The 112,283-nt window shown below is 59.6% G+C and carries 118 protein-coding genes, 1 tRNA gene and 3 pseudogenes (2 of these 122 only partly in view); 91 read left to right on the forward strand and 31 right to left on the reverse strand.

Going from position 1 to position 112,283, the window contains the following annotated elements:
• The 7 genes from NVV94_RS05140 to NVV94_RS05170 all read right to left on the reverse strand — a co-directional run.
• Positions 1-243 carry the start of an ABC transporter permease gene (locus tag NVV94_RS05140; RefSeq protein WP_258446157.1) on the reverse strand. 582 nt of this gene lie to the left of the window's left edge, so the window shows 243 of its 825 coding nt (coding positions 1-243); the start codon lies at positions 241-243; its stop codon lies beyond the left edge, outside the window.
• Entirely contained in the window at positions 240-1,049 is an 810-nt protein-coding gene (locus tag NVV94_RS05145; protein WP_258446158.1) for a phosphonate ABC transporter ATP-binding protein, read from the reverse strand. The genes NVV94_RS05140 and NVV94_RS05145 overlap by 4 nt, the downstream gene beginning before the upstream one ends.
• Positions 1,046-1,897: a putative selenate ABC transporter substrate-binding protein gene (locus tag NVV94_RS05150; protein WP_258446159.1), complete on the reverse strand. Its 852-nt coding sequence runs from the start codon at positions 1,895-1,897 to the stop codon at positions 1,046-1,048. The genes NVV94_RS05145 and NVV94_RS05150 overlap by 4 nt, the downstream gene beginning before the upstream one ends.
• Positions 1,898-1,983: 86 nt before the next feature.
• Positions 1,984-3,087, reverse strand: a complete 1,104-nt coding sequence (mnmH, locus tag NVV94_RS05155; protein ID WP_258446160.1) for a tRNA 2-selenouridine(34) synthase MnmH — start codon at positions 3,085-3,087, stop codon at positions 1,984-1,986.
• On the reverse strand, positions 3,087-4,121 hold the full coding sequence (gene selD / locus NVV94_RS05160) for a selenide, water dikinase SelD (RefSeq protein ID WP_258446161.1): 1,035 nt from the start codon (positions 4,119-4,121) through the stop codon (positions 3,087-3,089). The genes mnmH and selD overlap by 1 nt, the downstream gene beginning before the upstream one ends.
• A 92-nt stretch (positions 4,122-4,213) precedes the next feature.
• On the reverse strand, positions 4,214-4,495 hold the full coding sequence (locus NVV94_RS05165) for an addiction module antidote protein (protein WP_258446162.1): 282 nt from the start codon (positions 4,493-4,495) through the stop codon (positions 4,214-4,216).
• A 72-nt stretch (positions 4,496-4,567) separates the two neighbouring features.
• Positions 4,568-4,696, reverse strand: a complete 129-nt coding sequence (locus NVV94_RS05170; protein ID WP_258446163.1) for a hypothetical protein — start codon at positions 4,694-4,696, stop codon at positions 4,568-4,570.
• A gap of 119 nt (positions 4,697-4,815) precedes the next feature.
• Here NVV94_RS05170 and NVV94_RS05175 point away from each other — a divergent pair.
• From NVV94_RS05175 to NVV94_RS05185, 3 pseudogenes are all read left to right on the forward strand, one after another.
• Positions 4,816-5,046, forward strand: a pseudogene (locus NVV94_RS05175) (LysR family transcriptional regulator); the annotation flags it as partial.
• Positions 5,039-5,149: pseudogene (locus tag NVV94_RS05180) on the forward strand (hydroxymethylglutaryl-CoA lyase); the annotation flags it as partial. The pseudogenes NVV94_RS05175 and NVV94_RS05180, both read left to right, overlap by 8 nt.
• Positions 5,138-5,406: pseudogene (locus NVV94_RS05185) on the forward strand (MFS transporter); the annotation flags it as partial. The pseudogenes NVV94_RS05180 and NVV94_RS05185, both read left to right, overlap by 12 nt.
• A 116-nt stretch (positions 5,407-5,522) precedes the next feature.
• Here NVV94_RS05185 and NVV94_RS05190 read toward each other — a convergent pair.
• The 7 genes from NVV94_RS05190 to NVV94_RS05220 form a co-directional block, all read right to left on the reverse strand.
• A complete protein-coding gene (locus tag NVV94_RS05190; protein WP_258446164.1) occupies positions 5,523-6,386 on the reverse strand; it encodes a universal stress protein in 864 nt (287 codons plus the stop codon).
• Positions 6,387-6,845: 459 nt separating this feature from the next.
• A complete protein-coding gene (locus NVV94_RS05195) occupies positions 6,846-7,067 on the reverse strand; it encodes a formate dehydrogenase subunit delta (protein ID WP_258446165.1) in 222 nt (73 codons plus the stop codon).
• Entirely contained in the window at positions 7,064-9,982 is a 2,919-nt protein-coding gene (gene fdhF, locus NVV94_RS05200) for a formate dehydrogenase subunit alpha (protein ID WP_258446166.1), read from the reverse strand. The genes NVV94_RS05195 and fdhF overlap by 4 nt, the downstream gene beginning before the upstream one ends.
• Positions 9,979-11,541, reverse strand: coding sequence for an NADH-quinone oxidoreductase subunit NuoF (locus NVV94_RS05205; protein WP_258446167.1), 1,563 nt, complete (start codon positions 11,539-11,541; stop codon positions 9,979-9,981). The genes fdhF and NVV94_RS05205 overlap by 4 nt, the downstream gene beginning before the upstream one ends.
• Complete coding sequence (locus tag NVV94_RS05210) at positions 11,538-12,014, reverse strand: formate dehydrogenase subunit gamma (RefSeq protein WP_258446168.1); 477 nt, start codon at positions 12,012-12,014, stop codon at positions 11,538-11,540. The genes NVV94_RS05205 and NVV94_RS05210 overlap by 4 nt, the downstream gene beginning before the upstream one ends.
• Positions 12,015-12,988: 974 nt before the next feature.
• On the reverse strand, positions 12,989-13,375 hold the full coding sequence (locus NVV94_RS05215; RefSeq protein WP_258446169.1) for a hypothetical protein: 387 nt from the start codon (positions 13,373-13,375) through the stop codon (positions 12,989-12,991).
• A complete protein-coding gene (locus NVV94_RS05220; protein ID WP_258446170.1) occupies positions 13,372-14,796 on the reverse strand; it encodes a PAAR domain-containing protein in 1,425 nt (474 codons plus the stop codon). The genes NVV94_RS05215 and NVV94_RS05220 overlap by 4 nt, the downstream gene beginning before the upstream one ends.
• A 306-nt stretch (positions 14,797-15,102) precedes the next feature.
• Between NVV94_RS05220 and NVV94_RS05225 the strand changes: the two genes are divergently transcribed.
• Positions 15,103-15,471, forward strand: a complete 369-nt coding sequence (locus tag NVV94_RS05225) for a PH domain-containing protein (RefSeq protein ID WP_258446171.1) — start codon at positions 15,103-15,105, stop codon at positions 15,469-15,471.
• Positions 15,472-15,494: 23 nt separating this feature from the next.
• On the opposite strand, the gene NVV94_RS05230 is transcribed toward NVV94_RS05225, so the two are convergent.
• The gene (locus NVV94_RS05230; protein WP_258446172.1) at positions 15,495-15,773 is read right to left on the reverse strand and encodes a DUF3077 domain-containing protein; all 279 of its coding nucleotides are present in this window, start codon (positions 15,771-15,773) and stop codon (positions 15,495-15,497) included.
• Positions 15,774-16,357: 584 nt separating this feature from the next.
• On the opposite strand from NVV94_RS05230, the gene NVV94_RS05235 reads away from it, so the two are divergent.
• The 6 genes from NVV94_RS05235 (at position 16,358) to NVV94_RS05260 (ending at position 22,023) form a co-directional block, all read left to right on the forward strand.
• Positions 16,358-17,623: an integrase family protein gene (locus tag NVV94_RS05235; RefSeq protein WP_258446173.1), complete on the forward strand. Its 1,266-nt coding sequence runs from the start codon at positions 16,358-16,360 to the stop codon at positions 17,621-17,623.
• Entirely contained in the window at positions 17,620-18,180 is a 561-nt protein-coding gene (locus NVV94_RS05240; RefSeq protein ID WP_258446174.1) for a hypothetical protein, read from the forward strand. The genes NVV94_RS05235 and NVV94_RS05240 overlap by 4 nt, the downstream gene beginning before the upstream one ends.
• 133 nt (positions 18,181-18,313) lie before the next feature.
• Positions 18,314-18,508, forward strand: a complete 195-nt coding sequence (locus NVV94_RS05245; protein WP_258446175.1) for an AlpA family transcriptional regulator — start codon at positions 18,314-18,316, stop codon at positions 18,506-18,508.
• Between the two features lie 3 nt (positions 18,509-18,511).
• Positions 18,512-18,730, forward strand: a complete 219-nt coding sequence (locus NVV94_RS05250) for a hypothetical protein (RefSeq protein WP_258446176.1) — start codon at positions 18,512-18,514, stop codon at positions 18,728-18,730.
• Between the two features lie 112 nt (positions 18,731-18,842).
• Positions 18,843-21,521, forward strand: a complete 2,679-nt coding sequence (locus tag NVV94_RS05255) for a phage/plasmid primase, P4 family (protein WP_258446177.1) — start codon at positions 18,843-18,845, stop codon at positions 21,519-21,521.
• A gap of 172 nt (positions 21,522-21,693) precedes the next feature.
• Positions 21,694-22,023, forward strand: coding sequence for a hypothetical protein (locus NVV94_RS05260; protein ID WP_258446178.1), 330 nt, complete (start codon positions 21,694-21,696; stop codon positions 22,021-22,023).
• A gap of 186 nt (positions 22,024-22,209) precedes the next feature.
• Here NVV94_RS05260 and NVV94_RS05265 read toward each other — a convergent pair whose 3' ends face one another.
• Positions 22,210-22,416, reverse strand: coding sequence for a hypothetical protein (locus tag NVV94_RS05265; RefSeq protein WP_258446179.1), 207 nt, complete (start codon positions 22,414-22,416; stop codon positions 22,210-22,212).
• 871 nt (positions 22,417-23,287) lie between these two features.
• Between NVV94_RS05265 and NVV94_RS05270 the strand changes: the two genes are divergently transcribed.
• The 10 genes from NVV94_RS05270 (at position 23,288) to NVV94_RS05315 (ending at position 28,305) form a co-directional block, all read left to right on the forward strand.
• Entirely contained in the window at positions 23,288-23,605 is a 318-nt protein-coding gene (locus NVV94_RS05270; RefSeq protein ID WP_258446180.1) for a hypothetical protein, read from the forward strand.
• Positions 23,606-23,703: 98 nt separating this feature from the next.
• Positions 23,704-24,111 (forward strand): hypothetical protein, encoded by a 408-nt coding sequence (locus tag NVV94_RS05275; RefSeq protein ID WP_258446181.1) that lies wholly within the window; start codon positions 23,704-23,706, stop codon positions 24,109-24,111.
• Positions 24,112-24,211: 100 nt separating this feature from the next.
• Positions 24,212-24,694, forward strand: a complete 483-nt coding sequence (locus NVV94_RS05280) for a hypothetical protein (RefSeq protein WP_258446182.1) — start codon at positions 24,212-24,214, stop codon at positions 24,692-24,694.
• Positions 24,695-24,700: 6 nt separating this feature from the next.
• Positions 24,701-25,168: a hypothetical protein gene (locus NVV94_RS05285; protein ID WP_258446183.1), complete on the forward strand. Its 468-nt coding sequence runs from the start codon at positions 24,701-24,703 to the stop codon at positions 25,166-25,168.
• Positions 25,169-25,171: 3 nt separating this feature from the next.
• Positions 25,172-25,459 carry a hypothetical protein gene (locus tag NVV94_RS05290; RefSeq protein WP_258446184.1) on the forward strand — a complete coding sequence of 96 codons (288 nt, stop codon included), beginning with the start codon at positions 25,172-25,174 and terminating at the stop codon, positions 25,457-25,459.
• A 3-nt stretch (positions 25,460-25,462) separates the two neighbouring features.
• Positions 25,463-26,380, forward strand: coding sequence for a hypothetical protein (locus NVV94_RS05295; protein ID WP_258446185.1), 918 nt, complete (start codon positions 25,463-25,465; stop codon positions 26,378-26,380).
• Between the two features lie 3 nt (positions 26,381-26,383).
• Positions 26,384-26,767 carry a hypothetical protein gene (locus NVV94_RS05300; protein ID WP_258446186.1) on the forward strand — a complete coding sequence of 128 codons (384 nt, stop codon included), beginning with the start codon at positions 26,384-26,386 and terminating at the stop codon, positions 26,765-26,767.
• Positions 26,768-26,771: 4 nt separating this feature from the next.
• Positions 26,772-26,963, forward strand: a complete 192-nt coding sequence (locus NVV94_RS05305; RefSeq protein WP_258446187.1) for a hypothetical protein — start codon at positions 26,772-26,774, stop codon at positions 26,961-26,963.
• Positions 26,964-27,450: 487 nt separating this feature from the next.
• Entirely contained in the window at positions 27,451-27,657 is a 207-nt protein-coding gene (locus NVV94_RS05310) for a hypothetical protein (protein WP_258446188.1), read from the forward strand.
• Positions 27,658-28,305, forward strand: a complete 648-nt coding sequence (locus tag NVV94_RS05315) for a hypothetical protein (protein WP_258446189.1) — start codon at positions 27,658-27,660, stop codon at positions 28,303-28,305.
• On the opposite strand, the gene NVV94_RS05320 is transcribed toward NVV94_RS05315, so the two are convergent.
• Together NVV94_RS05320 and NVV94_RS05325 are read right to left on the reverse strand one after the other, a co-directional pair.
• Entirely contained in the window at positions 28,302-28,481 is a 180-nt protein-coding gene (locus NVV94_RS05320; RefSeq protein ID WP_258446190.1) for a hypothetical protein, read from the reverse strand. The genes NVV94_RS05315 and NVV94_RS05320 overlap by 4 nt on opposite strands.
• A 261-nt stretch (positions 28,482-28,742) precedes the next feature.
• Positions 28,743-28,827, reverse strand: a tRNA-Leu gene (locus NVV94_RS05325).
• A gap of 108 nt (positions 28,828-28,935) precedes the next feature.
• Between NVV94_RS05325 and queA the strand changes: the two genes are divergently transcribed.
• The 6 genes from queA (at position 28,936) to NVV94_RS05355 (ending at position 35,041) form a co-directional block, all read left to right on the forward strand.
• On the forward strand, positions 28,936-30,000 hold the full coding sequence (queA, locus tag NVV94_RS05330) for a tRNA preQ1(34) S-adenosylmethionine ribosyltransferase-isomerase QueA (RefSeq protein WP_258446191.1): 1,065 nt from the start codon (positions 28,936-28,938) through the stop codon (positions 29,998-30,000).
• Between the two features lie 14 nt (positions 30,001-30,014).
• A complete protein-coding gene (tgt, locus tag NVV94_RS05335) occupies positions 30,015-31,130 on the forward strand; it encodes a tRNA guanosine(34) transglycosylase Tgt (RefSeq protein WP_258447623.1) in 1,116 nt (371 codons plus the stop codon).
• Between the two features lie 45 nt (positions 31,131-31,175).
• Positions 31,176-31,517, forward strand: coding sequence for a preprotein translocase subunit YajC (gene yajC / locus NVV94_RS05340; RefSeq protein ID WP_258446192.1), 342 nt, complete (start codon positions 31,176-31,178; stop codon positions 31,515-31,517).
• Between the two features lie 63 nt (positions 31,518-31,580).
• Positions 31,581-33,449 carry a protein translocase subunit SecD gene (secD, locus tag NVV94_RS05345; protein ID WP_258446193.1) on the forward strand — a complete coding sequence of 623 codons (1,869 nt, stop codon included), beginning with the start codon at positions 31,581-31,583 and terminating at the stop codon, positions 33,447-33,449.
• Between the two features lie 9 nt (positions 33,450-33,458).
• Positions 33,459-34,370 (forward strand): protein translocase subunit SecF, encoded by a 912-nt coding sequence (gene secF, locus NVV94_RS05350; protein WP_258446194.1) that lies wholly within the window; start codon positions 33,459-33,461, stop codon positions 34,368-34,370.
• 122 nt (positions 34,371-34,492) lie between these two features.
• Positions 34,493-35,041 carry a glycine zipper 2TM domain-containing protein gene (locus tag NVV94_RS05355; RefSeq protein ID WP_258446195.1) on the forward strand — a complete coding sequence of 183 codons (549 nt, stop codon included), beginning with the start codon at positions 34,493-34,495 and terminating at the stop codon, positions 35,039-35,041.
• 74 nt (positions 35,042-35,115) lie between these two features.
• Here the strand turns inward: NVV94_RS05355 and suhB are convergent, their stop codons facing one another.
• Positions 35,116-35,931, reverse strand: coding sequence for an inositol-phosphate phosphatase (suhB, locus tag NVV94_RS05360; RefSeq protein WP_258446196.1), 816 nt, complete (start codon positions 35,929-35,931; stop codon positions 35,116-35,118).
• 144 nt (positions 35,932-36,075) lie between these two features.
• Here suhB and trmJ point away from each other — a divergent pair, with 144 nt between their 5' ends.
• The 21 genes from trmJ to NVV94_RS05465 all read left to right on the forward strand — a co-directional run bounded on the left by trmJ (position 36,076) and on the right by NVV94_RS05465 (position 54,761).
• A complete protein-coding gene (gene trmJ, locus NVV94_RS05365; protein ID WP_258446197.1) occupies positions 36,076-36,849 on the forward strand; it encodes a tRNA (cytosine(32)/uridine(32)-2'-O)-methyltransferase TrmJ in 774 nt (257 codons plus the stop codon).
• On the forward strand, positions 36,849-37,631 hold the full coding sequence (gene cysE / locus NVV94_RS05370; RefSeq protein WP_258447624.1) for a serine O-acetyltransferase: 783 nt from the start codon (positions 36,849-36,851) through the stop codon (positions 37,629-37,631). The genes trmJ and cysE overlap by 1 nt, the downstream gene beginning before the upstream one ends.
• A gap of 158 nt (positions 37,632-37,789) precedes the next feature.
• The gene (iscR, locus tag NVV94_RS05375) at positions 37,790-38,281 is read left to right on the forward strand and encodes a Fe-S cluster assembly transcriptional regulator IscR (RefSeq protein WP_258446198.1); all 492 of its coding nucleotides are present in this window, start codon (positions 37,790-37,792) and stop codon (positions 38,279-38,281) included.
• A 44-nt stretch (positions 38,282-38,325) separates the two neighbouring features.
• Entirely contained in the window at positions 38,326-39,540 is a 1,215-nt protein-coding gene (locus NVV94_RS05380) for an IscS subfamily cysteine desulfurase (protein WP_258446199.1), read from the forward strand.
• A gap of 46 nt (positions 39,541-39,586) precedes the next feature.
• Positions 39,587-39,973 (forward strand): Fe-S cluster assembly scaffold IscU, encoded by a 387-nt coding sequence (iscU, locus tag NVV94_RS05385; protein ID WP_258446200.1) that lies wholly within the window; start codon positions 39,587-39,589, stop codon positions 39,971-39,973.
• 28 nt (positions 39,974-40,001) lie between these two features.
• Positions 40,002-40,325 carry an iron-sulfur cluster assembly protein IscA gene (gene iscA / locus NVV94_RS05390; protein WP_166360106.1) on the forward strand — a complete coding sequence of 108 codons (324 nt, stop codon included), beginning with the start codon at positions 40,002-40,004 and terminating at the stop codon, positions 40,323-40,325.
• 8 nt (positions 40,326-40,333) lie between these two features.
• Positions 40,334-40,855 (forward strand): co-chaperone HscB, encoded by a 522-nt coding sequence (hscB, locus tag NVV94_RS05395; protein WP_258446201.1) that lies wholly within the window; start codon positions 40,334-40,336, stop codon positions 40,853-40,855.
• A 42-nt stretch (positions 40,856-40,897) separates the two neighbouring features.
• On the forward strand, positions 40,898-42,760 hold the full coding sequence (hscA, locus tag NVV94_RS05400) for a Fe-S protein assembly chaperone HscA (protein ID WP_258446202.1): 1,863 nt from the start codon (positions 40,898-40,900) through the stop codon (positions 42,758-42,760).
• Positions 42,761-42,763: 3 nt separating this feature from the next.
• Positions 42,764-43,105, forward strand: a complete 342-nt coding sequence (gene fdx, locus NVV94_RS05405; protein ID WP_258446203.1) for an ISC system 2Fe-2S type ferredoxin — start codon at positions 42,764-42,766, stop codon at positions 43,103-43,105.
• A 14-nt stretch (positions 43,106-43,119) separates the two neighbouring features.
• Positions 43,120-43,320, forward strand: a complete 201-nt coding sequence (gene iscX, locus NVV94_RS05410) for a Fe-S cluster assembly protein IscX (protein ID WP_258446204.1) — start codon at positions 43,120-43,122, stop codon at positions 43,318-43,320.
• A gap of 91 nt (positions 43,321-43,411) precedes the next feature.
• Positions 43,412-43,837: a nucleoside-diphosphate kinase gene (gene ndk, locus NVV94_RS05415; protein WP_258446205.1), complete on the forward strand. Its 426-nt coding sequence runs from the start codon at positions 43,412-43,414 to the stop codon at positions 43,835-43,837.
• A gap of 28 nt (positions 43,838-43,865) precedes the next feature.
• Positions 43,866-45,014, forward strand: coding sequence for a 23S rRNA (adenine(2503)-C(2))-methyltransferase RlmN (gene rlmN, locus NVV94_RS05420; protein ID WP_258446206.1), 1,149 nt, complete (start codon positions 43,866-43,868; stop codon positions 45,012-45,014).
• A gap of 13 nt (positions 45,015-45,027) precedes the next feature.
• On the forward strand, positions 45,028-45,786 hold the full coding sequence (gene pilW, locus NVV94_RS05425; RefSeq protein ID WP_258446207.1) for a type IV pilus biogenesis/stability protein PilW: 759 nt from the start codon (positions 45,028-45,030) through the stop codon (positions 45,784-45,786).
• Complete coding sequence (locus NVV94_RS05430) at positions 45,786-46,742, forward strand: RodZ domain-containing protein (RefSeq protein ID WP_258446208.1); 957 nt, start codon at positions 45,786-45,788, stop codon at positions 46,740-46,742. The genes pilW and NVV94_RS05430 overlap by 1 nt, the downstream gene beginning before the upstream one ends.
• A gap of 3 nt (positions 46,743-46,745) precedes the next feature.
• Positions 46,746-47,855, forward strand: a complete 1,110-nt coding sequence (gene ispG / locus NVV94_RS05435; RefSeq protein WP_258446209.1) for a flavodoxin-dependent (E)-4-hydroxy-3-methylbut-2-enyl-diphosphate synthase — start codon at positions 46,746-46,748, stop codon at positions 47,853-47,855.
• Positions 47,856-47,891: 36 nt separating this feature from the next.
• Positions 47,892-49,181 carry a histidine--tRNA ligase gene (hisS, locus tag NVV94_RS05440; RefSeq protein WP_258446210.1) on the forward strand — a complete coding sequence of 430 codons (1,290 nt, stop codon included), beginning with the start codon at positions 47,892-47,894 and terminating at the stop codon, positions 49,179-49,181.
• A 39-nt stretch (positions 49,182-49,220) separates the two neighbouring features.
• Complete coding sequence (locus NVV94_RS05445) at positions 49,221-49,862, forward strand: YfgM family protein (protein WP_258446211.1); 642 nt, start codon at positions 49,221-49,223, stop codon at positions 49,860-49,862.
• Positions 49,855-51,006 (forward strand): outer membrane protein assembly factor BamB, encoded by a 1,152-nt coding sequence (gene bamB / locus NVV94_RS05450; protein ID WP_258446212.1) that lies wholly within the window; start codon positions 49,855-49,857, stop codon positions 51,004-51,006. The genes NVV94_RS05445 and bamB overlap by 8 nt, the downstream gene beginning before the upstream one ends.
• Before the next feature lie 137 nt (positions 51,007-51,143).
• Positions 51,144-52,607, forward strand: a complete 1,464-nt coding sequence (der, locus tag NVV94_RS05455) for a ribosome biogenesis GTPase Der (protein ID WP_258446213.1) — start codon at positions 51,144-51,146, stop codon at positions 52,605-52,607.
• A 226-nt stretch (positions 52,608-52,833) separates the two neighbouring features.
• On the forward strand, positions 52,834-53,982 hold the full coding sequence (locus NVV94_RS05460; RefSeq protein ID WP_258447625.1) for a pyridoxal phosphate-dependent aminotransferase: 1,149 nt from the start codon (positions 52,834-52,836) through the stop codon (positions 53,980-53,982).
• Positions 53,970-54,761 (forward strand): amidohydrolase, encoded by a 792-nt coding sequence (locus NVV94_RS05465; RefSeq protein ID WP_258446214.1) that lies wholly within the window; start codon positions 53,970-53,972, stop codon positions 54,759-54,761. The genes NVV94_RS05460 and NVV94_RS05465 overlap by 13 nt, the downstream gene beginning before the upstream one ends.
• Before the next feature lie 207 nt (positions 54,762-54,968).
• On the opposite strand, the gene tnpC is transcribed toward NVV94_RS05465, so the two are convergent.
• The 5 genes from tnpC to xseA all read right to left on the reverse strand — a co-directional run bounded on the left by tnpC (position 54,969) and on the right by xseA (position 61,306).
• A complete protein-coding gene (gene tnpC / locus NVV94_RS05470) occupies positions 54,969-56,513 on the reverse strand; it encodes an IS66 family transposase (RefSeq protein WP_258443364.1) in 1,545 nt (514 codons plus the stop codon).
• 18 nt (positions 56,514-56,531) lie between these two features.
• Positions 56,532-56,891 (reverse strand): IS66 family insertion sequence element accessory protein TnpB, encoded by a 360-nt coding sequence (gene tnpB, locus NVV94_RS05475; protein ID WP_258443363.1) that lies wholly within the window; start codon positions 56,889-56,891, stop codon positions 56,532-56,534.
• Positions 56,892-56,998: 107 nt separating this feature from the next.
• Positions 56,999-58,669 (reverse strand): 2-isopropylmalate synthase, encoded by a 1,671-nt coding sequence (gene leuA / locus NVV94_RS05480; protein ID WP_258446215.1) that lies wholly within the window; start codon positions 58,667-58,669, stop codon positions 56,999-57,001.
• Positions 58,670-59,095: 426 nt separating this feature from the next.
• Positions 59,096-59,923 carry a peptidoglycan DD-metalloendopeptidase family protein gene (locus NVV94_RS05485; RefSeq protein ID WP_258446216.1) on the reverse strand — a complete coding sequence of 276 codons (828 nt, stop codon included), beginning with the start codon at positions 59,921-59,923 and terminating at the stop codon, positions 59,096-59,098.
• 3 nt (positions 59,924-59,926) lie between these two features.
• Entirely contained in the window at positions 59,927-61,306 is a 1,380-nt protein-coding gene (xseA, locus tag NVV94_RS05490; protein ID WP_258446217.1) for an exodeoxyribonuclease VII large subunit, read from the reverse strand.
• Between the two features lie 252 nt (positions 61,307-61,558).
• On the opposite strand from xseA, the gene NVV94_RS05495 reads away from it, so the two are divergent.
• The 6 genes from NVV94_RS05495 to tadA all read left to right on the forward strand — a co-directional run bounded on the left by NVV94_RS05495 (position 61,559) and on the right by tadA (position 68,137).
• Complete coding sequence (locus NVV94_RS05495) at positions 61,559-62,116, forward strand: sugar ABC transporter ATPase (protein WP_258446218.1); 558 nt, start codon at positions 61,559-61,561, stop codon at positions 62,114-62,116.
• Positions 62,117-62,201: 85 nt separating this feature from the next.
• Positions 62,202-63,671: an IMP dehydrogenase gene (guaB, locus tag NVV94_RS05500; RefSeq protein WP_258446219.1), complete on the forward strand. Its 1,470-nt coding sequence runs from the start codon at positions 62,202-62,204 to the stop codon at positions 63,669-63,671.
• Between the two features lie 81 nt (positions 63,672-63,752).
• On the forward strand, positions 63,753-65,330 hold the full coding sequence (gene guaA / locus NVV94_RS05505; protein ID WP_258446220.1) for a glutamine-hydrolyzing GMP synthase: 1,578 nt from the start codon (positions 63,753-63,755) through the stop codon (positions 65,328-65,330).
• Between the two features lie 224 nt (positions 65,331-65,554).
• Positions 65,555-66,115 carry a hypothetical protein gene (locus tag NVV94_RS05510; protein ID WP_258446221.1) on the forward strand — a complete coding sequence of 187 codons (561 nt, stop codon included), beginning with the start codon at positions 65,555-65,557 and terminating at the stop codon, positions 66,113-66,115.
• Positions 66,116-66,278: 163 nt separating this feature from the next.
• Positions 66,279-67,655: a multicopper oxidase family protein gene (locus tag NVV94_RS05515; protein WP_258446222.1), complete on the forward strand. Its 1,377-nt coding sequence runs from the start codon at positions 66,279-66,281 to the stop codon at positions 67,653-67,655.
• A complete protein-coding gene (tadA, locus tag NVV94_RS05520; RefSeq protein WP_258446223.1) occupies positions 67,655-68,137 on the forward strand; it encodes a tRNA adenosine(34) deaminase TadA in 483 nt (160 codons plus the stop codon). The genes NVV94_RS05515 and tadA overlap by 1 nt, the downstream gene beginning before the upstream one ends.
• A gap of 132 nt (positions 68,138-68,269) precedes the next feature.
• On the opposite strand, the gene mltF is transcribed toward tadA, so the two are convergent.
• Positions 68,270-69,730 carry a membrane-bound lytic murein transglycosylase MltF gene (mltF, locus tag NVV94_RS05525; protein WP_258446224.1) on the reverse strand — a complete coding sequence of 487 codons (1,461 nt, stop codon included), beginning with the start codon at positions 69,728-69,730 and terminating at the stop codon, positions 68,270-68,272.
• Positions 69,731-70,016: 286 nt separating this feature from the next.
• Between mltF and purL the strand changes: the two genes are divergently transcribed.
• Both purL and NVV94_RS05535 read left to right on the forward strand, forming a co-directional pair.
• Entirely contained in the window at positions 70,017-73,913 is a 3,897-nt protein-coding gene (purL, locus tag NVV94_RS05530) for a phosphoribosylformylglycinamidine synthase (protein ID WP_258446225.1), read from the forward strand.
• Positions 73,914-73,915: 2 nt separating this feature from the next.
• Entirely contained in the window at positions 73,916-74,227 is a 312-nt protein-coding gene (locus tag NVV94_RS05535; protein ID WP_258446226.1) for a YqfO family protein, read from the forward strand.
• 60 nt (positions 74,228-74,287) lie between these two features.
• On the opposite strand, the gene NVV94_RS05540 is transcribed toward NVV94_RS05535, so the two are convergent.
• A complete protein-coding gene (locus NVV94_RS05540) occupies positions 74,288-74,809 on the reverse strand; it encodes a murein L,D-transpeptidase family protein (protein WP_258446227.1) in 522 nt (173 codons plus the stop codon).
• 57 nt (positions 74,810-74,866) lie between these two features.
• Positions 74,867-75,421 carry an NUDIX hydrolase gene (locus tag NVV94_RS05545; protein ID WP_258446228.1) on the reverse strand — a complete coding sequence of 185 codons (555 nt, stop codon included), beginning with the start codon at positions 75,419-75,421 and terminating at the stop codon, positions 74,867-74,869.
• A gap of 132 nt (positions 75,422-75,553) precedes the next feature.
• Between NVV94_RS05545 and NVV94_RS05550 the strand changes: the two genes are divergently transcribed.
• The 5 genes from NVV94_RS05550 (at position 75,554) to purT (ending at position 78,746) form a co-directional block, all read left to right on the forward strand.
• The gene (locus NVV94_RS05550) at positions 75,554-76,153 is read left to right on the forward strand and encodes a CoA pyrophosphatase (RefSeq protein ID WP_258446229.1); all 600 of its coding nucleotides are present in this window, start codon (positions 75,554-75,556) and stop codon (positions 76,151-76,153) included.
• A 43-nt stretch (positions 76,154-76,196) separates the two neighbouring features.
• Positions 76,197-76,721, forward strand: a complete 525-nt coding sequence (locus NVV94_RS05555; RefSeq protein ID WP_258446230.1) for a gamma carbonic anhydrase family protein — start codon at positions 76,197-76,199, stop codon at positions 76,719-76,721.
• Entirely contained in the window at positions 76,718-76,933 is a 216-nt protein-coding gene (locus NVV94_RS05560) for a DUF1289 domain-containing protein (protein WP_258446231.1), read from the forward strand. Before NVV94_RS05555 ends, NVV94_RS05560 begins: the two co-directional genes overlap by 4 nt.
• Positions 76,934-77,003: 70 nt before the next feature.
• A complete protein-coding gene (locus tag NVV94_RS05565; protein ID WP_258446232.1) occupies positions 77,004-77,471 on the forward strand; it encodes a preQ0 transporter in 468 nt (155 codons plus the stop codon).
• A 93-nt stretch (positions 77,472-77,564) separates the two neighbouring features.
• A complete protein-coding gene (gene purT / locus NVV94_RS05570) occupies positions 77,565-78,746 on the forward strand; it encodes a formate-dependent phosphoribosylglycinamide formyltransferase (RefSeq protein ID WP_258446233.1) in 1,182 nt (393 codons plus the stop codon).
• A gap of 90 nt (positions 78,747-78,836) precedes the next feature.
• Here purT and NVV94_RS05575 read toward each other — a convergent pair whose 3' ends face one another.
• From NVV94_RS05575 to NVV94_RS05585, 3 genes are all read right to left on the reverse strand, one after another.
• Positions 78,837-80,153 carry an MFS transporter gene (locus tag NVV94_RS05575; RefSeq protein WP_258446234.1) on the reverse strand — a complete coding sequence of 439 codons (1,317 nt, stop codon included), beginning with the start codon at positions 80,151-80,153 and terminating at the stop codon, positions 78,837-78,839.
• Positions 80,154-80,219: 66 nt separating this feature from the next.
• Positions 80,220-81,464: an HlyC/CorC family transporter gene (locus tag NVV94_RS05580; protein ID WP_258446235.1), complete on the reverse strand. Its 1,245-nt coding sequence runs from the start codon at positions 81,462-81,464 to the stop codon at positions 80,220-80,222.
• Between the two features lie 12 nt (positions 81,465-81,476).
• On the reverse strand, positions 81,477-82,289 hold the full coding sequence (locus NVV94_RS05585) for an inner membrane protein YpjD (protein WP_258446236.1): 813 nt from the start codon (positions 82,287-82,289) through the stop codon (positions 81,477-81,479).
• Between the two features lie 198 nt (positions 82,290-82,487).
• Between NVV94_RS05585 and ffh the strand changes: the two genes are divergently transcribed.
• The 29 genes from ffh to NVV94_RS05730 all read left to right on the forward strand — a co-directional run bounded on the left by ffh (position 82,488) and on the right by NVV94_RS05730 (position 108,729).
• The gene (ffh, locus tag NVV94_RS05590) at positions 82,488-83,864 is read left to right on the forward strand and encodes a signal recognition particle protein (protein ID WP_258446237.1); all 1,377 of its coding nucleotides are present in this window, start codon (positions 82,488-82,490) and stop codon (positions 83,862-83,864) included.
• A gap of 240 nt (positions 83,865-84,104) precedes the next feature.
• Positions 84,105-84,356 carry a 30S ribosomal protein S16 gene (gene rpsP, locus NVV94_RS05595; protein WP_258446238.1) on the forward strand — a complete coding sequence of 84 codons (252 nt, stop codon included), beginning with the start codon at positions 84,105-84,107 and terminating at the stop codon, positions 84,354-84,356.
• A gap of 5 nt (positions 84,357-84,361) precedes the next feature.
• Positions 84,362-84,898 (forward strand): ribosome maturation factor RimM, encoded by a 537-nt coding sequence (gene rimM, locus NVV94_RS05600; protein ID WP_258446239.1) that lies wholly within the window; start codon positions 84,362-84,364, stop codon positions 84,896-84,898.
• Between the two features lie 3 nt (positions 84,899-84,901).
• Positions 84,902-85,654 carry a tRNA (guanosine(37)-N1)-methyltransferase TrmD gene (gene trmD / locus NVV94_RS05605; RefSeq protein ID WP_258446240.1) on the forward strand — a complete coding sequence of 251 codons (753 nt, stop codon included), beginning with the start codon at positions 84,902-84,904 and terminating at the stop codon, positions 85,652-85,654.
• A 42-nt stretch (positions 85,655-85,696) separates the two neighbouring features.
• A complete protein-coding gene (gene rplS / locus NVV94_RS05610; protein WP_166360067.1) occupies positions 85,697-86,047 on the forward strand; it encodes a 50S ribosomal protein L19 in 351 nt (116 codons plus the stop codon).
• A 144-nt stretch (positions 86,048-86,191) separates the two neighbouring features.
• A complete protein-coding gene (xerD, locus tag NVV94_RS05615) occupies positions 86,192-87,088 on the forward strand; it encodes a site-specific tyrosine recombinase XerD (protein WP_258446241.1) in 897 nt (298 codons plus the stop codon).
• Positions 87,089-87,248: 160 nt separating this feature from the next.
• Positions 87,249-87,974, forward strand: coding sequence for a bifunctional protein-disulfide isomerase/oxidoreductase DsbC (gene dsbC / locus NVV94_RS05620; protein WP_258446242.1), 726 nt, complete (start codon positions 87,249-87,251; stop codon positions 87,972-87,974).
• Between the two features lie 138 nt (positions 87,975-88,112).
• The gene (locus tag NVV94_RS05625; RefSeq protein ID WP_258446243.1) at positions 88,113-89,417 is read left to right on the forward strand and encodes a homoserine dehydrogenase; all 1,305 of its coding nucleotides are present in this window, start codon (positions 88,113-88,115) and stop codon (positions 89,415-89,417) included.
• Between the two features lie 86 nt (positions 89,418-89,503).
• Complete coding sequence (thrC, locus tag NVV94_RS05630; RefSeq protein ID WP_258446244.1) at positions 89,504-90,913, forward strand: threonine synthase; 1,410 nt, start codon at positions 89,504-89,506, stop codon at positions 90,911-90,913.
• Between the two features lie 321 nt (positions 90,914-91,234).
• Positions 91,235-92,614, forward strand: a complete 1,380-nt coding sequence (locus tag NVV94_RS05635) for a tyrosine-type recombinase/integrase (protein ID WP_258446245.1) — start codon at positions 91,235-91,237, stop codon at positions 92,612-92,614.
• 3 nt (positions 92,615-92,617) lie between these two features.
• Positions 92,618-92,968 carry a hypothetical protein gene (locus NVV94_RS05640; RefSeq protein WP_258446246.1) on the forward strand — a complete coding sequence of 117 codons (351 nt, stop codon included), beginning with the start codon at positions 92,618-92,620 and terminating at the stop codon, positions 92,966-92,968.
• A gap of 96 nt (positions 92,969-93,064) precedes the next feature.
• Positions 93,065-93,262, forward strand: a complete 198-nt coding sequence (locus NVV94_RS05645; RefSeq protein ID WP_258446247.1) for a helix-turn-helix domain-containing protein — start codon at positions 93,065-93,067, stop codon at positions 93,260-93,262.
• 3 nt (positions 93,263-93,265) lie between these two features.
• Positions 93,266-95,611: a hypothetical protein gene (locus NVV94_RS05650; protein WP_258446248.1), complete on the forward strand. Its 2,346-nt coding sequence runs from the start codon at positions 93,266-93,268 to the stop codon at positions 95,609-95,611.
• Positions 95,612-95,980: 369 nt separating this feature from the next.
• Positions 95,981-96,289, forward strand: coding sequence for a hypothetical protein (locus NVV94_RS05655; RefSeq protein ID WP_258446249.1), 309 nt, complete (start codon positions 95,981-95,983; stop codon positions 96,287-96,289).
• Positions 96,290-96,671: 382 nt separating this feature from the next.
• Entirely contained in the window at positions 96,672-97,253 is a 582-nt protein-coding gene (locus NVV94_RS05660; protein WP_258446250.1) for a recombinase family protein, read from the forward strand.
• Between the two features lie 52 nt (positions 97,254-97,305).
• Positions 97,306-97,764, forward strand: coding sequence for a hypothetical protein (locus NVV94_RS05665; protein ID WP_258446251.1), 459 nt, complete (start codon positions 97,306-97,308; stop codon positions 97,762-97,764).
• A 106-nt stretch (positions 97,765-97,870) separates the two neighbouring features.
• A complete protein-coding gene (locus tag NVV94_RS05670) occupies positions 97,871-98,344 on the forward strand; it encodes a hypothetical protein (protein WP_258446252.1) in 474 nt (157 codons plus the stop codon).
• A complete protein-coding gene (locus NVV94_RS05675) occupies positions 98,341-98,808 on the forward strand; it encodes a hypothetical protein (RefSeq protein ID WP_258446253.1) in 468 nt (155 codons plus the stop codon). The genes NVV94_RS05670 and NVV94_RS05675 overlap by 4 nt, the downstream gene beginning before the upstream one ends.
• The gene (locus NVV94_RS05680) at positions 98,805-99,239 is read left to right on the forward strand and encodes a hypothetical protein (RefSeq protein WP_258446254.1); all 435 of its coding nucleotides are present in this window, start codon (positions 98,805-98,807) and stop codon (positions 99,237-99,239) included. The genes NVV94_RS05675 and NVV94_RS05680 overlap by 4 nt, the downstream gene beginning before the upstream one ends.
• A complete protein-coding gene (locus tag NVV94_RS05685) occupies positions 99,232-100,155 on the forward strand; it encodes a hypothetical protein (protein WP_258446255.1) in 924 nt (307 codons plus the stop codon). Before NVV94_RS05680 ends, NVV94_RS05685 begins: the two co-directional genes overlap by 8 nt.
• A 129-nt stretch (positions 100,156-100,284) precedes the next feature.
• On the forward strand, positions 100,285-100,536 hold the full coding sequence (locus NVV94_RS05690; protein ID WP_258446256.1) for a hypothetical protein: 252 nt from the start codon (positions 100,285-100,287) through the stop codon (positions 100,534-100,536).
• Between the two features lie 3 nt (positions 100,537-100,539).
• The gene (locus tag NVV94_RS05695; RefSeq protein WP_258446257.1) at positions 100,540-100,725 is read left to right on the forward strand and encodes a hypothetical protein; all 186 of its coding nucleotides are present in this window, start codon (positions 100,540-100,542) and stop codon (positions 100,723-100,725) included.
• Positions 100,722-101,198 carry a hypothetical protein gene (locus tag NVV94_RS05700; RefSeq protein WP_258446258.1) on the forward strand — a complete coding sequence of 159 codons (477 nt, stop codon included), beginning with the start codon at positions 100,722-100,724 and terminating at the stop codon, positions 101,196-101,198. Before NVV94_RS05695 ends, NVV94_RS05700 begins: the two co-directional genes overlap by 4 nt.
• A gap of 23 nt (positions 101,199-101,221) precedes the next feature.
• Positions 101,222-101,425: a hypothetical protein gene (locus NVV94_RS05705; RefSeq protein ID WP_258446259.1), complete on the forward strand. Its 204-nt coding sequence runs from the start codon at positions 101,222-101,224 to the stop codon at positions 101,423-101,425.
• Positions 101,425-102,030, forward strand: a complete 606-nt coding sequence (locus NVV94_RS05710; protein ID WP_258446260.1) for a hypothetical protein — start codon at positions 101,425-101,427, stop codon at positions 102,028-102,030. The genes NVV94_RS05705 and NVV94_RS05710 overlap by 1 nt, the downstream gene beginning before the upstream one ends.
• Positions 102,031-102,378: 348 nt before the next feature.
• Positions 102,379-103,059 carry an isochorismatase family protein gene (locus tag NVV94_RS05715; protein ID WP_258446261.1) on the forward strand — a complete coding sequence of 227 codons (681 nt, stop codon included), beginning with the start codon at positions 102,379-102,381 and terminating at the stop codon, positions 103,057-103,059.
• A gap of 346 nt (positions 103,060-103,405) precedes the next feature.
• Positions 103,406-107,014 (forward strand): ATP-binding protein, encoded by a 3,609-nt coding sequence (locus tag NVV94_RS05720; protein ID WP_408733449.1) that lies wholly within the window; start codon positions 103,406-103,408, stop codon positions 107,012-107,014.
• A gap of 87 nt (positions 107,015-107,101) precedes the next feature.
• Complete coding sequence (locus tag NVV94_RS05725; RefSeq protein ID WP_258446262.1) at positions 107,102-108,334, forward strand: EAL domain-containing protein; 1,233 nt, start codon at positions 107,102-107,104, stop codon at positions 108,332-108,334.
• A 104-nt stretch (positions 108,335-108,438) separates the two neighbouring features.
• Entirely contained in the window at positions 108,439-108,729 is a 291-nt protein-coding gene (locus NVV94_RS05730) for a DUF3509 domain-containing protein (RefSeq protein ID WP_258447627.1), read from the forward strand.
• A 266-nt stretch (positions 108,730-108,995) separates the two neighbouring features.
• Here NVV94_RS05730 and NVV94_RS05735 read toward each other — a convergent pair whose 3' ends face one another.
• A complete protein-coding gene (locus tag NVV94_RS05735) occupies positions 108,996-110,195 on the reverse strand; it encodes a CaiB/BaiF CoA-transferase family protein (RefSeq protein WP_258446263.1) in 1,200 nt (399 codons plus the stop codon).
• Positions 110,196-110,338: 143 nt separating this feature from the next.
• Between NVV94_RS05735 and NVV94_RS05740 the strand changes: the two genes are divergently transcribed.
• Positions 110,339-110,881: a YaeQ family protein gene (locus tag NVV94_RS05740; RefSeq protein ID WP_258446264.1), complete on the forward strand. Its 543-nt coding sequence runs from the start codon at positions 110,339-110,341 to the stop codon at positions 110,879-110,881.
• A gap of 3 nt (positions 110,882-110,884) precedes the next feature.
• Positions 110,885-112,283, forward strand: the 5' portion of a protein-coding gene (recJ, locus tag NVV94_RS05745) for a single-stranded-DNA-specific exonuclease RecJ (protein WP_258446265.1). The gene runs 311 nt beyond the window's last position; only the first 1,399 of its 1,710 coding nucleotides appear in the window; the start codon lies at positions 110,885-110,887; its stop codon lies beyond the right edge, outside the window.

The following is a 112,283-nucleotide window of genomic DNA, read 5'->3' on the forward strand; positions in this document are numbered from 1 at the left end:
ACCGGCCGTGGCAATCGCAAGGGTTTCCAGGGTGGCCTTGAACAGCAGTGCGAGAAAGTCCGCGCCGTATTCCGGCGGCCAGAACCCGGCGATGAACGTGCCCATGACCCGGGTGTTGTCGCCGTCCAGCAGCACCTTCAGATCCAGCTCGCTGAGGCTCAGGCCGGGCCAGAGCAGCAGCACGGCAAGCAGGGTCAAAGCCAGGCGCGGGAAGGCCGCAGGGTCGTGAATGCTGCTGTTCATCCGCATTCCGAAAGCGGCTTGATAAAGGGTTTCGTCGGTGTAGCCGGGCCGCTGTCATGCTGTAACTGCTCGTTGGCATACAGCGCTTTCAGTTTCTCGGCGCCGAGCTCCGATGGCCTGAGATCAAAGGCAATCTTCCCGTCGCGCATACCGATCACGCGTTCGAAATGCTTCAGCGCCAGCTCGACCGAATGCAGGCTGGCCAGCACCGTCGTGCCGCGCTGCTGCGCTTCGCGGTTCAGCACTTCGAGGGTATGCCCTGCGAGGGTAGGGTCCATTGCCGAAACCGGTTCGTCAGCCAGAATCAGCTCGGGCGCCTGGTACAGCACCCGGGCAATGCCGACGCGCTGCAGTTGCCCGCCGGACAGCTCATCGCAGCGGGAAAACAGCTTGTCGGCGATGTCCAGGCGCGCCAGTTCATTGCGTACGCCATTGGCGTCCAGGGCATAGCAGAGGTTGATCAAGCCCTTGGCGAACGACCACTGGCCAAGCCGGCCGGCGCTGACCGCGGTGACCACCCGTTGCCGGGGCGGCAGGGGCGGTGCCTGATGGATCATGCCAATGCGCGCCCGCAGTTTTTGCCTGGCGCGAGCGCTCATCGCCCACGGGCTGGCGCCGAGCAGTTCGATCGTACCGGCACCCGGTTGCAAGCGGGTCGCCAGCACCCGCAGCAGGGTAGTTTTACCGGCGCCCGAAGGGCCGATGATTGCCACCTGTTCCCCGGCGTCGATGCGCAAGTCGATGTGCTTGAGCGCCTCGACACCACTGGTGTGAGACAGGCTCACGTTCGCGAGTTGCAGTATCACTTCAGCAATTCGGCGGAGCGGGCCGCTTGCTCGATGCTTTTGTAATTCTCTGGCTTGGTCTCGACAAAGCGGGTGGCCGCCTGCAGATCAAGAATCGCCTTGTCCTCGGGCTTGGCCGGGTCCAGCGCCAGAAATGCCGCCTTGATCTTCGCCGCCAGCGCCGGATCGAGGTTGCCGCGCACGGTCCAGTTGTAGTCGAAATAAGCCGGGGTGGTCGCAAACACCTTGACCTTGTTGGTGTCGACCTTGCCGGCATCGACCAGCTTCTGCCAGACCGAAGCATTCAATACCCCGGCATCGACCTTGCCCGCCTGAACCCAGGCCACGGTGGCATCGTGGGCACCGGAATAGCCCACGCGGCTGAAGTATTCTTCCGGCTTGATGCCGTCCTGGAGCATGAAATAACGTGGCATCAGGCTACCCGACGTGGACGACACCGAGCCAAAGGCGAAGGTCTTGCCCTTGAGGTCCTTGAGCGAGTGCACGTTCGGGTCGGCGGTGATGAACTTGCTGGTGAACTGCCGGTCCTGTTCACGCTGTACCAGCGGGATGGCGTTGCCGGTCTTCAAGCGGGTCTGCACGAAGGTAAAGCCGCCCAGCCAGGCCAGGTCCAGGCGATCGGAGGCCAGCGCCTCGACCACGGCCGCATAGTCGGACACGGGCACGAACTTGACCTCCATACCCAGCTGCTTTTCCAGGTATTTGCCCAGGGGCTCGAACTTGCGCAGCAATTCGGTCGGGGCCTCATCGGGGATGGCTGACACGCGCAGTACTTCTGCAGCGTGCGTCATGAGGGCAGACAGGGACAAGGCGACGCCGGCAGCGAGCGCAAGGGAACGCTTAAACATGGGAATTCTCCGGTTCAATAGCGGAAAAGACAGACGGTGGGCCGAATTATAGTTACCTCGGTCCATTCCAGGGCTTTAGATTCGGCTTAGTGTCGTATAGCACGCGCACGTAGATATTCGATCACCTCATGACGATTGCCGCTGAATTCCAGCCGATGACCTTTGGCGTCGCGCTGGTAGGCATACATCGGGTCGTAGTACTCCTTGAGCAAGGCAGTGATCCACTCGCGATGCAGTTCGACGGTGCGCCGGCTTTGCTGCTCGGCCAGGGCGTCGTCCAGGATCGCTGCGAGGCGCTGATAGCGCTCGCCACCCAGGCGTTTGACAATACTGGTCAGGCTCTGGCGCAAGCGTTCGGCATACAGGGTAAAGCCCTGCTCACTGCCATGGACCTCAATGAATTCGGCGCAGAGGTCGATGACGTAGTCCTTGAGGATCCGCTCGACCCGATTGTCAAAACTGTCTTCCAGCCACACCAACGGGAACTGCTGCATGCCTTGGTACAAGGCCAGCGGAATGGTACAGCGGCCGACCATGCGCCCTTCATCCTCGAGCACGAACTGGCTGACACCCCGGGCGCGCTTCTTGAGCAGGTCGATGGCCAGGGTGTTCTCGAAATCGATCTGCGCCGGTTGCGGCGTCGCATGCTTGCCGAAGCTGGAACCCCGGTGGTTGGCATGGGCTTCCAGGTCCAGCGTGTTGCGCAGTGCCGCCAGCGCTTCGGTCTTGCCGGTGCCGGTCAAGCCTCCGACCAGCACGAAATCGCATTCGGCGATGGCGTTCTCGGTGGTTTCAATCAGGAAGTTACGCAGCGCCTTGTAGCCGCCGATCACTCGGGGGTACTCGATACTTGCTTCACTCGTGAGCCACTGTTGAGTGATCTGCGAGCGCAGGCCGCCGCGAAAGCAATAAAGAAAACCCTGCGGCTGCGACCGGGCGAACGCGGCCCATGCCTCAATCCGCTCTTGTTTGACCGAACCGCAGACCAGCGAATGGCCCAGCTCGATGGCGGCCTGTTGGCCATGCTGCTTGTAACAGGTGCCCACGCGCTGGCGCTCGATATCGTTCATCAACGGCAGGTTGACCGTGTGCGGGAAGGCGCCCTTGCCGAACTCGACCGGCGCGCGCACATCCATCAGCGGGATGTCGTTCAGGAAAATCTCGCGGTAATCGGTGGTGTTGTCGCGCATCACGACACCTCGACCGCATGGCTCTGTCGGCCCACCAGTTCGCCGATCGGCGTCAGGTCCAGGCCCAGTTCGGCCGCCACGCCGAGGAACTCGGCTTCGCCACTCGGTTCCACAGCCACCAACAATCCGCCGCTGGTTTGCGGATCGCACAGCAGCAGTTTGGGCATCTCCGGCAGCCGCGCGATACGGGCGCCATAGCTGTCGAAATTGCGCAAGGTACCGCCTGGAATGCAGCCCTGGTCCATATAGGATTCGATATTGGCAATACGTGGCACACGTTCGTACTCGATGCGTGCGGTCAGGCCGCTGCCATCGGCCATCTCGACCAGATGGCCGAGCAGGCCGAAACCGGTCACGTCGGTCATCGCCTTGACCCCGCTCAATTTGCCGAAGCGGCTGCCGGGCTTGTTCAGCGTGCACATCAGGTCGCGTGCCACGTGCTGATCGGCCTGGCGCAGCAAGCCTTTCTTCTCGGCCGTGGTCAGAATGCCGATACCCAGCGGCTTGGTCAGGTACAGCCTGCAACCCTCGGTGGCGGTGTCGTTGCGCTTCATGAAGCGCTTCTCGACCAGGCCTGTCACCGCCAGGCCGAAAATCGGCTCCGGAGCATCGATCGAATGCCCACCGGCCAATGGAATACCCGCCGCATCGCACACCGCGCGGCCACCGCGAATCACTTCGCGGGCCACCTCTGGCGCCAGCACATTGATCGGCCAGCCCAGAATCGCGATGGCCATCAGCGGATCGCCACCCATGGCGTAGATGTCGCTGATGGCGTTGGTGGCGGCGATACGGCCGAAATCGAACGGGTCGTCGACAATCGGCATGAAAAAGTCGGTGGTAGAGACTACGCCGCGTTCTTCATCGATGGCATACACCGCCGCATCGTCACGCGAGGCGTTACCGACCCAGAGCCTGGGGTCAAGGTTCTGCGCGCCGCTGCCGGCGAGAATGACTTCCAGGACCTTGGGTGAAATCTTGCACCCGCAGCCAGCGCCGTGACTGTATTGGGTGAGGCGGATGGGGTCGGTCATGATGGAGCTCTTTGTCCGGTTGAGATGGCGAGGAGTCTAACAAAAGGGTGGCCATCATGCGGCCCATCGCAACCGTGCGACACTGGCCCTATTCAAGCGTGATGAGCGGTGAGTTTTACACCCAATGCATTCAACAGTTTGAGCACCGTGTCATAGCGCGGCTTTGCTCCTGGGGCCAATGCTTTGTACAAGCTCTCACGATTGATCCCGGCGTCCTTGGCTAACTGGCTCATCCCACGAGCCTTGGCTACCTCTTGCAAGGCTCGCAGAAACACATCTGGATTTTCATCCTCGAGGCTGGCAGTCAAAAACTCCGCAATGGTGTCTTCATCGGTCAGGTACTTTGAAGGCTCAAAGGTTTTGAGCTGACTCATTGTCGTTCTCCGCGTTCGATCTCGCCAAGGATGGTCTTCGCAAGCCGTATGTCCCGTTTCTGGCTCGATTTATCACCTGCACACAGCAGCATTGCCCTGTTCGGCGCTGATGATGCGGGTGACGATCCTTGCTCGAGCCTTGAAATCCTTCAAGGCATCCAGCCATCGATCAAACTCTTGCGTGGTGATGAGTGTGTTCATGGATCGATAGTAGCCATACGGCTACATCTAGACTATCAGGTTTCTGAAGTCTGATGGGTCCGAAATTTCTGACGTATCATCCCCACGTCGCCATAGACCAATCCCCAACGAGCATCCCCATGCAGTTGAAGCACCTCATCCGCCGCCTCGATCTGGTCACCCAGCAACTGTTCGTCACGGTGCACGAAGAGGGCACCTTGACCCGTGCCGCCGCGCGCGAAGCCATTGCTGTATCCGCGGCGAGCAAGCGCCTGCAGGAGTTGGAGGACGCCCTGGGCGTGGCGCTGTTCGTGCGCCGGGCCAAGGGCGTGGCGCTGACGGCGGCGGGCGAAACGCTGCTGCATCACGCCCACTGACTACAGCAACACCTTGATCGTGCAGGAAGTTGCCCCACGCGATGGCCTGCAGATTGAGCCGGTGTGGGTTGAAACCCGGGACAAGATCGCCTCGATCCCGATCTTCTGGACCCTGCCACCGAAGTTGCTGGCCGGTGCTGGCGCAGGTGCCGCAGGCGGGATTGCCCTGGTGAACTGCCTGGGCCAGTTTGGCGGGATCGTCAGCCCAATCATGGTCGGGCGGATCAAGGACTGACCGGTAGTACCACCCCGGCGCTCTATGTGATCGCCGTTACTGGCCTGATCACTGCTGCGTTGCTGCTGTGGGGCTTGCCGGAGCGACTGCGCGCCCGGGATGTGCTAAGCGAAGGTTGATTCCAGACTGCGGTGTGGGAGCGGCCCTGGCCGCGAAGGGGCGCGACGCGGCCCCAATCAACAGGGACCGCTCTGCGGTCCTTCGCGGCCAGGGCCGCTCCCACCCGCACAAACAATCAGGCCGCACGATGCCCCGTCGGCACGGATTCTTGCATCTCCAGCGCATGGGGCTTGAGCACCAGAACGTCGCCATCGAGGTGGTCCAGCACATGCTCGGCGGTATTGCCCACTAGTGCCCCCGACAAGCCATGCCGGGCAACGGTGCCCAACACCGTCACCCCTGCCTCCAACTGGTGGGCGATCCTGGGTATCAGGGCTTTGGCCGGCCCTTCGCCAATGTGCAGGCGATGCCCTGGCAATTCGTATTCATCCTGGAACCACTGGCACTGGTCGCGGCAATGCTCGGCGACGATTTGATCGATAGTCACGTCCGGCCCGTTCTGGGGCATCAACGCCGGCGAATAGGCGCAGACCACATGCAACGACGCGCCGAACATCTCACTCAAGTTGCTGGCATAGTCCATGACGTTGCCCTGCAGCGCCACGTGGTCGGCATCGTGATGTTCCACGTCCATGGCCGCCAGCACCGTGCCACCCTCCCAGGGCACGTCGTTTCTGACCAGTAGCAGCGGTACCGGCAATTGACGGATCAACTGGTCGTCTTCACCGGTGATGAACAGATGCTTGAGCCGGGGGATGGGAAAGTGTTGCTTGATCACCAGGTCACTCTCCTGGGCACGGCAGGCAGTGAGCACGGCGTGGGCGGCATCGTCATCGGCCTGCTCGCCACGGGCGCGCACGCCGTGGTGGCGAAGGTTGGTGACTTGCCGTTCGATGAATGCACTCTGGTCGGCGTGAGGGTCGTAGACCAGCAAATCCAGCTCGGCCCCCAGCTTCAACGCCAGTTGCTGGCCGCGGAGCAGGGCAGGGCTATCGGGAACAGGAGGTATGGCAACCAGAATCCTCTGTATCGAGCGCATAGCAATCTCCAGCTTTCAAATAGCACGATTGCGGGCTGGCCTCTCTTTCTTTTTGATTATTCGGAAGAGACGGCAGGTCATTCCACGCAGTAAAAATGGTTTACCCAGGTCGCCTCCCTGGACGCTGAGGGGATCAGAAGGGGCGGGCGGCCTTGTAGGCGTTTGGTCCGCGTAACATTGAATTATGGGCGCGTTGGGATGCAGCGGCAGACCTCTTATCGGTGGGGTCATGCGATTTGATTCTAAGGGCAGGCCTGATGGGTATATGAGCCGAGTCGGTTTCTCAATGCTTTGGATCAGCAGCCTGATTTACATCCCCCGATACGTGGGGCGTACTGACGCTTTGCGCTTGGGTGTGTGGGTTCTCCGCGCCCTCGAATGGTCGACTTTAAAAACCTCTGGAACGCCCCTTGGTCTGTCTTCACAGGCCAAGGGGCAATCCCAAGGGATCGTGTGAACCTAAGCCTCCCAGCCAGCCCCACTTACCGCCGCCTGCGCCAGTGGGTGCAAGTCTGCCCCTTGATGCGCCGTCTGCCAGGCCAGCAACTCCTTGCGCATGCTGGGCGTCCAGAACATCTGCAGATGATTGCGCACGTTGAGCACGGCCTGTTGCTGGTCCGGTTCTCCAGCGAAGTACTGGGCGATCTGGTTGGCCATTTTGATCAGGTTGGCAGTGCTCATCGGCGTACCTCGGCTTTTGTTCCGGCGGTGCGTGCCTGGCGGCGTTCGTCGAGCAGGCGTTGTTGTTCGTCGCTGAATTCCTGGTAGCGTTTTTGCCACTCGGAAGGGTGGTAGACGCGGCTGACTTCCACGGCGGTGACCTTGTACTCCGGACAGTTGGTGGCCCAGTCGGAGTTGTCGGTGGTGATGACGTTGGCCCCCGATTCAGGGAAGTGGAAGGTGGTGTACACCACTCCTGGGGCTACCCGTTCGGTGACCCGCGCACGCAGTACGGTCTGTCCGGCGCGGCTGCCGATGCCGACCCAGTCACCTTCGTTGATGCCACGGCTCTCGGCGTCGGTCGGGTGGATTTCCAGGCGGTCTTCGTCGTGCCAGGCGACGTTGTCGGTACGCCGGGTCTGGGCGCCGACGTTGTACTGGCTGAGGATGCGCCCGGTGGTCAGCAGAAGGGGATAGCGATTGTTGACCTTTTCCTCGGTGGGCACATAACCGGTGAGCATGAAGCGCCCCTTGCCGCGCACGAATTCCTTGATGTGCATGGTCGGCGTACCGTCCGGTGCCGCGGCGTTGCATGGCCATTGCAGGCTGCCGTGGCGCTCCAGTGCGGTGTAGCTGACGTTGCTGAAGGTCGGCGTCAGGCTGGCGATTTCATCCATGATTTCTGACGGGTGCTGGTAGTTCATGGGGTAACCCAGGGCGTTGGCCAGGGCCACTGTGCCTTCCCAGTCGGCTTTGCCGCCCAGAGGCTCCATGACCTTGCGCACCCGGGAGATGCGTCGCTCGGCGTTGGTGAAGGTGCCGTCTTTTTCCAGGAACGAGCTGCCCGGCAGGAACACGTGGGCGAACTTGGCGGTTTCGTTGAGGAAAATGTCCTGCACCACCACGCATTCCATGGCCGACAGAGCCGCGGTGACGTGCTGGGTATTGGGGTCGCTCTGGGCGATGTCTTCGCCTTGGCAATACAGGCCCTTGAAGCTGCCGCCCAGGGCTGCCTCGAACATGTTGGGGATGCGCAGGCCCGGGTCGGGTTGCAGGGTGACGTTCCAGGCCTGTTCGAACTGCGCCCGTACCACCTCGTTGGAGATGTGCCGATAACCGGGCAGCTCGTGGGGGAAGGAGCCCATGTCGCAGGAGCCCTGAACGTTGTTCTGTCCACGCAACGGGTTCACGCCCACACCTTCGCGGCCGATGTTGCCGGTGGCCATGGCCAGGTTAGCGATGCCCATGACCGCGGTGCTGCCCTGGCTGTGCTCGGTGACGCCCAGGCCGTAGTAGATCGCCGCATTGCCGCCGGTGGCATACAGACGGGCGGCGGCACGGATGTCGGCAGCGGCGACGCCGCAGATGGCGGCAAGGACTTCCGGCGAGTTTTCCGCGCGGCTGACGAACTCGCTCCAGCGGGCGAAATCGCTGCCCTCGCAACGGGCGTCGATAAAGGCCTGGTTGAGCAGGCCTTCGGTGACGATGACGTGGGCCAGGGCGTTGAGCATGGCGACGTTGGTGCCCGGGCGCAGGGCCAGGTGCAGTTCAGCGCGGGCATGCACCGAGTCCACCAGATCAATGCGTCGTGGATCGATGACGATCAGCCGCGCGCCTTCACGCAGGCGGCGTTTGAGCTGGGAGGCGAACACCGGGTGGGCATCGCTGGGGTTGGCGCCCATCACCAGGATCACGTCGGCCTGCATCACCGAGTCGAAACTCTGGGTGCCGGCGGACTCGCCAAGGGTTTGTTTCAGGCCATAGCCGGTAGGCGAGTGGCAGACCCGCGCACAGGTGTCGACGTTGTTGTTGCCGAAGGCGGCGCGCACCAGTTTTTGCACCAGGTAGGTTTCTTCGTTGGTGCAGCGGCTGGAGGTGATGCCACCAATGGAGTCACGGCCGTATTTTTGCTGCAGCCGGCGGAATTCGCTGGCGGCGTAGGTCACCGCTTCATTCCAGCTGACTTCCTGCCAAGGGTCGTTGATGTGCTTGCGGATCATCGGCTTGGTGATGCGATCCGGGTGGGTGGCGTAGCCCCAGGCAAAGCGCCCTTTGACGCAGGAGTGGCCGTGGTTGGCCTGACCGTTCTTGTCTGGAACCATGCGCACCAGCTGGTCGCCTTTCATCTCGGCGCGGAACGAGCAGCCCACGCCGCAATAGGCACAGGTGGTGATCACGCTGCGTTCGGGCTGACCCAGTTCGACCACGCTTTTTTCCATCAGGGTCGCGGTGGGGCAGGCTTGCACACAGGCGCCGCAGGACACGCATTCCGAGTCGAGGAAGTTCTCGCCACCGGCGGCCGCGACCCGGGATTCGAAACCGCGCCCGGTAATGGTCAGGGCAAAGGTGCCCTGGGTTTCTTCGCAGGCGCGCACGCAGCGGTTGCAGACGATGCACTTGCTCGGGTCGTAGTCGAAGTAGGGGTTGGAGGTGTCCTTCAGGTCGGCCAGATGGTTGTCGCCTTCATAGCCGTAACGCACCTCCCGCAGGCCGACCTGGCCGGCTACGGTTTGCAGCTCGCAGTTGCCGTTGGCCGAGCAGGTCAGGCAGTCCAGCGGGTGATCGGAGATGTACAGCTCCATGACGTTGCGGCGCAGGGTTGCGAGCTTCGGCGTCTGGGTGTGCACGCTCATGCCTTCGCTGACCGGCGTGGTGCAGGACGCCGGGTAGCCGCGCATGCCGTCGATCTCCACCAGGCACATGCGGCAGGAGCCGAAGGCTTCCAGGCTGTCGGTGGCACACAGCTTGGGAATGGTAGTGCCCAGCAGCGCGGCGGCGCGCATCACCGAGGTACCTTCGGGCACGCTGATGCTGCGGCCGTCGATGTTCAGGGTGACCTGCACCTGGCTGTCGCGGGCCGGGGTTCCAAGGTCAAGAGTTCCAAGGTCAAGAGTGCCGAGGGCGATGTCTTTGGCAGGGTCGAAGAGATTGATCATTGGTCGGCCTCCGAGGACTGCAGACCGAAGTCGGCGGGGAAGTGCTTGAGGGCGCTGGCTACCGGATAGGAGGTCATGCCGCCCAACGCGCACAGCGAACCGTACTGCAGGGTGTCGCACAGGTCCTTGAGGATGATCGCCTGCTCATCACGACCGCTCTGGTCAGGCGCGGCCAGCAGGCGGTCGATCACCTCCACGCCCCGGGTCGAGCCGATGCGGCATGGGGTGCATTTGCCACAGGATTCCTCGGCGCAGAACTGCAGGGCGAAGCGTGCCATGCGGGCCATGTCCAGGCTGTCGTCAGCCACCACCACACCACCATGACCGAGCATGGCGCCGATGGCGACGAAGGCTTCGTAATCCAGCGGAGTGTCGAATTGCCCTGGTGGCACCCAGGCGCCGAGGGGGCCGCCAACCTGGGCGGCCTTCAGCGGCCGGCCACTGGCGGTACCACCGCCGTAGTCTTCCACCAGTTCCCGCAGGGTCAGGCCAAAGGCCCGTTCCACCAGGCCGCCGTGACGAATATTGCCCGCCAGCTGGAAGGGCATGGTGCCCAGGGAGCGACCCATGCCGTAATCGCGATAGAACTGCGCGCCCTTGGCCAGAATCAGCGGCACCGAGGCCAGGGTCAGCACGTTGTGCACCAGGGTCGGCAGGCCGAACAGGCCCTGCAAGGCGGGGATGGGTGGCTTGGCACGGACAATCCCGCGCTTGCCTTCGAGAGAGTCCAGCAGCGCGGTTTCCTCACCGCAGATGTAAGCACCGGCACCGACTCGCACTTCCATATCGAAGGCCTGGCCGCTGCCGCCGACATTGGCGCCGAGGTAACCGGCGGACCGGGCGATTTCCAGCGCCTCGCGCAGTGTGGCCACGGCCTGTGGATATTCCGAGCGTACATAGATGTAGCCGTAGCTGGCCCCGACGGTGAGACCGGCAATGGCCATGCCTTCGATCAGCAGGAAGGGGTCGCCTTCCATCAACATGCGGTCGGCGAAGGTGCCGGAGTCGCCTTCGTCGGCGTTGCACACAATGTATTTCTGCGCAGCCTGGGTGCCGCGCACCGTGCGCCATTTGATCCCGGCCGGGAAGGCCGCGCCGCCACGGCCACGCAGACCCGAATCGAACACTGCGGTCGCGGTCTGCTCGCCGCCCAGGGCGATGGCCTGGGTCAAGCCCTCGAAGCCGCCGTGGGCCTGGTAATCCTCCAGGGACAGCGGCCGGGTAATGCCGGCGCGGGCGAACAGCAGGCGTTGTTGAGTCTTTAGATAAGGCAACTGCTCCACCGCGCCCAAGGCCAGTGGATGGGCGGACGGCTCGCCTTGCAGCGCATCGAGCAGGGACGGCACATCGGCAGCGGTCAGCGGGCCGAAGCCGATACGGCCTTGCGGGCTGTCCATTTCCAGCAGCGGTTCCAGCCAGTACAGGCCGCGAGAGCTGGTGCGTTGCAGGTCCAGCGGCAGATTGCGTTCCCGGGCCTGAGTGGCAAGGGCCACGGCCACCTCATCGGCGCCCACGGCACGGGCCAGGGAATCACTGGGTAGATAGAGGCACGGCATCATGCGTCCTCCTGGCAAGCGTCGAGCAGGGCATCCAGGCGCTCGGCGCTGAGCCGCGCATGCACCTGGCCATCCAGCTCCAGGGCTGGCGAGCAGGCGCAGGCTCCGAGGCAATACACCGGGCGCAGACTGATGTTGCCGTCGGCGCTGCTGCCGTGGTCGTCCAGTTGCAGGCGTTCGCGCAACTGCGCGGCGAGCTGCTCGGCGCCGCGGCTCTGGCAGGACTCGGCCCGGCACAGGCGCAGGATATGCCGGGCCGGGGGCGCGGTGCGGAAGTCATGGTAGAAGCTGATCACCCCGCGAACCTCGGCCTGACTCTGGTTGAGGGCGTGGGCAATCTCGGGGATGGTGGCATCGGGGATGTAACCGATGCCCTCCTGAATCTCATGAAGGATCGGCAACAGTGCGCCGGGGGAGCCCTTGTGGCGCTCCAGCAGGCTGTTGACCATAGGCAGGTGCAACATCTCATCAGGCATACAGCAATCCTCACGGTCACGGGCAAACCAGGCGGTTGTCGGTTGTCCGAAAGTGTCGGCTGCGGCAGTCACACCACGTCACGGTATCGTGGCATTTTCAGGCCGTTGGCCAGGCGCCCTGAGCGGGCATCTTGTTGGGCCCGGTGCGGTCTTTGCCGCACCTGTTCAGGGCATAACAGGCAGCTTGCCACGCTGCCTTTGATTCATCTGCACCAAAGCGACGTGCTCAGTTCTCTCTACGACCACTCATTGAGTCTAGAAGAGTGCGGCCCTGGGCGTTGTCCTTGAATGGTCGTTCAAGGTCTGCGCGGCAGATTGCCCGCCTGAGGAATTTGCGGCTGATTTCGAAGGCATGGTCATGCTGGTGGTGTTAATCGAAATGACAGGCTCAATTGATAGAGCCTGTCGCACGCCAGGCGCCTCCGAGCGAGGGGGTTTTAGAGTGTGTCGGTTATCTCGAGCGTAGCTCGCGACAGTCACCTTTCAGAAAGTTCTACCACTCCAAGTGAGAGAAAAAGCAAAGCCATTCCAGTCAATGTTAGCTATTTTGAAATAGCTAATCGCCGCTTTAGATTAGCTGGAAATTTTCCAATTCGTCGGGGTCTAGCTCACCGAGTTTAAGAAGTGGCTTTGGCCATAACACTGCACCTGCGATAACGCTGGTTTGCATCATGCGAGAAGAAAAACTGAAGCCTGCCCATAGTCGCATGCTACTAGCAACGCAAATGCTTTTGGGGAAAACGGTTTTCATTCTCTCCAGGTCGTGATGCGTTGTGTAAGCGCCTATCGCCATGCCCGAAAGACCGATCACGAAGGGAGCTAGCATAAAGGCAAAAGCCCACCAAGAACTCCAAATGCTGTCATGGATTAAGCGTCCCGAAAATGAAGTCTCCCATCCACTCTCCTCCTACGTTTTCGCCCAAGCGAAAAAGCCGCCATGCTTCCGGTGCTGGGAGCATGGCGACCTGAACCATCTATTCAGATAACTTGAGCAAGCCAACCGCCAACAGAAACCACACCCCACCAATCGACATGAGACAGACTGAAATAGCCATAAGCCGCTTGATTTCGGCGGGAAAGTTGCGAACTTCCTCGGGATCAAGCTCGCCGCGTCGAACTTGAATCTTCGGCCAAAGCACAAAGCTAGCGGTGTTGGCGACCTGACTACAACGTGAAGAGAAACCAAAGCCCGACCAAAGCCGGTTGTAGGTCCGAACGCCACGGCTATTGGGAAACGCCGTGATTATCCTGTCGTAGTAGCGGTAAGTGATATAGGCAAGAACTGCCATGCCAGACAGGCCGATCACCAAAGGGACTAGCAGAAAGGCGAATGCCCACCAAGAATGCCAAAAACCACTCATGGCTGAGTTTGCTCATATAAAAATTCACCTGCCCGTTCGCCAGTCGCACCACCGCCAGCACCGCCAAAGTACGAGGCGCCACCAACTACCACTAGGACACAGACGACCCCGCCAATGCCACCCGTACCCAAGCCGATGGCCGCGCAGATATGTGGTGCTGCCAGGCTTCCCAAGCCTCCTATCACTGCTCCGCCGCCCAACCCCACTGCAAAGCTGCCGGTTTCGGTGAAACGGATTTTTTTGCATTCCTGCGTTTCTCCCGCACGACATACCTCCTGGACTTTCAAGTAAGACGAAGCCGCACCCAATCCGACGCCAATATAGCCACCATACTTCAGGTACTTGGCAGCCTTGGCGATCTGCTCCATATACGTGGCATACCCGAGAATTTGCCCGGAGGCTCCGGCACGGCTCCAGTGATGCACCGGGCTACCGGTGGAAATGCCGAGGTCGCGACGCAGGCTGTCGTAACTGCCGAGGTCGAGTTGCTTGTTGAGGAAGGCGGTTTTCAGCTGGGCATCGAGTTGGCTGTATAGCTGACTGCGCGTATCGAAGAACGCCTTGCTTCGCAGGTGACCATGGGCCAGGAATTCCCGTTGATGCAAAAGCTCGAGACTGCGCAGGGTGCCTTCGACCTGCTTGAGCCCCTTGTCCAGCATATCCTTGCCGACGCCCAGCGCTTCGCTCGCACCACCGGTGAGGAGTGCAATTTCGGCGAGATGGCGCGCCATGAAGTTGGCCTCTTCTTCGCTCAGTGGCGCCAAGGCTTCGCGCACTTGCGTGGCCGCTGCCATCATGGCGGCTTCCTCGCGGGTACAGGCCATGGGGTTGTACGGGTCGCCGAGGACGAAGAGTTCGCCAGCCTTGAAGCCGTGGCCAAAGGAGGGATTGAGCTGCTTGATTCGATTGATCAATTGCGCAGCGGGGTATGGATTGAGCTGGCTCAGGACCTGCTCGCCGGACATGGTATGGGGCACGATGTAGAAGCCCGGTTCCTGGGCCACTGCGCTACCGAATACCGTTGGTGCTGGATGGCTCGTTGGGGGAGCGAAACTGGAATGACGTGGCGCTGTCGAGGGGTTGCTTGCGGCTGGGGCAGCCGGTTGAGCGGCTGTTCGGGTGGCTGGCGGTGCAGCGTTTCGGCTTGACTCGTAGGTGGACTTGAAGAACGAGGGGATCAGTGTGGCTTTGCAGGGGCAAGTGCTGACGCTGTCCAGCGTGCCGGCCACGAGTCTTCCATGACTGTTGATGTAGGGAACCCCGCCAGAGATGACGTAGGTCTTTCCATCCTTCCCGCAGGTGACCCGGTCACCTTCACGAGCATGGGCGATACCAAACATCATGACACGTGTATCTGCTTCCTGAACCGTGCCACCGCAGGTGGTCTTATCACCCAGGCGAATGAAATGTCCGTCTGCCATAGATTGAACTCCTTGTACGAATGAGCTGAGTCAGGGCCAAGTGCCAGGCCTTAGACTCAATACAAGGGGATCGAGAGTAAATCGGAAATTTCCCAAGATTCTGTGGGAAAAATGGTAGGAATTATCAGCTCGGTAACGGACAACACTGGGAGGGGGAGCCAGAACTTCGGGGTCGGGTGGGATGTACGAAATGCTGGTGAATCGATCAGGTAACAAAGGGTTTACAGTCAGTAGTCGATGTGGAAACAATAGCCGGCAGTAGTTTTCATAATTCTGGAATGTGACTATTAAAACAAGGAGTGGCAAATGATTGATTTTAACAACAAAGGATTTTTCAATCTGAAGCAGAACGATGAGTACGCAGAGCGAGTCACTTCTCTGCTGCTGGAGGGGGAGGAGGTAATCGACTCCTATAAATCCATGCGCGATGGCGTGGTATTTACCAACAAGCGAATCATCTCGGTAAACGTGCAAGGTATTACCGGAAGCAAAAAAGACTTCACCTCCCTTCCCTACAAAAACATCGTCGCCTACTCCGTGGAGACATCTGGAACTTTTGACCTGGACTCTGAGCTGGAAATATACTTTTCGTCGCTGGGAAAAGTTAAGTTCGAATTTACCGGAAAGACGTCGATTGTAGAAATTTCGAAGTACATATCCAAACATCTGCTCTGAGTTGGACTCAGGCTGCCCAAAGGCTAATGATTTTCGAAACGAGACAGCGTTGCAGTCATGTCATCGATAATGGCCTTGGCCATTTCTCCGAGATAGAAAGTCGACCATGCCGTTTGTGCGCAGCCTTCGCCCATGGCCAGTTGTGCCGCCAGTTTGTTTGCGCAGTCCTGCAGGTTGGAGGCGTGTTCAAGGGCTTGAATGGCGGGGATGTCGGGGGTGATGCGGAAGAGTCGTTGGGTGCCTTGGCCACAGCGGCCGAAGGTGGTGGTGCCGAGGGTTTTTATGTCCGTTAGTTCGGTCATTGGTGGAGCTCCTTTTGTAGAGAGGACCATCACCGTCTGCCGCCAAGCAGGGAAGGGTGACGGATTACGCAAGGTTGGCGGACCGGGACAAAAGGAACCCAGCACTTCCGAAGAAGTCCCTGCGCAACCCGTCATAACTCGGCATTGCGGACACGAAGAATGCGTCCACAAATGGTAAATAGATAGAGTTGCGCCTTTTGTCACGGGCCGCCAAGCCCGTATCGCTGATGTGCAGCGACGGCGTAGGTTAGCGTGACGAGTGGGTGACAACAAGGCGGATACGGGTGCAAAAGCAGTGCGAATTGGTGAGGATTGAGGTGTGAATTTGGAATTTCTGGTGATGGGGCGGGCCTCATCGCGGGCAAGCCCGCTCCCACAGAGTGCGGAGTGGGGCTTGAGATTGCAGGCATAAAAAAACCGGCTCAATCGGCCGCTGGAATACTGTTTTAGCCGGTTTCACCTAGTTTAATAAATCTATACGGTCTAGTGATTTAGCGGCTTCCAGCGCTTTATGGGGTTACACTGAAATTGACTGGGTTACGGCTACAACGTGAACCCGACGTAACCCCAAGGAGGTAACTCCGATGAAACGGGCACCCTCTCTCAAGTTGAATTTCACCGTGGTCACGTTGAATGCGCTGCCCCTACCCGAAGCTGGCGAGCGCGTTACCTACCACGACACCCAAGTGATCGGCTTGCAACTTCGCGTCACATCGAACGGCACCAAGACCTTCTACGTCTTCCAGAGGGTGAACGGCAAACCCGAACGGGTGAAAGTCGGCGAACACCCTTACCCAATCACAGGCATCGACCAAGCAAGGCGGCAAGCGAAGGCGATCATCCACCAGATTGCCGAAGGCCAGAGTCCGAGCGCTGCCAAGCGCGAGGACAAGGCCAAGTCCCTGACGCTGGCGGAAGCGGTAGACCAGTACGTCGCCGATAAAAGGAGACGCACCGACAAGCTACCACTGAAGGCACGCACGGTTGACGACTATCTGGCCATGCTCAAGCCCCCTCGGTTGACGGCGACGGGCAAGCGCACCAAAGGAGGAGCACTGGCGCGGCTGGCCGGCAAATCGATTTACGGGATCGGTGCCGCCGATATAAAGGCGGTGCATGATGAAAACCTCAAGTGCCATAGCAGGCGTCAGGCCTTCTACGCGATGCAGACGTTGAAGGCGATCCTGCACTTTTATGCCGTCAAGATCCCGCAGGATCCCTTCAGTACGGAAACCCCCGAAGCGGGGCGCATCTACATAGAGCCGGCCGGTGTCAGTGAAACCGAGCCGGTCGAGCACCTGCTGAATCATCTAGGTGAATGGTGGCGGGCATTGCATGCGCTACCGCCGTCACCCGTGACCGACTACTTGGCCTTCCTGCTATTGACCGGCTGCCGTCCCGGCGAACCGTTGAAGGTACTGGCCGGTGATCTGGTCAACGGCGAGATCAAGCTGATCGACACCAAAAACAGATCCAGCCACCTGTTGCTGCTTTCGACACAAGCGTTGGCTATCGCCCAACGGAATGCCGCAGGCAAGGTAGCGACTGAGCCTTTGTTCAACGTCACCCCGGCGCAAGCGAACGCACTGGCCCATGAACTGTCGGCCACGACTGGTATCCCGTTCGTACCCAAAATGCTGCGCAGTCTGTTCGCCAGCATTGCCGACGAATTGACGTCGGCTTCCACGCTGAAGCGACTGATGAACCACAAACAGAAAAGCGATATCACCGACACCAATTACATCAGAAAGCTGAAAGAGACGTTGCGCGAGGCTTGGCAAAAAATCAGTGACTTCATCGAAGCAATCGCCTCTGACAACGTGGTGCCGATCCGGGGGGCCGCGTCGTGAAAAACCCATGGTTTGCTCTCTCCATAGAAGCAGCAAAGGCAGGCAGCGATGTGGCAGCACGGAAGCTGCTGCGCTATCTGGCCGAATGCCTTGAGCGGGGTGAAGTTCCACCGGAAGTGGTGGCCAAATACTTCGCTACGGCATTCAAGCAGATCGCATCCGGGCGCAAGGCGAACGATGAGTTGCACCTTGGCAAGAACACCCACTTCGAGCGTGACTACGCAATCGCGTGGGAAGTGTGGGAGTTGAACCAGCGGGGCATGCCGCTTAGGGTAAGTGACAAGAAGGAGGGTGCATTTGATGTTGTCGGCAAAAAACAAAAACCCGTTCTTAGTGCTGATCGTATCCAGCAGATTTATTGGGACATGAAGGGGCTGATCGAAGCCGAACTTTTCCAAATGTCCTTGGCAGACGGCGAGGACCGCGAAGGGCCGGAACTTTCGGTGAAGGTACGTCGGCAGTTGAAGGAAGTACACCGGCGCTTCGAAGTAGACGATCATATCGCCAGCGGCGAACTGGTCGAGGCCCTCAAGAAACAGAAACAGGGTAGTGATTAGGAAATTACTACCCTGTTTCTGTTTCAGGGTAGTGATTGAGAAAAGGCTACCCTGCGATATAGTTTGTTCGCGTTTATCATATTCTCACTGGCACTGCTGAATGTCTCGGCAGTTCGCTCCGGTGAGGTGTGATATGCAAGACGAACGGCTGACTCATAAAGCAACTGCTGCCTATATCGGCGTGACTGAAAACACCCTGAATACTTGGCGGTGCACCCAGCGCTTCCCTATTCCGTATATAAAAGTCGGCAGCAAGGTTTATTACTGGCGGCGCGATTTGGATGCGTTCCTGGAATCGCAGACTGTGCGCCCTGCGGAAGTGGTGTGAGTCATGGACGAAGCAATCACTCGCAGTTTTAAAGTCGGCAAGAAGTACACCTGCACGCTGACCATTCCTTATCCGGGGCAAATGGATTGCGTGTGGAAGCCCCATATGCCGTCGAAGTTGACGAAGGCCATTCACCGCGATTATCTGCGCGGGCGCAATGCGGTACTCGAAGAAGCCGCCGAAGTCTTCGGCAAGAAGATAATGTGTATTGATTTGGAATAAAGAAAACTCCCATCACGGAAGACAGTACGCGATGGGAGTTTCAAGCGGTAGCAGCAAGCAACCGAGGTAATCGTAAACCCCGGTGTGCATTAAAGCAACATGGGGTTTAAAGATGAAAATTACCGACTGTGAGGAAGATCGTGACCGCATCATCAGGCGCTTTAACGAACTGATGGAGGCGAACGAGCATGCAGCGCAATCACTCCTGAGGGAATTGGGGCTTAACCAGCTGTGCGACCTTCAGGCGTGGGATCCCCCCCACTGGTTGGAAGGGTGCCTGATCAAAACGCTGGAGATAGTCAAAAAAGAACCAGAACCCGACCCTGTTGAATCCTTCCATGAACCGGTGCAAAACCCGTTAATGGAGGGCATTAATGCTGCCATCAGTTTTTCACGCGGCGAAAGCAAGTATGACAACTGCCCCGACCAGCGCGAAGTCGCCAGCTTCGACGATTTGGCTGATGCCGTATTGAATGATCGGAGCGCGGAGAAGGGCAAGATCTACATCTGCGCGCCATTCGCCAAGGGGTATCACAACAACCCGGAAAAGTATGCAGGTGAAGCAACGTGGCGGCAAAAGCGGTTGGCCCAAGGGCGCTGCTTTTTGCCTTTTGACATCGATGGAGTCGATTGCCCCGAGACCGCGCACAAGGTGATGGAATATCTGAAGCGTTATCAGGGCTTCGCCTATACCACGAGCAGCCACACGCAAGAGGCACCACGCTTTCGGGTGGTGTTGGCGCAGACCCGCGAGACTGATCCAGAGGAGGACGTTGCACTTGGCAAGGGCGTACAGGCGCTGATCGAGGCCGAGCTGGGTAAAGACAAGATAAAGTTCGATCAATCGGTCTACGGGGCTGCACAGCCTTTATTTACCCCCTTGCACGGGGCGGGGGATTTTCGCTTCACCGGCCAGCCGGTGGATGTGGATGTGATGCTGGCGCAGGCCCCCACGAAGCTTTCAGCTTCGACGGTGCAGGCAACCGCTGCAAAGCAGCGGACGGCAAAAGCCCCGCTGGAAACGGCCAAGACCGACGATCCTATACTGCGCATCTTGAACGAACTGGACATGGTGCGCGGCGATCAAGGGGGCGGCAAATTCAATATCGAGTGCCCTTACGCACATGAGCACACCATGGATGGCGGAGAGGGTGAAACTGTTTATTACCAGGCGCATACAGGCGGGTATGCCCAGGCGCACATCCATTGCCTGCACGGGCATTGCGCAGAGCGCAAAACCAATGAATTCATGGCTGCGCTGGGGGCGCGATATGCGCAGGAAACCGGGAAGCAGGCAGATTGGGACGTTAACAAGCTGGTGGACTTCAACAACCAGGGAAAACCCGCTGGTGTTGCACCACTGCAAGCCAAGCACCTGATAACCGATCAGGCCAACGCGGTGCGCCTGCAAAAAGCCGTGGGCGGCAGCGTTATCCACACGGCCGGTAAATGGCGGGTATGGGATGGTACGCACTGGCGCGAGGATGAACCGGCCGCCTTCCGGCTGACCTGCACCCTGTCGAGCATGATCGACGCCGAAGCCACGGAGTGGGAAACCAAGCCGTATACCAGTAATGAGGAACGTGATCGCAATAAGGCCGTTGCCGGGGCCCTGCGCAAGTGGAGTACCAAATCAGAAATGTTGGACCGCCTGAACGCGGCCTTCAACCTGTTGCGGCGGCTGGTGACGGTGCCAGCCGATAGCCTGGACAGCGACCCTTATGCACTCAACGTGGCGAACGGCACCATCGACCTGCGCACGGGTGAACTGCACCCGCACGACAAAGATGACCTGATTACCCACTGTATCCCCATTCCTTATGACCCGAAGGCCGAGGCGCCCACGTTCAAGCGGGTGCTGTCCGAGATAGCCGGTGGGAGCAAGGCCCTTGTTGACTTCTTTCAACGTTGGTTCGGCTATGGCGCCACCGGCGTGACCAGCGAACAGAAATTCGCCGTGCATCACGGTGACGGCGCCAACGGCAAGTCACTGCTGCTGGATACGGTCAGCGGTGTACTTGGTTCCTATGCGGGAACGGCTGCGCCGGGGCTGCTGATGGATGGTGGGCAGAACCGGCACCCGGCGGAGGTTGCCGACCTGTTCGGCATGCGCCTGGTAGCGGCGCATGAATCCGGCGAAGGCGCGCTGCTGAATGAGGACAGGATCAAGCAGGCGACCGGCAGCGACAAGCTGAAGGCCCGGCACATGCGCCAGGACTTCTTCGAGTTTTCACCGACCCACACCCTCAACCTGTTGACCAACCATAAGCCGCAGATCCGGGGGCAGGACCTGGGGATCTGGCGCCGGGTCATGTTGATCCCGTATGGCGTGACGTTCGGGACGAAGCTCGAAGTAGAACAGGGTCTGGCCCATCACCTGCGCGACGATCATCTATACGAGGCGTTGAAGGTGGAAGCGGCCGGTATCCTGACCTGGATCGTACGGGGCGCGGTCCAGTGGTACATGACTGGACTCAGGCCACCGGATATCGTCCTGGCCGCAGGGGCCGAGTACCGCAGTGAACAGGATCGCGTCGGCCAGTTCATCAGCGAGTGCTGCAAGGTCGGCCCCGAGCAGGTCATGCCGTGCGACGTCACCTATGACGACTATAAAGAGTGGGCTTTGGCTTGTGGCTATCGCCCGCTTGCGAAAATGAGGTTCTGCGATGCGGTTGAAAAGCGGCCGGGTATCACCAAGGGGCGGGCGCGCATCCAATGGTTGGGCAACACCCGGCAATGCGAGTGTTTCACCGGGCTCAGTGTCCTCTCCAAACTGGACAGGGAGGTGTAGTGAATGTGTTCAATGTTCAGTTTACCCCCCCCTTTTCACCTATCACCTTCACGAGAACTCATTTCTTAGAGGGGTAATAGGAAAATGGGGGTCAAAACTGAACATTGAACATGCCCCGGCGGTGATGGGGGCAGCTTTGGGCCGCTGGCTCAATCAAACCGAGGTAGTGATTATGAAAAAGGGACAGCTATTGGCGCCGCGTAATATGACGCGTGAGGTGCTATCCGATGCGGATGTGGCAAATCTGCTGGCTAGCGGCTCGTGGGTTTTAGCGACCATTCCGAAAAAGCCATCTGCCCACGTTATTAACCAGCGCAATTTTTTCCGCCGCAGACTCGAAGCCGGATACCGGGAATTTAAAGTTTTATTGGCTGAGCCTATTTTTAATGAATTGCGCGCCCGGCTGCTTGAGGGCGAAACCTTTGCCGAACTGGTTGAGCGGCTGCTAACTGAGTCAACCCCTGACAATGATAAAAAACCTATAGTGGACATACAGAATTAGAAAATTTACAGATTACTGAGCGTAAGCCCTAAACGCCCGCAGGCCGGGGCCAGATGGATTCTATTGGCACCGAATGAAGGCATGATTGAAGTCCTAGATTAACTGAAGCTCGATCAATTGATCCTTCAGACCCTCGGGGCGACATTAACCGTTAAACGGACTCTTGTGGTCAGTCGCTAACTGCCCCTATGGAAATGCAAACTGTTTTAGAGCTGCCATCATGGCAACCACCAGAACGACTAACCCCACCCCACACGTCCATTCCGATTCGGGTGTGTAGGCAAACCACGAGCCTTTCGATGGATATTTGCCTAGCGTTATTAACCTCACGATGGGCCAGCCAATGGGGTAGCAAATAGCACGGAATATCACTTCACTCAGCATATCAATCATTACCCTGCGTCCATGTGTTTCTGGTCGTCAAAGTCGATTGTAGCCCTAGGGCGGCTTCGGTATGAGTCGCGTCCCCGAGTAGGCCGGGGCCCAGACAGCAGCTTCATGCAGGAACATCGGAACCGAACAGGCATGTGGCAAAAGAGGCCAAAGTGGCTTGACCGTGCATCATCCATGCTGGCGGGCAACTGATTAGTAATGATCGATCAGTTGACCCCATCCTCTGCATCGGGCAGCAGCGCATCCGAAGCCTGAACCCCCAGTAAACACTGGGCGCGGTGAATGATGGTTGTGGTAAGTGGACGGATTCCTACCACTAACAAGGGTCAAAGGCTGGATATGTGTACAGTAACTTCAAAGCGTAAATTTGCGGCTTCAAGGTGCACGTTTGCACCCTGAAACGGATCGTTGATCCGCTGTTTATGGATGTGAAAGCCCCGGTGTAGATGGGTCTGGTGCTGATGGGGTTACAAGCGGGTGACATGGATGGCTTTTAACCCCCACAAACATGAATAAGCAGGACGCCAATAGATGCAAAAGCGGTATAGGTAGCATGGACAAATACTGTCCATGCCTTGACCGCCTGTTAGGCTCTTGGAGACGTGGCAGGTGACTAAGGATATGGGCACCGGGGTCAAAACGTCCCTGAACGCATCCCAGGAGGTCGCAGGCCCTATTGCGGAGGAAGTATGAAGCTGAACATGGTCATGACCAGTGTTGAAGCCGCATCATCGACGGCCGCAACCGTTATAAAGCTGCACGCAAGCTCGGTCTAGGTCTTAAATTTGTAGAGTACACCGACGACGATCCACTGGATTTTGTGCTATCGAAGAACCTGCACCGGCGTCAATTGACTAACAATCAGCGGGCTATGGTTGCAGTCAAGGTGTCTAACCTCGCTGCTAGTAGCTCCACAGAAAATCGAGAAACTCGAAAAATCACGAAAGCCCACGCGGATAAACAGGCAGCGACTGCGTTGAATGTAACCACTAGCTCAATAGGCGTAGCCAAACAGATAGCAAAGAACGCCACCCCTGAAGTAGTCAAGGCGGTGGAAGCAGGCAAGCTGAGCCTGAATGCGGCGGTGAATACCTTGAAGCCTGATAAGCCCAAGGTCGATCTGGCCGAAAGGTATAGGCTGTTGAAGGATATGCACGATACTTTGACTGAAGTATCGCACCGTCAGTGAAACAGGCGCGGAAAGTAATGGTATGACAAGGGCGCGGTGAGAAAACGCCTTATACGCGATCCTACGGCCTTGCCGGGGTATATTTGAGGAAGTAAACGATGAACACAACGAACGAACTGAGCGCCTTGATCGATAGAGTCCGCGATGGTGATCTTGAAGCGCTGACTGACGCTGTGGAACTGGGCGAGCAGATGCTACTCATGCAGGAACTGGCATCCGCACCTTCTGGTATCCGCGACGAAGCACTGGCAGCCAACAGGGCACTGTGGAAGAAACGTCGGTATTCGGCCAAAAGAAGCAAACTCACCATCGAAAACAACAAGCGCGCGACCGCCAAGTGCAAAGCACTGGTGGATGAAGCCATAGAGGCCAAGAAGGCCCGTCTTAAGAAAGAAGAACGTTGTCATTGGACTTCCACCCTGATGGATCAGTACTTCGCCAAGAAGAAAATAACCATCGATGAGGAAACCGTTCGTCGTTTCGCCTATGAATTCGACGGGTTCTAAATAAGAACCGGCACAATCACCGATAAGGCCGGTCCATGCTTCGATTACTACCTGTAATCGGAGTACCCGATTACTACCCATGTGATCGGAGATACCCATCGTGGCCAAAGACCTTCAGGATCAAGTAGAAGCGCCAGCACCCAAGATCAAGTCATTGGTGCGCTCTGCCGTAACCTTTCACGCATCAAGAAACAATGACTGGTCCGCAATTATCGAGCGCGGCACCACCAAGGAAATGCTGGTCCTGTCCGGCGTTTGGGCTGTGGTCTCCGATTTGTTTAATCGGTACGACAGAGTTAACGCCATTTGGGCGGACGGGTCCGCTTATGCCGAACTCTTGGTTCTGGATGCAGGCCGGGGCTATTGCAATGTGCAGTTGCTGAACTATTACCCACTCCCTGCCTTGCTGGTATCCGAAGCCGGACTTCCGCCCGGATATGAAATTTTCTTCGCCGGTCCAATCGAAAATGGCACGGGTGGATATTGCTGCAAAAGATTGTGTGATGGCGTGCTGATGACTCAGGGACAACCCTCCCGCGATGCAGCGCTCGCTGAACTTCTCGGCAGTGCCACGCTGCGGTGATTCGCCATGACACTCGAACAGCAACTCATTTTACTGGCGCACATCCAGTTCACCGCACGGCACTTCATAGCGCTCCGTGTAACCCTGGAAAAGCTAATAGAATTAATAGCTTATAGCATTGGCACAGCGGCCCCCGATGCTGACCAGATCAGGAACTTTCTGATAAAAGAGTCCACGCAAAAGACCTTGGAGTCGGAATGGGAAACCGCCTTGTGGCGCAGTGCCGACCGTAACCAATCATGGCGGCTTATCTGCTTGGCGGTTACGGCTGACCCCGAAGTGGCTAAACGTTTACTGGCAAGACGGCCACCATCCCCTGATTGCTGCGCCTTTTGTTGGCAGGATGAAAAAGGTTTTACCGATGCGTTAAAACCTGAACTGGATATTTATAACAACCCGGTGTCCGGTGTACACCTCCACCGCCAATGCTCCAGACCGTGGCATCTAATGCGCGCCTTGGTAGCGAGGAATTAAATTATGATCGGCCCCGCCCATACCCCCGGCACTGTCCTATACGCCATCCAAGAGTTGGTCAGCAACACCAGTGACGGTGAAATCCACGGTAACTGGAACACTATCACCGACCGTTTGGCTGTTGCCATGCACGGTGGCCTGGACGAGCCGATATTGGGATTATTCCGGCAGAAGCTGCGGGACATCGGTCTGGACACTGTGACCGCTGGCAGTTCGATCACGTTTTCCAATGTGAACGGTGTCCTGAGTTTCGCGGATAACAAAGTAATGCTGACCGGCTACTGGGATTAAGACATGAGCACTGATATTGATATTTACGAACCCGGCGAACTTCAGCCCTATAGCCCCAGCCCGCCGTTATCACCCAGCGCCGACAATTGGGGCAATACCGACGTTGATGTGTTGAGCCCGCAGGAAATAGCCGCCCACCAAGGGTCCGGTCCAATACGCCTGTTTGGCGAACTGATGCCAGCCGGTGCGACACAACAGCAGGTCGAGCAGGTATTGGGTGAAATCAGCGGGATTTACCAGGGCGACATGAGCCGACTGGGCCACCCGTTCAAGTGGTCGAGCGCGGCCACAAGCTGGTTTCATCAGACTGCTATGCAACCACGGCAAGAGCAAAAGCGGCACAGTTATGATCTGCACGATCAAGCCAGCGACCCGGTGGCCAACAGCTTCGGCAATGCCATGGCAAAGGTCGGTGCCAGCCAGGAATTTATTTCCAATAGCCTTTGGTGGCTGGGTGAAGCCACAAAACGACTTGGTGGCAGCCAAGGCAGTGCTCCAGCGCAGGGACGCGCAACCTCTTCTGAGGATGACTTGACCGATGTGGAATGGGCCGAACTTCACCGGCGCAATGAACGCACAAAGATGGATACGGAAGTCGTTTTGCGTAAACGCTGGGGCACTTCCTACGAAGCAAACATCCAAGTCATCCAAGATTATTTTAATGGTTTACCCGCCAGAGATCAGGCGCACCTTACCCAGATATCCAATGTCGGGGTTTTGCTCAACACCGTTCAAGCAATGGAATTATTGTTTAACAGTGCCATCGGTAGTGGTTCCCTGCCCACATCAGGCGGGGCGGTCGCCAACGAGATAGCGTCAATCGAACACGCAATGAAACACGAGCGTAAAAAATATCTCGCTGACCCGCAACTGCAAGCGCGCTACCGGACGCTTATTAATATCCGTGATGGAGGTAACTAAATCATGGCAGTCACACAACCCGTAAACCCAAGACCTTCCACCCGTACCTTTGCCACGGTGGATATCAGCACCAATGCCGCAGGCGAGTCAGACATTATAAATCTGACCGGCTTGAAGCTAAGCGCTATCGCAATGAGCACTGGCGGGTGGACTGATGCGGGGCTGGGATTTAAAGCCGTCCTCGACGGCAGTACCGAATTCCTTTCTGTGTTCACCACGACCGGCGATCACTTGGTCTTTAACACTACAGCCAGTCGCTTGCTGGTGTTCGATTCCGCGATCCTTTCCGGTGTCCAGAAATTGATGCTGGTGTCCAAGACCACGGCGGGAACTGCTGTAGCTCAAGGAGCCGTGCGTACTCTTAAATTAGGTTTATCCGAGGGTTAATAAAATGGACAGCATTCGCAATCCACATCCTTTGGTTATCGAAACCATCGAGACCCGTGATGCACTCGCTTTAATTGGCGGGCATGAGCAGTTGCTGGCAAAGTTGAATGACCTGATCGACCACCAGCCATGGCATGGCGGTATGCAAGTCAAGGCAGAAAACCTTATATCGCAGGCGAGGTTGTTACTATCATGAGTTTTGATTTTAATGCGCCCATGCCCCAGCGGCAAGAACAGCCCCCAGCGCCGACAAGTACGCATCCAACGCTCGGCGCGCTTATGCGACGAGCCCGCCAACTGGGTATCGAGCTACCGGAACCCCCACCCGCCCCGGTTGACGTTTCCGGTCTTGGCGCTGCTATTCAACAGCTAATTGACAGTACGGTGCAGCAGCGCGTTGCCGAGGAACTGCAAAAGCAGCGGGAACAGCAACGACTGATGCAGCCCCCCGCGCCAGTGCCGCCCGCATCAAAGCCGGTGCCCGCAATACTCAAGGTCACCCAGCGAGACGAAAACGGGCGCATCGCGACCATGTCCATAACGCCAGTGCCATCCAGTACATCCCTACCGCCAGCATCAAAGCCAACGCCCGCTGAACTACGGGTAACTCAACGTGACGAACTTGGCCGCATCATGGCCATGTCCATAACGCCAGCATGAGGATTTAATAGGAGGACACGAACATGACCATTTTGTATAGCAACAAGGCGAACGGCGACTTGGGCGAAGCCTTCGGCGAACTGGAAGCGCTGTTTCATGCGATGACCCAGATTGTACCGGTATCTCACCGCAAACCTAGGCGGGCGATGACGGTACACCTCAACTATAAGGCTGACGGTGCGCTGGACTCGATCCTGGCCCTGCCCACGCATGCGGGTGAGGATGTGTGAATGGCTACCCGAGGCCGTCCAAAGGGCTGTGTCAAAACCGGCGGCCGGATTAAAGGCAGCTTGGATAAAAACCAGCGGCAATTAATCACGGGCGAAATCGCCAACGACATTTTGGCGGTGTACCAAGCCATGGGCGGTGCAGCCTTTCTCCTCGACTACGCCAAGACCCGACCCGAAGCCTTCATCCGCGACTGTCTGTCCCGGTTGATGCCCGCGCCACAAAAAGATGATGCCGTCGATATCCAGACCAATGTGCAGGTAAACATCGACGGTGAATTTGAAGCGGCTCGCAGAATCGCCTTTGCCTTGTCCAAGGCTGCTTATGCACTCAAAGAGCGGGAGCCGGTGGCGACAGTGACACCGCAGGAAGCCTGCAACCCACACTGGCAGCCACCTGATGCCATACCCGACAGCATGCCCTTGCTATCACCTGAACCCATCGAAGATCCCGAGCGTGAACGTTGGGCCAGTGAGCTACACCTGTCCGATGAAGAGCGCGCTGACCAGAGACTGATACGCCAGACCAAGGAAGCCAACCTGACAAACTACATTGGTTCGAGTGCAGAGCAGTGTGGCCCCGGTCCTGTCCGGCCCAGCCCTGCACAGTCGATCACGATCAATGGGCAACGCTTCCGGAAACCGCGTTAGGTGAAATCCAGTTCGCTCGCAGGGCTATGCTGCGGTGGATTTTGCGCTGGTTCATCCGGAAACAGATCCATCTGTGGATCGGGTTCCGGGTTCAGGTCGATGAGTTGGCCGGTCACCAGATCAAGGGCCGGATGGCTGAAGACTGACAGGTCTGTGTCGTCGAGGATGATGAGCATGGTGCAGTCTCCGCTTTAGCAGTATTGGGCGCCCTGCAATTGGGAAGTAAATCGGCGCGGTTTCCATCCTACACCCCGACCAGTACCCTCACCAGCCGCTGGTGACTTCGGTGTAACCCTAGAGTAACCCGCCAAGTGTCTACACAACTGTAGGCCCTTGTTTTGTATGGGGTTCTGGAGAATTGCAGGCATAAAAAAACCGGCTCAATCGGCCGGTTTTTTTGCTGAGAGGCTGGTAGAGGTCTCTCAGTTACTGCTGTTTGGTGCCCCGAGGGAGACTCGAACTCCCACTCCTTTCGAAAACGGATTTTGAATCCGCCGCGTCTACCAATTCCGCCATCAGGGCTTGCTGGCGGCGAAGTTTAGAGATGAGCTTACCGTTGGTCAACAGGTTTCATGGTCAATTTTTACTATTTCCGCTAAACTTTGCGGCCCTGTCGAACCGAACCCCATCATGCGCGTCGCCGATTTTGCCTTTGAGCTCCCTGATTCCCTGATCGCTCGCCACCCTTTGGCCGAGCGCCATAGCAGCCGCCTGCTGACCCTGGATGGGCCGAGCGGGGCGCTGGCACACCGTCAGTTCACTGATTTGCTGGAGCATTTGCGCCCTGGCGATCTGATGGTGTTCAACAATACCCGGGTGATTCCGGCGCGTTTGTTTGGCCAGAAGGCCTCCGGCGGCAAGCTGGAGATTCTGGTGGAGCGCGTGCTCGACAGCCATCGGGTGCTGGCCCATGTGCGTTCGAGCAAGTCGCCCAAGCCGGGCTCGCAGATTCTGCTCGAGGGCGGTGGTGAGGCTGAAATGGTCGCGCGCCATGATGCCTTGTTCGAGCTGCGCTTCTCTGAAGAAGTGCTGCCGCTGCTCGACCGCATCGGCCATATGCCGTTGCCGCCTTATATAGACCGCCCCGACGAAGGCGCCGACCGTGAGCGTTACCAGACGGTCTATGCCGAGCGCTCCGGTGCGGTGGCGGCGCCGACCGCCGGGCTGCATTTCGATGACGAGCTGCTGGCGGCGATCAAGGCCAAGGGCGTCGAGATGGCGTTCGTTACCCTGCACGTGGGGGCCGGGACCTTTCAGCCGGTGCGCGTGGAGCGTCTCGAAGACCACCACATGCATAAAGAGTGGCTGGAAGTCGGTCAGGACGTGGTCGATGCCGTGGCTGCTTGCCGTGAGCGCGGCGGCCGAGTGGTGGCAGTAGGCACTACCAGCGTGCGTTCGCTGGAAAGCGCAGCACGCGACGGTGTGCTCAAGCCGTTCAGCGGCGACACCGATATCTTTATTTTCCCGGGACGGCCGTTTCATGTGGTCGACGCCCTGGTCACCAACTTTCATTTGCCGGAGTCCACGCTGTTGATGCTGGTCTCGGCCTTCGCCGGTTATCCCGAGACCATGGCGGCCTACAAGGCTGCGGTGGAAAACGGCTACCGCTTCTTCAGTTACGGTGATGCGATGTTCATCACCCGCAATCCGGCGCCGCAAGCCCCCAAGGAAATCGCGCCCGAGGATCCAGCATGACCCGCACCTGTCGTATGTCCTTTGAGTTGCTGGCCACTGACGGTAAAGCGCGTCGTGGCCGCCTGACTTTCCCCCGTGGCGTCGTCGAGACCCCGGCTTTCATGCCGGTGGGCACCTATGGCACGGTCAAGGGCATGTTGCCCCGGGATGTCGAGGCCACCGGTGCTCAGATCATCCTCGGCAATACCTTCCACCTGTGGCTGCGCCCGGGCATGGAAGTGATCAAGGCGCACGGTGACCTGCACGATTTCATGCAGTGGAACGGCCCGATCCTGACCGACTCCGGCGGTTTCCAGGTGTTCAGCCTGGGCGCCATGCGCAAGATCAAGGAAGAGGGCGTGACCTTCGCTTCCCCGGTCGATGGCGCCAAGGTGTTCATGGGCCCGGAAGAGTCGATGCAGGTCCAGCGCGACCTGGGCTCGGACATCGTGATGATTTTCGACGAGTGCACGCCGTACCCGGCCGACGAAGACGTGGCGCGCATCTCCATGGAGCTGTCGCTGCGCTGGGCCCAGCGTTCCAAGAACGCCCACGGTGAAAACACCGCGGCGCTGTTCGGCATCGTCCAGGGGGGCATGCACCAGGACCTGCGCATGCGTTCGCTCGAAGGCCTGGACAAGATCGGCTTCGACGGCCTGGCCATCGGTGGCCTGTCGGTGGGCGAGCCCAAGCATGAAATGATCAGGGTGCTCGACTATTTGCCAGGTCAGATGCCGGCTGACAAACCTCGTTACCTTATGGGGGTGGGCAAACCGGAAGATCTCGTTGAGGGTGTGCGCCGCGGCGTCGACATGTTCGACTGCGTGATGCCCACGCGCAATGCGCGCAACGGTCATCTGTTTATCGATACAGGCGTGCTGAAGATCCGTAACGCGTTCCATCGCCATGATGATTCGCCGCTCGATCCAACCTGTGACTGCTACACCTGCCAGAACTTCTCCCGCGCGTATCTGCACCATTTGGACAAGTGCGGCGAAATGCTGGGTAGCATGTTGAATACCATCCACAATTTGCGGCATTACCAGCGCCTGATGGCTGGTTTACGCGAGGCTATTCAACAAGGTACATTGGCCGCCTTTGTCGATGCCTTCTATGCCAAGCGCGGGCTGCCTGTGCCGCCTTTGGACTGACGTTTTTCCGACCCTTTCGAGTCCTTTTTGCAACTGGAGTGCTACATGAGCTTTCTGATCCCTGCCGCTTTCGCGGACGCTGCTGCACCTGCCGCTGCTGCTGGCCCTGCCGGTACCGGCTTTGAGTGGATTTTCCTGGTTGGCTTCCTGGTCATCTTCTATCTGATGATCTGGCGCCCACAGGCCAAACGTGCCAAAGAGCAGAAAAATCTGCTGAGCAGCCTGCAAAAAGGCGACGAAGTCGTTACTTCCGGTGGTATTGCCGGCAAAATCACCAAGGTTGCCGATGACTTCGTGGTTGTCGAAGTGTCCGACAACGTTGAGCTGAAGTTCCAGAAGGGCGCCATCGCTGCGACCCTGCCCAAGGGCACGCTCAAAGCGATCTAAGATTCACACTTTTACCAATCGACGGGGCGCGCAAGGCGCCCCGCGTCTTGAACGGGCGGCGTGATGCTGAACAAATACCCTCTGTGGAAATACGTACTGATCCTGGCGGTGCTGGTGGTCGGTTTTATTTATTCCGCTCCCAATCTCTATCCTGACGATTCCGCCATTCAGGTCAGTGGCGCAAGTACTGCGCTGCAGGTCAGTCAGGCCGATCTGGACCGCGTGAGCAGGGCGCTCGCCGATGCCGGTATCCAGGTCAAGTCGGCTACCCTGGCCGAGAAGGGCAAGGGCGGCCTGCTGCGTCTGGCCAGGCAGGAAGACCAGCTTCCAGCCAAGGACGTGGTGCGCAAGGCGTTGGGTGACGACTATGTCGTGGCACTGAACCTGGCGCCGACCACTCCGAACTGGTTGCGTAACCTGGCGGCAAGCCCGATGAAGCTGGGCCTGGACTTGTCCGGTGGTGTGCACTTCCTGCTGGAAGTGGACATGGACAAAGCACTCGATGCCCGCTTGAAAGTCTACGAAGGCGATGTAAAGTCCCTGTTGCGTAAAGAGCGCGTGCGTTATCGCAGCCTGCCGCAGCAAGCCAATGCGATCCAGTTGGGCTTCAGCGACGAAGCGTCGCGCGAGCAGGCCCGTGCGCTGATCCGCAAGAATTTCAACGATTTCGAGCTGACCACGACCGAACGTAACGGAATGGCGGTGCTGAACCTGGCCATGACCCCGGCCAAGCTGGCGGAAATTCGTGAGTACTCGATCAAGCAGAACTTGACCACGGTCCGTAACCGGGTCAATGAGCTGGGCGTGGCCGAGCCACTGGTTCAGCGCCAGGGTGCCAACCGCATCGTGGTCGAGCTGCCAGGCGTGCAGGACACCGCCGAAGCCAAGCGTATTCTCGGCAAGACCGCGAACCTCGAGTTCCGTCTGGGTGCCGAGCCGGGTGCTTCGAAAGCCACCACCGAATCCTTCGAGTTCCGTGAAGGCGGTCGTCCGCCTGCGGCAGTCGAGCGCGGCCTGATCATCACCGGTGACCAGGTGACCGACGCCCAGGCGAGCTTCGACGAGCAGGGTCAACCGCAGGTAAACATCCGTCTCGATGGCCACGGCGGCGAGCTGATGAGCCGCGCCACGCGCAGCAACGTCGGTCGCAGCATGGCGGTGATCTTCATCGAGCAGCGCCCGATGACCCGCTACGAGAAGAAAGTCGTCGACGGCGTCGAGAAGGAAGTGCCGGTCCAGACCTTCAAGGAAGAGAAGCGCATCATCAGCCTGGCGACCATCCAGTCGCCGCTGGGCAGCCAGTTCCGGATCACCGGTCTGACCGGCCAGGGCGAATCTTCCGAGCTGGCACTGCTGTTGCGTGCCGGTGGCCTGGCTGCACCGATGTACTTTGCTGAAGAGCGCACCATTGGCCCGAGCCTGGGTGCCGACAACATCGTCAAGGGTATCGATGCCTCCCTCTGGGGCATGCTCTTCGTATCGCTGTTCATTATCGCCATCTATCGCTTCTTCGGCATTATCGCCACGGTCGCGCTGGCGGTGAACATGGTCATGTTGCTGGCCTTGATGTCCTTGCTGGGGGCGACGCTGACCCTGCCAGGTATCGCCGGTATCGTTCTGACCATGGGTATGGCGGTGGACGCCAACGTGCTGATCTTCTCGCGGATTCGTGAAGAGATCGCCAATGGCATGTCCGTCCAGCGCGCCATCCACGAAGGTTTCGACCGTGCCTACACGGCGATTCTCGACGCCAACCTGACGACGCTGCTGGTCGGCGGCATTCTCTTTGCGATGGGCACAGGCCCCGTCAAGGGCTTTGCCGTCACCATGTCCCTCGGGATCTTTACCTCGATGTTCACGGCCATCATGGTGACCCGCGCAATGGTCAACCTGATCTACGGCGGTCGTGACTTCAAGAAGTTGTGGATTTAAGGGGCTGCCATGAAACGTACCATCAACTTCATGGGCGTTCGCAACGTTGCGTTCGCCGTCACCATGCTCCTGACTGCGCTGGCGTTGTTCAGCTGGTTCTACAAGGGGCTCAACTTCGGCCTGGACTTCACTGGCGGTACGCTCATCGAGCTGACCTACGAGCGTCCGGCAGACCTGTCCAAGGTTCGCGAGGAGCTGGTTCAGTCCGGTTTCAAGGATGCCGTGGTCCAGAGCTTCGGCGCGACCACCGACCTGCTGGTGCGCATGCCGGGCGACGATCCGAGCCTGGGCAACCAGGTGGCTGCTGCCCTGCAGAAAATTGGTGGCGACAACCCGCCCGTGGTCAAGCGCGTTGAGTTCGTGGGGCCGCAGGTCGGTGAAGAGCTGCGCGACCAGGGCGGCCTCGGCATGCTCCTGGCGCTGGGCGGGATCCTGATCTACCTGGCCTTCCGCTTTCAGTGGAAGTTCGCGGTTGGTGCCATCGTTTCGCTGATCCACGACGTGGTCGTCACCCTGGGTATCCTTTCGTTCTTCCAGATCACCTTTGACCTGACGGTATTGGCGGCGGTGCTGGCGATCATCGGCTACTCGCTCAACGACACCATCGTGGTCTTCGACCGGGTCCGGGAAAACTTCCGGGTGCTGCGCAAGGCGTCCCTGATCGAGAACATCAACATCTCGACCACCCAGACCCTGCTGCGGACCATGGCGACGTCGATCTCGACGCTGCTGGCCATTGTTGCGCTGCTGGTCTTCGGTGGCGACAACCTGTTCGGTTTCTCCATCGCGCTGTTCATTGGTGTGCTGGCGGGTACCTACTCGTCGATCTACATCGCCAACGTGGTGTTGATATGGCTGAACCTGACCAGTGAGGACCTGATTCCTCCGGCTGTGACCACCGAGGTGGATGAGCGCCCGTAACGGCGACATCCCTTCCTGAGGCATCGGCAAAAGGCGCGAGTGTTGAACTCGCGCCTTTTTTTATACTCCAAGGCAAGGAGAAGGGCGGACTTTGATCCGCGTGTGATGGCCAGGAGGTTCACGTGAACAAGTCGATGCTGGTGGGTGCGGTTTTGGGTGCTGTCGGCGTGACTGCCGGGGGTGCTGTTGCCACCTACAACTTGGTTAAGAGCGGCCCGGAATATGCCGATGTCCTGGCCGTCGAACCGATCAATCAAACCGTCAAGACTCCACGCGAGGTGTGCAAGGACGTTAATGTGACCCGGCAAAAACCGGTCAAGGACCAGCATCAGATCGCCGGTAGTGTGCTGGGTGCGGTGGCCGGTGGTTTGCTGGGTAACCAGGTCGGTGGGGGCACCGGCAAGAAAATTGCCACGGTCGCCGGCGCTGTCGGTGGTGGCTATGCCGGCAACAAAGTGCAAGAGCACATGCAGAACAATGACACTTACACAACCACCGAGACGCGCTGTAACACGGTAAACGACCTCAGTAGCAAGGTGGTCGGTTATAACGTGAAGTACGAGTTGGCAGGCAAGGTCGGGCAGGTGCGGATGGATCGTGATCCGGGCGCGCAGATTCCGGTGGATAAGGAAGGGCGGTTGATTCTGGGGCAGGCGCAGACTGAACAGTGAGGTTTGCGGTGCCGCCGGATATTCAGGCAAAAAAAAAGCACCCCGAGGGGTGCTTTTTTATGGGCAGCTAAAGCTTAACGCTTCAGCGAAGCCGGCAGGTGCGGCTGGATCGCCGTCAAAACTGCCTTGAAGCACTTGGTGTTGCCTGCAACGATATGGCCTTTCTCAAGGAAATCGTGGCCACCGGTGAAGTCGCTGACCAGACCGCCTGCTTCCTGAATCAGCAGTACGCCGGCAGCCATGTCCCATTCGGACAGGCCCGACTCCCAGAATGCATCGTAGCGACCGGCAGCGACATAGGCCAGGTCCAGGCTGGCAGCGCCTGCGCGGCGGATGCCGGCAGTCTGGCCGACCAGGCTGCGGAACATGCCCAGGTAGTTGTCCAGGTTGTCCATCTGGTTGTCACGGAACGGAAAGCCGGTGCCCAGCAGGGCGCCTTCCAGGCTCTTGCGCGGGCTGACGCGCAGGCGGCGGCCATTCAGGGCGGCGCCACGACCGCGGCTGGCGGTGAATTCTTCCTGGCGAACCGGGTCGAGAACCACGGCGTGCTCGAGGCGGCCACGGTATTTGCAAGCGATGCTCACGGCAAAGTGCGGAACGCCACGCAGGAAGTTGGTGGTGCCGTCCAGTGGGTCGATGATCCACAGGTAGTCTTCGCCTTCACCGCTGCCTGGGTGCATGCCGGTCTCTTCGCCGAAGATACCGTGGGTCGGATAGGCCTTGCGCAGGGCATTGATGATGCTTTGCTCGGCTGCGCGATCAACCTCGGAGACGTAATCCTTGGCGTCTTTTTCGTCGACCTTGATGGTATCCAGGCGCTCGATGGAGCGGAAAATCAATTCACTGGCGCTGCGGGCGGCGCGCAGCGCGATATTCAGCATGGGCTGCATGGACGTTTCACCTGGGTCGTTAAAGAAAGCCGAACATTCTATCAGAAAACTTTCCGGCATGAAGGCCGACATTTGCTTTCGTAGCGCAATGCTAGTGGGTTCTGTAAGATTTGCTCCCTTTTCCCGTGTCTGTGAGCGCTAGCCGTGCTGCAAAATATTCGTGTTGTCCTGGTCAATACCAGCCACCCCGGCAATATCGGTGGGGCTGCGCGTGCCATGAAAAACATGGGGTTGTCGCGCCTGGTGCTGGTCGATCCGCAGGATTTCCCTTCCCATGAGGCCGATGCCCGTGCCTCGGGCGCCACCGATATTCTCGAGGGTGCGCAAGTGGTCGCGACCCTGGAGGATGCGCTGGCGGGCTGCAATCTGGTGCTGGGTACCAGCGCCCGCGACCGACGCATTCCCTGGCCATTGCTCGACCCGCGAGAGTCCGGCGCGATGGCGGTAGAGCACGCCGGGCTGGGTGAGGAAATCGCCCTGGTGTTCGGTCGTGAATATGCCGGCCTGACCAACGAAGAATTGCAGCGATGTCACTATCACGTGCATATCCCGTCGAATCCCGACTTCAGCTCGCTGAACCTGGCAGCCGCCGTGCAGGTGCTCAGCTATGAAGTGCGCATGTCCTGGTTGGCCGCTGGTGGCCAGGCGAGCAAAGTCGAGAAGTTCGAAGTGGCTTCGGTTCGCAGTAGCGAACTGGCGACCATGGACGAGATGGAGCGGTTCTACGAGCACTTGGAGAAGACCCTGGTCGATATCGCATTCCTCGACCCGGAGAAGCCCAAGCACCTGATGGCGCGTTTGCGGCGTCTGTATGGCCGTAGCTCGGTCAACCGTTCGGAAATGAGTATTTTGCGCGGCATTCTCACCGAGACCCAGAAGGTCGCACGGGGCGAGCCGCATAAGCGGAAGGATCAATGATGTTCGAGCGTCTGCGTGAAGATATCCAAAGCGTATTCCACCGAGACCCTGCGGCACGCAATGCCTTTGAGGTGCTGACCTGCTACCCCGGCCTGCACGCGATCTGGTTGCACCGCGCTGCGCACGCCTTGTGGGTGTGGGGCTGGAAGTGGCTGGCACGGCTGGTGTCGAACTTCGGCCGCTGGCTGACCGGCATCGAGATTCACCCGGGGGCCAGGGTCGGTCGGCGCTTCTTTATTGATCACGGCATGGGTATCGTCATTGGCGAAACCGCTGAAATTGGCGATGACGTGACCCTGTACCAGGGTGTGACCCTGGGCGGCACCAGCTGGAACAAGGGCAAGCGTCACCCGACCCTGGAAAATGGCGTCGTGGTGGGTGCCGGGGCCAAGGTGCTCGGGCCGTTCATCGTGGGCGCCGGGGCCAAGGTCGGTTCCAATGCCGTGGTGACCAAGGCGGTGCCGGCTGGCGCCACCGTGGTCGGTATTCCGGGGCGCATCATCATGAAGTCCGATGATGAGCAGGAAGCCCGGCGCAAGGCCATGGCTGAGAAGATCGGCTTCGACGCCTATGGTGTCAGCGAGGACATGCCGGACCCGATTGCCCGTGCCATCGGCCAGTTGCTCGATCATCTGCAGGCGGTGGATGGGCGTCTGGAGGGTATGTGCGGCGCGCTCAAGGATCTGGGGAGCAACTACTGCGCCAAGGAATTGCCGGCGTTGCGCGACGAGGATTTTGCCGATGTGAAGGTCGAGGACCAGGGCAGCTCGCGCACCGGTTGATCTGGCTGATACAGGGGGCGTGTGCTCGCGCCCCGGCTTTGCTATGATGCCGCCGCCGTTTTGCGGGTAATTCCTACTAGCGTACTAGGTCTAATAGTTGACTTAAATACTAGGGAATTGCATACTCGCACCCATTCCGAAACTCCGTGGTACTAGCCATGCGACTGACTACAAAAGGCCGATACGCCGTGACCGCCATGCTGGATCTGGCGTTGCACGCGCAACATGGGCCGGTGTCCCTGGCCGATATATCCGAGCGCCAAGGTATTTCCCTGTCTTACCTCGAACAGCTTTTTGCCAAGTTGCGCCGCAGCAATCTGGTGTCCAGCGTTCGCGGGCCGGGTGGCGGCTACCAGCTGTCCCGGGATATGCAAGGGATCCAGGTTGCCCAGGTTATCGATGCCGTCAACGAATCGGTCGATGCAACACGTTGCCAAGGGCTTGGCGATTGCCACGCGGGCGACACCTGTCTGACTCACCACTTGTGGTGTGACCTCAGTCAGCAGATCCACGAATTTTTGAGCGGTATCAGTCTGGCTGATCTTGTTACTCGCCGTGAGGTGCAAGAAGTAGCCCAGCGTCAGGACCTGCGTCGCAGTACTGGCAGGACGCCGCATCTGGAAAAGATAGAAACGTCCGCCGTCGAATGATCGCCATCGAATGAGCGGTGCGCCTGCCTGATAGGAGATTTTCAATGAAGTTGCCGATTTACCTCGATTATTCCGCGACCACTCCGGTTGATCCGCGTGTCGCACAAAAGATGAGCGAATGCCTGCTGGTTGACGGAAACTTCGGCAACCCGGCCTCGCGCTCCCACGCCTTTGGCTGGAAAGCCGAAGAAGCGGTCGAGAGCGCTCGTCGCCAGGTCGCAGACCTGGTCAATGCCGACCCGCGTGAAATTGTCTGGACCAGCGGTGCCACCGAGTCCGACAACCTGGCGATCAAGGGTGTCGCGCACTTCTATGCCACCAAGGGCAAGCACCTGATCACCACCAAAATCGAGCACAAGGCGGTCCTGGATACCACGCGCCAACTGGAGCGTGAAGGCTTCGAGGTGACCTACCTGGACCCCGGTACCGACGGTCTGGTCACCCCGGCCATGGTCGAGGCTGCACTGCGTGACGACACCATCCTGGTTTCGGTCATGCACGTGAACAACGAAATCGGCACCATCAACGATATCGCCGCCATCGGTGAACTGACCCGTTCGCGCGGCGTGCTGTTTCATGTCGACGCTGCCCAGTCCACCGGCAAGGTCGAGATCGACCTGGCCAAGCTGAAAGTCGACCTGATGTCCTTCTCGGCGCACAAGACCTACGGCCCCAAAGGCATTGGCGCACTCTACGTGAGCCGCAAGCCGCGTGTTCGCCTGGAAGCGACTATGCACGGCGGCGGTCACGAACGCGGCATGCGTTCGGGCACCCTGGCGACTCACCAGATCGTCGGCATGGGCGAAGCGTTCGCCATCGCCAAGCAGGAAATGGCCTCGGAAAACGTCCGCATCAAGGCCCTGAGCGATCGCTTCTACAAGCAGGTCGAGCACCTTGAAGAGCTGTACATCAACGGCAGCATGACGTCCCGCGTTCCGCACAACCTGAACCTGAGCTTCAACTACGTTGAAGGCGAGTCGCTGATCATGGCGCTCAAGGATCTGGCAGTATCGTCCGGTTCGGCCTGTACGTCGGCCTCGCTGGAGCCGTCCTACGTATTGCGCGCCCTGGGCCGCAACGACGAGCTGGCGCACAGCTCGATCCGCTTCACCTTCGGCCGCTTCACCACCGAAGAAGAAATCGACTACGCCGCGCAGAAAGTCTGCGAGGCAGTGACCAAGCTGCGCGCTCTGTCGCCGCTGTGGGACATGTACAAAGACGGTGTCGACATCTCCAAGATCGAGTGGGCGGCGCACTAAATAGTCGCCGCCAAGAGCGACTCCCTGATGAGTGAGGATTAACACCATGGCATACAGCGAAAAGGTCATTGACCACTACGAGAACCCACGCAACGTCGGCAAGATGGATGCCGAAGACCCGGACGTGGGCACCGGCATGGTCGGTGCACCGGCCTGCGGCGACGTGATGCGTCTGCAGATCAAGGTCAATGAGCAAGGCATCATCGAAGACGCCAAGTTCAAGACCTATGGCTGCGGTTCGGCAATCGCTTCCAGCTCCCTGGCTACCGAGTGGATGAAGGGCAAGTCGCTGGACGAGGCCGAGACCATCAAGAACACTCAGCTGGCTGAAGAGCTGGCACTGCCTCCAGTGAAAATTCACTGCTCGGTACTCGCAGAAGACGCCATCAAGGCGGCCGTTCGCGATTACAAGCAGAAGAAAGGTTTGCTCTAAGTCGCTTGCTTGCAAGTAAGGAGTCTCGATGGCTATCAGCATGACAGAAGCCGCCGCCAACCATGTGCGGCGTTCCCTCGAGGGGCGCGGCAAAGGCGACGGTATCCGCTTGGGTGTTCGCACCACTGGCTGCTCCGGTCTGGCCTATGTGCTGGAATTCGTTGATGAGGCCGGCAGTGAGGATCAGGTGTTCGAGAGTCACGGCGTCAAAGTGATCATCGACCCGAAAAGCCTGGTCTATCTCGATGGCACCGAGCTCGATTTCGTCAAGGAAGGGTTGAACGAAGGCTTCAAGTTCAACAACCCCAACGTGCGCGGTGAGTGTGGCTGCGGCGAAAGCTTCAATATCTGAGGCTGCGCGTGGGTACTCCTTGTCATTTCGCCTTGTTTGACCTGAAGCCGAGTTTCCGTCTGGATCTCGAGCAGTTGGCCGCGCGCTACCGCGAGTTGGCGCGTGGGGTTCATCCTGATCGCTTCGCTGACGCTTCCGAGCGTGAGCAGCGGCTGGCGCTCGAGCGTTCGGCCGGCCTCAACGAGGCCTACCAGACGCTCAAGAGTGCGCCCAAGCGGGCGCGCTATCTGCTGGCGATCAGCGGCCATGAAGTGCCCCACGAAGTCACTGTCCACGATCCGGAGTTTCTTCTGCAGCAGATGCAATTGCGCGAAGAGCTCGAAGATCTGCAGGACAGTGCCGACCTTGCCGGCGTTGCGGTGTTCAAGCGTCGCTTGAAAACCGCTCAGGATGATCTGAACGAAAGCTTTGCGGCTTGTTGGGATGATGCAGCGCAGCGCGAACAGGCCGAACGCCTGATGCGGCGTATGCAGTTCCTCGACAAGCTCTCTTACGAAGTGCGCCAGCTGGAAGAGCGCCTCGACGATTAACCCAGTGCCGCCTCCGGCTGCACGCCTGATACCCAGATAAGCATGGCCCTACTGCAGATCGCCGAACCCGGCCAGAGTCCTCAGCCCCACCAGCGTCGTCTGGCGGTTGGCATCGACCTTGGCACTACCAATTCGCTGGTCGCTGCGTTGCGCAGTGGTCTATCCGAACCTCTTCCGGACGCGCAAGGGCAGGTCATTCTGCCGTCTGCGGTGCGCTACCACGCCGATCGGATCGACGTGGGCCAGGTTGCCAAGGCTGCGGCCTCAAGCGACCCGCTCAACACCGTGCTGTCGGTCAAGCGCCTGATGGGCCGTGGCCTGGCGGACGTCAAGCAGTTGGGCGAGCAACTGCCTTACCGCTTTGTCGGTGGCGAGTCGCACATGCCGTTCATCCAGACCGTCCAGGGGTCGAAAAGCCCGGTCGAAGTCTCGGCCGATATCCTCAAAGCCCTGCGTCAGCGGGCCGAAGAGACCCTCGGTGGCGAGCTGGTCGGGGCGGTGATCACCGTGCCGGCCTACTTCGATGACGCTCAGCGGCAGGCCACCAAGGATGCGGCCAGGCTGGCCGGCCTCAACGTGCTGCGCCTGCTCAACGAGCCGACGGCCGCGGCTGTTGCCTATGGCCTGGATCAACACGCCGAAGGCGTGGTGGCGATCTACGACCTGGGCGGCGGGACCTTCGATATTTCCATCCTGCGCCTGACCGGCGGGGTCTTCGAAGTCATGGCTACCGGTGGCGACAGCGCCCTGGGCGGTGATGATTTCGACCATGCGATCGCAACCTGGATCGTCGAGCAAGCCGGTTTGTCCGCTGACCTCGACCCGGGCGCCCAGCGCAGCCTGTTGCAGGCTGCCTGTGCCGCCAAGGAAGCCTTGACCGAAGCGGATTCGGTCGAGGTGGCCCATGACGACTGGCGTGGCGAGTTGACCCGTCAGGCTTTCGATGCCCTGGTCGAGCCCATGATCGCCCGCAGCCTCAAGGCCTGCCGCCGCGCCGTGCGCGACAGCGGCATCGAGATCGAGGATGTCGAAGCGGTGGTGATGGTCGGCGGCTCGACCCGCGTGCCGCGTGTGCGTGATGCGGTCGCCGAACTCTTTGGTCGTCAGCCGCTGACCGAGATCGACCCGGATCAGGTGGTTGCCATTGGCGCCGCGATCCAGGCCGATACCCTGGCCGGCAACAAGCGTGATGGTGAAGAGCTGCTGTTGCTCGACGTGATTCCATTGTCCCTGGGACTGGAGACCATGGGCGGCCTGATGGAGAAGGTGATTCCGCGCAACACCACCATTCCCGTGGCCCGTGCCCAGGACTTCACCACCTACAAGGATGGCCAGTCGGCCATGATGATCCACGTGTTGCAGGGTGAGCGCGAGCTGATCAGCGACTGCCGCTCCCTGGCGCGCTTCGAGCTGCGCGGGATCCCGGCCATGGTGGCGGGTGCAGCGAAAATTCGCGTCACCTTCCAGGTCGATGCCGACGGCCTGCTCAGTGTTGCGGCTCGCGAGCTGGGTTCGGGCGTCGAAGCCAGTATCCAGGTCAAGCCGTCCTACGGACTGACGGACGGCGAAATCTCCCGGATGCTCAAGGACTCCTTCGAGCATGCCAGCAACGACAAGGTGGCACGCCAGTTGCGCGAGCACCAGGTCGATGCCGAGCGTCTGCTCGAAGCGGTGCAGGGCGCGCTGGATGCCGACGGCGATCGTCTGCTCGACGCCGAAGAGCGCATGGTCATCGAATTGCAGATGCAGGAACTGACCGAATTGATGCATGGCACCGATGGTTATGCCATCGAACAGCAGACCAAGCGTCTGTCGCAAGTGACCGATGCCTTTGCTGCCCGCCGCCTGGACTCTACGGTGAAAGCCGCGTTGGCGGGGCGCAACCTGAATGAAATCGAGGAGTAACTGATGCCGCAGATCATTTTTCTGCCTCACGCCGAGCATTGCCCGGACGGAATGGTTGTAGAGGCCGAGACTGGCAAGTCCATTCTCGAAGTGGCCCATGACAACCATATCGAACTCGAGAGCGCCTGCGGCGGCGTGTGCGCCTGCACCACCTGCCACTGCATCATTCGCGAAGGCTTTGACTCGCTCAAAGAGGCCGATGAGCTGGAAGAGGACTATCTTGATCGGGCCTGGGGGCTGGAGGCGCAGTCTCGCCTGACCTGTCAGGCAATAGTCGGGGAAGAAGACCTGACCGTTGAAATTCCGAAATACTCGCTCAACCATGCAGCCGAAGCGCCGCACTGATTCAAGGAGCTGTCATGAGTCTGAAATGGGTTGATGTACTTGAAATCGCCATCCAGCTTGCTGAAAACAAGCCGGAAGTCGATCCTCGTTTCGTAAACTTCGTCGATCTGCACACCTGGGTCCTGGCTTTGCCGGATTTTGACGACGTTCCCGGGCATGGCGGCGAAAAGGTTCTCGAGGCCATCCAGGCCGCGTGGATCGAAGAAGCCGACTGAGCCGTTTCAGCAGGTTAGGCAATCCCCCTAAACCCGCGTATAATTCGCGGGTTTAATTTTTCGCTTCAATTACCGTTTCTGGAGTTACACCATGGCTGTTCAACGTACTTTCTCCATCATCAAGCCTGACGCCGTTGCTAAAAATGTTATCGGCAAGATCGTTACCCGTTTCGAAGACGCTGGCCTGCGCGTCGTGGCTTCGAAAATGAAGCAACTGTCCAAGGCTGAAGCTGAAGGCTTCTACGCTGAGCACAGCGAGCGCGGTTTCTTCGGTGACCTGGTTGCCTTCATGACCTCCGGTCCGGTTGTCGTTCAGGTTCTGGAAGGCGAAAACGCTATCGCTCTGAACCGCGAGCTGATGGGCGCTACCAACCCTAAAGAAGCTGCTGCCGGCACCATCCGTGCTGACTTCGCTGAATCCATCGACGCCAACGCTGTTCACGGTTCGGACTCCGAAGCCGCTGCTGCTCGCGAAATCGCTTACTTCTTCGCTTCTACCGAGGTAACCACTCGCTAAGCAAAGGCTTACGAGTGAAGGTGAAACCATGACGACATCGACTGGCAAAACTAACCTGTTGGGGCTGACTCAACCGGAAATGGAGAAATTCTTCGACTCGATCGGGGAGAAGCGTTTTCGTGCCGGTCAGGTAATGAAATGGATTCACCACTATGGCGTCGATGATTTCGACGCCATGAGCAACGTCAGCAAGGCCTTGCGCGAAAAGCTCAAGGCCTGTGCTGAAATTCGCGGGCCGGAAGTGGTCAGCGAAGACATCTCCAGCGACGGCACCCGCAAGTGGGTGGTGCGCGTAGAGTCCGGCAGCTGTGTCGAGACCGTCTACATTCCCCAGGGCAAGCGCGGTACCTTGTGCGTTTCGTCCCAGGCCGGCTGTGCGCTGGATTGCAGCTTCTGTTCCACCGGCAAACAAGGCTTCAACAGCAACCTCACCGCCGCCGAAGTGATCGGCCAGGTGTGGATTGCCAACAAATCCTTCGGCAGTGTCCCGGCTACCGTCGACCGTGCCATCACCAACGTGGTGATGATGGGCATGGGCGAGCCATTGCTGAACTTCGACAACGTGGTCGCCGCCATGCATCTGATGATGGACGACCTCGGCTACGGCATTTCCAAGCGTCGGGTGACCCTGTCCACCTCCGGCGTGGTGCCAATGATCGACGAACTGGCCAAGCACATCGATGTGTCCCTGGCCCTGTCGCTGCACGCGCCCAACGATGCGCTGCGCAACGAACTGGTTCCGATCAACAAGAAATACCCGTTGAAAGTGCTGCTCGACTCCTGCCAGCGCTACATGTCGGCACTGGGCGAGAAGCGCGTGCTGACCATCGAGTACACCTTGCTCAAGGACGTCAACGACAAGCTCGAGCACGCTGTGGAAATGGTTGAGCTGCTCAAGAACGTCCCTTGCAAGATCAACCTGATTCCGTTCAACCCGTTCCCGCACTCCGGTTACGAGCGGCCGAGCAACAACGCCATCCGGCGGTTCCAGGATCACTTGCACCAGGCCGGTTTCAACGTCACGGTGCGTACCACCCGTGGCGAAGACATCGACGCGGCCTGTGGTCAACTGGTAGGGCAGGTGATGGATCGTACCCGCCGCAGCGAACGCTATATTGCCGTGCGTCAGCTGAATGCCGACTCCGATACGCCGCAAAACGCCGCGGATCGGACCTGAAGAGAGGATCTCCATGACCCTGCGCGTTGCGCTGCTGGTGCTGCTGGTCAACTTGCTGGCTGGATGTGTTTCAACGGGTAATGTCGATCCGATGAGCACCGGCAAGGGGCGTGATGAGGCACGCCAGGCGTATGTACAGCTGGGCATTGGTTATCTGCAGGAGGGTTTTACCGAACGTGCGAAGGTCCCCCTGAAGAAAGCCCTTGAACTGGACAGCGCCGATGCCGATGCCAACGCGGCGTTGGCGCTGGTGTTCCAGGCCGAGGTGGAGCCGGAGCTTGCCGACCAGAGCTTTCGCAAGGCATTGGCCGCACGCCCCGCCGATGCGCGTATCCTGAACAACTATGGCAGCTTTCTGTACGAGCAGAAGCAGTACGAGGATGCCTATGAAATGTTCGGCAAGGCAGCAGCCGATACGCTTTACCCCGAGCGCTCACGGGTTTTCGAGAGCCTCGGCATGACGGCACTGAAGCTTGCGCAGCGCGATACGGCGCAAGCGCATCTGGAAAAAGCCTTGAGATTGAATCGCCAGCAGCCGCGGGCGTTGCTGGAAATGGCTGAGTTGTCTTATGAAGACAGGCATTATGTGCCAGCCCGGGAGTTCTATGACCGCTTCAGCCAGTTGAGCGAGCAGAATGCCCGTAGCCTGCTGCTCGGCACGCGGTTGGCGAAAGTATTCGATGACCGGAACAAGGCCGCCAGTTTTGGCCTGCAATTAAAACGACTCTATCCCGGTACGCCGGAATATCAGCAATACCTGTCGGAGCAATGATGAAAGCGGCGCATCCCGAAGTAGTAGCAGCGAATCGCGTCAACCCCGGTGAGACCCTGCGCCAGGCCCGCGAAAGCAGAGACTGGTCGATCTCAGAGGTGGCGGTCAAGTTGAACCTGACTCAGGTATCCCTGGCCAACCTGGAAGCCGGCGCTTTCGACAAGCTGCCGGGGCATACCTTTGCCCGTGGCTATATCCGCGCCTACGCCAAGCTGCTGGGGATGGACCAGGCCGTCCTGGTCCAGGCCTTCGATCAGTACACCGGCACCGATGCCCATGGCAGCAATGTGCATAGCCTGGGCCGGATCGAAGAGCCGGTACGGCTGTCGCACAACATTCTGCGCATCGTCAGCCTGTTGTTGCTGGTGGTGGTGATCGGTGGCGGCTTCTTCTGGTGGCAGGACCAGACCACGCTGCGCGGCAAGGACCTGGCCAACATCGCCATGGAACATGTGGAAGTCGAAAGCGCTGACGGTACCACCCAGATTCATCCGCTCGACGAGCCCGAAGACCAGGCAGTGAGCGAAGCCCAGCAACCGGAAGAGACGCCTTTGAGCCTTGAGCAAGGCCAGGCCTCGACCGATCCGGCCGCCGCGCCTGTCGAACCTGCCGCAACCACCGCTACCCCGGCACCGGTGGCTCCGGTAACCGCTCCGGCCGCGCCTGCGGTGGCCGCAACGCCTGCTCCTGCCGCCCCGCAAGCACCCGTTGCCGGTACCGGCAAGCTGCATCTGCAATATGTTGCCAATTGCTGGACCCAAGTCACCGATGGCAACGGCAAAGTGCTGCTCAGCGGGCTCAAGCGCAAGGGCGACAGCGTCGACCTGAGCGGCAAGCCTCCGTTTACGCTGCGTCTGGGCTTTGCCCGGGGTGTGCAAGTGACCTACAACGGCCAGGCCGTTGATGTGGCGCCTTTTACCAGTGGCGAGACTGCTCGCCTGAAACTAGGGCAATAAGTCATGCACGGCGAATCTCCGATCAAACGTCGCGAATCTCGTAAAATCTGGGTGGGTTCGGTTCCTGTCGGCGGCGATGCGCCCATCGCCGTACAGAGCATGACCAACACCGATACCAACGATGTCGCCGCGACCGTTGCACAAATCAACCGTCTGGTCGACGCCGGCGTGGACATCGTCCGCATCTCGGTCCCGGACATGGATGCGGCCGAGGCATTCGGCAGGATCAAGCAATTGGTCCAGGTGCCATTGGTTGCCGATATCCACTTCGACTACAAGATCGCCTTGCGCGTCGCCGAGCTGGGCGTCGACTGCCTGCGCATCAACCCGGGCAACATCGGCCGTGAAGATCGTGTTCGCGCCGTGGTCGATGCGGCCCGCGATCGCGGCATCCCGATCCGCATCGGCGTCAACGCCGGCTCCCTGGAAAAAGACCTGCAGAAGAAATACGGCGAGCCAACGCCTGCGGCGCTGGTCGAGTCGGCCCTGCGCCATGTGGAGCACCTCGATCGCCTGGATTTCCAGGACTTCAAGGTCAGCGTAAAGGCTTCCGACGTATTCATGGCCGTGGAGGCCTACCGCCTCCTGGCCAAGCAGATCATCCAGCCGCTGCACCTGGGTATCACCGAGGCGGGCGGTTTGCGCTCCGGCACGGTGAAATCTGCGGTCGGCCTCGGTATGCTGCTCGCCGACGGGATTGGCGATACTATTCGCATTTCGCTGGCGGCCGATCCGGTCGAGGAAGTGAAGGTCGGCTACGACATCCTCAAGTCCCTGCACCTGCGTTCGCGCGGTATCAACTTCATCGCCTGCCCGAGCTGCTCGCGGCAGAACTTCGATGTGGTCAAGACCATGAACGAGCTGGAAGGGCGCCTCGAGGATCTGCTGGTACCGCTGGACGTTGCGGTGATCGGTTGCGTGGTCAATGGGCCGGGCGAAGCCAAGGAGGCCCATGTCGGCCTCACCGGCGGTACGCCGAACCTGATCTATATCGACGGCAAGCCGGCGCAAAAATTGACGAACGACAACCTGGTCGATGAGCTGGAAAAGCTCATTCGGCAGAAGGCGGCCGAAAAGGTCGAAGCCGACGCGGCGCTGATCGCCCGCGGCTGATTGGGCCTTTTGATAAAGAATCGCTAAGGATTTTCTGTGAGTAAATCTCTGCAAGCCATTCGTGGCATGAACGACATCCTGCCCGAGCAGACCCCCCTGTGGCGCTATTTCGAAGGCACCGTGGCCGGTTTGCTGGATAACTACGGTTATCGCCAGATCCGCATGCCGATCGTCGAGTTCACCGAGCTGTTCAAGCGCTCGATCGGTGAAGTGACCGACATTGTCGAAAAAGAGATGTACACCTTCGCGGACCGCAACGGCGATTCGCTGACCCTGCGCCCCGAAGGTACCGCTGCCTGCGTGCGCGCCGTGCTCGAGCACGGCATCACCGGCGGTGGCCAGGTGCAGAAGCTCTGGTACATCGGCCCGATGTTCCGCCACGAGCGTCCGCAGAAGGGCCGCTATCGCCAGTTTCACCAGATCGGTGTGGAAGTCTTCAATCTGGACGGTCCGGACATCGACGCCGAGTTGATCGTGCTGACCTGGCGCCTCTGGGGCCAGCTCGGCATCCGAGATGCGGTCAAGCTGGAACTCAACAGCCTGGGCAGCAGCGAAGCCCGTGGGCGCTATCGCGATGCGCTGGTCGAGTTCCTCTCGGCGCGCCTGGACCTGCTCGACGAGGACAGTCAGCGTCGTCTCAAGACCAACCCGCTGCGCATTCTCGACAGCAAGTCGCCGGATACCCAGGCCCTGCTGGCCGATGCGCCAAAGATGGCCGATTACCTGGACGAAGAGTCGCGCGTGCACTTCGAGGGCCTCAAGGCTCGCCTGGATGCCGCCGGTATTCCCTATGTGATCAATCCCAAGCTGGTTCGCGGCCTCGATTACTACAGCAAGACGGTATTCGAGTGGATCACCGACAAGCTGGGCGCCCAGGGCACCGTGTGTGCCGGTGGCCGCTACGATGGCCTGGTCGAGCAGATGGGCGGCAAGCCGACCACCGGCGTGGGCTTTGCCATGGGCATCGAGCGGTTGATCCTGCTGCTCGAAACCCTGGAACAGATTCCCGAGTCCATCGCTCGTCAGATCGATGTCTACCTGTGCGCTTTTGGCGAGCAGGCCGAGTTGGCAGGCCTGGCCCTGACCGAACGGTTGCGCGACCAGTTGCCCGGGCTGCGCCTGCAGGTGAACGCCGGTGCCGGCAGCTTCAAGAGCCAGTTCAAGAAGGCGGACAAGAGCGGAGCGCTCTACGCCTTGATTCTGGGGGACGACGAACTGGCGCAACAAGTGGTAGGTTTCAAACCCCTGCGTGGCCAGGGCGAACAACAAAACATTGCCTTCGATGCTCTGGCCGAGCATCTGGCAGCCTGCGTCGTGCAGGGTTGAAGCTGGTAAACAGCCGATTTAGCGAATAGGAGTATTGGGGTGTCGAGTACCGAAGATGAACAGCTCGCGGTTGTAAAGGACTGGTGGGAGCGTAACGGCAAGCCCCTGGTGACCGGTGGCCTGCTGGCGCTGGTGATCGTGTTCGGCTGGCAAGCCTGGCAAAAATATCAGACCAACCAGTCGCAAGGCGCTTCCAACCTCTATCAGGCGCTGCTGGAAACCACGCTGACCCCGACCGGTGAGCCGGACGCAGCCAAGGTGGCCGAGTTGGCCGGCAAGCTCAAGAGCGAGTTCGGCGGCACAGCCTACGCCCAATACGCCAGCCTGTTCGTGGCCAAGGTGGCCGTCGACACTGGCAAGCTCGATGACGCTGCTGCAGAGCTCAAGGGCGTGTTGGACAAGCCGGCCGACGACACCCTGGGTGAAATCGCCCGTCAGCGCCTGGCTCGCGTGATGGCTGCCCAGAACAAGCCCGACGATGCGCTGAAACTGCTTGCCGGCGATGCCGACAAGGCCTTCCAGGCCAGCCGTGAAGAACTCAAGGGCGACCTGCTGGTGCAACTGGGTCGCAGCGACGAAGCGCATGCCGCTTACGAAAAAGCCAAGGCTGCGCTGTCTGACGACGCAGCGGTCGGTGGCCTACAACTCAAGCTGGACGACCTGGCCAAAGGGGATGCGTGACGTGATCCGTTGGAAACATGCAGCATTGCTGACCCTGGCCCTTCTGGCAGCGGGTTGCAGCAGCAACAGCAAAAAGGAATTGCCACCGGCCGAACTGACCGACTTCAAGGAAGAAGTGGTCTTGAACAAGCAGTGGAGCCGCTCGATCGGTGACGGTCAGGGCGAAACCTTCAACATGCTGGTGCCGGCCATCGAGAACGACCGCATCTACGCCGCTGACGTTACCGGCGTCGTCATGGCGCTGGATCGCATCACTGGCGACGTGGTCTGGAAACAGGACCTGGAGCTGCCCGTTTCCGGCGCCGTTGGCGTAGGTTACGGGATGGTCATGCTCGGCACCCTGAAGGGCGAAGTCGTGGCCCTGGATGCCAGCACCGGTGAACAGAAGTGGCGCTCGCGCGTTACCAGCGAAGTCCTTGCGCCACCGGTCACCAATGGTGACGTGGTGGTCGTACAGACCCAGGATGACCGCATCATCGCTCTGGATGCCGCCAGCGGCAACCAGCGCTGGATCCACGAGAGCACCCCGGCGGTACTGACCCTGCGTGGCACCGGCGCACCGGTTGTGACCAATCGTCTGGCGATTGCCGGTCTTTCGACCGGTAAAGTCATCGCGCTGGACACTCAGAACGGCGTGCCGGTCTGGGAACAGCGCGTGGCCATTCCGCAAGGCCGTTCCGAGCTTGATCGGGTAGTCGATATCGATGGCGGCCTGCTGCTGTCCGGCGGCGTCCTGTATGTGGCCAGCTATCAGGGTCGGGTTGCCGGCCTGGATCTGGAAAGCGGTCGTGTACTCTGGCAGCGTGATGCTTCCAGTTACGCCGGCGTGGCCCAGGGCTTTGGCAGCGTTTACGTGAGCCTGGCTTCGGGTACCGTCGAAGGGATCGACGAACGTTCTTCCTCCGCGTTGTGGAGCAACGACTCGCTGGCCCGTCGTCAATTGTCGGCGCCGGAAGTATTCTCCAGCTACGTAGCGGTCGGCGACCTGGAAGGTTACCTGCACCTGCTGAGCCAGGTAGACGGTCGTTTTGTCGGTCGCGAGCGTATCGACAGCGACGGTCTGCGGGCCCGTCCGCTGGTGGTAGGCGACATGATTTATGTGTATGGCAACAGCGGTAAACTGGAAGCGCTGACTATCAAGTAATGCGTTAGCTATGCTTGGGGTAATCCCCAAGCGGCCTTGCTCTGCAAGGTTTGCGGCACTTCACGTGCTGCCCCGAGCACCAGCCGCTGCCTCGCAGCGGCTTTTGTATTTTCTGAAATAACGAAGTGGAGAGCCGCATGGTTCCCGTAATCGCCCTGGTGGGCCGACCGAACGTCGGCAAGTCCACCATGTTCAACCGCCTGACCAAAAGCCGTGACGCCATTGTCGGCGACCTGTCTGGTCTGACCCGTGATCGCCAATACGGTGAGGCAAAGTGGCAAGGGCGCTCCTATATCCTGGTCGACACCGGCGGTATTTCCGGTGATGAACACGGCATGGACGAAAAGATGGCCGAGCAGTCGTTGCTGGCCATCGAAGAAGCCGATGTCGTGCTGTTCCTGGTTGACGCCCGCGCCGGTTTTACCGCCGCCGACCAGATGATTGCCGAGCACCTGCGCAAGCGCAACAAGCGCTCGCTGCTGGTCGCCAACAAGATCGACAACATCGATCCTGAGATGGCCCGCGCCGAATTCGCACCGCTGGGCATGGGCCACGCCATTGGCGTTGCCGGTGCCCAGGGGCGTGGCGTCAACACCCTGCTCGAAGCCGCCTTGAGCGAGTTCCCTCGCGATACCGAAGAAGAGGACATCAACGCTGAAGTCGCCGAAGGCGAAGAAGCGGTCCGTATTCCGGGGCCAAGCGAGAAGGATGGCATCAAGATCGCCATCATCGGTCGCCCGAACGTCGGCAAGTCGACCCTGGTCAACCGCATGCTCGGTGAAGACCGGGTCATCGTCTATGACCAGCCCGGCACGACCCGCGACAGTATCTACATCCCGTTCGAACGCAACGACGAGAAGTACACCCTGATCGACACGGCCGGGGTGCGCAAGCGCGGCAAGATCCACGAGGAAGTCGAAAAATTCTCGGTGGTCAAAACCCTGCAGGCGATCAAGGACGCCAACGTCGTCATCTTCGTCATGGACGCCCGTGAAGGGGTGGTCGATCACGACCTGAACCTGCTGGGCTTCGCCCTGGAGACCGGTCGCGCCATCGTCATCGCCCTGAACAAATGGGACGGGATGCAGCCAAGCGAGCGTGACTACGTCAAGACCGAGCTGGAGCGCCGGTTGTTCTTCGTCGACTTCGCCGACATTCACTTCATTTCGGCGCTGCACGGCACCGGCGTGGGCAACCTGTACCAGTCGGTGCAGGCCTCGTTCAAGTCGGCGATCACCCGCTGGCCAACCAGCCGCCTGACCCAGATCCTCGAAGACGCAGTCGGCGAGCACCAGCCACCGATGGTCAACAGCCGCCGGATCAAGCTGCGTTACGCTCACCTGGGCGGTGCCAACCCGCCGCTGATCGTGATCCACGGTAACCAGGTCGAGAAAGTACCGAAGTCCTACGTCCGCTACCTGGAAAACACGTACCGCCGCGTGCTGAAGCTGGTCGGTACGCCGATCCGCATCGAGTTCAAGGGCGGCGACAACCCGTACGAAGGCAACAAGAACACGCTGACGGACCGTCAGGTCAACAAGAAGCGGCGCTTGATGTCGCACCACAAGAAAGCCGAGAAGAAGCGCCGCGACAAGCGTTGATTCCATGGCGACCGCTTCGCGATCGATCGCGGGCAAGCGGAACGCCGCCCGGCCCGCTCCCACAGAATTCGCAAAACCCTGTAGGAGCGGGCTTGCCCGCGATAAGGCCCAAAGGGCCTTCCAGCACGCAAAGGGCGCCTATGGCGCCTTTTTCATGCCCGCTCAATGGGATATGCTCGAAGGTACCCGCGCCGCCGTGAGCCGGGTGTTCAGCAGGGAAAGGCCCATGATCAGCAGTAAGTTGCCGAATGTCGGCACGACCATTTTCACCCGCATGTCTGCGCTGGCCCATGAAACCGGTGCGCTAAATCTGTCCCAGGGCTTTCCTGATTTCGCCGCGCCCCAGGCATTGTGTGACGCGGTCGGGCGACACATCGCCGCCGGTCACAACCAGTATTCACCCATGGCCGGCTTGCCTGCCCTGCGCGAGCAGGTCGCGGCTAAGATCGCCCGCAGCTATGGTGTAAGCGTCAATGTCGATACCGAGGTAACTATCACCCCGGGCGCGACCGAGGCGATCTTCTGCGCCATTCAGGCGGTGATCAATGCCGGCGATGAAGTCATCGTCTTCGACCCGGCCTACGACAGCTACGAGCCCTCGGTGGAGCTGGCCGGCGGTCGCTGCGTGCACGTGCAATTGAGCGCCAACGACTTCGCCATCGACTGGCAGAAGCTCGAAGACGCGCTGAGCCCGCGCACCCGCATGATCATCCTCAACACTCCGCACAACCCCAGCGGCGCGCTGATCAGCCGTGCCGAGCTGGATCAGCTGGCGCAACTGATCGCCGATCGCGATATCTACCTGATCAGCGACGAAGTCTACGAACACCTGGTCTACGACGGCGTGCCGCATGTCAGCGTGCTGGCCCATGAAGCGCTGTACCAGCGTGCTTTCGTGGTGAGCTCGTTCGGCAAGACCTACCATGTCACCGGCTGGAAAACCGGCTATGTCGTCGCACCGCCGGCCCTCACCGCAGAACTGCGCAAGGTGCACCAGTACGTCAATTTCTGTGGCGTTACGCCGCTGCAGTGGGCATTGGCGGACTTCATGGCGGCTCACCCGGAGCATGTCGAGGAGTTGCCGGCCTTCTATCAGGCCAAGCGCGACCTGTTCTGCGACCTGCTGGTGCCTTCGCGCTTCACCTTCAGCCGCGTGCCCGGAACCTACTTCCAGCTGGTCGATTACTCGGCGATTCGCCCGGACCTCAATGACGTCGACATGTCGTTGTGGCTGACCCGCGAGCACGGGGTGGCGACCATTCCGATTTCGGTCTTTTATCAGCAACCAGTCGCCGAACAGCGCCTGGTGCGCCTGTGTTTCGCCAAACGCGAGGAGACGCTGCGTCAGGCAGCGGAAAAACTATGCGGGATTTGAGTGGCTTGCCCAACCTGAACGTGGCCCTGGTCCAGACCACCCTGGCATGGCATGACCGGTTGACCAACCTCGACCATTTCGAGCCGCTGATCGAGCAGGCTCGCGGGGCTGATCTGATTATCCTGCCGGAAATGTTCACCACCGGTTTTTCCATGGAGTCTGAAAGCCTGGCAGAGCCGGAGAACGGCCCGACCTCCAAATGGCTGCGGGCCCAGGCCAAAAAGCTCGACGCCGTCGTCACCGGCAGCATCATCATCCAGGCCGCCGATGGCAGCCACCGCAATCGCCTGCTCTGGGCGCGGCCCGATGGTGAATTACTGCATTACGACAAGCGCCATCTGTTTCGCATGGCCGGTGAGCACAAGCACTACACCCCGGGCGAGCGTCAGGTGCAGTTCGAGCACAAGGGCTGGCGGATCCGCCCGCTGATCTGCTACGACCTGCGTTTTCCGGTGTGGAGCCGGGATGCCCAGGACACCGACCTGCTGATCTACACCGCCAACTGGCCGGGTGCTCGTCGTATGCATTGGAACCGCTTGCTGCCGGCGCGGGCCATCGAGAACCTGTGCTATGTGGCAGCGGTGAACCGGGTCGGGATCGACGGCAAGGGCTTTGCCTATGCCGGCGACAGCCAGGTATTGGACTTCCAGGGAGAAAGCCTGCTCAGTGCCGGGGAGGCCGATGGGGTGTTCCAGGTGAGCCTGAGTTCGGCGGAGCTGGCGGCATATCGGACGCGGTTTCCGGCGAACCTGGATGCGGATGCCTTTGAGTTGCATTGAGTTCTCTGCGAGCGCTGTGCGCTCGATCGCGGGCGAGCCCGCTCCTACAGTGGTTTGTGTCGCACCACAGATCCCCTGTAGGAGCGGGCTTGCCCGCGATGAGGCCGAACCTGCAAACACGAAACCCAACCACAAAAAAACCGGCCAAAAGGCCGGTTTTTTGTATGCGATCCATGAACCCCACCTACCGCAAGACGGGGCGACGGTTTACCGTGGCATCTCTGGCGAGCAACTCCACGGCAGCAAGGCTTCATAGTCTTCGACCGACGAAGCATGCGGCAACCGCTCCAGTACGTGGCGTAGCCACGTATAGGGTTCCTGGCCGTTGATCTTGGCGGTTTCGACCAGGCTATAGATCTGCGCACTGGCCGTGGCCCCCTTGGGCGTATCGCTGAACAGCCAAGCCTTGCGGCCGATGACAAACGGCTTGATTGCTCTTTCGGCCGCATTGTTGTCGATGGGTAAATAACCGGCCTCGACATAGCGCTCCAGTCGGCTCCAGTTGTTTGCCAGATAATGCACGGCCTTGCCCAGCGCACTTTGTGCGGTGACCTGCGGATGGGTTTTATCCAGCCAGCTTTTCAGTTGGGCGAGGATCGGCAGGCTCTTTTCCTGGCGACTGATAAACCGCTGTTCGTCACTGACGTCCTTAAGTTCACGCTCAATGCCGTACAGTTTGTTGATCATTGCCAGTGCGATATCCGCACGTCCCGTCTTGCCCTTGGGCTGCACTTTTTGCGCGTCCACAAACTTGCGTCGCGCATGCGCCATGCACGCCAACCGTTCGACGCCCGGTTGCAACGCCAAGGCGTTATAGCCGGCGTAATCATCGGTCATGACATAGCCGCGATAACTTTCCAGCAGACGCAACGGCACGTCCTGCGCACGGCTGGAGGTGTAATCAAACAACACCACTTTTCGATCGGGCGGGCCGCTGGCTTGTACCCACATCCAGGATTGGCTGGTCGGATCTCGATCCGGCTCTTTCAACACCTGGACGCGGGTTTCATCGCAGTGGATCACCGGACTTTCCAGTAATCGGTCGCGCATCAAGTTCAGCAACGGCTGGAAGTGTTCGCTGCACTGGATCACCCAGCGCGCCAGGGTCTGGCGCGGGATATCAATGCCATGCCGGCTAAGCACCGTTTCAAACCGATGCAGCGGCAAGCCGTCGACATACTTGGTGGTCAGCAGCATGGCCAGCACGCTCGGGCTGGCCATGCTCTTCTCGATCAACTGAGCGGGTTTGTCGGCGGTGACCGGTGCGGTTTCGCAACCACGGCAACCGTAGACCTTGCGGATATGTTTGATGACCCGGATCTGCATCGGCACGATATCCAGCTGTTCGCTGGTGTCTTCGCTGATCACATGCTTGCGGCAACCGCAGGCACAGGTCAGTTCGTGTTCGGGCAGTTCATGAATAACTTCGATACGCGGCAGATCAGCCGACAACGGCTTGCGTTTGCCACGGCGCGGCGTCGGCGAAACGGCTTCTTCGTCAGGGTCATCAACGAGCGGCATCGGCTCGCTTTCCGGCTCGTTGAACAGCGCCAGTTGCGGCGTGTTGGGCTCAACGGTCTGTTCGGATTTGCGCCCGAACAAGCGGTCGCGCAGCAACTTGATCTGTTCCTTCAGGTCGACGATGTGAGTCTGATAAGCCTGGGCCACTTCTTCCTGGCGGCTGAGTGCCTCAAGCAGCAGTTGCTTGAGCAAAACAGGATCATCAGGAAGGTCGTCGGGTAGGGAAATCATGGCCCGGATTATACCGGGTCAAGCGACGTAGCGCGGGGTCAAAACCTGATGAGGACGGTTACGCCAAAGATCAAAACCGTCGAGTAACCAGTTGAGTTCCTGAACCGTCAGCACAATCGCCTCATCGCTGACATCGGGTGATGCTTTAAAGCGCTCGGACTCCAGCCGCTTGAGCCAAAGGCAGAAGCCGTTGCGCTCCCAGTACAAGATCTTCACGCGGTTCCGGGATTTGTTGAGGAAGACAAACAGCACCGGATCGAACACCGCCACTTTTATATCCAGCTCGACCAGCGCGGCGAGGCCATCAATGGATTTTCGAAAGTCCACGGGTTTGGGGTAGAGATAGACTTTTTCGACTTTGGCGTCGGGTCGCATCATGGCGGGCGGGCTCCAGAGAAAAACGGGAGCACAGCATCCGGCGTCAGGGGAACGCTTTGAATGTGTAGTTCATGGAGCGGTTACGGTTTTTTTGCATCAGGCGACTGTTAAGCCGCCTTCGCTTCCTGTTGGCTCAACGAGCGGTTCAGCGCACTGAACAGTGCCTTGAAGCTGGCCGTGGTGATGTTTTCATCGATGCCCACGCCATGCACCGGACGCTCGCCGGCCACGCGCAGCTCGATGTAGGCCGCAGCTTTGGCGTTGGTCCCGGAACCGATGGCGTGTTCGTTGTAGTCCATGATCTCAACGGCAATCGGCAGGCCAGCCACCAGAGCTTCCAGGGCGCCATTGCCCTTGCCACGCCAGTGCACGGTTTCGCCGTCGCTGTTGACTTCGACTTCGACGCTGCTGTGGCCGTTCTCTTCCTGCAGGCGGTGGCTGACCAGCGCGTAGGGCAGGTTGGCTTGCAGGTATTCGCGGTTGAGCAGGCTGTGGATCTGCTGTGCGGTCATCTCCAGGCCCAGGCGGTCGGTTTCACCCTGGACTACCTGGCTGAACTCGATCTGCATGCGGCGTGGCAGGCTGATGCCATATTCCTGTTCGAGCAGGTAAGTAATACCGCCCTTGCCGGACTGGCTGTTGACGCGGATCACCGCCTCGTAGCTGCGGCCGATGTCGGCCGGGTCGATCGGCAGGTAAGGGACTTCCCACAGGGCGTCGTCCTTCTGCTTGGCGAAGCCCTTGCGGATCGCGTCCTGGTGCGAGCCGGAGAACGCAGTGTGAACCAGGTCGCCGACATACGGGTGACGCGGGTGCACCGGAATCTGGTTGCACTCTTCGACCACCTTGCGCACGCCGTCGATGTCGGAGAAATCCAGCTCCGGGTCGACACCTTGGGTGTAGAGGTTCAGGGCCAGGGTGACCAGGTCGACGTTACCGGTACGCTCACCGTTGCCGAACAGGCAGCCTTCGACGCGGTCGGCGCCGGCCAGCAGGCCCAGCTCGGTGGCGGCAACGCCGGTGCCACGGTCGTTGTGGGTGTGCAGGCTGATGATCACGCTGTCGCGGCGAGAAACATTGCGGCCGAACCATTCGATCTGGTCGGCGTAGACGTTCGGCATCGAAACTTCGACGGTGGCTGGCAGGTTGAGAATGATCTTGTGTTCAGGCGTCGGGTTCCAGACCTCGATCACCGCATCGCAGACTTCCTTGGCGAACTCGAGCTCCGTGGCGCTGAAGGTTTCCGGCGAGTACTGGAAGGTCCACTGGGTTTCCGGCTGCTGGGCGGCGTATTTGACGAACAGCTTGGCGGCGTTCACGGCAATCTCTTTCACGCCTTCCTTGTCCTGGTTGAAGACAATACGGCGGAACGAGGGGCTGGTCGCGTTATACAGGTGCACGATGGCCTTTTTCGCGCCGCGCAGGGATTCGAACGTCCGCGCGATCAGGTCTTCACGCGCCTGGGTCAGCACCTGGATGGTGGTGTCGTCCGGGATGTGGCCACCTTCGATCAAGCTGCGAACGAAGTCGAAGTCGGTCTGCGAGGCGGACGGGAAGGAGGCTTCGATCTCCTTGACGCCGACACTGACCAGGGTCTTCCAGAAGCGCAGCTTCTTGGCGGCATCCATGGGCTCGATCAGCGATTGGTTGCCGTCACGCAGGTCCGAGCTGCACCAGATCGGCGCGACGGTAATGGCCTTGGACGGCCAGGTACGGTCAGGCAGATCGATGGTCGGGAACGCGCGGTACTTCTTCGATGGATCTTTGAGCATGGTCATGGGAGCAATCCTTTAATGTGCGGCCTTGAAAGGGGCCTGCCAAGAGAACAAGAGATGAATAGGCGAGGCGACGCGATTCAGCCTGGCAGTCGGGCACTGACCAGGCAGAGGCTGCTGTGTTGGCGGAGCTGGATGAGGGTGTGAGAGGTCTTCATGTCTTCAACCCTAACGATTGGGGTGAAAGATGGCAAGCACGTTAAAAAAATTGAGATAAATGTTCTTTTCAGTGGGTTTTTCGAGTTTTTATAGCGTTGTAATGAAGAAAAGTATTTTTTGATTGCGATGCTTTCAAGGCGTGCGCAATCCTTTGTAGCCGCTGCCGCCAGGCTGCGCTCGTGCGCGGAGCGGTCGCAAAATCTCAAGGTCGCGAGGAGCCCCTGCGGGCCTCAGCGCAGCCTGCGGCAGCGGCTACATAAGGTGTGTCAGTTACGGCTGGAACGCGCCAATGAAAATCGCCGGATCCACCCGCGCATCGTTCAGGCTGACATTCCAGTGCATATGCGGCCCGGTCGCCCTCCCGGTCGAGCCCACGCGACCAACGACCCCGCCACGAGCCAGGCCCTGGCCGACCTTCACATCAATCTTCGACATATGGCAGAACATGCTGATGAAGCCTTGGCCATGGTCGACGAACACGGTGTTGCCGTTGAAGAAGTAGTCACCGATGAGGATCACCTTGCCGGCGGCTGGGGTCTTGATTGGGGTTCCGGCGGGTACGGCGAAGTCCAGGCCTGCGTGAGGATTGCGTTCTTCACCGTTGAAGAAACGGCGTACACCGAAACGGCTGGAAAGCGGGCCATTGACCGGTTTGTCCAGCAACAGGTTGCTCGGGGTGCCCGGGCTGAAGCTGCGGTAGGCCTGCAGTTGTTCGGCCAGTTCGCGGTCGAAGCGTTTCAGGTCGGCTGGATTCGGGTTGACCTGGCGCTGGTTTTTCAGGGTGATGCGCTGTTCCGGGTAGGCCTTCATGCCCACCGAGAAGTTCAGGGTGCGGGTGCCGGTGGTGAGTTGCGCAGGCCCAGGCTTGAGCGTCAGTGGCAGGCCGACGATGGCCAGCCAGTTGTTCTGCTCCTTGACCACCATTACCGGTTTGCCCTCGAAGCGGGCTTGTGGCGCGCTTTCTGCAGGGCCCAGGTCGATCACTGCGACACCGCCCGGTACGGGCTGGTTGAGCATGCGGGTGATGTAACTGTTGGCATTGACCTGGGTAGTAAAGAGCAGGCACAGCAGCACCAGCGGAGCAAAGAAATGCGGCATTGATCAGTCCAGTAAAGAAAGCGTGACCGGGGTCAGGTGGTTGTCTTCGACGCGGACCTGCAGCTCGCCTTCACCGAGACGCGCGGTCAGGCGCTGGCCGGTATGGGTCTGGTCGGCGCGGCGGACGGCCTGGCCGCGCTCGTCGAGCAGGATGCTGTAGCCACGAGCCAGAGTCGCCAGCGGGCTGACCACTTGTAGGGTCTGGACCTGGGTCTGCAATTGCAGGCGGCGAGCCTTGAGGCTTTCGCGCATGGCCCGGGGCAGGCGTTCGGCGAGTGTGTCGATCCGCTGTTTGAGCAGCGCCAGGGTGCGCCCCGGATGCTGTGCGGCCAGGCGGGTATCGAGACGGGCCAGGCGTTCGCGACGGGTATTGAGCCGTTGCTCGAAGGCGCGGCGCAGGCGCATGTCCAGGTCATCCAGGCGCTGGGCCTGCTGGCGCAAGCGTTCGCCGGGATGGCGCAGGCGCCGGGCCAGGCCGTCCAGGCGCAGGCGGTCGTGCATCAGGCGGTTTTGCATGCGCAGCAACAGGCGCCGTTGCAGGCTTTCTATTCGCCGTTGCAGGTCGCTGGAGTCCGGCGCCAGCAATTCGGCGGCAGCCGAAGGCGTTGGCGCGCGTACGTCGGCGACGAAATCGCAGATCGACACGTCGGTTTCATGCCCGACCGCACTGACGATCGGCGTGACGCAGGCATCCACGGCACGGGCCACGGCTTCTTCGTTGAAGCACCAGAGGTCTTCCAGCGAACCGCCGCCACGGGCCAGGATTATTGCGTCGAAGCCGTGCGCATCGGCCAGTTTCAGGGCGCGGACAATCTGCCCGATGGCCTCGCGGCCCTGGACGGCGGTCGGGATCAGCGTCAGTTCGACCTGCGGCGCACGCCGACGGAACACGCTGATGATGTCGCGGATGACCGCCCCGGTCGGAGAACTGACAATGCCGATACGCTGCGGGTGGGCCGGCAACGGGACCTTGCGCTCGGCACTGAACAGGCCTTCGGCGCCGAGCTTTTCCTTCAGGGCATCGAAGGCCAGGCGCAGGGCACCGTCGCCGGCCGGCTCGACAGTGTCGAGAATCAGTTGATAGTCGCCGCGGCCCTCGAACAGCGAGACTTTGCCGCGCACTTTCACCGCCAGGCCATCCTTCAGCGCCTGGCGTACCCGCGCTGCGTTCTGCCGGAACAGGGCACAGCGCACCTGGGCGCCGCTGTCCTTGAGGGTGAAGTAGACATGGCCGGAGGCCGGGCGGGCCAGGTTGGAAATCTCGCCCTCGACCCAGATGCTGCTGAACACGTCCTCGAGCAGGACCCGGGCGCGGTTGTTGAGCTGGCTGACGGTGAGGACTTCGCGGTCGAGACCGAGGCGTTGGAAAGGATCTTTAATCATGGGGGGCATGATAAGGGTTTTGAGGGGGGAATCTCCATTGTGGTGAGGCAGGTGGATTGAAGTAGCTTTTACCGGCCTCATCGCTGGCAAGCCAGCTCCCACAATGGATCTGTGCCAGGTCATCTTTTTAATGGCAATGCAGAGCCCCTGTGGGAGCGGGCTTGCCCGCGATTGGCCCTCCCGGCCGAACACTTGACCTCCAGCCACAGGAGATTAAGCTGCCCACATCAAGCATGCCCCAGGCCCCGTTCCATGATCACCCAAAGCATTATCGTCCCGAAAATCTCCACCTTGCCCGTTCACGAACCACGGGCGCGGGCGATCCTGCGTTGGCTGGTCCGCAAGGACATCGTTCAGGAGCAACTGACCACCTGCGGCCGCACCGGCAACCGCATGGCCCACGCCATCGCCCCGGGTGCACGCAACGTAGTGCTCAAGCCGGATCTGCTCCCGTTCGATCAGCCGATCAACGGCCTGGAAGTCGTTACCAAGCGCTGCATCTATACTCCCCAGCAGGGCTTTCTCGAAGAGGCCGGCTGCCCGGAGTGCCGCCGGGAAATCGGCGAAGCGCTGTTCGACAGCCTGGAAGAATGGATGCCGGGTCAGACCGATAACTTCACTTGCCCCGAGTGCGGGCATGAAGACGACATCAACGGCTTTCTATTCCTGCAGCCCTGCGGGTTTTCCAACCTGGGGTTTATCTTCAATAACTGGGCGCCGGCAGGGTTCAAGCAGGAATTTCTCTACGAATTCGCCGATTGGCTCGACCAACCGGTAGCCAATGTAAGGGTCGAGTTGCAAGGCAAGTGACGATTGACCGATCTTTACATTGAGCCGACCGCTATGTATGAGTATAATGGCGCGCTTCCATTTTTCCCGCTCGGGAGCCCCCGCGATGCTGCGTATCAGCCAAGAAGCCCTGACCTTCGACGACATTCTCCTAGTCCCCGGATATTCCGAGGTTCTACCTAACGAAGTCAGTCTCAAGACCCGTTTGACCCGTGGCATCGAGCTGAATATTCCGTTGGTTTCCGCCGCAATGGACACCGTAACTGAAGCCCGTCTGGCAATTGCCATGGCTCAGGAAGGCGGCATCGGCATTATTCACAAGAACATGACCGTCGAGCAGCAAGCTGCCGAAGTGCGCAAGGTCAAGAAGTTCGAAGCCGGCGTGGTCAAGGACCCGATCACCATCGAGGCCGATGCCACGGTGCGCGATCTGTTCGAACTGACCCGTCAACACAACATTTCCGGTGTTCCGGTGCTGCATGATGGCGACCTGGTCGGCATCGTGACGTCCCGTGACGTGCGCTTTGAAAACCGTCTGGATGCCACCGTTCGCGAAGTGATGACGCCTAAAGAGCGCCTGGTCACCGTACGCGAAGGCGCCAACAAGAACGAAGTGCGCGAGCTGCTGCACAAGCACCGCCTGGAAAAAGTCCTGATCGTCGACGGCAAGTTCGCGCTCAAGGGCATGATGACCGTCAAGGACATCGAAAAAGCCAAGGCCTACCCGCTGGCCAGCAAGGATGACCAGGGTCGTCTGCGTGTCGGCGCTGCGGTCGGTACCGGTAAAGACACCGGCGAGCGTGTTTCCGCACTGGTGGCTGCTGGCGTCGACGTGGTTGTCGTCGATACCGCCCACGGCCACTCTAAGGGCGTGATCGATCGCGTTCGCTGGGTTAAAGAGAACTTCCCTGAAGTGCAGGTCATCGGCGGCAACATCGCCACCGGCGCTGCCGCCAAGGCGCTGGCCGAAGCGGGCGCCGATGCGGTCAAGGTCGGTATCGGCCCTGGCTCGATCTGCACCACCCGTATCGTCGCCGGTGTCGGCGTACCGCAAATCAGCGCCATCGCCAACGTTGCCGCCGCCCTTGAAGGCACCGGCATCCCGTTGATCGCCGACGGCGGCATCCGCTTCTCCGGTGACCTGTCCAAGGCCATCGTGGCCGGTGCCTCCTGCGTGATGATAGGCTCGATGTTCGCCGGTACCGAAGAAGCGCCGGGCGAAATCGAACTGTTCCAGGGTCGCTCCTACAAGGCCTATCGCGGCATGGGCTCGCTGGGTGCAATGTCCCAGGCCCAGGGTTCTTCGGACCGTTACTTCCAGGACTCTTCGGCAGGCGCCGAGAAGCTTGTTCCCGAAGGTATCGAAGGCCGTGTGCCGTACAAGGGCTCTCTGGCCGCGATCATCCACCAACTGATGGGTGGCCTGCGTTCCTCGATGGGTTATACCGGCAGCGCCGATATCGAAGAAATGCGCACCAAGCCTGAATTCGTCCGCATCACCGGTGCCGGCATGGCTGAATCCCACGTCCACGACGTGCAGATCACCAAGGAAGCGCCAAACTACCGCGTAGGTTGATTCAGGCAGCAAAGCTAAAGTAACCGGGGCTGTTTTCGACAGCCCCGTGTCGTTTCTGATTACCACTGACGAGAATGAGTCATGGCCCTCGACATTCACGCCCACCGTATCCTGATCCTCGACTTCGGTTCCCAGTACACCCAGCTGATCGCCCGCCGCGTGCGCGAAATCGGCGTGTACTGCGAACTGCACCCGTTCGACATGGACGATGAAGCGATTCGCCAATTCAACCCGCGCGGGATCATCCTCGCCGGCGGCCCGGAATCCGTGCACGTAGCCGACAGCCCGCGCGCCCCGCAAGCGGTGTGGGACCTGGGCGTACCGGTCTTCGGTATCTGCTACGGCATGCAGACCATGGCCGAGCAGCTGGGTGGCCGCGTCGAAGGTTCCGAGCTGCGCGAGTTCGGTTACGCCCGCGTCGATGTGGTCGGCAAGAGCCGCGTCCTCGAAGGCATCGAAGACCACATCGATGACGATGGCGTCTTCGGCCTGGACGTCTGGATGAGCCACGGTGACAAGGTCACCGAGATTCCAGAAGGTTTCCACATCCTGGCCAGCACCCCGAGCTGCCCGATTGCCGGCATGGCCGACGATGCTCGTGGCTACTACGGCGTGCAGTTCCACCCGGAAGTGACCCACACCAAGCAGGGCGGTCGCATCCTCTCGCGCTTCATCCTCGACATCTGCTGCTGCGAAGCCCTGTGGACCCCGTCGCACATCGCTGACGACGCGATTGCCCATATTCGCGCCCAGGTCGGGACCGACAACGTCCTGCTGGGTCTGTCCGGCGGCGTCGATTCCTCGGTGGTTGCAGCCTTGCTGCACAAGGCCATCGGCGATCAGCTGACCTGCGTCTTCGTCGACAACGGCCTGCTGCGTCTGCACGAAGGCGAGCAAGTGATGGCCATGTTCGCCGAGAACATGGGCGTCAAGGTGATCCGTGCCAACGCCGAAGAGCAGTTCCTGAACAACCTGGCCGGCGAAGCCGATCCGGAGAAGAAGCGCAAGATCATCGGCCGCACCTTCATCGACGTGTTCGATGCCGAGTCCTGCAAGTTGCACAACATCAAGTACCTGGCTCAGGGCACTATCTACCCGGACGTGATCGAGTCGGCTGGCGCCAAGAGCGGCAAGGCCCACGTGATCAAGTCGCACCACAACGTCGGTGGCCTGCCGGAAGAAATGAACCTCAAGCTGGTCGAGCCCCTGCGCGAACTGTTCAAGGACGAAGTCCGCCGTCTGGGCCTGGAACTCGGCCTGCCGTACGACATGGTCTACCGTCACCCGTTCCCGGGCCCGGGCCTGGGTGTGCGGATCCTCGGTGAAGTGAAGAAGGAATACGCCGACCTGCTGCGTCGTGCCGACCACATCTTCATCGAAGAACTGCGCAAGGCCGACTGGTACCACAAGGTCAGCCAGGCGTTCGTGGTGTTCCAACCGGTGAAATCGGTCGGCGTGGTCGGTGATGGCCGTCGCTACGCCTGGGTCGTGGCTCTGCGCGCGGTAGAAACCATCGACTTCATGACCGCCCGTTGGGCGCACCTGCCTTACGAGCTGCTGGAAACCGTCAGCGGCCGGATCATCAACGAGATCGAAGGCATTTCCCGCGTCACCTACGACGTGTCGAGCAAGCCACCAGCGACCATCGAGTGGGAGTGATCCTCTCTCGGCGCCTGGCCTGCCAGGCGCCTGGTCAACCATAAGACCCCAAGCATAGATGGCGCCAACGGAAACGTTGGCGCCTTTTTTTATGCGCTAATGAAGCTGATCACGGATATGCAGTCGAGCTTGGATCTTGTAGATGCAAATGAAAATCTGTATCATTAAGTTTCAATTTAAGGGCGCAGGGAGAGCATTGCCCAAATAAAAATAAGGTCAAGGCAATGCTTAAAATGCTACTCGTATACGGCCATCTGCTCGCCACTTGTATTGCACTGGGACGAGTGCTGCAGGCCGATCACAAACTTTGGAGCTGGCGCAAGGAAGCGCTGGATCAGGCCCGGCGTGAGTATCTCGAGGAAACTCAGAAGATAGTCACCCTCGCGCTGCTAGCCCTTTGGGGAAGTGGCCTGCTGTTGGTGCTCCAGGGTTACCTCGATGAGGGGGTCACGTATCTGCTCAATCAGAAGCTCTGGGCCAAAGTGACCGTAGTCGCGCTGCTTAGCCTGAACGGTGCGTTGTTGCATCGAATCGGTTTCCCGCTGCTGCAAAAGGCTCCCTTCGTCTTGTTGCGCAGCCGCCTTGCACTCTTGGGGGCACTCTCCATGAGCGGCTGGCTATTTGCCGCTTTCCTGGGCGTGGCTCGAGCGTGGAATCATGTGCTGCCTTATCTCTACGTGATGGGGGCATTCGCTGTGTTCTCGTTGCTGGCTTGTGCCGTGGCGCTTGCAGTCGTCAGTACGGTGTACTCTGTGGGCGAGAAGGAGCCCTCGGTGTCAGGATAGTTGTCGCCGATCGCCCGTCAGATCCTTGCGCGTCAATGTGATGCGCATCAAGACTTATTATTTCTCAAATGCGGGTGTATCGTATTTGCCCTTCGAACCCCTGCGTGGGGGAGGGCTGGCCAGCGGGTCAGACCTGTTCTGGTTTTATGAGGTAGTTGAGTTCATGTCCTTTACCCGTCGACAAATTCTCGGTGGTCTGGCCGGTCTTGTGGTGGTTGGCCTGGGTGCGGGCGGAACTACGCGCTACTGGTTGGGGAGGACGGAGTCTCAGGCTGGTCACGATTACGAACTGATCGCAGCACCTTTGGATGTAGAGCTGGTGCCGGGGCAGATGACTCCGGCATGGGCCTTTGGCGGTTCGGCGCCGGGCAAGGAATTGCGGGTGCGCCAGGGCGAGTGGCTGCGGGTGCGCTTTATCAACCAGCTACCGGTGGCGACCACCATCCACTGGCATGGCATCCGCCTGCCGCTGGAGATGGATGGCGTGCCCTATGTTTCGCAACTTCCGGTCATGCCGGGCGAGTTCTTCGATTACAAGTTCCGCGTGCCGGATGCCGGCAGCTACTGGTACCACCCGCATGTCAGCAGCAGCGAAGAGCTGGGCCGGGGGCTGGTCGGGCCGTTGATCGTCGAAGAGCGCGAGCCCACCGGTTTCCTGCACGAGCGCACCTTGAGCCTTAAAAGCTGGCATGTGGACGAGGAGGGCGCCTTCCTGCCCTTCAGCATCCCGCGCGAGGCGGCACGCGGCGGCACGGCCGGGCGACTGTCGAGCATCAATGGCGTGCCGGGGGCCACGATCGATTTGCCGGCCGGGCAGATCGTTCGCGTGCGCCTGCTCAACCTTGACAATACTCTGACCTACCGCATCAACCTGCGTGGCAACGCCGAAACGCGGATCTATGCCCTCGACGGCAATCCGATCGAGCCGCGGCCCATGGGCAAGGATTACTGGCTCGGGCCTGGCATGCGTATTTGCCTGGCGATCAAGGTGCCGCCCGCAGGCGAAGAGATTTCCTTGCGCGATGGTCCGGTAAGGCTCGGCACATTGCGCTCTGTGGCCAGCACGCAGGCACCGGGCGATTGGCCGCCTGCCTTGCCGGCCAATCCGGTGGCAGAACCGGACCTGGGCAACGCCGAAAAGCTCAATTTCAACTTCGAATGGGTCGGTTCGGTCTCCGTGGATGTGGAAAACGGCAGGCCGCCGAGTCTCTGGCAGATCAATGGCAGGGCTTGGGACATTACCGACAAGACGTGTGCTGACCGCCCGATCGCGACGTTGAAAAAGGGTAAAAGTTATATTTTCGAATTGAAGAACATGACCCAGTACCAGCACCCGATCCATTTGCACGGCATGAGTTTCAAGGTGATTGCTTCCAATCGCCGCAAGATCGAGCCCTACTTCACCGACACCTATCTGCTGGGCAAGAACGAACGCGCCCAGGTAGCGCTGGTGGCGGATAACCCGGGCGTATGGATGTTCCATTGCCATGTCATCGATCATATGGAAACCGGCCTGATGGCGGCCATTGAGGTAGCTTGATGCGTCAGCCACAGATCATTGATCGCAGTAACGACCAGCACTACATGCGCGAGGCGCTGGCCCTGGCGGCCCAGGGCGCGGCCATGGGCGAAGTGCCGGTCGGCGCGGTGCTGGTGCAGCACGGCCAAATCATCGGTCGCGGTTTCAACTGCCCCATCAGTGGCAGCGACCCCAGCGCTCATGCAGAAATGGTCGCGATCCGCGCCGCCGCCCAGACGGCGAGCAACTACCGCCTGCCGGGCAGTACGCTGTATGTGACGCTGGAGCCCTGCAGCATGTGCGCGGGGTTGATCGTTCACTCGCGTATTGCGCGGGTGGTCTATGGCGCGCTGGAGCCCAAGGCCGGGGTGGTGCAGAGCCAGGGGCAGTTCTTTACCCAGGGATTTCTCAACCATCGGGTGCTGGTGGAGGGCGGGGTATTGGCCGAGGAGTGCGGGTCGATTCTGAGTGAGTTCTTCAAGGCGCGGCGGGCGAAGGCGTGAAGGTCCTTCGGACCTTATCGCTGGCAAGCCAGCTCCCACAAAAGAGTGTGCCGCCCCGTTAATTCCTGCACACCGCTCTGAATGTGGGAGCGGGCTTGCCCGCGATCGGGTGCGAAGCGCTCGCAGATTTAATTACAACTGCGGGGTTTCTTCGGTCGGCTTGGTCTTGTCCACGCCCGGCACATGCAGATTACTGTCCGCCACCTGGCTGCCTTCAAGCTGCGGCTGGGTCACCCAGGTGAGGATGTCGTAGTAGCGGCGGATGTTGGCAACGAAATGCACTGGCTCGCCGCCTCGGGCATAGCCATAGCGAGTCTTCCTGTACCACTGCTTCTGTGACAGGCGCGGCAGCATCTTCTTCACATCCAGCCACTTGTTCGGGTTCAGGCCTTCCTGCTTGGCCAGCTTGCGCGCGTCATCCAGATGACCGCCGCCGACGTTGTAGGCCGCCAGGGCGAACCAGGTGCGGTCAGGTTCCTTGATCTTGTCGTCCAGTTGGCTTTTCACATACATGAAATACTTGGCGCCGCCCCTGATGCTCTGTTTGGCATCCAGGCGGTTGGACACGCCCATGGCCTGTGCGGTGCGCTGGGTCAGCATCATCAGCCCGCGTACGCCGGTCTTGGAGGTGACGCTCGGCTGCCACAGGGATTCCTGGTAGCCGATCGCCGCCAGCAGGCGCCAATCGACCTGCTCTTGCTTGGCCGAGGCCTGGAAGTGCTTTTCGTAGCGGGGCAGGCGTTGCTGCAGGTGCTTGGCGAAGGTGTAGGCGCCCACATAGCCAAGCACATCGACGTGGCCGTAGTAGCGATCCTTGAGTCGTTGCAGGGTGCCGTTCTTGCGGACTTTGTCGAGGAAGCTGTTGATCTCGTTGAGCAGGCTGTTGTCGTCCCCGACGGCGACGGCCCAGCGCTGGTCGCGGGCATCGCCCAGGTCGAAGGCGACCCGCACGTTGGGGAAGTAGACCTGGTTCATGGCCACTTCATTGGAGTCGACCAGGGTCAGGTCAATTTGCCCCTCATCGACCATGCGCAGCAGGTCGACGACCTCAACGGCGTCGGATTCATCGTAATTCAGTGCGGGATATTGCTTCTTTAGCTCCGCCAGTTGTTCGGCGTGGGTGCTGCCCTGAAGCACCATGATGCGTTTGCCGACCAGGTTCTTCGCGTCGGTGGGGCGCGATTGGCCATTGCGGTAGATGATTTGCGGCGTGACTTCCAGGTACGGATGGGAGAACCGCGCATCGAGCTTGCGTTTTTCGCTGCTGACCAGGCCCGCGGCCGCCAGTACCGGGCCAGATGGCTTGCCCAGGCCTGCGAAAATTTCGTCGAGGTTGTCGGCGGTTTCGATCTTCAGCTCAACCCCGAGGTCATCGGCGAAACGCTTGACCAGCTCATATTCGAAACCGGTTTCGCCGTTGCGATCCTGAAAATAGGTGGCTGGGCTGTTGCGGGTTATGACGCGCAGGACGCCATCTTCCTTTACTCGCTCGAGTGTGCTGGGTTTATCAACACAGGCACCAAGCATCAGGAAGAGTCCGGTTGCGATGAGCCATCTGGCGCAACGCTGGCGCAATGCAGTCTGGGCAAACATAGGTGCAGTATACGCAAAGGACCACTTGCGCCATATCTCGACAGCGGGTGGCTTGTCTGTTAGTGCTGTGTAGGAGAAAGCCTACACTGAAGGTAGACGTGCTGCGCCGTGGTTTGGCTGCGTAAAAAAACTGGCCAAGGACGTATCCCTAAAGGGAGATTTCGGTGTTTGCGAAGTCTGCCGACGTTCGGCCATTGCATTGCATGCCGTTTCGGGTGCCGTAGCCTGCGGTTTAGGCTAGAATGCACGGCCTCTAAGCACACCCCTTCCTGAGGCTGTCCCGACGATGTTGATCCTGCGCGGCGCTCCTGCCCTTTCTGCCTTTCGCCACGGTAAATTACTCGAGCAACTGAGCCAGAAAGTCCCCGCTGTTAGTGGCTTGTATGCCGAATTTGCTCACTTCGCCGACGTTTCCGGCGTCCTGACCGCTGAACAACAGCAGGTGCTGGCCCGCCTTCTGAAGTACGGCCCAAGCGTGCCGGTTCAAGAACCTGCCGGCCGACTGTTCCTGGTCATGCCGCGTTTCGGCACTATCTCGCCCTGGTCGAGCAAGGCCAGTGATATTGCCCACAACTGCGGCCTGAGCGAGATACAGCGCCTGGAACGTGGTATCGCGTTCTATGTCAGCGGTCAGTTCAGCGAGGCCGATGCAGCGATCATCGCCGACGTGCTGCACGACCGCATGACCCAGGTCGTGCTCAACAGGCTGGAAGAGGCTGCCGGCCTGTTCAGCCACGCCGAGCCCAAGCCGCTGACGTCTATCGATGTTCTCGGTGGTGGCCGCGCCGCACTGGAACGTGCCAACGTCGAGCTGGGCCTGGCCTTGGCCGAAGACGAGATCGATTACCTGGTCACCAGCTTCCAGGGTCTCAAGCGCAACCCGCACGACATCGAACTGATGATGTTCGCCCAGGCGAACTCCGAGCACTGCCGCCACAAGATCTTCAATGCCAGCTGGGATATCGACGGCCAGAGCCAGGAAAAAAGCCTGTTCGGCATGATCAAGAACACCTTCCAGATGCACAACGAAGGCGTTCTTTCAGCTTATAAGGACAACGCCGCGGTCATCGTAGGCTCCGTCGCCGGTCGTTTCTATCCGAACCCTGATACCCGCCAGTACGGCGCGGTACAGGAGCCGGTGCACATCCTGATGAAGGTCGAGACCCACAACCACCCGACCGCGATCGCCCCGTTCCCGGGCGCCTCCACCGGTTCCGGTGGCGAGATTCGCGATGAAGGTGCGACGGGCCGTGGCGCCAAGCCAAAGGCCGGCCTCACCGGTTTCACCGTGTCCAACCTGCAGATCCCCGGTTTCGAACAGCCGTGGGAAGTGCCATACGGCAAGCCCGAGCGCATCGTTACCGCGCTGGACATCATGATCGACGGCCCACTGGGTGGCGCCGCGTTCAACAACGAATTCGGTCGTCCGGCCCTGACTGGCTACTTCCGTACCTTTGAGCAATCGATCAGCACTCCGCACGGTGACGAAGTGCGTGGCTACCACAAGCCGATCATGCTCGCCGGCGGCATGGGCAACATCCGCGCCGAACACGTGCAGAAGGGCGAGATCACCGTCGGCTCCAAGCTGATCGTGCTCGGTGGCCCGGCCATGCTCATCGGTCTGGGTGGCGGTGCCGCCTCTTCGATGGCGACCGGTACCAGCTCCGCCGACCTGGATTTCGCCTCGGTGCAGCGCGAAAACCCGGAAATGGAACGCCGTTGTCAGGAAGTGATCGACCGCTGCTGGCAGCTGGGTGACAAGAACCCGATCAGCTTCATCCACGACGTTGGCGCGGGCGGCTTGTCCAACGCCTTCCCGGAACTGGTCAACGATGGCGGCCGTGGTGGTCGCTTCGAACTGCGTAACGTGCCGAACGACGAGCCGGGCATGGCCCCGCTGGAAATCTGGAGCAACGAATCCCAGGAACGTTATGTCCTGGCCGTCGATGCCGCCGACTTCGAGCGCTTCCAGGCCATCTGCGAGCGCGAGCGTTGCCCGTTCGCGGTGGTCGGTGAGGCCACTGCCGAACCGCAACTGACCGTGACCGACAGCCACTTCGGCAACAGCCCGGTGGACATGCCGCTCGAAGTGCTGCTGGGCAAGGCCCCGCGCATGCACCGTTCGGCCGTTCGCGAAGCGGAGCTGGGCGATGACTTCGACCCGAGCGCCCTGGACCTCACCGAGTCCATCGAGCGCGTGCTGCACCACCCGGCCGTGGCCAGCAAGAGCTTCCTGATCACCATCGGCGACCGCACCATTACCGGCCTGGTCGCACGCGATCAGATGGTTGGTCCGTGGCAGGTCCCGGTGGCCGACGTCGCCGTGACGGCGACCAGCTTCGACGTCTACACCGGCGAAGCCATGGCCATGGGCGAGCGCACTCCGCTGGCACTGCTGGATGCGCCTGCGTCCGGTCGCATGGCGATCGGCGAGACCCTGACCAACATCGCGGCCTCGAGCATTGGCAAGATCTCCGACATCAAACTGTCGGCCAACTGGATGTCCGCAGCCGGTCACCCGGGTGAAGATGCGCGCCTGTACGACACCGTCAAGGCTGTCGGCATGGATCTGTGCCCTGAGCTGGGCATCACCATTCCGGTGGGCAAGGACTCCATGTCCATGAAAACCCGCTGGAGTGAAGAGGGCGCGGAGAAGAGCGTGACCTCGCCGCTGTCGCTGATCGTGACGGGCTTCGCCCCCGTGGTCGACATTCGCAAGACCCTGACCCCAGAGCTGCGCATGGACAAGGGCGAGACCGACCTGATCCTGATCGATCTGGGTCGTGGCCAGAACCGCATGGGTGCCTCGATCCTCGCGCAGGTGCACGGCAAGCTCGGCAAGCAGGCACCGGACGTCGACGATCCGGAAGATCTGAAAGCCTTCTTCGCGGTGATCCAGGGCCTCAATGCCGACGGTCACCTGCTGGCTTACCATGACCGTTCCGACGGTGGTCTGCTGGTCAGCACCGTGGAAATGGCCTTCGCCGGCCACTGCGGTCTGGACCTGAACCTCGACGGCCTGGCGGAAACCTCGGCCGATATCGCCGCGATCCTGTTCAACGAAGAGCTGGGTGCGGTCATCCAGGTTCGCCAGGGCGCGACTCCCGATGTGCTCGCCCAGTTCAGCGCTGCCGGCCTGGGCGACTGCGTGGCGGTGATCGGTCAGCCGATCAACAACGGCGAAGTGACCATCAGCTTCAACGGTGAAACCGTGTTCGAAGGCCAGCGTCGTCTGCTGCAGCGTCAGTGGGCCGAGACCAGCTACCAGATCCAGCGCCTGCGCGACAACGTCGTATGCGCCGAGCAGGAATTCGACGCGCTGCTGGAAGAAGACAACCCGGGCCTGAGCGTCAAGCTCGGCTTCGATGTCAACCAGGACATCAGTGCGCCGTACATCAAGAAGGGCGTGCGTCCTCAGGTGGCGGTACTGCGCGAGCAGGGCGTCAACGGTCAGGTGGAAATGGCCGCGGCCTTCGACCGCGCCGGCTTCAACGCCATCGACGTGCACATGAGCGATATCCTCGCCGGTCGCGTCGACCTGAACGACTTCAAGGGCATGGTTGCCTGCGGTGGTTTCTCCTACGGTGACGTACTGGGCGCCGGTGAAGGCTGGGCCAAGTCGGCGCTGTTCAACAGCCGTGCACGGGATGCCTTCCAGGGCTTCTTCGAGCGCAACGACAGCTTCACCCTGGGTGTGTGCAACGGTTGCCAGATGCTCTCGAACCTGCACGAGCTGATTCCGGGCAGCGAGTTCTGGCCGCACTTCGTACGCAACCGCTCCGAGCAGTTCGAAGCGCGGGTGGCGATGGTGCAGGTGCAGGAGTCCAACTCGATCTTCCTGCAGGGCATGGCTGGTTCGCGCATGCCGATCGCAATCGCCCACGGTGAAGGTCATGCCGAGTTCCAAAGCGAAGAGGCTCTGCTCGAAGCCGATTTGTCCGGTTGCGTGGCCCTGCGTTTCGTCGACAACCACGGCAAGGTCACCGAGACTTACCCGGCCAACCCGAACGGCTCGCCGCGCGGGATCACCGGCCTCACCAGCCGCGACGGTCGCGTCACCATCATGATGCCGCACCCTGAGCGGGTCTTCCGTGGCGTGCAGAACTCCTGGCGTCCGGACGACTGGAACGAAGACGCGGCGTGGATGCGTATGTTCCGTAACGCCCGCGTCTGGGTTAACTAAGGGTGTACAAGCTCAGCTTCTTCGTGCCGCCAAGCCATGTCGAGGCTGTCAAAAGTGCCGTGTTCGCCGCCGGAGGGGGGCGAATCGGTGCCTATGACAGTTGTTCATGGCAGGTGTTGGGCCAGGGTCAGTTTCGCCCGCTGGACGGCAGTCAGCCGTTCCTCGGGCAGACTGGCGTGGTCGAACAGGTGCAAGAGTGGAAGGTTGAGCTTGTTGTCGAAGATCCCTTGATCGAAGCGGTAGTGTTGGCGCTCAAGCAGAGCCATCCGTACGAAACGCCAGCCTATGAGGTCTGGCAATTGCTGGATATCTGATGCAACACCTACAAAAAAGGCGCCTGTGAAGGGCGCCTTTTTTTGTTGCGGGTATATGCCTCAGGGGCGAATTTCAATCATCGTGCCGTCCTGGACCATGCTCCAGACTTCTCGCATGTCTGCGTTGGTCATGGCGATACAGCCTTCGGTCCAGTCCAGGGTATGGAAGACCTCTTCCGGGTATTCGTCGTCGATCGGAGTACCGTGGATCATGATCATGCCGCCAGGCTCGACCCCTTCACGGCGGGCGCGCGCGGCATCGCTGATATTGGGGTAGGAGATGTGCATGGCCAGGTTGAAGCGATCGCTGACCTTGCGCCAGTCCAGCCAATAGAGGCCTTCGGGTGTGCGTTTGTCACCCTCGTACAGCTTGGCGCCCTTGGGTCGCTTGCCCAGGGAGATTCGATATTCCTTGATCGGTTTGCCATCGCTGATCAACTGCAACTGTCGACTGGACTTGAGCACCAGCACTTTTTCGATGAGGGGTTGCTGGATGACAGGTCTGGTCACGATGGTCTCGGTGAAAGACGCCGAAGCCGTCGAGGCGATAAAGAGGCAGAAAAAAGCGAGCAGCCAACGCATTGAAACGGTATCCCTGGAGGTGATGCACGCTGCTTGCGCCGGTGCTGTAGGTTGAAGTCAGGCCTTTGGCAACTGGGCGAGCAGTGGCGGCAAAAATTCGTTGCGAACCGGGTAGTGCTGTTCGCGCCGGTCGCTGTAATAACATTCTAAGGTACGCCCAACCGTCCGGAAAGCCAGCTCCGACCACGGAATCTCGCTTTCATCGAAGAGTTTCACTTCCAGGCTCTCCACGCCGATGGCGAAGTTCGGATCGGCGAGTTCGGCGCGGAAGAAAACATGCACCTGATTGATGTGCGGCAGGTCGAAGAGGGTGTACAGGTGCATGTCGCCCAGACGGGCGCAGGCTTCTTCATCGGTTTCCCGACGGGCCGCTTCCTCGAGGGTTTCGCCATTCTCCATGAAACCGGCGGGCAGGGTCCAGAAACCACGTCGTGGTTCGATGGCGCGGCGGCATAATAACACCTTGTCGCCCCATAATGGCAGGCAGCCAGCAACGATGTTCGGGTTTTGATAATGAACGAGGGTGCAGTGGTTGCAGACATACCGCAGGCGATTGTCGCCTTCGGGGATGCACTGGATCACCGGGTTGCCGCACTGGCTGCAGAATTTCATGCTGGGATTCCTGATGGCTGTGCCTATCTTGGCGCGTACAGCCTCTGCCCGGCAAGCAGGATTGACGCAGGGGGTTGGGCAGGGCGCAGCTTTGGTGCATGATGCGGGGTAGGCAACGATTCGAGAGTAACCATGCTGGACGAGCTACTTCGCCGTGTAAGCAGCCATACGCCGCGCACCCTGGAGACGGACCTGCGTTTTCCCGAGGCCGCCGTGCTATTGCCGATAACCCGCAGCGAAGATCCCGAGCTCGTCCTGACCTTGCGTGCCAAGGGGCTTTCGACCCATGGCGGCGAGGTTGCCTTTCCCGGCGGTCGGCGCGACCCCGAGGACCCCGACCTGATCTATACCGCCTTGCGTGAAGCCGAGGAGGAAATCGGCCTGGCGCCGGGGCTGGTGGAAATCGTCGGCCCCTTGAGCCCGTTGATTTCCCTGCATGGGTTGAAGGTCACGCCTTTTGTCGGGCTGATTCCCGATTTCGTCCAATACCGGGCCAACGATGCCGAAATTGCCGCGGTGTTCACCGTGCCACTGGAGTTTTTCCGCCAGGACCCACGTGAACACACCCACCGTATCGATTACCAGGGGCGCAGTTGGTACGTGCCCAGTTACCGTTACGGCGACTACAAGATCTGGGGGTTGTCGGCGATCATGATCGTCGAGCTGGTCAATCTGCTTTACGATGCCGATATTCGCCTGCATCAGCCACCCGAACGCTTCACCAATATCTGAGCGGGCTGTCAGCCGCCACTGCCTGAGCGTTGAGGAATCAAGCATGAAGTACCGTCTGGGTGACTCTCGGGTCGAAACCCATCCTGAAAGCTGGGCAGCGCCCACCGCCAGCCTGATCGGCAAAGTACGTCTGCAGGCCGGTGCCAGCGTCTGGTTCGGCGCCGTGCTGCGCGGTGACAATGAACTGATCGACATTGGCCCGGACAGCAATGTCCAGGACGGGACCGTGATGCATACCGACATGGGCTCGCCATTGACCATCGGCAAGGGTGTGACCATAGGGCATAACGCCATGCTGCATGGCTGTACGGTAGACGATTACAGCCTCATCGGCATCAATGCCGTCATTCTCAATGGCGCGCGGATCGGCAAGCACTGCATCATCGGCGCCAACGCGCTGATCGGGGAAGGCAAGGAGATTCCGGACGGGTCTCTGGTCATGGGCTCGCCGGGCAAGATCGTGCGTGAACTGACCGAGGCGCAGAAAAAAATGCTCGAGGCCAGTGCCGCCCACTATGTGCACAACGCCAGGCGCTATGCGCGCAAACTGGCGCCGCAGGACGAATGATGACCACTGAACGGCCGGTGCCTTCGCCTTGTATCAATGTGTGTGCGCTGGATGACGATGACATCTGCGTCGGTTGCCAGCGCACGTGCGCAGAAATCACCCGCTGGAGCCGCATGGACAATACCGAGCGGCGTGAGGTGCTGCGTTTGTGCCACGAGCGCGCGCGCGCCAGCGGCCTGCTCTGGGAGACCGGTTCGCCACCGGGCCCCTGACCCGGCGCTTGGCCGTGCAGGGCTTGCTGAAGTACCCTGTGCCGCTCATTTTCTGATACCCGGCGCATGCATGGTCTTTCTGCTTGCCTATATCAGCAGCGTAGTGCTGATCAACTACGCCTTCTCCAGTGCGCCGCACCTGGACATCATCTGGTCCGCCTGGGGCGGGTTGGTGTTTGTCCTGCGCGACATGGTCCAGCTGCGTTTCGGTCATGGCGCCATTGTCGCGATGCTGGCAGCGCTGGTGTTGTCCTACGTTACCTCCGACCCGACCATCGCCCTGGCCAGCGCCACTGCTTTCGCGGTGTCCGAAGGCATCGACTGGCTGGTCTTCACGGTTACCCGCAGGCCGCTGCATGATCGCCTGTGGATCAGCTCGGCGCTCAGCATCCCGCTCGATACCTTCATTTTTTTCGGCATGATCGACGCCCTCACGCCAGGCGTGGTCATCACAGCCCTGGCCTCGAAGTTCGCCGGCGTTACCTGTGTCTGGCTGGCCATGGCCTGGCGCGCACGGAAAAACGCTCTGGCCAGCTGAAGCCGCCAGGGCAGGTTCATGTAAAATGGTCCTTTTTCAGTGGGGTTGCTCCGAGCAGGGGCAGCCCTTGAACCGCTCCCCTGAGGACCTGAGATGACCCGTATCGGAACTCCACTGTCGCCGACCGCGACGCGCATATTGTTGTGTGGCTGCGGTGAGTTGGGCAAGGAAGTGGTAATCGAACTGCAGCGCCTGGGCGTTGAAGTGATTGCCGTCGACCGTTACGCCAATGCCCCGGCCATGCAGGTCGCCCATCGCAGTCACGTCATCAATATGCTCGACGGCGCAGCCCTGCGTGCAGTCATCGAAGCCGAAAAGCCGCACTTCATCGTCCCGGAAATCGAAGCCATCGCAACCGCTACCCTGGTGGAGCTCGAAGCCGAAGGCTTTACGGTGATTCCGACCGCCCGTGCCGCGCAGTTGACCATGAACCGCGAAGGTATCCGCCGCCTGGCCGCCGAAGAGCTGGACCTGCCGACTTCGCCTTACCACTTCGCCGACACCTTCGAAGACTACCGCAAGGCCGTCGAAGACCTGGGCTTCCCGTGCGTGGTCAAGCCGGTGATGAGCTCCTCGGGCAAGGGCCAGAGCCTGCTCAAGGGCGTCGATGACGTGCAGAAGGCCTGGGACTATGCGCAGGAAGGCGGGCGTGCCGGCAAAGGTCGAGTGATCATTGAGGGCTTTATCGACTTCGACTACGAAATCACCCTGCTGACCGTTCGTCATGTCGGTGGCACCACGTTCTGTGCGCCGGTCGGCCATCGTCAGGAGAAGGGCGATTACCAGGAGTCCTGGCAGCCACAGGCAATGAGCCCGGTTGCGCTGGCCGAGTCCGAGCGCGTGGCCCGGGCGGTGACCGAGGCCCTGGGTGGTCGCGGCATGTTTGGCGTGGAACTGTTCATCAAAGGTGATCAGGTCTGGTTCAGCGAAGTTTCGCCGCGCCCGCACGACACCGGGCTGGTGACGCTGATTTCCCAGGACCTGTCGCAGTTCGCACTGCATGCCCGGGCGATTCTGGGCCTGCCGATTCCGTTGATTCGCCAGTTCGGGCCGTCGGCTTCGGCGGTGATTCTGGTAGAAGGGAAGTCCCGGCAGACCGCATTTGCCAACCTGGGTGCCGCGCTCAGCGAGCCGGATACCGCACTGCGCCTGTTCGGCAAGCCGGAAGTCAACGGCCAGCGCCGCATGGGCGTGGCCCTGGCACGCGACGAGTCGATCGAAGCGGCTCGTGCCAAGGCGACTCGGGCTTCCCAGGCGATCAGCGTAGAGCTTTAACACGACCGCGTTGCGGCCGATCGCGGGCAAGCCCGCTCCTACAGGGGTACGCGTACTATGTAGGAGCGGGCTTGCCCGCGATGCGATCTATCAGGCGATGCGATTCAGATCGCTCTCTCTGGTTTCCTTCAGGCACAGCACAGCCACCACGCTGAGCAACGCTGCCGCCGACACATACCCGCCAACCCAGCTCAAGCCCCCCATGGCCACCAGCTTCTGCGCAAAGAACGGCGCGGCCGAGGCGCCGACGATGCCGCCCAGGTTGTAGGCCGCCGAAGCACCGGTGTAGCGCACGTGCGTGGGGAACAATTCAGGCAGCAGAGCACCCATGGGGGCGAAGGTCACGCCCATCAGGAACAGTTCGAGGGCCAGGAACAGCGCCACGCCAGTGGTCGAGCCCTGGGTCAGCAGCGGCTCCATGGTGAAGCCCGAGAGTATTGCCAGCACGCCGCCGACGATCAACACCGGCTTGCGCCCATAACGGTCGCTGGCCCAGGCCGACAGCGGGGTGGCCGCGGCCATGAACAGTACGGCGAAGCACAGCAGGGCGAGGAAGGTTTCCCGGCTGTAGCCAAGTGTCGAGACACCGTAACTCAGCGAAAACACCGTCGAGATATAAAACAGCGCGTAGCAGACCACCATCGCTGCGGCGCCGAGCAACGTCGGTGCCCAGTACTGGGCAAACAGCTCCACCACCGGCATTTTCACCCGCTCATGGCGTTCGACAGCCTTGGCGAAAATCGGGGTTTCTTCCAGTTTGAGGCGAACATACAGCCCCACCACAACCAATGCCGCACTCAGCAGAAACGGAATGCGCCAGCCCCAGGAGCGGAACTGTTCATCGCTCAGTAGCATGGCCAGGGTCAGAAACAAACCATTGGCCGCCAGAAAGCCGATCGAAGGGCCCAGTTGTGGAAACATGCCGAACCAGGCGCGCTTGCCCTTGGGGGCGTTTTCGGTGGCCAGCAGGGCGGCGCCGCCCCATTCGCCACCCAGGCCCAGGCCTTGTCCGAAACGCAGAACGCAGAGCAGTATCGGCGCCCAGGCACCAATGCTGTCATAACCGGGCAGTACCCCGATCAGTGTTGTACAGATGCCCATCAGCAGCAGCGAAGCGACCAGGGTCGATTTGCGCCCGATGCGGTCGCCAAAGTGCCCGAACAGGGCAGAGCCCAGCGGGCGGGCGAGGAAGGCGATACCGAAGGTCAGGAAAGCAGACAGCATCTGGGCGGTGCCAGAAGTCTGCGGAAAGAATACCGGCCCGATCACCAGCGCCGCGGCGGTGGCGTAAACGTAGAAGTCATAGAACTCGATGGCCGTGCCGATGAAGCTGGCGGTGGCGACGCGTGTTGCGGAATTGACCGGGGGCGTGTCGGAGGTGTCGTTATAGGTGGTGCTGGTCGTCATGCGCTTATCCCTGAGAGTCGAGCCGGTCCGTGTGTGGCTCGATTATAGGAAGCGCACTACCGGGCTTCAACGCCTTCCGGCAGGGCGCGACATGGCGTTGGTTTGCCAGATCAGGACACGGCTGACGCGGTTGTCTTCGGTCTCCAGGATTTCCAGGCGATAGCGACCGATCTTCAGGCACACCGTGGTTTCCGGAATGCTTTCCAGGGCTTCGGTGACCAGGCCGTTGAGTGTCTTCGGGCCGTCGCAGGGCAGGTGCCAGCCCAGGCTCTTGTTCAACTCGCGGATGGAAATCGCGCCTTCGATGACGAAGCGGCCGTCGGCTTGCGGATGGATATGCGGGTTGTCGAGGCTGTGCTCGTCTTCGAATTCGCCGACGATTTCTTCGAGGATATCTTCCAGCGTGACAATGCCCTGGACCTCGCCGTACTCATCGACCACCACGCCGAGGCGGCGTTGCTGCTTGTGGAAATTAAGCAGTTGCAGCTGCAGTGGCGTGCTTTCCGGGACGAAGTACGGGTCGTAGCAGGCAGCCATCAGTTGGGCCATGGTCAACTCGCCCTTGGGCAGCAAGTGGCTGATCTGGCGTGTATTGAGCACTGCTTCGACCTGATTGATGTCGCTGTGGAACACCGGCAGGCGGGTGTGCCGGCTGATGATCAATTGTTCGATGATCTGTTCGATCGGGTCGTCGAGGTTGACGCCGTCGATTTCGCTGCGGGGTACCAGGATGTCGTTGACGGTGATTTTATCCAGCGCATGAATGCCGCTTGGCAGCTGCGGCTTGTGAGCCCTTGCGTCATTGGCGAGTTCGTTGAGCAGCTTGCCGGTAGTGTCTTCGCTGCCTTGCTGAATCGGGCCCGCCTTGACGGCAAATGGCCGTAACAGGGCTTTGGCAATGCCTTCGAGCGGCCAGGCCAGGGGGTAGATCAGCGCGAACAGCGGCTTGAGCAGGGCGTTACCAAGGCTGATAAAAGCGTGTGGATGGCGGAGGGCGAGCAGTCGCGGCAGATATTCGGCAAAGATCAGGATCACGCAGGTGGCGCCGAGCCCCGCCAGCCAGGGGCCTCTATCGCCCGACAGGTGCATGGCCAGCAGCGTGCCGAGCACCACGGTCACGACATTGCACAGGGTTTTGCTCAGTACCAGGCTCTGCAGCGCTACCTCGAGCCGTGGCCGGTCGCCCGCACGGCTGTTGGGGCGTTGTGCCGCCAGGTGATGCTGCGCTGCCTCGACTGCGGTGAACAGCGCCGACCACAGCAGGGTCAGCGCCATGACGCCGAGTAGCGGGCCTAGAGGCAGGTTATCCATGGGCCCGGGCCTTCAGACGTGCAGGATGAATTCGCGTACCAGCTTGCTGCCGAAGTACGCCAACATCAGGAGGCAGAAGCCTGCGAGGGTCCAGCGGATGGCTTTGTGGCCGCGCCAGCCGAGATGATAGCGGCCCCACAGCAGTACGCTGAAAACGATCCAGGCCACGCAAGCCAGCAGGGTCTTGTGCACCAGGTGCTGGGCGAACAGGTTCTCGACGAACAGCCAGCCCGAGATCAGCGACATCGAGAGCAGGCTCCAGCCGGCCCAGAGAAAGCCGAACAGCAGGCTTTCCATGGTTTGCAGCGGCGGGAAGTCCTTGATCAGTCCCGATGGGTGCTTGTGCTTGAGCTGGTGGTCCTGCAACAACAACAGCAAGGACTGGAACACGGCAATGGTGAGCATGCCGTAGGCCAGGATCGACAGCAGGATATGTGCCAGGATACCCGGCTCCTCATTGATCAATGGCACGGTGCCTGTGGGCGCGAATTGGGCGATCAATGTCGTCGCAATGCCCAGCGGGAATAAAAGCAGGAGCAGGATTTCGACCGGGATTTGCGTGCAGGCAATCAGCGTCAGGGCGATCACGGCGACTGAAATCAGACTGGCGGCACTGAAGAAATCCAGGCTCAATCCCAGCGGGGTCAGCAACTGCCAGAACAGCGCCGTGGCATGGGCCACCACCGCCAGTGCACCAAGCAGGCAAAGCAGGCGTTTATCGGCTCGGGAGCCCTGTCCCAGGCGGATTCCTTGATAGAGAGTCGCAGCGGCGTATAGGAAGGCGGCGGCGAGGCTGGGTAGTAAACTGGGTGACAAGGGGAGCATAAATCCTGTTAGGCGAGCCCGAAAGGGTTGAGTTTGGCATAGAACGCGCCTGCCACGAAAGACGCCTGTATGGTGTCCGTGCGGCAGAGTCTTCGCTATAATCGGCGGCCTGCCCTTGCCAAAGGCTCGTCGAGCACCCCCGCGAGCGCTTGCAACAGCTGATAAACCTCGGTTCGACAGAGCCTGAAAGGATCACGAATGTTTGAAAACCTGACCGATCGTCTCTCGCAGACGCTGCGCCATGTGACTGGCAAGGCCAAGCTGACCGAAGACAACATTAAAGATACGTTGCGCGAAGTGCGTATGGCTTTGCTCGAAGCCGATGTTGCCTTGCCGGTGGTCAAGGATTTCGTCAACAAGGTCAAGGAGCGCGCTGTCGGCACCGAAGTGTCGCGCAGCCTGACGCCGGGCCAGGCGTTCGTGAAGATCGTCCAGGCCGAGCTCGAAAGCTTGATGGGCGCCGCCAACGAAGACCTCGCGCTCAACGCCGTGCCGCCAGCCGTTGTGCTGATGGCCGGCCTGCAGGGCGCGGGCAAGACCACCACGGCCGGCAAGCTGGCGCGCTTCCTTAAGGAGCGCAAGAAAAAGACCGTAATGGTGGTGTCGGCCGACGTCTACCGTCCGGCGGCGATCAAGCAGCTCGAGACGCTGGCCAACGATATCGGCGTGACGTTCTTCCCGTCCGACATCAGCCAGAAGCCTATTGCCATTGCCGAAGCGGCCATTCGCGAAGCCAGGATCAAATTCATCGACGTGGTCATCGTCGATACCGCCGGTCGCCTGCACATCGACGCCGAGATGATGGCCGAGATCAAGGACCTGCACGCGGCGGTCAAGCCGGTCGAAACCCTGTTCGTGGTCGATGCCATGACCGGCCAGGACGCCGCCAACACGGCCAAGGCCTTTGGTGATGCGCTGCCCCTGACCGGTGTGATCCTGACCAAGGTCGACGGCGATGCCCGTGGCGGTGCCGCCCTGTCGGTACGCGCGATCACCGGCAAGCCGATCAAGTTCATCGGTATGGGCGAGAAGAGCGAAGCGCTCGAGCCGTTCCATCCTGACCGTATCGCCTCGCGCATTCTGGGCATGGGCGACGTGCTCAGCCTGATCGAGCAGGCCGAGCAGACCCTCGATAAAGAGAAAGCCGACAAGCTGGCGAAAAAGCTCAAGAAGGGCAAGGGCTTCGATCTCGAAGACTTCCGCGACCAGCTGCAGCAAATGAAGAACATGGGCGGCCTTGGCGGCCTGATGGACAAGCTGCCGAACATGGGTGGCGTGAACCTGGCGCAAATGGGCAACGCCCAGAATGCCGCCGAGAAGCAGTTCAAGCAGATGGAAGCCATCATCAACTCCATGACCCCGGCCGAGCGCCGCGACCCCGAGCTGATCAGCGGCTCGCGCAAGCGCCGTATCGCCATGGGTTCCGGCACCCAGGTGCAGGACATCGGTCGCTTGATCAAGCAGCACAAGCAGATGCAGAAGATGATGAAGAAATTCTCCGCCAAGGGCGGCATGGCAAAAATGATGCGCGGCATGGGCGGAATGTTGCCCGGCGGCGGCATGCCCAAGCTCTAAAGAATTCAGGTTGCCGACAACCCCATTTTGGGGTTGTCGGCAATCCGAACCCCGCCTCGGCGGGATTACCTGCCACTGCTTGCAGTGGCTCCAATTGCAGATCTGCATGGCGCGCTGTTCGGCGCCGGAAAATGGCATTTGCAAAAGTCCGTACATTCCTTGAGAATATGCGGCCTTTCGGGCACCCGTGTGCCCGCTGTGCATTATGATTTGCAGCACCGACTACAGGAACGATGTTCAATGCTAACCATCCGTCTTGCCCGTGGTGGCTCTAAAAAGCGCCCATTCTACCAACTGACCGTTACCGATTCGCGTAACCCACGCGACGGTTCCCACAAGGAGCACGTTGGTTTCTTCAACCCTGTCGCTCGTGGTCAGGAAATCAAGCTGTCCGTGAACCAAGAGCGCGTAGCCTACTGGCTGAGCGTTGGTGCACAGCCGTCTGAGCGTGTTGCTCAGCTGCTGAAGGAAGCTGCCAAGGCTGCTGCCTGAGCAATATGAACGCGACGCCAGAAAGCGCTGATGACCTGATCGTTGTCGGCAAGATATTTTCGGTTCACGGCGTTCGCGGCGAGGTGAAGGTGTATTCCTTTACCGATCCGATTGAAAACCTGTTGGATTACCGCATCTGGACGCTTCGGCGTGACGGCGTGGTGAAACGGGTAGAGCTGGTCAGTGGCCGTTCCACTCAAAAGGACCTGGTCGCCAAGCTCAAAGGCCTCGACGATCGCGATGAAGCCCGTCTTCTGAGCGGTTATGAGATTCTGATCTCGCGGAGCCTTTTACCCAACCTGCCTGGCGACGAGTACTACTGGTACCAGTTGGTAGGTCTGAAAGTCATCAATCAGGACGGACAGTTGTTCGGCACGATTGATCACCTGTTGGAGACCGGCGCGAACGATGTAATGGTGGTCAAGCCTTGCGCAGGCAGCCTGGATGATCGCGAGCGTCTGTTGCCCTATACGGAGCAATGCGTGCTGGCAATCGACCTGGGTGCAGGCGAAATGAGGGTTGAATGGGACACGGACTTCTAAACGATGGCGAGCCTTCGTGTCGAGGTCATTACGTTGTTCCCCGAGATGTTTTCGGCCATCAGCGAGTACGGCATTACCAGCCGCGCGGTGAAACAGGGGTTGTTGCAACTGACCTGTTGGAATCCGCGGGACTACACCACAGATCGTCACCATACGGTGGATGATCGGCCGTTTGGCGGTGGTCCGGGGATGGTGATGAAGATCAAGCCCCTCGAAGATGCCCTGGTCCAGGCCAGGCAAGCAGCAGGGGAAGCGGCGAAGGTTATTTACCTGTCGCCACAAGGCCGTCAACTGAATCAGTCGGCGGTACGCGAACTGGCGAATGCAGAGTCGTTGATTCTCATCGCAGGTCGTTATGAAGGCATTGACGAGCGGTTTATTCAGGCTCATGTCGATGAAGAGTGGTCGATTGGCGACTATGTATTGTCTGGCGGTGAGCTGCCGGCGATGGTCCTGATCGATGCGGTTACACGACTGCTGCCCGGAGCTTTAGGGCATGCGGACTCCGCCGAGGAAGATTCCTTTACGGATGGTCTGCTTGATTGCCCGCATTACACCCGACCGGAGGTATATGCGGATCAGCGTGTTCCCGACGTGTTGCTAAGTGGCAACCATGCACATATCCGGCGATGGCGTTTACAGCAGTCCCTTGGAAGGACCTATGAACGACGCGCCGATCTTCTGGAAAGACGCTCGCTTTCTGGAGAAGAGAAGAAGCTGCTGACGGAGTATCTCCGTGAGCGGGACGATAGTTAACGTATCGATGGTAGATCAGACGATTTACCTTAGGAGCACAGCATGACCAACAAAATCATTCAGCAGATCGAAGCTGAGCAGATGACCAAAGAGATCCCGACCTTTGCCCCGGGCGACACCATTGTCGTTCAGGTGAAAGTGAAGGAAGGTGATCGTTCGCGTCTGCAGGCCTTCGAAGGCGTTGTAATCGCCAAGCGTAACCGTGGTCTGAACAGTGCTTTCACTGTTCGCAAGATCTCCAACGGTGTTGGCGTAGAGCGTACTTTCCAGACCTACAGCCCGCAGATCGACAGCATGGCCGTGAAACGTCGTGGTGACGTGCGTAAAGCCAAGCTGTACTACCTGCGTGACCTGTCCGGTAAAGCAGCGCGCATCAAGGAAAAACTGGCTTAAGTCCAGTTTTGCCAGCGGTCACGGGGCCGCGATGCAGAAAAAAGCAGCCTTCGGGCTGCTTTTTTGTTGCTCGTCGTTTGTGGAAGACTAGCGTCTGTCTGTCCATTCTCTATTTTTTCGCGACGCTTGCGTTTCCGAGTTCTCATGCCTGCTATCGAACACCCGCTGATCGATCAATACCTCGATGCCCTCTGGCTGGAAAAGGGCCTTTCCGACAATACGCGCGAGGCTTATCGCAGCGACCTGGCCTTGTTCAACGGCTGGTTGCAGGAGCAGGGCGTCGAGCTGATCGGTACCGGCCGCGAGATGATTCTCGACCATCTGGCCTGGCGCCTGGAGCAAGCCTACAAGCCCCGTTCCACGGCTCGGTTTCTCTCTGGTGTCCGTGGTTTTTATCGCTACTTGCTGCGGGAGAAATTGATCGGCGTCGATCCAACCCTGCAGATCGAGATGCCGCAACTGGGTCGGCCGTTGCCCAAATCGCTATCTGAAGCCGACGTCGAAGCGCTATTGCTGGCGCCGGACCTGAGCGAGCCGATCGGCCAGCGCGACCGGGCGATGCTCGAAGTGCTGTACGCCTGCGGCTTGCGCGTGACCGAGCTGGTCAGCCTGACCCTGGACCAGGTCAACCTGCGTCAGGGTGTATTGCGGGTGATGGGCAAAGGCAGCAAGGAACGCCTGGTGCCGATGGGGGAGGAGGCCGTGGTCTGGGTCGAGCGCTACTTGCGCGATGGCCGCAACGACCTGCTCGGCGGGCGTCCCAGTGATGTGCTGTTCCCCAGCCTGCGCGGCGAACAGATGACCCGGCAAACCTTCTGGCACCGGATCAAGCATCAGGCTCAGGTCGCCGGCATTGGCAAGGCGCTGTCGCCGCACACGTTGCGGCATGCCTTCGCCACGCATTTGCTCAACCATGGCGCGGACCTCCGAGTGGTGCAGATGCTGCTGGGCCACAGTGATCTCTCTACCACCCAGATCTACACTCATGTGGCGCGTGCGCGCCTGCAAGATCTGCATGCCCGGCATCATCCGCGCGGTTGAGCTCCAGGCGCGGATCGCACAGCTCTTGTGTCAGACGGAGTCGGCCCCGCAGGCCTAATGTGTTAGGCTTGACCGGTTTGTACTGGGGGCATTGACTGCGCACCATTTTTGCGCACGACCGTACTGCGGTTGGTCCCCACGTCCGCCTTTAGGAGTTCTCATGCGCTTGACCCGAATTTTTGCCGCCGCCATTGCGCTGGTCAGCAGTTTTGCCATGGCCAATGACGCCGAGCAAACCATTCGCAAGACCCTCGAAACCCTGCAACTGGATGTGCCGGTCGATAGCGTGGCTGCCAGCCCGCTCAATGGCCTCTATGAAGTCAAGCTCAAGGGCGGCCGGGTGCTTTATGCCAGCGCCGACGGTCAGTTCGTCATGCAGGGCTATCTGTTCCAGATCCAGGATGGCAAGCCCGTCAACCTGACCGAGAAAACCGAGCGTCAGGCCATCGCCAAGACCATCAACGGTATTCCCAGCGCAGAAATGGTCGTCTACCCAGCTGTGGGCCAGACCAAGTCGCACATCACCGTCTTCACCGATACCACGTGCCCTTACTGCCACAAGTTGCACGCCGAGGTTCCAGAGCTGAACCGCCTGGGCATCGAAGTGCGTTATGTCGCCTTCCCGCGCCAGGGCCTGGGTTCGCCGGGTGACGAGCAATTGCAGGCGGTCTGGTGCTCCAAGGACCGCCGCGGTGCCCTGGACAAGATGACCGATGGCAAGGAAATTACCGCAGCCAAATGCGTGAATCCGGTCAGCAAACAATTCGAGCTGGGCCAGTCGATCGGTGTCAGCGGTACACCGGCCATCGTTTTGGAGAACGGTCAGGTGATTCCGGGCTACCAGCCGGCGCCACAAGTTGCGAAACTGGCGCTGGCAGCCAAGTAATTCTGCATTGTCAGGGCAGGCCTCTGACAAGCACGGTCTGGCGGATCGACCGCCAGGCCATTCAATAGCGAGCCGCACAGCAGTCTGCGGTTGTTTTCATGGCCGACCTCGCGTCGGCCGTTTCATGGGGAGTTCACAGTGAAACCGGTCAAAGTAGGCATCTGTGGGTTGGGGACCGTCGGTGGCGGTACCTTCAATGTACTTCAGCGTAACGCCGAGGAGATCGCCCGCCGTGCCGGGCGTGGTATCGAAGTGGCACAAATTGCCATGCGTTCGCCTAACCCGAACTGCCAGATTGCCGGTACCCCCATTACCGCGGATGTGTTCGACGTTGCGACCAACCCCGAAATCGATATCGTCATCGAGCTGATCGGTGGCTATACGGTTGCCCGGGAGCTGGTGCTCAAGGCCATCGAGAACGGCAAGCACGTCGTCACCGCGAACAAGGCGCTGATCGCTGTCCACGGCAACGAGATCTTCGCCAAGGCCCGCGAGAAAGGCGTGATCGTCGCATTCGAAGCCGCAGTGGCAGGCGGCATTCCGGTGATCAAGGCGATTCGCGAAGGCCTGTCGGCCAACCGTATCAACTGGGTGGCTGGCATCATCAACGGCACCGGTAACTTCATCCTCACCGAGATGCGCGAAAAAGGTCGGACCTTCGAAGACGTCCTCGCCGAAGCCCAGGCACTGGGTTACGCCGAAGCCGATCCGACCTTCGACGTCGAAGGTATCGATGCGGCGCACAAGCTGACCATCCTGGCCTCGATCGCGTTCGGCATCCCACTGCAGTTCGACAAGGCCTACACCGAAGGCATCACCAAGCTGACCACCGCCGACGTCAACTACGCCGAAGCGCTGGGCTACCGCATCAAGCACCTGGGTGTTGCCCGCAGCACCGCCAGCGGCATCGAACTGCGCGTACACCCGACCCTGATCCCGGCCGATCGCCTGATCGCCAACGTCAACGGCGTGATGAACGCCGTCATGGTCAATGGCGACGCAGCAGGTTCCACCCTGTTCTACGGCGCCGGTGCCGGCATGGAGCCGACCGCGTCCTCCGTGGTTGCCGACCTGGTCGACGTGGTGCGGGCAATGACGTCCGACCCGGAAAACCGTGTGCCGCACCTGGCCTTCCAGCCCGACTCGCTGTCGGCGCACCCGATCCTGCCGATCGAGGCCTGCGAAAGCGCGTACTACCTGCGCATTCAGGCCAAGGATCACCCTGGCGTACTGGCCCAGGTGGCAAGCATCCTGTCCGAGCGCGGCATCAACATCGAATCGATCATGCAGAAGGAAGTCGAAGAGCACGATGGCCTGGTGCCGATGATCCTGCTGACTCACAGCGTGCTCGAGCAGCGTATGAACGATGCCATCACCGCCCTGGAAGCCCTGCAGGATGTGGTCGGCAGCGTCGTACGCATCCGCGTCGAACAATTGAATTAACTTAGCGGTAAGCTACACGCTGCAAGCCGCCGTTGCTTGTAGCTTGTAGCTTGTAGCCTGAAGCTCAACCAGAAAGGTTTGCCCTCATGCGTTATATCAGTACCCGCGGCCAGGCGCCGGCCCTGAATTTTGAAGATGTGCTGCTCGCCGGCCTTGCCAGCGACGGCGGCCTCTACGTGCCGGAAAACCTGCCACGTTTCAGCCAGGAAGAAATCGCTTCCTGGGCTGGCCTGCCGTATCACGAGCTGGCGTTCCGGGTGATGCGCCCGTTCGTCACCGGCAGCATTCCGGATGCCGACTTCAAGAAGATTCTCGAAGAAACCTATGGCGTGTTCGCCCATGCAGCGGTCGCGCCGCTGCGTCAGCTGAACGGCAACGAATGGGTACTTGAACTGTTCCACGGCCCGACTCTGGCGTTCAAGGACTTCGCCCTGCAATTGCTCGGTCGCCTGCTCGACTACGTGCTGGAAAAGCGCGGCGAGCGCGTGGTGATTCTTGGCGCCACCAGCGGTGATACCGGCTCGGCCGCGATCGAAGGCTGCCGTCAGTGCGAAAACGTCGACATCTTCATCCTGCACCCGCACCAGCGTGTTTCGGAAGTTCAGCGTCGGCAGATGACGACCATCTTCGGCGATAACATCCACAACATCGCCGTGCAAGGCAACTTCGACGACTGCCAGGAAATGGTCAAGGCCAGCTTTGCCGACCAGGGCTTCCTCAAGGGCACCCGCCTGGTAGCCGTGAACTCGATCAACTGGGCGCGGATCATGGCCCAGATCGTTTACTACTTCCATGCGGCCCTGCAGTTGGGCGGCCCGGCCCGTTCGGTAGCGTTCTCGGTGCCGACCGGCAACTTCGGCGATATCTTCGCCGGTTACCTGGCGCGCAACATGGGCTTGCCGATCAATCAACTGATCGTCGCCACCAACCGCAACGACATCCTGCACCGCTTCATGAGCGGCAATCAGTACGTCAAGGACACGTTGCACGCGACGCTTTCGCCATCGATGGACATCATGGTCTCGTCGAACTTCGAACGTTTGCTGTTCGACTTGCACGGGCGCAACGGCGCATCGATTGCCGGGCTGATGGATACCTTCAAGCAAGGCGGCGGTTTCAGCGTCGAGCAGGATCGCTGGACCGAAGCCCGCAAACTGTTCGATTCGCTGGCTGTCGATGACGAGCAAACCTGCGAAACCATCGCCGACGTCTATGCACAAACCGGCGAAGTCCTTGACCCACACACCGCGATTGGGGTCAAGGCCGCACGCGAGTGCCGTCGCAGCCTGGACATTCCGATGGTGGTTCTGGGCACGGCGCATCCGGTCAAGTTCCCGGAAGCGGTCGAGAAGGCGGGTGTAGGTAAAACACTTGAGTTGCCACCGCATCTCTCTGATCTTTTCGAAAGAGAAGAGAAGTGCACGGTATTGCCCAATGATCTCAAGGCCATTCAGAACTTTGTCGGTCAACACGGTAATCGTGGCAAGCCGCTCTGATTGACTAGATCTGCAACACATAAAGCCCGTCTCCTGACGGGCTTTATTTTTTCTACGTGCCACACTGCTTTCGGTTTCAACGATCAAGGGATAGGTAGTACGACATTATGCTGTCCAGCCGTGTCCGCTAGTGTTTTTAAGTCCGTAAAATTCCTTTTGAATTCAATAGGTCGGTCCTATCCTGTGTCTGTACCTGTTCGCTTGTGTCTGTCAGTGACCAGCGTCTAACAGACACCAGATAGACACGAGAAAGCACCAAGGGACTGTGGAGGGAATCATGACCGGTTGGACAGGTTCCCGTTATCCGTTGAGGGTAAGGCCATGTCAAACCTGACTGATCGGACAGTTCAAAAGGCGATCCGTGATGCAAAGACGAACGGATCGGATGTGTGGGTGACGGATGCTGCGAAATCCAGAGGTACGGGTCGGCTACGACTGCGAGCCAGTGCCAACGGTCGTGCTGCCTTCTACTTCCGCTATGTGAACCCGGAAGGGAAGCAGTGCCAGATATCCCTCGGCGTCTACGACAGCGACGGCAAAGCGGGACTGACGCTCAAGGAAGCCGGGAACAAAGCTGGTGCGCTGTCGAAGCTATATCAGGACGGCCACCGCGACTTGCACGCCTACCTTGCCCAACAAGGGGCCGCGCGTGATGCAGACGCCAAGGCCGCCCAGCACGAGCGCGAGGAAGCCGAACGGCAGGCCAGCAGTGGATCACTGGAGGCGTTGTGCAACGGCTACGTTGCCCACCTGCGGCGCCAGCACAAGTCGTCGGCCAGGGATGTGCGCAACCTGCTCCACAAGCATGTGATCGAAGCGTTCCCTGCTTTGGCCGCTACCCGTGCGCAGCACATCAGCCACAAGGATGTGAACGTGATGTTGTCGGCCTTGGTAGATGCAGGCAAAGGTCGGACAGCCGGCAAGGCCCGCGCCTTTTTGCGGGCAGCATACGCTGGCGCACTCGCGGCTGAGTTTGATCCAACCATTCACCCGGATCTGCACGGTTTCGACTTGGTAATGAACCCGGCAGCACTGGTGCCAGCGAAAGCACTGGCGCGCTTCAACAGGGTGGGCGAACGGACACTGTCCGAATCCGAACTGCGGGTCTACATGGCAGCGCTGGAACAACGGCCAGGGCTCGCCGCCGACGCTATCACCCTGGCTTTGTTCCTGGGCGGCCAGCGCATTGCCCAGACGCTGCGGCTACGTCCGGCTGACGTGGACCTCGACGCCGGCACCATCGTCTTGTTCGACAGCAAAGGCGCTCGTCAGACACCAAGGACGCATGTGTTGCCGCTGAATGAGAGGGCCCTGGTGATCGTCAAGCGGCTGTTGGCGGCCAATGGTAGCAAGCCGTTCCTGTTCGCCCGCCACACCGTGCCGGTACGCCCCGAGATACTCTCCAAGCTCGTCGCCAAGATCAGCAGCATGATGGTGGCAGCCGGTACGGCACGCGAGCCCTTCAAGCTGTGTGATCAGCGCAGGACCGCCGAAACGGCGTTGGCCCGCATGGGCATCAGTAAAGACATTCGCGCCCAACTGCTTTCTCACGGACTCGGTACGCTGCAAGACCGTGTTTATGACCGGCATTCGTACATGGACGAGAAGAAAGCCGCTTTGGAGCGTTGGGCGATGAAGCTGGAAGAGATTGCCAGCGGTAAGGCAGCCAGCAATGTGGTGCCGTTGCGCACAGGAGCGTGAGCCATGAACGTGTCAGACCGACTGAAGGTATTGATCCGGCAGGTGGAGGCGATGGAACGTCTCAACGTACAGGGGGAACTGTCCACTGTGCAGCAATTTATCCTGACAAAGATCGGTGACTATCTGGACCGAATTGACCTGTGGGGCCCTGCTTTGCTTCAGCGGGGCAGGCCGGGTAAGCCCGAGGATGAGTTACGTCAGCTGCTCGCGCTGGTAGAAGATCTTAAGCGTGATAAAGGGATCAAGACGGACAAAGCCGCCCTCGAATGGCTCTGCGCGCACGGCGAACGTCGGGTGGTGCCGATCAAGACCTTGCGGAACCAACTCAGTCAGGCGCGCCAACTGTCTCGTTAATGCCATCTGTCATCCCGGAAATTCTAGGGAATTTTTTCGGGATGCGCTTCAGCGTAAAAAGTCTCCCAATGGTTCTGAAATCATCAGGAGACAAACATGGAACAGCTTAAACAACTCTTCAGCCCCAACAACGCCGCCGACGTGCTGGACCTCTCGCGCTCCAAGGTCTACGACCTCATGAAACGCGGGCTTCTGCATTATGTGATGGTCGATTCGGATCGTAGGATTCCGCTTTCCGAAATTGAAAGGATCGCCGCCGAAGGTGTGCCATCCATCACCAAGGATGGGGGGTAAGCCATGACCACCAAAGAAAAGCCCCCTGCCGGTAGCACGGTAAAGGGGGCTGAGGGAAGCACTTCATGCACCGTTGATCCTAGCGCGGAATCTGAGACCAAGCAACTGCTTGGTGGAACCCCCCGTGGCTACATGGGGACTAGGAAAGTTAAAATTAACAAAAGAGCCTTTATCGGTCTAGAGATGGAAGAACGCTGGGTGCCGTTCAGGATGGTCTGGAATCCGAAGCGGGAGAAGTGGGACAAGATCCCCAACAACGGCCAATTCAACCTGTCCACCAGTGAACCAAAGCAATGGACGCCAATGGCCGAAGCGCTGGAACGCGCCAATAACCCTAAGCTCGATCTATCCGGGGTTGGTTTTGTCATGACCGGGGGTCTTACGACTGGCGGGGGTGCCGACAAGTGTACCTTGGCCGGTTTCGACTTCGACGACGTAAACTTCGACAAGTTCAAGATCCCGTTCAAGACTTATGCGGAAAAATCCCCCAGTGGTAAAGGCGTGCGCATGTTTGCTTGGGTGCCAACCGCTTGGGCGAAAAAATATCAGGACACGTTGGATTGCAAGCCGCCGAACTGTGACCACTGTGAAATTTATCTAGGCACTAGTGCAAGATTTTTGACAGTAACGTTCGATAATATGAACGCCAAACACATGGCCAACCTGACCGAAGACGATCTGAAGGTTATCGAATCTTGGGGCCTGCGTGAACTGAGGGAGACACGCGGGGAGCCAGCAAAACCCATCGATGACTTTGACGGCACGCCAGCGGACCTATCCAAGTGCCTGCTGAGCGAGGACCAGCAAGCACTGGTAGACGGGAACTATGCCGGTGATCGAAGCCCCGTTTTTTACGGGCTTATCATCATGCTGGCTAATGACGGTATATCTGCCGAAGATATTTTGGCAACCATCTTCCAGACCGAAGCCTTGTGGTCGTATTGTTTAAGCCACCGGGGGGATGACGAAGAGAAGGCAGCGGAATTTGCCAAGGATGAGGTCCGGCGGGCTTGGGATAAAACCGATGACGGTATCCACCGGGACATGATCGGTTACGGGAAGCCAGCCGATCCTGTTGTAAAAGATCCTGATGCGCCCGAAAGCAATCCAGTGAGTGATCCAGTGGCTGGTCCAGTGACTCCTGAAGTCAGCCCCACCTTCCCCATGGAACTGTTCAAGAAGGCACCGGGTCTGGTCGGTGAGATTGCCAAGTGGATCATGAGGGCGTCACATGCGCCTAGGGAAGAGTTCGCCTATGCCGTGGCGCTGTCCATCGTCGCCTGCCTGATCGGCCCCCACTGCACGGCGGGGGGCTCCATACTCAACCTGTATATCGCACTGGTCGGCGGCACCGGGACGGGCAAAACCGAAGCGATGAAAGCGGGGCTCAAGCTGTTGGGCGCTACGGAAGCCAAGGACTCTGTGTCCGACTTTCCGGCATCGGAGCCTGCCATGCGTCGGCAACTCACCATAACCCCCAATGCCCTGATCCGCGTAGACGAACTGGCGCACAAATTTGAAAGTCTTGGTAAGGGTGACGCGAACGGCTCGGGGCTGAGCCGGGCCGTACTGGAAGCCTATGACGGCGACCGGATGCCGCCGAAACCCTACGCCGACAGCCACAAGACGCTGGAGGCAGTGGAAAATCCGTTCGTGCAGATCCTTGGTGGCACCACCGACAAGATCTGGGAAGCGTTTTCGATCAAGCATCTGGAAGACGGGACGTTGAACCGGTTCATCTTCATCTGCCTGCCCGACGATCCCCCCTACAGCTGCAACGACGAGCCTTGGCATGCGGTGCCGAAGGCGTTCAAGGATAAGCTCACCGCCTTCTGGCGGGCTGGGCGACGGGACGAGATGATCGGTGAAGGGTGGGGGCGCAAGGTTGAATATGACGAGGAGGTGAAGGCGGCACTGAAAGCCCTTGGGCCGCAGGTGTACGAGCGGAAGCAGCAGCTGGGCGAGTACGGCCCCTTGTATGGAAGGTTCGAACTGCACGTCAGCAAGATCGCGGCCATCCTTGCCGTCGGTGACGGGCGTCTGCTGGTGGAGATGAACGACTATTCACAGGCGCTGGCCTTCATGACCTGGAGCGTCGAGACCACGCTGAGCAAGGTCAGCGGCACCTTGGCGGGCAGCGCCTTCGAGAAGTCCACCAAGCAGGTTGTGCGGCTCCTGCAAAAGGCAGGCGGCAAGCTGCGTCAGCGCGATCTGTACAAGGGCATGAACTTGTGTCGCCGGGAAATGGCAGAACTGCTAATCACGCTGGGAATGCGCGAACAGGTGAGGGAGACAAAGGCGGAAAACAAGAACGGGACGACGACAATTTGGGTGGAGTTACTGTCCTAACCACTGTCCTACTGTCCGTAAAAAAGGAGGGCACCGGGGGCTTTCACAGGGGGTTGACTGTCCTACTGTCGTATTTGCGAAAAGACAGTACCGGAGGCTCTAGCACAGGGCATCCCCATACTGTCTTAAAAAAAAAAAAAAAAAAAAATAGAATTATATAAAGAGCCTTTTAAGGGTTTTATCTTAATTTTAAGGGTTTTATCTGTGTTTTAGGGGTTTCGGGGCGTTCTGCGTGAATATTTCCCGGAAAAAGACGGACAGTAGATTTTGACCCCGGTGAAGGGGGTCAGGAGGCGATGGTGAAAGCCCCCCATCAGGGGGCGCCTGTGAAATGAAGAGGACGCCGCCGTACTGTTGGAGCAGGAGGATATGAAAATGAAACTGGTTAAATTGGCGCACCCTTCGCAAGTGCGCGAAGTCGGCCCCGGCGACCTTGATCGGCTGTTGGCGCAAGGCTGGGTGGAGATCAAGAAGCCGGTGAACAGGAATGCGCGCAAGCAGCGGCTATTTCGCCAGCGCCGTAAATTGCTCGGGCAAAAGCGAATTGCCGCGTATCTGGATATGGCAGATGCAGAGGCTTTATTAGCTGCACGGCTGCCGGGTGAAACTGTGGCGCAATTGCTAATGCGGTTATTGCGCGTTAATAGTGAAAACCATATACCGGACAGAGACAAATAGAAAATTTTACGGATTACTGAGCGGACGAGCCGAAAGCCCTAGATAGACGCTTAATTGGTAGGTTATTTGTTTATTTATAAAAGACGAAGCGTAATGAAGTGGTAGCAGCGACCCAGATGGTGATCGCGGCCAATATGGCAACCCTCACCAATGGACAGCACTCAGGGGAGGAAGCTCTATCAATTGATAGAGCTTCTGGAAAGCCCAAGGTAGCCACCAAGCGCTCTATCTGCGAAGCGGAGAGGTCGTCAACAAACGAACGTTAAATGATACCGGCCTTGGATGCCATATTCTGGTATCAACAAAACGGCTTGCGCCTTTGATGATGCCTGTTAGACTGATACCAGTGTTTGTTGATACCAGCCGCAGAGGGGATACCGCCATGAGAACCTTTCTTTACGCCAGGGTTTCCACCGAAGACCAGACCACTGACAACCAGGTGCAGGAGGTACGGGCCGCAGGCTTCGCTGTGGAGCAACAGCGGGTGATCGTGGAGACAATCTCGGGCAGCACGATAGCTACCCAACGCCCGCAGTTTGCGAAGCTGGTAGAGCGTCTGGAGAGGTCGGACGTACTCATTGTCACCAAGCTGGATCGTCTTGGCCGTAGCGCAATTGACGTCCAAAGCACAGTCAAGTCACTCGCTGATCGTGGGGTCAAGGTTCACTGTCTGGCATTGGGCGGTGCCGACCTGACCAGTTCAGCCGGGAAGATGACCATGGGTGTGCTGGCCGCTGTCGCAGAGTTCGAACGTGACCTGATCGTCGAGCGGACACAGGCCGGACTGGCGAGAGCCAAAGCTGAAGGCAAGAAGCTGGGCAGACCCGTTGCGACTGGCACAACTGCGCAGGTGCAGCGGTTGAAGGCTGAAGGCAAGTCGCAGCGGGAAGTGGTTGCGCTCTCGGGGTTGAGTATCGCCACGGTGAAAAGGCATTGGAGCCCAAGCCATAGAGAGCGGTGCTGAAGCATCCCTGAACGCATCTCGGGAGGTCGCAGGGGTATTGAGGAGGTGAAGCATGAACGCAACAATGGAATCAACCGCACCCTATCAATCCGCACTCGATAGGACGGTGCCCAGCCCATGGGCTGGTCAACTGCGCTCTGATCTGAACGAGTTGCAGATGTACCGGGCTCAACAACCTGTTCCTGATCCAGTCAAAACCGCAGCCAAGAAGGCACGGGCAGATAATGCCCGTGAAGACAAGACAAGGCGCCTGAAAGCCGCGATGGACGCCGTGATTTCACTCTACCGCAAGCAGCTTGTGGACTGGACCGGCACTGCCGGCGAGCGCGCCATATGGGTGCAAAAACAGATACAAGCCGAGGCAGATGCCGAGTACGCCGCACTGGTCGAACTCAACTGCATCTTGACCGAAAGCCACCCCGAGCACCGGATAAAAGTCAAAGCGGGCAACCAAACTCTGGTGCCGGGGTGGCGCTACATTGATGATTACTTGAAAAGTCTGCATATCTAATAAATAGAACGGCAGTCACTCGTCTTATCGGCGTTAGCACAGTCACTACTTCGTGTTATATGTGTACCCAATACGAACGCAACACAACGTATTGGAGAACTCCACAATGTCCCGTTCCGATGTTATCGACCCGCAACAGCTTCCTCCTGTTCCCAGCCTGAAACCCAAGGACATTAAGCTGCGCGAAGCCGCGCATAACGAATGGTTCATCGTGGCTGAAGCGGGCACGACACTGGAGCGGCTGAGTGAAAGTTCCTACTATGCCACCGTGGCCGGACAATTTATTCCATATGATGAGCTAATCATCGTGGATGCTGGCCGAACTTTTTATGCGCGTTATGTGGTGCTGCAATGCGGCAATGGCTACGCCGAAGTGCAGCAACTGAGCTATGTCAAACTGCCCGCGATGTTGTGCAGCATCGGTGAAAAACTTCCATCGAATCATCGGCTTGTGTATTGCGGGCCGGATGAAATGTGGAGTGCAGTTAGAAACTCCGATGGTCTGACGGTGATTAAAAACGCCATTTCCCAGGAAGACTGCCTGTCACAACTGTTAAATCATGCGAGCCTGCGGACATGAACAGTGAGTTGATTAACCGGCACGTTCAGGCATGTGCGATTCAATTTATAAGTTATAGCGGCACTATGCGTGCGCTGGCGGGTTATGTGCAACATAGCATGGGTGATAACGCACCAAGCATTGAGGAATTAACCCGCTATCTGCAAAGGCCGGAAACCCATAAAGAGTTACTGAAGTATGAAGTGGGCTTGTGGCGGGATACGCTCGGCAATTGGTGCTTGGTGTCCTTGGCGACGCCGCCAACCCTCGAAGGCATGCGCTACCGCTTGGAGCATTTCCCCGTTTCCAATACCTGTTGTCGCTGGTGTTTGTTGGACAGCAAACGCTTGGCTCACATCGACTTGATTTACGAGAAAGATATCCGCAACGAGCCTGTGCCTCGCTCCCTCTTACATAAAATCTGCATGAAACCGTGGCTATCTATGCGCACTCAGGTCGCCCGTTCTGGAGTAACAACATCATGATGACCGACAACGAACTTGCTTTACTCGCTGGCATCGCCGACGCCGCCAAAGGCCAAGCGTGGTGTGGTGATTTTATAGAGTTTCTACGCTTTATCGGCAAGCCGGATGCCACCATAAGCGAAGCGCACCAGATAGTAAAAATTTTTAGCGCCCATTATCGCAGTGGTCACATGCGCTGGGTCTTGGCCGATCGATACGGCATTGCCCTGTGGAAACTGCGCGGCAGCCCGCAAATCCGGGTGATTGATTTGAAGGCGATGAAGCTGCACCCGCCTGTCGCCCCCGACACGTGTCGGCTTTGCGGGATCACGGAGAAAGAACCCCGGCTCAATCTGGCAATGGACCCCAACGGTGGCCCGGATAGTCATGTGCATATCCATTGCAAGAAAACGCTGTACAAATTAAGGGCACAGGAGGCTTGTTGTGGGTAATGAAATCGATTTATATAAACCCGGTGACTTGGCGCCGTATGCACCATCACCACAACCGTTAGCGCCTTCTCCTGATAGTTGGAGCAATGTGCCGGATGTTTTATCACCGGGTGAAATTGACACTTATCAAGGCGGCCAAACGATCTTTGGGCAAACACTCCCTCCCGGTGTAACTGCCCAACAAGTGCAGGCCGCAATCGGACAGCTAGCCGGTGTCTTCCTCTCGGATTTTTCCAAGCTTCAGCACAATGCGCGGCATATCCAGCAAGCCATTCAATGGTATCAGGATGCACTCGCTAACCCGCCATCAGCACAACGGCAACGCCATCGCTATAACCTTTTCGAGCATAAGTCCGACCCGATTTTTCAAGCCTTCGCCAACTTCGCCCACGACCACGCTTTTAGCGCAAAGATGGTTGAAGACATCTGCTGGTGGGTGTCGGAGGCAGCACGACGGCTTAATGCTCAACCAGTTGGAAGCCCTGTGTCAGACGCACAAGGAAGTGCACCCCCCTCTCATGAAGATCAACTGTCAGACGCCGACTGGGCCGAACTCAACCGACGCAATGAACGCACAAAGATGGATACGGAAGTCGTTTTGCGTAAACGCTGGGGCACTTCCTACGAAGCAAACATCCAAGTCATCCAAAGTTATTTTGACGGTTTACCGGCCAGAGATCAGGCGCACCTTACCCAAATATCCAATGTCGGGGTTCTGCTCAACACCGTTCAAGCAATGGAACATTTGTTTAATTCTGCCATCGGTAGTGGTTCCCTGCCTACATCAGGCAGTGCGATTGCCCAAGAAATAGCGGCGATTGAACGCACGATGAAACACGAGCGGCAGAGCTATCTGAGAGACCCCCAGCTTCAAGCAAGATATAGGACGTTGCTTGATATAAGAGATAGGAGTTAATCTAAAATGGCAAACGTTATAAGCCCACGACCGTCTAATCGTACCTTCGCCGCTATAACCCTGAGCACGGCAGCCAGCGGTGAATCCGAGTCAGTTAACATAACGGGTTTAGTTTTAAGCTGTATCGAAATGTCAACTGCATGGTCAGATGCGCGAATCGGAATACAGGGTTCCATCAGTGGCACGACCAGCTTCTTTAATGTGTTTAACGATCTGGGCGATTTTCTGACTTTTCCCACATCGGCCAATCGGATCGTCGCCTTTGATCCTGCGCCCCTTGCCGGATTGCAGGTTATTAAAATTACCAGCCTGACCAGCGCGGGGGTTGCGGTGGCCCAAGCCTCCCCCAGAATTTTGAAGCTCGGTTTATCGGAGAATTGAACCATGGACAACATTTCTGCTTCACATCCCCTTTGCGTCGAAGCCCGCGAAGTCCGCGACCAACTTGTGGCCGACGGTGGCGACGAACGCTTGATCTCGAAGCTCAACGCTTTACTGGCTTTGCCGTTTCTTCACGGTGGGCAGCAGATAACGCTGCGCGGTCTGATAGCAGAGGCGCGACTTAAATGACCAATATTCTGAATCGGCCCGTGCCCCCACGGCAAGAACAGCCCCCAGCGCCGACAAGCACGCATCCTGGGCTCGCTAGGTTGGAGCGGAAATTCCGCAGCCTCGGTATCGAGCTACCGGATAAAGTCCCGCCAGAACCTGTGGATGTTAATGGCTTGGGCGCTGCTATCCAGCAATTGATCGACCAGACTGTGGCAGAGCGCGTAGCCGAGGCATTAAAAGAACAGCAACAGCGTACGGAACGAATGCAGCAGCAGTCCCCTGCACCAGTGCCGCCAGCATCAAAGCCGGTGCCCGCAATACTCAAGGTTACCCAGCGAGACGAAAACGGGCGCATCGCGGCCATGTCCATAACGCCGGTGCCATCCAATACATTCCCGCCGCCAGCATCAAAACCAACGCCCGCTGAACTACGGGTAACTCAACGTGACGAACATGGTCGCATCATGGCCATGTCCATAACCCCAGCATGAGGATTTAATAGGAGGACACGAACATGACCATCCTCTATAGCAACCAAGCGAACGGCGATCTGGCCGAAGCCTTCGGCGAAATCGAAGCGCTGTTTCATGCGATGACGCAGATTGTGCCAGTGCCTCACCGCAAGCCTCGGCGGGCGATGACGGTACACCTCAACTACCGTGCTGACGGCTCGCTGGACTCGATCCTGACCCTGCCCACGCATGCGGGTGAAGAGTGATGGCTGCCCGAGGCCGACCACCGGGCCAAGTCAAATCTGGCGGCAGGGTCAAAGGCAGTCTGGATAAAAACCAGCGGCAATTGATCACAGGCGAAATCGCCAATGACATTCTGCAAACTTATAAAAAATTAGGCGGACCTAAATTTTTATTAAAATGGGCGACCGAAAACCCGAGCGAATTTATCCGGCAGTGTTTGGCAAGGCTGATGCCGCCCATGGCCCGCGACGGTGACGGCGATGTTGTGCAGGTCAACACCCAGGTCAACATCGACAGCGAATTTGAAGCCGCTCGCAGAATCGCCTTCGCCTTGTCCAAGGCTACTTATGCATTCAAAGAGCGGGAACCGGTGGCGACAATGACACCGCAAGAAGCCTGCAACCCCAGGTGGCAGCGTCCAGACGACGTGCCCGACACCATGCCCTTGATCCAGCCCGAACCCATCGACACCCCGGATCAGGCCAGATGGGCGAGTGAGCTAAAGTTGAGCCCTGAGCAAAGGCGCGACAACGCTCTGATCCGGGAAACCGAGACGGCCACCTTGGAAAGCTACGCGGGGTCGTCAAGTGAGCAGGCACTGGCGCGCAGACGGTCAGAGTTGTTGTGAAAGTCCAGTTCTAACTGAACCCATTCAGCAACCGCCAGTACCCTTGGCTGAATCGATTTTGTCAGTTCGACGATTTGACCTGTCTGAAGGTCGATTGCCGGATGGATGTAGCCTGGCAGGTCGATCTCGACATAGATGTGCATGGTGACGGTTCCGCACTTAGCAGTATTAGCACCTTGCAAATATGGGAAAGCGGTGCGGTTGTTGAGTGTAGCCTACATGTTGGTGTGCCCCTTCGTCATGAACACGCAAGACGAGATCGTTCAGGCGATCAACGATTTCAACAGCTACGCTATGAGGGTTTTTCCGGCGGCCTGATCGTCGCCATCCCATCCGTGGAGAGTCCCCATGAGCACGCCTGCTAACTTCAACAACCAGAGACCTGCCATTGACCCATCCAACGCCGTCATGCTGCTGATCGATCACCAGAGTGGTCTGTTCCAGACAGTGGGCGATATGCCGATGCCTGAGTTACGCCTACGCGCGGCGGCACTGGCCAAGATGGCAGCGCTAGCCAAGATTCCGGTCATCACCACTGCCTCCGTACCGCAAGGCCCGAACGGCCCCCTGATCCCTGAGATTCATGAAAATGCCCCTCACGCTCAATACGTGGCGCGCAAGGGTGAGATCAATGCCTGGGACAATCCGGAGTTCGTGGCCGCAGTGAAAGCCACTGGCAAGAAGCAACTTATCATTGCCGGCACCATCACTAGCGTCTGCATGGCCTTCCCCGCCATCAGCGCCGTATATGACGGTTATCAGGTCTTCGCAGTGGTGGATGCCTCGGGCACTTATACCAAGATGGCGCAGGAAATTACGCTCGCTCGTGTGGTGCAGGCTGGTGTGGTACCGATGGATACGGGCGCAGTCGCTTCTGAGCTGCAAAAAACCTGGAACCGAGATGATGCTCAGCAATGGGCTGAGGTTTACACCAAAATTTTCCCGGCCTACCAACTGCTGATCGAAAGTTACATGAAGGCGCAAGATGTGGTGAATAACAAGGAAGTGCTTGATTCACAGCGCAAGTAATCGTATCCGCTGTATCGCCCCCCATCGAAGCGGTGGGGGGCTTTTTTGTTGTGCGCCAGTGGCTGGCCATGCAGGCGGCCTATGATTTGTGGCAGGCCGAACACCGAGGGCAGCCCGATATCGTGCGCTTGATCGAAGCGGTGTCGTGACCCCAACGTAACCCCGACCCGAAACGCCAAGGGCCTAAAAAGCCCGGTGTCTAACAGACACCATACAGATACGAAAGCCGCCAACTCAGCAAGGGACACCTACACCATCAAGCCTAACCATTTGATCTTATTGGTTTATCCAACAAGACCTGAACCAGTAGCCACGGATAGGTAGTACGTTGTCAAGGAATGCGGGCATGACGGGCTGTTGGAGATCGCCATTGGTGCGAGGCGTCCTGTGCCTTTTGCTATTTTGCCTCGGACCGTTCGCCCAGGCTGCGCAGAGCCTGCCATTCACCCTGGTTCCGCCGTTCTCCGAGCTCGAACCCATGGCTTTGCACAGCGACGAGCAGCAATGGCTGGGGCCGGATCGAGTGCTGCGCATTGGCATCTCGATTGCCGACTATGAGCCGGTAGACATCACCATCGACCGCAACCGTTACCAGGGCATCAGCGCCGATTACCTGAGCCTGGTTGCCCGGCGCCTGGGAGTGGCGACGCAGGTTCTGGGCTATGCCAGGCGTGAGGAGGCCATCGAGGCCCTGCACAGCGGTGCCATCGATATCCTCACCAGTGCCAATGGTTTTGAGCGCAGCGTTCCGGGCCTGGCGTTCTCCAGCGACTATATGCCGGACCGCTCGATGGTGGTCGCCCGTGGCGGTGGCAATTCACCCACCATGAGCCTGACGGGCAAGAAAATCGTACTGCTCGACGGTTATGCCGATACCGATGTGGTTCACAAGGCTTATCCGGCCAGCGAGATCATCGTTGCCCCCAATCTCTATAGCGGTTTCGAGGCGCTCAATCAGGGGGAGGTGGACGCCTTTATCGGTAACGAGGTGATCATCCGCGCCTATAGCGCTCTGCGTCCCTTCATGGGGCTCCGGATCGTCGGCCCCAGCGCCCTGCCACCCATCGGTTTTGCTTTCGCCACGCGGGCCAGCGACAAGCCGCTGGGGGTAATGATCGACCGGGCGCTGGCCAGTATCGATGAGTCGCTGCGGCGCGAAATCCTCGGGCGCTGGACGTCGGGCCTGGGGTCGGACATTGCCCGGCAACGCGTCACGCTCAGTGCCTCCGAACAAGCCTGGATTCGCCAACATCCCCAGGTGATCGTTTCGGCCACCCAGTATGCGCCTTATCTCTTTCGCAATGAGGGGCAAGCCTGGGTCGGACTCAACAGCGATGTACTGGCGACGATTTCGCAAATGACCGGCCTGCAGTTCGTCTTCAAACCCGCTGCATCCATTGTGCAAAGCCTGGACTTGCTTCAGAGCGGCCAGGCGGACATGAACACCACGCTCAGCGAGACGCCGGAGCGCCGCGCCTTTCTCAGCTTCACCCATTCCTTTGGCGGGCAGAGCTGGGTCTTTATCGTCAGGCCTGCCGATATTTCCCTCGGTTCGCTCCATGATTTGTCGGGGGGTGTGCTGGCCCTGCCAGCCCAGCATGCACTGGAAAGCACCATACGACGCGAGCACCCCGAGGTCCGGCTGCGGCTGGTGGACTCGCTGGATCAGGCCCGTGAGCTGGTTCGCAGCGGCCAGGCCGACGCGACTATCGACAGTGAAGTGGGCGCTTACCGTTCGGTGGGCCGCGACCCGCAAGGTACGCTCAGGGTAGGACGCGGTGTCGAGGGCAAATGGGCACCGGATCGCTTTGCAGTCAGCGCCGCGCAACCGGAACTGGCGAGCATCCTCAACAAGGCGTTGGAGGCTTTCCCGGTCGCTGGATTGCGGGCGATGCGCATGAAGTGGCTGGGCGCGGTGGCGACCCCGGCACCGGTCTGGCAGCGTATAGCGCCGTGGGTCTATTGGGCTGTGGCGGCGGCGCTGCTGTTTAGTCTGGCCTCCCTGGTCTGGAGTAGTCGGCTGAGGGTACAAATCCGTCAGCGCGAGAAGGCCGAAGAGGCGCTCAATGATCAACTGGCCTTCAAGAGGGCATTGTTCGATGGCATTCCCAATCCCATTTACGTCCGGGATCTGCAGGGGCGATTGATTTCATGCAACAAGAGCTATGAGGAAAGCCTCTCGCTCAGTTTTGAAGATATGAAAGGACGCAAGCTGCCTGATATCGATGTGATTTCCGTGCGCGAGGCCGCGCAAATACATGGCGATTACCTCGCGTCGTTGCAAGACCCGCAACCGACGTTTGTCGATCGGCAGATCGAGATCTCCGGGCGCAGGATCGAAGCGTATCAATGGACCGTGCCGTTTTATCGGGCCGACGGCCAGTTGCAAGGGCTGCTTGGAGGGTGGATCGACATCACCGAACGCAAGCAACTTGAAGCCGCATTGGTCGAGGCCCGCCAACAGGCAGAGCAGGCCAGCCAGGCCAAGAGTACATTCCTTGCAACGATGAGCCATGAGATCCGTACGCCCATGGCGGTCATTATCGGTCTGCTCGAACTGGAACGTGAAAGCGCACAAGCCCTGGGCCAGGCCCCGTCTCAGGCATTGGAGGTTGCCCACCAGTCGGCCCGAGAGTTGATCGCCCTGATTGGCGACAGCCTGGACCTCGCGCGGATAGAAGCAGGCGGCATGCAGTTATCGCTTCAAGCGTTGGCGTTCAAACCTTTTTTTGCCGGCATCGTCGAACAGTTCTTCGCACAAGCCAGGGAAAAGGGGCTCGCCTTGACCCTGGAGCTTGCCCCCGAGGCCGAGGGCGTCTTCTGGTTCGATCCGATGCGCTTGCGTCAGGTACTGGTCAATCTCCTGGGCAATGCGATCAAGTTCACCCGCCATGGCCGGATACGGGTTGTGGTGACCCGCCGCGCGGTTACAGGCAAACAGGCCAACCTGCACATCTTCGTGCAGGACGATGGCATTGGCATCACCCCGGAGCAACAGGCCAAGGTCTTCAAGCCGTTTGTCCAGGTGAGCCCGCAATCGGCCGGAGAGTATGGCGGGTCGGGCCTGGGCTTGAGTATCTGCAAGCAATTGGTGGAACTGATGGGCGGCCGGATCGCACTGCACAGCGTGCCCGGGCAGGGGACCGAGGTCAGCATCGAGTTGTCGCTGACAACAGTGACCCAGGCTGTTGGGCCCGAGACAGAGGTCTGCCAGGTCCGGCCCTCAACGCCTTCGCGGCGAGTCCTGGTGGTCGATGACCTTTGCGCCAGCCGTTTGGTCCTTGGCCAGCAACTCGAGTTCCTGGGCCATGAAGTAGTGGCTGTCGGCGATGGCGAGGCGGCTTTGAATGCCTGGCAAAACCAGGCCTTCGACCTGATATTGACCGACTGCAACATGCCTGTCATGAGCGGTTATGCATTGGCGCAGGGCATTCGGCGCATCGAAATGCTCGAAAAACGACGGCCCAGCGCGATTGTCGGTTGCACGGCCAATGCCATGAAGGATGAGCGTACACGCTGCCTGCAGGCGGGCATGGATGAATTGTTGGTCAAACCGGTGGAACTCGATCGCCTGGCCCGGGTTATCCAGCAGTTCACCGCGCAGCATTCGTTTGATAGGCAGACATTGCAAGAGATGACCCGCGCCAGTACGCCGGCTTTACAGCGAATGTTGGTGGAGCTGCACAAGAATCTCGACCAGGAACGCGGGGCGTTGACGACTGCTGTCGCGCAGCTGGCCTGGGAAAGCATCAACGCCTCGTTGCATCGTCTCAAAGGGGTGGCCTGCCTCATCGATGCGATTCCATTGGCGCGTGCCTGTGCGGACCTGGATGCCTTCAGCCGCGAACATCCATCGGCTGCACCGACCGGGCCATGGATGGCTCTCGAATCAGCCATTGTGCAGCTGCAGACGGAAATCGAGGGGGAGCTGGCGGAAAATCCGCGTGAGCTTTAGGACTTGTCCTATGGGTTATCAGGACCGTTTTTTCTAGAGTGCGGGCGCGTGTGCCGTTGTTCACGCCTGCAATTGCGGAGAAAACCCATGCATTCCCTCAAGGTTCTGATTCTTGAAGACCACCCCTTTCAACTGATGGCCTTGCATCAGATGCTCAATGCCAACGGCGTATTCGATGTGTTGACAGCCGAGACTGTCGAATCCGCACGCCAGTCTCTGGCACGCCGAGGGCGGGTCGATGTCGCCATCTGCGATTTGCAGATGCCTGGCGCCGATGGTCTGGATCTGATTCAGCATCTGGCCTGCGCTGGCCTGGCAGGGGCCGTGGTTCTACTCAGTGGGGCCGAACGCAACGTTCTCGACAGCGTGAGCCAACTGGCCCGGCAACAGGGACTGCGGGTATTGGGCAGCTTGCAGAAACCAGCCTGCGTGGCATCGGTGCGCAAACTGCTCGAGTCGTACCTGGACGAAACAGCGATTGACCACCCGGTACCCACGGCGCCGCAGTGCAGCGAGGGCCCCGACCCGCGCGCCTTGCAACCTGAGCAGCTGATGCAAACCATCGCCCAATGGGTCGTGCACTTTCAGCCCAAGGTCTGCCTGGAGGGCAATCTGGTTGGGGTCGAGGCACTGGTGCGCTGGCAGCATCCCGAGTTGGGGTTGCTGACACCCGGCCAGTTCCTGCCGATGATCGAGAATGCCGGGCTGCTCGCGCGCTTGACCTGGCACGTGCTCGATCGGGCGCTTGAGCTCAGTGCGGCGGTGCGCCTGGCCAATGCTCTGCACTTGCCGGTGGCCGTGAATATTGCACCCCGGTTGCTGGAACAGGAGGATTTCCCCCGGCAGGTGCTCGCAGCGCTTGCGCGCCATGGCGTACCCGCCAGCGCGCTGACCCTGGAAATCATCGAAGCCCAGGGTTGCCAGCTTGCCCCTGAACAGCTTGAGGGGTTGCTGCGCCTGCGTTTAGCGGGGTGTCAGCTGTCGATTGATGATTTCGGAGTGGGAGAGTCCAATCTTCAGCGGTTATTGGCGTTGCCTTTCAGCGAACTGAAACTGCCCAGCGAATTCATTCGAGGCATGGCCGAGGATGAAAGAAAAGCGGCGGTGGTGGCTGGTGCGCTGATCATGGCCAGGCGCATGGACCTCAAGGTCGTGGTCGAGGGGGTGGAGACGGTTGAAGACCTGCGGGCCATCAAGGCCCTGGGCAATCCGATCATGCAGGGGTATTTCATTGCCCGCCCCATGGCTAGCCTCGAGCTGAAGCGCTGGATCGCTGACCGCGAAGGGGTCTCTTGCGGGCAGGCCGGGTGGCTTCGGTAACCAGGTCCATCGGCAAATTCAATCTGTCATATTCAGCGGGCATGCTCATTCAAAACGAAACTGCGAAGGCAACTTTGATTTCGGACAAGAGAGTGGTGAACAAGATGGAAAATATCAGCTTGTTGCTAAGTGAAGCTTTGACGCCCTACCTGGTCACGCTGGGCCCATCCGGTTCGCTCCGGGAATATCGGATGACGCTCACCAATGCCTCAGGCGCCATTGTGATTGACCGAACAGTCAGTTGCTATCAGCTGCATGACAAGCGTCTGCTGACCGACGTTGTCGATGGCTTGCGGCGTGATCTGCTGATCGCCGAGGGGCGTTTGCAGCCCTGCGCCATTGCTGCTCTGCGCAATGCCGCGCAATGCAGGGCGTTTATCCTTTCGGCAGCCTGAGCAGGGAACCTTCCGGCCCGCAGGGACTCCTATTTTGCAAGGGCAGGGGATGCGCATTGAGCTCCGGTGCATGTTCCCTGTCGTATTGGTCATTAGCGACCCATGTCTACGGTGATCATGTTTGACCCCGAGCGGCTCCCCACCGTCCGGGGTTTCTTTTTGCCTGTCATCCAGGGTCAGGGACGCGCGTGCTGATCTTCAATGAAGAATGACTGCGCATCCTGCATATAGGTAGGTAATGTGACGATTACCGGCAAGCGAACAGGTCAAATCGTCCCTGATTCGCGCAAGCGCGCAACGGCCAAGGCGTCATAGCCCAGTTCATCGAGCAATTGATCGGTATGGGCACCCAATTCAGGGCCCACCCATTCGGCCGAGCCGGGTGTTTCGGAGAGCTTGGGCACGATCCCCGGCATCTTGAACGGCTTGCCATCGGGCAGTTTGGCCTGCAGGAACATTTCACGGGCGAGAAACTGTGGGTCATTGAACATGTCCTCTGCCGAGTAGATGCGGCTGGCCGGGACCTGTGCCTCGTTGAGAACGGCCATCAATGCATCGAGTGGCAGCGTTCGAGCCCAGCGGTCGATAACGCCATAGATTTCGTCGCGGCGCAGATCCCGCCCGTCGTTGCTTGCCAGGGTCGGGTCATTGGCCAGGTCTTCGCGGCCGATGGCCGACATGAAGCGTTTGAAGATCGCATCGCCGTTGGCACCGATCTGCACATGCCGGCCATCGGCACTGGTATGGATCGAGGAGGGTGTGATGCCCGGCATGATGTTGCCGGTGCGCTCACGGATGAAGCCGAACACATCGAACTCCGGGACCATGCTCTCCATCATCGCAAAGATCGCCTCGTACAGCGCGACATCGACCACCTGGCCCTGGCCGCCGTTGACTTCGCGGTGGCGCAGCGCCATCAACGCCCCGATCACACCCCAGAGCGCGGCAATGGAATCACCGATGGAGATACCGGTACGCACCGGTGGGCGATCCTCGAAGCCGGTGATATAGCGCAGGCCGCCCATGGACTCGCCGACGGCGCCGAAGCCGGGTTGGTCTTTCATCGGCCCGGTCTGGCCGAAACCCGACAACCTGACCATTACCAGCTTCGGGTTCAGCGCATGCAGCACGTCCCAGCCAAGCCCGAGCTTTTCCAGAACGCCAGGGCGGAAGTTCTCGATCAGGATGTCCGCCTCGGCCAACAGCTTCTTGAGGATTTCCTGGCCGTCGGGGTGCTTGAGGTTCAGGGTCAATGACTTTTTATTGCGCGCCTGGACGAACCACCACAGCGAGGTACCCTCGTACAGCTTGCGCCACTTGCGCAGGGGGTCGCCGCCATCCGGGGATTCGACCTTGATGACCTCGGCACCGAACTCGGCACAGATGCGTGAGGCGAAGGGACCGGCGATCAGGGTACCGAGTTCGATGACTTTCAGACCGGCGAGAGGTTTGGCGGCAAGTTGCATGGCAAGTCCGTGGCGGCAGGGCAGGATCGATGTTTTTAACACAGGCCGGGCCCTGGCTGGTACTCGATCACGCCCTTGCCATTCGTTCATTGGCTTTGCATCGGTTAGACTGGGCGACTTTTCTCGCCGCAAGAAGCCCGTTCATGGCCCAGCCGTCCACGACCTACAAGTTTGAACTGAACCTCACCGACCTCGATCGCGGGGTATACGAGAGCGTCAAGCAAACCATTGCCCGCCACCCATCCGAAACCGAAGAGCGCATGACCGTACGCTTGCTGGCTTATGCCTTCTGGTATAACGAACAGCTGTCGTTCGGTCGCGGCCTGTCGGAAGTGGACGAGCCTGCCTTGTGGGAAAAAAGCCTGGATGACCGGGTCCTTCACTGGATCGAGGTCGGCCAGCCGGATGCCGAGCGCCTGACCTGGTGTTCCCGTCGCACCGAGCGCACCAGCCTGCTGGCCTACGGCAGCCTGCGTGTCTGGCAGACCAAGGTGGTCGATGCGGTCAAGAACCTGAAAAACGTCAATATTGCCGGCGTCCCCCAGGAAGTCCTGGAGACGCTGGCCAAGGACATGCCGCGCGTCATCAAGTGGGATGTCATGATCAGCGAAGGGACGATTTTCGTGACCGACGACCGTGGTCAGCACGAAGTCCAGCTCGAGTGGCTGATGGGCGAGCGCGGTTAAGCAATGCGTATCGAACCACGCCAACTGCCTGAAACCTTGCCCTTTCTCGGTGACCTGCCGCCGCTGTTGACACGGCTCTACGCGGCGCGTGGCGTGCAGTCCGAGGCTGAGCTGGATAAAAGTCTTGCGCGACTGATTCCTTTCCAGCAACTCAAGGGCATCGACGCCGCCGTGGATTTGCTGGTCGTCGCCCTCGAGCAACGCCAGCGCATTCTCATCGTCGGCGACTTCGACGCCGATGGCGCCACGGCCAGTACGGTCGGTGTGCTGGGCTTGCGTCTGCTGGGCGCGGCCCACGTCGATTACCTGGTGCCCAACCGTTTTGAATATGGCTACGGCCTGACGCCGGAAATCGTCGAGGTGGCGCTGCAGCGCCAGCCCGATTTGTTGATTACCGTCGACAACGGCATTTCCAGCGTCGAAGGCGTTGCCGCGGCCAAGGCGGCCGGTCTGCAGGTACTGGTCACCGACCACCATTTGCCGGGCAACGAGTTGCCCGCGGCCGACGCCATCGTCAACCCGAACCAACCGGGCTGCGGGTTCCCCAGCAAGGCGCTGGCCGGGGTCGGGGTGATCTTCTACGTCCTGATGGCCTTGCGTGCGCGCTTGCGCAGCCTGGGCCACTACGCAACCCGGCCGCAGCCGAACATCGGTGAGCTGCTCGATCTGGTGGCGCTCGGCAGCGTGGCCGACGTGGTGCCGCTCGATGCCAACAACCGTATCCTGGTCCACCAGGGGCTGGAGCGGATTCGCGCCGGACGTGCGCGGCCCGGGCTCAAGGCCATTCTGGAAGTGGCCAGGCGCGAACACGGTCGCATCACCTCCACGGACCTGGGTTTTATCCTGGGCCCGCGTCTGAACGCTGCCGGTCGTCTGGATGACATGAGCCTGGGCATCGAATGCCTGCTCAGCGAAGACCCGACCCTGGCTCGGGAAATGGCGGTGCAGCTGGATGAGCTGAATCAGGATCGCAAGTCCATCGAACAGGGCATGCAACGCGAAGCGCTGGCCCAGCTCAAGGACCTGCCGCTGGAGTCGATGCCGTTCGGGCTATGCCTGTTCGAGGCTGACTGGCACCAGGGGGTGATCGGTATTCTGGCCTCGCGCCTTAAAGAGCGTTACCACCGTCCGACCATCGCCTTCGCCGATGCCGGCGCGGGGATGCTCAAGGGCTCGGCCCGCTCGGTGCCGGGGTTCCATATACGCGATGCCCTGGACGCCGTGGCGGCCGGGCACCCGCAGCTGATCAGCAAGTTCGGTGGGCATGCCATGGCTGCCGGCCTGTCATTGCCGGCGGAAAATTTCCCGGCCTTCGCCGCGGCGTTCGATGCCGAGGTGCGTCGGCAGTTGCGCGAGGAGGACCTGACCGGTCGGTTGCTGTCCGACGGCACGCTGGCGGTCG

Source organism: Pseudomonas sp. LS1212, assembly GCF_024741815.1.
GTDB lineage: Bacteria > Pseudomonadota > Gammaproteobacteria > Pseudomonadales > Pseudomonadaceae > Aquipseudomonas.

Coding starts and splice junctions, on each gene's coding strand:
- secD (WP_258446193.1), top strand. CDS start 31,581: ATGCTGAACAAATACCCTCTGTGGAAATACGTACTGATCCTGGCGGTG.
- tnpC (WP_258443364.1), bottom strand. CDS start 56,513: ATGATTTCCCTACCCGACGACCTTCCTGATGATCCTGTTTTGCTCAAG.
- yajC (WP_258446192.1), top strand. CDS start 31,176: ATGAGCTTTCTGATCCCTGCCGCTTTCGCGGACGCTGCTGCACCTGCC.
- NVV94_RS05735 (WP_258446263.1), bottom strand. CDS start 110,195: ATGCAACTTGCCGCCAAACCTCTCGCCGGTCTGAAAGTCATCGAACTC.
- thrC (WP_258446244.1), top strand. CDS start 89,504: ATGCGTTATATCAGTACCCGCGGCCAGGCGCCGGCCCTGAATTTTGAA.
- NVV94_RS05555 (WP_258446230.1), top strand. CDS start 76,197: ATGAAGTACCGTCTGGGTGACTCTCGGGTCGAAACCCATCCTGAAAGC.
- NVV94_RS05270 (WP_258446180.1), top strand. CDS start 23,288: ATGGTTGCAGTCAAGGTGTCTAACCTCGCTGCTAGTAGCTCCACAGAA.
- NVV94_RS05460 (WP_258447625.1), top strand. CDS start 52,834: ATGATCAGCAGTAAGTTGCCGAATGTCGGCACGACCATTTTCACCCGC.
- iscU (WP_258446200.1), top strand. CDS start 39,587: ATGGCATACAGCGAAAAGGTCATTGACCACTACGAGAACCCACGCAAC.
- rplS (WP_166360067.1), top strand. CDS start 85,697: ATGACCAACAAAATCATTCAGCAGATCGAAGCTGAGCAGATGACCAAA.
- NVV94_RS05695 (WP_258446257.1), top strand. CDS start 100,540: ATGGACAACATTTCTGCTTCACATCCCCTTTGCGTCGAAGCCCGCGAA.
- NVV94_RS05290 (WP_258446184.1), top strand. CDS start 25,172: ATGATCGGCCCCGCCCATACCCCCGGCACTGTCCTATACGCCATCCAA.
- pilW (WP_258446207.1), top strand. CDS start 45,028: ATGACCCTGCGCGTTGCGCTGCTGGTGCTGCTGGTCAACTTGCTGGCT.
- NVV94_RS05510 (WP_258446221.1), top strand. CDS start 65,555: ATGCTTAAAATGCTACTCGTATACGGCCATCTGCTCGCCACTTGTATT.
- secF (WP_258446194.1), top strand. CDS start 33,459: ATGAAACGTACCATCAACTTCATGGGCGTTCGCAACGTTGCGTTCGCC.
- NVV94_RS05670 (WP_258446252.1), top strand. CDS start 97,871: ATGTCCCGTTCCGATGTTATCGACCCGCAACAGCTTCCTCCTGTTCCC.
- NVV94_RS05275 (WP_258446181.1), top strand. CDS start 23,704: ATGAACACAACGAACGAACTGAGCGCCTTGATCGATAGAGTCCGCGAT.
- tnpB (WP_258443363.1), bottom strand. CDS start 56,891: ATGATGCGACCCGACGCCAAAGTCGAAAAAGTCTATCTCTACCCCAAA.
- NVV94_RS05690 (WP_258446256.1), top strand. CDS start 100,285: ATGTCAACTGCATGGTCAGATGCGCGAATCGGAATACAGGGTTCCATC.
- NVV94_RS05725 (WP_258446262.1), top strand. CDS start 107,102: ATGCATTCCCTCAAGGTTCTGATTCTTGAAGACCACCCCTTTCAACTG.
- ndk (WP_258446205.1), top strand. CDS start 43,412: ATGGCTGTTCAACGTACTTTCTCCATCATCAAGCCTGACGCCGTTGCT.
- NVV94_RS05705 (WP_258446259.1), top strand. CDS start 101,222: ATGACCATCCTCTATAGCAACCAAGCGAACGGCGATCTGGCCGAAGCC.
- mnmH (WP_258446160.1), bottom strand. CDS start 3,087: ATGCGCGACAACACCACCGATTACCGCGAGATTTTCCTGAACGACATC.
- NVV94_RS05660 (WP_258446250.1), top strand. CDS start 96,672: ATGAGAACCTTTCTTTACGCCAGGGTTTCCACCGAAGACCAGACCACT.
- NVV94_RS05225 (WP_258446171.1), top strand. CDS start 15,103: ATGATTGATTTTAACAACAAAGGATTTTTCAATCTGAAGCAGAACGAT.
- hscA (WP_258446202.1), top strand. CDS start 40,898: ATGGCCCTACTGCAGATCGCCGAACCCGGCCAGAGTCCTCAGCCCCAC.
- dsbC (WP_258446242.1), top strand. CDS start 87,249: ATGCGCTTGACCCGAATTTTTGCCGCCGCCATTGCGCTGGTCAGCAGT.
- NVV94_RS05255 (WP_258446177.1), top strand. CDS start 18,843: ATGAAAATTACCGACTGTGAGGAAGATCGTGACCGCATCATCAGGCGC.
- guaA (WP_258446220.1), top strand. CDS start 63,753: ATGGCCCTCGACATTCACGCCCACCGTATCCTGATCCTCGACTTCGGT.
- NVV94_RS05485 (WP_258446216.1), bottom strand. CDS start 59,923: ATGCCGCATTTCTTTGCTCCGCTGGTGCTGCTGTGCCTGCTCTTTACT.
- NVV94_RS05260 (WP_258446178.1), top strand. CDS start 21,694: ATGAAAAAGGGACAGCTATTGGCGCCGCGTAATATGACGCGTGAGGTG.
- NVV94_RS05195 (WP_258446165.1), bottom strand. CDS start 7,067: ATGAGCACTGCCAACCTGATCAAAATGGCCAACCAGATCGCCCAGTAC.
- NVV94_RS05220 (WP_258446170.1), bottom strand. CDS start 14,796: ATGGCAGACGGACATTTCATTCGCCTGGGTGATAAGACCACCTGCGGT.
- suhB (WP_258446196.1), bottom strand. CDS start 35,931: ATGCAGCCCATGCTGAATATCGCGCTGCGCGCCGCCCGCAGCGCCAGT.
- NVV94_RS05740 (WP_258446264.1), top strand. CDS start 110,339: ATGGCCCAGCCGTCCACGACCTACAAGTTTGAACTGAACCTCACCGAC.
- NVV94_RS05580 (WP_258446235.1), bottom strand. CDS start 81,464: ATGGATAACCTGCCTCTAGGCCCGCTACTCGGCGTCATGGCGCTGACC.
- iscR (WP_258446198.1), top strand. CDS start 37,790: ATGCGACTGACTACAAAAGGCCGATACGCCGTGACCGCCATGCTGGAT.
- NVV94_RS05645 (WP_258446247.1), top strand. CDS start 93,065: ATGGAACAGCTTAAACAACTCTTCAGCCCCAACAACGCCGCCGACGTG.
- purT (WP_258446233.1), top strand. CDS start 77,565: ATGACCCGTATCGGAACTCCACTGTCGCCGACCGCGACGCGCATATTG.
- ispG (WP_258446209.1), top strand. CDS start 46,746: ATGCACGGCGAATCTCCGATCAAACGTCGCGAATCTCGTAAAATCTGG.
- NVV94_RS05150 (WP_258446159.1), bottom strand. CDS start 1,897: ATGTTTAAGCGTTCCCTTGCGCTCGCTGCCGGCGTCGCCTTGTCCCTG.
- rlmN (WP_258446206.1), top strand. CDS start 43,866: ATGACGACATCGACTGGCAAAACTAACCTGTTGGGGCTGACTCAACCG.
- NVV94_RS05465 (WP_258446214.1), top strand. CDS start 53,970: ATGCGGGATTTGAGTGGCTTGCCCAACCTGAACGTGGCCCTGGTCCAG.
- fdx (WP_258446203.1), top strand. CDS start 42,764: ATGCCGCAGATCATTTTTCTGCCTCACGCCGAGCATTGCCCGGACGGA.
- NVV94_RS05700 (WP_258446258.1), top strand. CDS start 100,722: ATGACCAATATTCTGAATCGGCCCGTGCCCCCACGGCAAGAACAGCCC.
- rimM (WP_258446239.1), top strand. CDS start 84,362: ATGAACGCGACGCCAGAAAGCGCTGATGACCTGATCGTTGTCGGCAAG.
- NVV94_RS05230 (WP_258446172.1), bottom strand. CDS start 15,773: ATGACCGAACTAACGGACATAAAAACCCTCGGCACCACCACCTTCGGC.
- iscX (WP_258446204.1), top strand. CDS start 43,120: ATGAGTCTGAAATGGGTTGATGTACTTGAAATCGCCATCCAGCTTGCT.
- NVV94_RS05680 (WP_258446254.1), top strand. CDS start 98,805: ATGATGACCGACAACGAACTTGCTTTACTCGCTGGCATCGCCGACGCC.
- NVV94_RS05545 (WP_258446228.1), bottom strand. CDS start 75,421: ATGAAATTCTGCAGCCAGTGCGGCAACCCGGTGATCCAGTGCATCCCC.
- NVV94_RS05515 (WP_258446222.1), top strand. CDS start 66,279: ATGTCCTTTACCCGTCGACAAATTCTCGGTGGTCTGGCCGGTCTTGTG.
- NVV94_RS05320 (WP_258446190.1), bottom strand. CDS start 28,481: ATGCTCATCATCCTCGACGACACAGACCTGTCAGTCTTCAGCCATCCG.
- tgt (WP_258447623.1), top strand. CDS start 30,015: ATGTCCTTTGAGTTGCTGGCCACTGACGGTAAAGCGCGTCGTGGCCGC.
- purL (WP_258446225.1), top strand. CDS start 70,017: ATGTTGATCCTGCGCGGCGCTCCTGCCCTTTCTGCCTTTCGCCACGGT.
- queA (WP_258446191.1), top strand. CDS start 28,936: ATGCGCGTCGCCGATTTTGCCTTTGAGCTCCCTGATTCCCTGATCGCT.
- rpsP (WP_258446238.1), top strand. CDS start 84,105: ATGCTAACCATCCGTCTTGCCCGTGGTGGCTCTAAAAAGCGCCCATTC.
- NVV94_RS05170 (WP_258446163.1), bottom strand. CDS start 4,696: ATGAACACACTCATCACCACGCAAGAGTTTGATCGATGGCTGGATGCC.
- NVV94_RS05675 (WP_258446253.1), top strand. CDS start 98,341: ATGAACAGTGAGTTGATTAACCGGCACGTTCAGGCATGTGCGATTCAA.
- NVV94_RS05310 (WP_258446188.1), top strand. CDS start 27,451: ATGACCATTTTGTATAGCAACAAGGCGAACGGCGACTTGGGCGAAGCC.
- NVV94_RS05655 (WP_258446249.1), top strand. CDS start 95,981: ATGAAAATGAAACTGGTTAAATTGGCGCACCCTTCGCAAGTGCGCGAA.
- xerD (WP_258446241.1), top strand. CDS start 86,192: ATGCCTGCTATCGAACACCCGCTGATCGATCAATACCTCGATGCCCTC.
- bamB (WP_258446212.1), top strand. CDS start 49,855: ATGCGTGACGTGATCCGTTGGAAACATGCAGCATTGCTGACCCTGGCC.
- NVV94_RS05715 (WP_258446261.1), top strand. CDS start 102,379: ATGAGCACGCCTGCTAACTTCAACAACCAGAGACCTGCCATTGACCCA.
- NVV94_RS05235 (WP_258446173.1), top strand. CDS start 16,358: ATGAAACGGGCACCCTCTCTCAAGTTGAATTTCACCGTGGTCACGTTG.
- tadA (WP_258446223.1), top strand. CDS start 67,655: ATGCGTCAGCCACAGATCATTGATCGCAGTAACGACCAGCACTACATG.
- NVV94_RS05495 (WP_258446218.1), top strand. CDS start 61,559: ATGATCACCCAAAGCATTATCGTCCCGAAAATCTCCACCTTGCCCGTT.
- NVV94_RS05205 (WP_258446167.1), bottom strand. CDS start 11,541: ATGATGCCGTGCCTCTATCTACCCAGTGATTCCCTGGCCCGTGCCGTG.
- NVV94_RS05650 (WP_258446248.1), top strand. CDS start 93,266: ATGACCACCAAAGAAAAGCCCCCTGCCGGTAGCACGGTAAAGGGGGCT.
- NVV94_RS05635 (WP_258446245.1), top strand. CDS start 91,235: ATGTCAAACCTGACTGATCGGACAGTTCAAAAGGCGATCCGTGATGCA.
- NVV94_RS05550 (WP_258446229.1), top strand. CDS start 75,554: ATGCTGGACGAGCTACTTCGCCGTGTAAGCAGCCATACGCCGCGCACC.
- NVV94_RS05720 (WP_408733449.1), top strand. CDS start 103,406: ATGACGGGCTGTTGGAGATCGCCATTGGTGCGAGGCGTCCTGTGCCTT.
- guaB (WP_258446219.1), top strand. CDS start 62,202: ATGCTGCGTATCAGCCAAGAAGCCCTGACCTTCGACGACATTCTCCTA.
- NVV94_RS05380 (WP_258446199.1), top strand. CDS start 38,326: ATGAAGTTGCCGATTTACCTCGATTATTCCGCGACCACTCCGGTTGAT.
- leuA (WP_258446215.1), bottom strand. CDS start 58,669: ATGACCATGCTCAAAGATCCATCGAAGAAGTACCGCGCGTTCCCGACC.
- NVV94_RS05305 (WP_258446187.1), top strand. CDS start 26,772: ATGGACAGCATTCGCAATCCACATCCTTTGGTTATCGAAACCATCGAG.
- NVV94_RS05295 (WP_258446185.1), top strand. CDS start 25,463: ATGAGCACTGATATTGATATTTACGAACCCGGCGAACTTCAGCCCTAT.
- NVV94_RS05265 (WP_258446179.1), bottom strand. CDS start 22,416: ATGATTGATATGCTGAGTGAAGTGATATTCCGTGCTATTTGCTACCCC.
- NVV94_RS05300 (WP_258446186.1), top strand. CDS start 26,384: ATGGCAGTCACACAACCCGTAAACCCAAGACCTTCCACCCGTACCTTT.
- trmD (WP_258446240.1), top strand. CDS start 84,902: ATGGCGAGCCTTCGTGTCGAGGTCATTACGTTGTTCCCCGAGATGTTT.
- NVV94_RS05575 (WP_258446234.1), bottom strand. CDS start 80,153: ATGACGACCAGCACCACCTATAACGACACCTCCGACACGCCCCCGGTC.
- NVV94_RS05565 (WP_258446232.1), top strand. CDS start 77,004: ATGGTCTTTCTGCTTGCCTATATCAGCAGCGTAGTGCTGATCAACTAC.
- mltF (WP_258446224.1), bottom strand. CDS start 69,730: ATGTTTGCCCAGACTGCATTGCGCCAGCGTTGCGCCAGATGGCTCATC.
- NVV94_RS05285 (WP_258446183.1), top strand. CDS start 24,701: ATGACACTCGAACAGCAACTCATTTTACTGGCGCACATCCAGTTCACC.
- NVV94_RS05730 (WP_258447627.1), top strand. CDS start 108,439: ATGGAAAATATCAGCTTGTTGCTAAGTGAAGCTTTGACGCCCTACCTG.
- NVV94_RS05560 (WP_258446231.1), top strand. CDS start 76,718: ATGATGACCACTGAACGGCCGGTGCCTTCGCCTTGTATCAATGTGTGT.
- NVV94_RS05250 (WP_258446176.1), top strand. CDS start 18,512: ATGGACGAAGCAATCACTCGCAGTTTTAAAGTCGGCAAGAAGTACACC.
- selD (WP_258446161.1), bottom strand. CDS start 4,121: ATGACCGACCCCATCCGCCTCACCCAATACAGTCACGGCGCTGGCTGC.
- der (WP_258446213.1), top strand. CDS start 51,144: ATGGTTCCCGTAATCGCCCTGGTGGGCCGACCGAACGTCGGCAAGTCC.
- NVV94_RS05710 (WP_258446260.1), top strand. CDS start 101,425: ATGGCTGCCCGAGGCCGACCACCGGGCCAAGTCAAATCTGGCGGCAGG.
- NVV94_RS05665 (WP_258446251.1), top strand. CDS start 97,306: ATGAACGCAACAATGGAATCAACCGCACCCTATCAATCCGCACTCGAT.
- NVV94_RS05210 (WP_258446168.1), bottom strand. CDS start 12,014: ATGCCTGATGAGATGTTGCACCTGCCTATGGTCAACAGCCTGCTGGAG.
- NVV94_RS05245 (WP_258446175.1), top strand. CDS start 18,314: ATGCAAGACGAACGGCTGACTCATAAAGCAACTGCTGCCTATATCGGC.
- NVV94_RS05165 (WP_258446162.1), bottom strand. CDS start 4,495: ATGAGTCAGCTCAAAACCTTTGAGCCTTCAAAGTACCTGACCGATGAA.
- NVV94_RS05540 (WP_258446227.1), bottom strand. CDS start 74,809: ATGCGTTGGCTGCTCGCTTTTTTCTGCCTCTTTATCGCCTCGACGGCT.
- NVV94_RS05430 (WP_258446208.1), top strand. CDS start 45,786: ATGAAAGCGGCGCATCCCGAAGTAGTAGCAGCGAATCGCGTCAACCCC.
- ffh (WP_258446237.1), top strand. CDS start 82,488: ATGTTTGAAAACCTGACCGATCGTCTCTCGCAGACGCTGCGCCATGTG.
- NVV94_RS05640 (WP_258446246.1), top strand. CDS start 92,618: ATGAACGTGTCAGACCGACTGAAGGTATTGATCCGGCAGGTGGAGGCG.
- iscA (WP_166360106.1), top strand. CDS start 40,002: ATGGCTATCAGCATGACAGAAGCCGCCGCCAACCATGTGCGGCGTTCC.
- xseA (WP_258446217.1), bottom strand. CDS start 61,306: ATGATTAAAGATCCTTTCCAACGCCTCGGTCTCGACCGCGAAGTCCTC.
- NVV94_RS05215 (WP_258446169.1), bottom strand. CDS start 13,375: ATGAGTGGTTTTTGGCATTCTTGGTGGGCATTCGCCTTTCTGCTAGTC.
- cysE (WP_258447624.1), top strand. CDS start 36,849: ATGTTCGAGCGTCTGCGTGAAGATATCCAAAGCGTATTCCACCGAGAC.
- NVV94_RS05190 (WP_258446164.1), bottom strand. CDS start 6,386: ATGCGCTCGATACAGAGGATTCTGGTTGCCATACCTCCTGTTCCCGAT.
- fdhF (WP_258446166.1), bottom strand. CDS start 9,982: ATGATCAATCTCTTCGACCCTGCCAAAGACATCGCCCTCGGCACTCTT.
- NVV94_RS05315 (WP_258446189.1), top strand. CDS start 27,658: ATGGCTACCCGAGGCCGTCCAAAGGGCTGTGTCAAAACCGGCGGCCGG.
- NVV94_RS05585 (WP_258446236.1), bottom strand. CDS start 82,289: ATGCTCCCCTTGTCACCCAGTTTACTACCCAGCCTCGCCGCCGCCTTC.